General features: G+C 55.2%; 81 protein-coding genes and 1 tRNA gene. 29 read left to right on the top strand and 53 right to left on the bottom strand.

Going from position 1 to position 95,561, the window contains the following annotated elements; translation table 11 throughout:
- From KHW85_RS05200 to mtrA, 4 genes are all read right to left on the bottom strand, one after another.
- A partial coding sequence (locus KHW85_RS05200; protein ID WP_291459071.1) for a competence protein ComF occupies window positions 1-676 on the bottom strand: 676 nt, incomplete at its 3' end.
- Window positions 677-741: 65 nt separating this feature from the next.
- Window positions 742-2,433, bottom strand: a complete 1,692-nt coding sequence (locus KHW85_RS05195) for an LpqB family beta-propeller domain-containing protein (protein ID WP_291459070.1) — start codon at window positions 2,431-2,433, stop codon at window positions 742-744.
- Between the two features lie 2 nt (window positions 2,434-2,435).
- Window positions 2,436-4,130 (bottom strand): MtrAB system histidine kinase MtrB, encoded by a 1,695-nt coding sequence (gene mtrB, locus KHW85_RS05190; RefSeq protein ID WP_034251815.1) that lies wholly within the window; start codon window positions 4,128-4,130, stop codon window positions 2,436-2,438.
- On the bottom strand, window positions 4,127-4,810 hold the full coding sequence (mtrA, locus tag KHW85_RS05185; RefSeq protein ID WP_009409196.1) for an MtrAB system response regulator MtrA: 684 nt from the start codon (window positions 4,808-4,810) through the stop codon (window positions 4,127-4,129). Before mtrA ends, mtrB begins: the two co-directional genes overlap by 4 nt.
- 166 nt (window positions 4,811-4,976) lie before the next feature.
- Here mtrA and KHW85_RS05180 point away from each other — a divergent pair, with 166 nt between their 5' ends.
- From KHW85_RS05180 to KHW85_RS05160, 5 genes are read left to right on the top strand one after another with little or no spacing between them, the layout of a single operon-like run.
- Complete coding sequence (locus KHW85_RS05180; protein WP_291457926.1) at window positions 4,977-6,263, top strand: glycerophosphoryl diester phosphodiesterase membrane domain-containing protein; 1,287 nt, start codon at window positions 4,977-4,979, stop codon at window positions 6,261-6,263.
- Entirely contained in the window at window positions 6,263-6,895 is a 633-nt protein-coding gene (locus KHW85_RS05175) for a DUF4129 domain-containing protein (RefSeq protein WP_009409194.1), read from the top strand. The genes KHW85_RS05180 and KHW85_RS05175 overlap by 1 nt, the downstream gene beginning before the upstream one ends.
- A complete protein-coding gene (locus KHW85_RS05170; RefSeq protein ID WP_034251812.1) occupies window positions 6,892-8,046 on the top strand; it encodes a DUF4350 domain-containing protein in 1,155 nt (384 codons plus the stop codon). The genes KHW85_RS05175 and KHW85_RS05170 overlap by 4 nt, the downstream gene beginning before the upstream one ends.
- Window positions 8,043-9,020, top strand: coding sequence for a MoxR family ATPase (locus tag KHW85_RS05165; RefSeq protein WP_009409192.1), 978 nt, complete (start codon window positions 8,043-8,045; stop codon window positions 9,018-9,020). The genes KHW85_RS05170 and KHW85_RS05165 overlap by 4 nt, the downstream gene beginning before the upstream one ends.
- Complete coding sequence (locus KHW85_RS05160) at window positions 9,020-10,354, top strand: DUF58 domain-containing protein (RefSeq protein ID WP_291457924.1); 1,335 nt, start codon at window positions 9,020-9,022, stop codon at window positions 10,352-10,354. Before KHW85_RS05165 ends, KHW85_RS05160 begins: the two co-directional genes overlap by 1 nt.
- A 7-nt stretch (window positions 10,355-10,361) precedes the next feature.
- On the opposite strand, the gene KHW85_RS05155 is transcribed toward KHW85_RS05160, so the two are convergent.
- Complete coding sequence (locus KHW85_RS05155; protein ID WP_291459069.1) at window positions 10,362-11,351, bottom strand: stage II sporulation protein M; 990 nt, start codon at window positions 11,349-11,351, stop codon at window positions 10,362-10,364.
- Between the two features lie 19 nt (window positions 11,352-11,370).
- Between KHW85_RS05155 and KHW85_RS05150 the strand changes: the two genes are divergently transcribed.
- Complete coding sequence (locus KHW85_RS05150) at window positions 11,371-12,210, top strand: RDD family protein (RefSeq protein ID WP_009409189.1); 840 nt, start codon at window positions 11,371-11,373, stop codon at window positions 12,208-12,210.
- 34 nt (window positions 12,211-12,244) lie between these two features.
- Here the strand turns inward: KHW85_RS05150 and KHW85_RS05145 are convergent, their stop codons facing one another.
- Window positions 12,245-12,754 carry a DUF3499 domain-containing protein gene (locus tag KHW85_RS05145; RefSeq protein ID WP_291459073.1) on the bottom strand — a complete coding sequence of 170 codons (510 nt, stop codon included), beginning with the start codon at window positions 12,752-12,754 and terminating at the stop codon, window positions 12,245-12,247.
- 93 nt (window positions 12,755-12,847) lie between these two features.
- Between KHW85_RS05145 and KHW85_RS05140 the strand changes: the two genes are divergently transcribed.
- A complete protein-coding gene (locus KHW85_RS05140; protein WP_034251805.1) occupies window positions 12,848-13,267 on the top strand; it encodes a metallopeptidase family protein in 420 nt (139 codons plus the stop codon).
- Between the two features lie 118 nt (window positions 13,268-13,385).
- Here KHW85_RS05140 and KHW85_RS05135 read toward each other — a convergent pair whose 3' ends face one another.
- From KHW85_RS05135 to KHW85_RS05125, 3 genes are all read right to left on the bottom strand, one after another.
- On the bottom strand, window positions 13,386-14,693 hold the full coding sequence (locus KHW85_RS05135) for a DUF5719 family protein (RefSeq protein ID WP_291459068.1): 1,308 nt from the start codon (window positions 14,691-14,693) through the stop codon (window positions 13,386-13,388).
- A 79-nt stretch (window positions 14,694-14,772) separates the two neighbouring features.
- Window positions 14,773-17,814 (bottom strand): glycosyltransferase, encoded by a 3,042-nt coding sequence (locus KHW85_RS05130; protein ID WP_291459067.1) that lies wholly within the window; start codon window positions 17,812-17,814, stop codon window positions 14,773-14,775.
- Window positions 17,814-18,107 carry a WhiB family transcriptional regulator gene (locus KHW85_RS05125; RefSeq protein ID WP_009409184.1) on the bottom strand — a complete coding sequence of 98 codons (294 nt, stop codon included), beginning with the start codon at window positions 18,105-18,107 and terminating at the stop codon, window positions 17,814-17,816. Before KHW85_RS05125 ends, KHW85_RS05130 begins: the two co-directional genes overlap by 1 nt.
- Before the next feature lie 721 nt (window positions 18,108-18,828).
- On the opposite strand from KHW85_RS05125, the gene KHW85_RS05120 reads away from it, so the two are divergent.
- On the top strand, window positions 18,829-19,116 hold the full coding sequence (locus KHW85_RS05120; protein ID WP_291459066.1) for a hypothetical protein: 288 nt from the start codon (window positions 18,829-18,831) through the stop codon (window positions 19,114-19,116).
- Window positions 19,117-19,181: 65 nt separating this feature from the next.
- On the opposite strand, the gene KHW85_RS05115 is transcribed toward KHW85_RS05120, so the two are convergent.
- The 10 genes from KHW85_RS05115 to KHW85_RS05070 all read right to left on the bottom strand — a co-directional run bounded on the left by KHW85_RS05115 (window position 19,182) and on the right by KHW85_RS05070 (window position 30,333).
- Complete coding sequence (locus KHW85_RS05115; protein WP_291459065.1) at window positions 19,182-19,862, bottom strand: hypothetical protein; 681 nt, start codon at window positions 19,860-19,862, stop codon at window positions 19,182-19,184.
- Between the two features lie 48 nt (window positions 19,863-19,910).
- Entirely contained in the window at window positions 19,911-20,351 is a 441-nt protein-coding gene (locus KHW85_RS05110) for a GtrA family protein (RefSeq protein WP_291459064.1), read from the bottom strand.
- 20 nt (window positions 20,352-20,371) lie between these two features.
- Complete coding sequence (locus tag KHW85_RS05105) at window positions 20,372-21,295, bottom strand: glycosyltransferase (RefSeq protein ID WP_291459063.1); 924 nt, start codon at window positions 21,293-21,295, stop codon at window positions 20,372-20,374.
- 248 nt (window positions 21,296-21,543) lie between these two features.
- Complete coding sequence (locus KHW85_RS05100) at window positions 21,544-23,505, bottom strand: glycosyltransferase (protein ID WP_291459062.1); 1,962 nt, start codon at window positions 23,503-23,505, stop codon at window positions 21,544-21,546.
- A 92-nt stretch (window positions 23,506-23,597) separates the two neighbouring features.
- Window positions 23,598-25,604: a DUF6541 family protein gene (locus KHW85_RS05095; protein ID WP_291459061.1), complete on the bottom strand. Its 2,007-nt coding sequence runs from the start codon at window positions 25,602-25,604 to the stop codon at window positions 23,598-23,600.
- A 30-nt stretch (window positions 25,605-25,634) separates the two neighbouring features.
- A complete protein-coding gene (locus KHW85_RS05090) occupies window positions 25,635-26,363 on the bottom strand; it encodes an ABC transporter ATP-binding protein (RefSeq protein ID WP_178706649.1) in 729 nt (242 codons plus the stop codon).
- Complete coding sequence (locus KHW85_RS05085) at window positions 26,363-27,241, bottom strand: ABC transporter permease (protein ID WP_178706646.1); 879 nt, start codon at window positions 27,239-27,241, stop codon at window positions 26,363-26,365. Before KHW85_RS05085 ends, KHW85_RS05090 begins: the two co-directional genes overlap by 1 nt.
- Window positions 27,238-28,404, bottom strand: coding sequence for a UDP-galactopyranose mutase (glf, locus tag KHW85_RS05080; RefSeq protein WP_178706643.1), 1,167 nt, complete (start codon window positions 28,402-28,404; stop codon window positions 27,238-27,240). The genes KHW85_RS05085 and glf overlap by 4 nt, the downstream gene beginning before the upstream one ends.
- Window positions 28,405-28,459: 55 nt before the next feature.
- The gene (locus KHW85_RS05075; protein WP_291459060.1) at window positions 28,460-29,323 is read right to left on the bottom strand and encodes a glycosyltransferase; all 864 of its coding nucleotides are present in this window, start codon (window positions 29,321-29,323) and stop codon (window positions 28,460-28,462) included.
- The gene (locus KHW85_RS05070) at window positions 29,320-30,333 is read right to left on the bottom strand and encodes a glycosyltransferase (protein ID WP_178706638.1); all 1,014 of its coding nucleotides are present in this window, start codon (window positions 30,331-30,333) and stop codon (window positions 29,320-29,322) included. Before KHW85_RS05070 ends, KHW85_RS05075 begins: the two co-directional genes overlap by 4 nt.
- 438 nt (window positions 30,334-30,771) lie before the next feature.
- On the opposite strand from KHW85_RS05070, the gene KHW85_RS05065 reads away from it, so the two are divergent.
- From KHW85_RS05065 to KHW85_RS05050, 4 genes are all read left to right on the top strand, one after another.
- Window positions 30,772-32,358: a C39 family peptidase gene (locus KHW85_RS05065; RefSeq protein WP_291459059.1), complete on the top strand. Its 1,587-nt coding sequence runs from the start codon at window positions 30,772-30,774 to the stop codon at window positions 32,356-32,358.
- 190 nt (window positions 32,359-32,548) lie between these two features.
- On the top strand, window positions 32,549-33,754 hold the full coding sequence (locus tag KHW85_RS05060; RefSeq protein ID WP_291459058.1) for a hypothetical protein: 1,206 nt from the start codon (window positions 32,549-32,551) through the stop codon (window positions 33,752-33,754).
- Between the two features lie 36 nt (window positions 33,755-33,790).
- Window positions 33,791-35,056 carry an LCP family protein gene (locus tag KHW85_RS05055; RefSeq protein ID WP_291459057.1) on the top strand — a complete coding sequence of 422 codons (1,266 nt, stop codon included), beginning with the start codon at window positions 33,791-33,793 and terminating at the stop codon, window positions 35,054-35,056.
- Window positions 35,056-36,372, top strand: coding sequence for an LCP family protein (locus KHW85_RS05050; RefSeq protein ID WP_291459056.1), 1,317 nt, complete (start codon window positions 35,056-35,058; stop codon window positions 36,370-36,372). The genes KHW85_RS05055 and KHW85_RS05050 overlap by 1 nt, the downstream gene beginning before the upstream one ends.
- 66 nt (window positions 36,373-36,438) lie before the next feature.
- Here KHW85_RS05050 and KHW85_RS05045 read toward each other — a convergent pair whose 3' ends face one another.
- The 6 genes from KHW85_RS05045 to KHW85_RS05020 form a co-directional block, all read right to left on the bottom strand.
- A complete protein-coding gene (locus KHW85_RS05045) occupies window positions 36,439-36,951 on the bottom strand; it encodes an NUDIX hydrolase (protein WP_291459055.1) in 513 nt (170 codons plus the stop codon).
- Between the two features lie 55 nt (window positions 36,952-37,006).
- A complete protein-coding gene (locus KHW85_RS05040) occupies window positions 37,007-38,677 on the bottom strand; it encodes a hypothetical protein (protein WP_291459054.1) in 1,671 nt (556 codons plus the stop codon).
- A gap of 3 nt (window positions 38,678-38,680) precedes the next feature.
- Window positions 38,681-39,676 carry a UDP-glucose 4-epimerase GalE gene (gene galE / locus KHW85_RS05035; protein WP_291459053.1) on the bottom strand — a complete coding sequence of 332 codons (996 nt, stop codon included), beginning with the start codon at window positions 39,674-39,676 and terminating at the stop codon, window positions 38,681-38,683.
- A 19-nt stretch (window positions 39,677-39,695) separates the two neighbouring features.
- The gene (locus tag KHW85_RS05030) at window positions 39,696-41,021 is read right to left on the bottom strand and encodes a HAMP domain-containing sensor histidine kinase (protein WP_291459052.1); all 1,326 of its coding nucleotides are present in this window, start codon (window positions 41,019-41,021) and stop codon (window positions 39,696-39,698) included.
- Window positions 41,022-41,038: 17 nt separating this feature from the next.
- Entirely contained in the window at window positions 41,039-41,719 is a 681-nt protein-coding gene (locus KHW85_RS05025; RefSeq protein WP_291457571.1) for a response regulator transcription factor, read from the bottom strand.
- A gap of 93 nt (window positions 41,720-41,812) precedes the next feature.
- Complete coding sequence (locus tag KHW85_RS05020; RefSeq protein ID WP_291459072.1) at window positions 41,813-42,835, bottom strand: adenylate/guanylate cyclase domain-containing protein; 1,023 nt, start codon at window positions 42,833-42,835, stop codon at window positions 41,813-41,815.
- Between the two features lie 77 nt (window positions 42,836-42,912).
- On the opposite strand from KHW85_RS05020, the gene KHW85_RS05015 reads away from it, so the two are divergent.
- Entirely contained in the window at window positions 42,913-43,593 is a 681-nt protein-coding gene (locus KHW85_RS05015; protein WP_291459051.1) for a nucleoside triphosphate pyrophosphatase, read from the top strand.
- A gap of 12 nt (window positions 43,594-43,605) precedes the next feature.
- On the opposite strand, the gene dapC is transcribed toward KHW85_RS05015, so the two are convergent.
- Together dapC and fdxA are read right to left on the bottom strand one after the other, a co-directional pair.
- Window positions 43,606-44,748 carry a succinyldiaminopimelate transaminase gene (gene dapC, locus KHW85_RS05010; RefSeq protein WP_291459050.1) on the bottom strand — a complete coding sequence of 381 codons (1,143 nt, stop codon included), beginning with the start codon at window positions 44,746-44,748 and terminating at the stop codon, window positions 43,606-43,608.
- Between the two features lie 8 nt (window positions 44,749-44,756).
- The gene (gene fdxA, locus KHW85_RS05005) at window positions 44,757-45,089 is read right to left on the bottom strand and encodes a ferredoxin (RefSeq protein WP_009409155.1); all 333 of its coding nucleotides are present in this window, start codon (window positions 45,087-45,089) and stop codon (window positions 44,757-44,759) included.
- A gap of 52 nt (window positions 45,090-45,141) precedes the next feature.
- On the opposite strand from fdxA, the gene KHW85_RS05000 reads away from it, so the two are divergent.
- A complete protein-coding gene (locus KHW85_RS05000) occupies window positions 45,142-45,456 on the top strand; it encodes a 2-hydroxymuconic semialdehyde dehydrogenase (RefSeq protein ID WP_291459049.1) in 315 nt (104 codons plus the stop codon).
- Window positions 45,457-45,501: 45 nt separating this feature from the next.
- Here KHW85_RS05000 and typA read toward each other — a convergent pair whose 3' ends face one another.
- Complete coding sequence (typA, locus tag KHW85_RS04995) at window positions 45,502-47,424, bottom strand: translational GTPase TypA (protein ID WP_291459048.1); 1,923 nt, start codon at window positions 47,422-47,424, stop codon at window positions 45,502-45,504.
- Window positions 47,425-47,536: 112 nt separating this feature from the next.
- Here typA and KHW85_RS04990 point away from each other — a divergent pair, with 112 nt between their 5' ends.
- On the top strand, window positions 47,537-48,376 hold the full coding sequence (locus KHW85_RS04990; RefSeq protein WP_291459047.1) for a D-hexose-6-phosphate mutarotase: 840 nt from the start codon (window positions 47,537-47,539) through the stop codon (window positions 48,374-48,376).
- A gap of 73 nt (window positions 48,377-48,449) precedes the next feature.
- On the opposite strand, the gene KHW85_RS04985 is transcribed toward KHW85_RS04990, so the two are convergent.
- A complete protein-coding gene (locus KHW85_RS04985) occupies window positions 48,450-49,712 on the bottom strand; it encodes an alpha/beta hydrolase-fold protein (protein ID WP_291459046.1) in 1,263 nt (420 codons plus the stop codon).
- A complete protein-coding gene (locus KHW85_RS04980; RefSeq protein WP_291459045.1) occupies window positions 49,705-52,269 on the bottom strand; it encodes a DUF2156 domain-containing protein in 2,565 nt (854 codons plus the stop codon). The genes KHW85_RS04985 and KHW85_RS04980 overlap by 8 nt, the downstream gene beginning before the upstream one ends.
- A gap of 191 nt (window positions 52,270-52,460) precedes the next feature.
- Between KHW85_RS04980 and KHW85_RS04975 the strand changes: the two genes are divergently transcribed.
- Entirely contained in the window at window positions 52,461-53,042 is a 582-nt protein-coding gene (locus KHW85_RS04975; RefSeq protein ID WP_291459044.1) for a 1-acyl-sn-glycerol-3-phosphate acyltransferase, read from the top strand.
- 33 nt (window positions 53,043-53,075) lie between these two features.
- Here KHW85_RS04975 and holA read toward each other — a convergent pair whose 3' ends face one another.
- The 3 genes from holA to KHW85_RS04960 form a co-directional block, all read right to left on the bottom strand.
- On the bottom strand, window positions 53,076-54,047 hold the full coding sequence (gene holA, locus KHW85_RS04970; protein ID WP_291459043.1) for a DNA polymerase III subunit delta: 972 nt from the start codon (window positions 54,045-54,047) through the stop codon (window positions 53,076-53,078).
- A 72-nt stretch (window positions 54,048-54,119) separates the two neighbouring features.
- Complete coding sequence (locus tag KHW85_RS04965; RefSeq protein WP_291459042.1) at window positions 54,120-55,166, bottom strand: ComEC/Rec2 family competence protein; 1,047 nt, start codon at window positions 55,164-55,166, stop codon at window positions 54,120-54,122.
- Window positions 55,167-55,612: 446 nt separating this feature from the next.
- Window positions 55,613-56,404, bottom strand: coding sequence for a ComEA family DNA-binding protein (locus KHW85_RS04960; RefSeq protein ID WP_291459041.1), 792 nt, complete (start codon window positions 56,402-56,404; stop codon window positions 55,613-55,615).
- 183 nt (window positions 56,405-56,587) lie between these two features.
- On the opposite strand from KHW85_RS04960, the gene proC reads away from it, so the two are divergent.
- From proC to KHW85_RS04945, 3 genes are all read left to right on the top strand, one after another.
- Window positions 56,588-57,394, top strand: a complete 807-nt coding sequence (gene proC, locus KHW85_RS04955; RefSeq protein ID WP_291459040.1) for a pyrroline-5-carboxylate reductase — start codon at window positions 56,588-56,590, stop codon at window positions 57,392-57,394.
- Between the two features lie 167 nt (window positions 57,395-57,561).
- The gene (locus KHW85_RS04950) at window positions 57,562-58,923 is read left to right on the top strand and encodes a Na+/H+ antiporter NhaC family protein (protein WP_291459039.1); all 1,362 of its coding nucleotides are present in this window, start codon (window positions 57,562-57,564) and stop codon (window positions 58,921-58,923) included.
- A gap of 216 nt (window positions 58,924-59,139) precedes the next feature.
- Window positions 59,140-60,741, top strand: coding sequence for an MFS transporter (locus KHW85_RS04945; protein WP_291459038.1), 1,602 nt, complete (start codon window positions 59,140-59,142; stop codon window positions 60,739-60,741).
- Here KHW85_RS04945 and KHW85_RS04940 read toward each other — a convergent pair.
- From KHW85_RS04940 to KHW85_RS04915, 6 genes are all read right to left on the bottom strand, one after another.
- Window positions 60,719-61,825: a peptidase C39 family protein gene (locus KHW85_RS04940; RefSeq protein ID WP_291459037.1), complete on the bottom strand. Its 1,107-nt coding sequence runs from the start codon at window positions 61,823-61,825 to the stop codon at window positions 60,719-60,721. The genes KHW85_RS04945 and KHW85_RS04940 overlap by 23 nt on opposite strands.
- Entirely contained in the window at window positions 61,818-63,428 is a 1,611-nt protein-coding gene (locus tag KHW85_RS04935) for an ABC transporter ATP-binding protein (RefSeq protein ID WP_291459036.1), read from the bottom strand. Before KHW85_RS04935 ends, KHW85_RS04940 begins: the two co-directional genes overlap by 8 nt.
- A complete protein-coding gene (locus tag KHW85_RS04930) occupies window positions 63,425-64,324 on the bottom strand; it encodes an ABC transporter permease (protein ID WP_291459035.1) in 900 nt (299 codons plus the stop codon). The genes KHW85_RS04935 and KHW85_RS04930 overlap by 4 nt, the downstream gene beginning before the upstream one ends.
- Window positions 64,321-65,271 carry an ABC transporter permease gene (locus KHW85_RS04925; RefSeq protein WP_291459034.1) on the bottom strand — a complete coding sequence of 317 codons (951 nt, stop codon included), beginning with the start codon at window positions 65,269-65,271 and terminating at the stop codon, window positions 64,321-64,323. Before KHW85_RS04925 ends, KHW85_RS04930 begins: the two co-directional genes overlap by 4 nt.
- Entirely contained in the window at window positions 65,271-66,860 is a 1,590-nt protein-coding gene (locus tag KHW85_RS04920; RefSeq protein ID WP_291459033.1) for an ABC transporter substrate-binding protein, read from the bottom strand. The genes KHW85_RS04925 and KHW85_RS04920 overlap by 1 nt, the downstream gene beginning before the upstream one ends.
- Before the next feature lie 184 nt (window positions 66,861-67,044).
- The gene (locus tag KHW85_RS04915; protein WP_291459032.1) at window positions 67,045-68,412 is read right to left on the bottom strand and encodes a M20/M25/M40 family metallo-hydrolase; all 1,368 of its coding nucleotides are present in this window, start codon (window positions 68,410-68,412) and stop codon (window positions 67,045-67,047) included.
- Window positions 68,413-68,608: 196 nt separating this feature from the next.
- Here KHW85_RS04915 and valS point away from each other — a divergent pair, with 196 nt between their 5' ends.
- Entirely contained in the window at window positions 68,609-71,368 is a 2,760-nt protein-coding gene (gene valS, locus KHW85_RS04910; RefSeq protein WP_156335305.1) for a valine--tRNA ligase, read from the top strand.
- Between the two features lie 155 nt (window positions 71,369-71,523).
- Here valS and KHW85_RS04905 read toward each other — a convergent pair whose 3' ends face one another.
- A complete protein-coding gene (locus tag KHW85_RS04905; protein ID WP_291459031.1) occupies window positions 71,524-72,228 on the bottom strand; it encodes a hypothetical protein in 705 nt (234 codons plus the stop codon).
- Window positions 72,229-72,611: 383 nt separating this feature from the next.
- Between KHW85_RS04905 and KHW85_RS04900 the strand changes: the two genes are divergently transcribed.
- Window positions 72,612-73,649, top strand: coding sequence for a hypothetical protein (locus tag KHW85_RS04900; protein ID WP_291459030.1), 1,038 nt, complete (start codon window positions 72,612-72,614; stop codon window positions 73,647-73,649).
- Between the two features lie 219 nt (window positions 73,650-73,868).
- Here the strand turns inward: KHW85_RS04900 and KHW85_RS04895 are convergent.
- Window positions 73,869-73,942 (bottom strand) — tRNA-Met (locus KHW85_RS04895).
- A 207-nt stretch (window positions 73,943-74,149) separates the two neighbouring features.
- Here KHW85_RS04895 and KHW85_RS04890 point away from each other — a divergent pair.
- Complete coding sequence (locus KHW85_RS04890) at window positions 74,150-75,346, top strand: DNA recombination protein RmuC (protein WP_291459029.1); 1,197 nt, start codon at window positions 74,150-74,152, stop codon at window positions 75,344-75,346.
- On the opposite strand, the gene KHW85_RS04885 is transcribed toward KHW85_RS04890, so the two are convergent.
- From KHW85_RS04885 to KHW85_RS04870, 4 genes are all read right to left on the bottom strand, one after another.
- A complete protein-coding gene (locus KHW85_RS04885) occupies window positions 75,299-75,862 on the bottom strand; it encodes a dihydrofolate reductase (RefSeq protein ID WP_291459028.1) in 564 nt (187 codons plus the stop codon). The two genes, KHW85_RS04890 and KHW85_RS04885, sit on opposite strands and share 48 nt — an antisense overlap.
- Before the next feature lie 38 nt (window positions 75,863-75,900).
- The gene (locus KHW85_RS04880) at window positions 75,901-76,704 is read right to left on the bottom strand and encodes a thymidylate synthase (RefSeq protein WP_034251763.1); all 804 of its coding nucleotides are present in this window, start codon (window positions 76,702-76,704) and stop codon (window positions 75,901-75,903) included.
- Window positions 76,705-76,800: 96 nt separating this feature from the next.
- On the bottom strand, window positions 76,801-77,265 hold the full coding sequence (locus KHW85_RS04875) for an OsmC family protein (RefSeq protein ID WP_291458047.1): 465 nt from the start codon (window positions 77,263-77,265) through the stop codon (window positions 76,801-76,803).
- 60 nt (window positions 77,266-77,325) lie between these two features.
- The gene (locus tag KHW85_RS04870) at window positions 77,326-77,838 is read right to left on the bottom strand and encodes a DUF2505 domain-containing protein (protein ID WP_291459027.1); all 513 of its coding nucleotides are present in this window, start codon (window positions 77,836-77,838) and stop codon (window positions 77,326-77,328) included.
- A 121-nt stretch (window positions 77,839-77,959) separates the two neighbouring features.
- Between KHW85_RS04870 and KHW85_RS04865 the strand changes: the two genes are divergently transcribed.
- On the top strand, window positions 77,960-79,417 hold the full coding sequence (locus tag KHW85_RS04865; RefSeq protein WP_291459026.1) for a PAS domain-containing sensor histidine kinase: 1,458 nt from the start codon (window positions 77,960-77,962) through the stop codon (window positions 79,415-79,417).
- A gap of 123 nt (window positions 79,418-79,540) precedes the next feature.
- Here KHW85_RS04865 and KHW85_RS04860 read toward each other — a convergent pair whose 3' ends face one another.
- A complete protein-coding gene (locus tag KHW85_RS04860) occupies window positions 79,541-82,558 on the bottom strand; it encodes a UPF0182 family protein (protein ID WP_291459025.1) in 3,018 nt (1,005 codons plus the stop codon).
- A gap of 93 nt (window positions 82,559-82,651) precedes the next feature.
- Between KHW85_RS04860 and KHW85_RS04855 the strand changes: the two genes are divergently transcribed.
- The gene (locus KHW85_RS04855) at window positions 82,652-83,200 is read left to right on the top strand and encodes a PPA1309 family protein (protein ID WP_291459024.1); all 549 of its coding nucleotides are present in this window, start codon (window positions 82,652-82,654) and stop codon (window positions 83,198-83,200) included.
- Window positions 83,201-83,208: 8 nt separating this feature from the next.
- Here the strand turns inward: KHW85_RS04855 and KHW85_RS04850 are convergent, their stop codons facing one another.
- On the bottom strand, window positions 83,209-84,393 hold the full coding sequence (locus KHW85_RS04850; protein ID WP_291459023.1) for a S16 family serine protease: 1,185 nt from the start codon (window positions 84,391-84,393) through the stop codon (window positions 83,209-83,211).
- Window positions 84,394-84,559: 166 nt separating this feature from the next.
- Between KHW85_RS04850 and KHW85_RS04845 the strand changes: the two genes are divergently transcribed.
- Window positions 84,560-86,077: a zinc-dependent metalloprotease gene (locus KHW85_RS04845; RefSeq protein ID WP_291459022.1), complete on the top strand. Its 1,518-nt coding sequence runs from the start codon at window positions 84,560-84,562 to the stop codon at window positions 86,075-86,077.
- Between the two features lie 127 nt (window positions 86,078-86,204).
- Window positions 86,205-86,963: a hypothetical protein gene (locus KHW85_RS04840; protein ID WP_178703769.1), complete on the top strand. Its 759-nt coding sequence runs from the start codon at window positions 86,205-86,207 to the stop codon at window positions 86,961-86,963.
- On the opposite strand, the gene KHW85_RS04835 is transcribed toward KHW85_RS04840, so the two are convergent.
- Both KHW85_RS04835 and nudC read right to left on the bottom strand, forming a co-directional pair.
- Window positions 86,964-89,033, bottom strand: coding sequence for an ATP-dependent DNA helicase UvrD2 (locus tag KHW85_RS04835; RefSeq protein ID WP_291459021.1), 2,070 nt, complete (start codon window positions 89,031-89,033; stop codon window positions 86,964-86,966).
- The gene (gene nudC / locus KHW85_RS04830; protein WP_291459020.1) at window positions 89,030-90,064 is read right to left on the bottom strand and encodes an NAD(+) diphosphatase; all 1,035 of its coding nucleotides are present in this window, start codon (window positions 90,062-90,064) and stop codon (window positions 89,030-89,032) included. Before nudC ends, KHW85_RS04835 begins: the two co-directional genes overlap by 4 nt.
- Before the next feature lie 27 nt (window positions 90,065-90,091).
- Here nudC and rph point away from each other — a divergent pair, with 27 nt between their 5' ends.
- Both rph and rdgB read left to right on the top strand, forming a co-directional pair.
- Window positions 90,092-90,871: a ribonuclease PH gene (gene rph, locus KHW85_RS04825; RefSeq protein ID WP_034251756.1), complete on the top strand. Its 780-nt coding sequence runs from the start codon at window positions 90,092-90,094 to the stop codon at window positions 90,869-90,871.
- Entirely contained in the window at window positions 90,868-91,503 is a 636-nt protein-coding gene (gene rdgB / locus KHW85_RS04820) for an RdgB/HAM1 family non-canonical purine NTP pyrophosphatase (RefSeq protein ID WP_291459019.1), read from the top strand. Before rph ends, rdgB begins: the two co-directional genes overlap by 4 nt.
- Before the next feature lie 83 nt (window positions 91,504-91,586).
- Here rdgB and KHW85_RS04815 read toward each other — a convergent pair whose 3' ends face one another.
- Genes KHW85_RS04815 through KHW85_RS04800 form a run of 4 tightly spaced genes read right to left on the bottom strand, consistent with a single transcriptional unit; the run spans window position 91,587 to window position 94,107 of the window.
- On the bottom strand, window positions 91,587-92,396 hold the full coding sequence (locus KHW85_RS04815; RefSeq protein WP_291459018.1) for an MBL fold metallo-hydrolase: 810 nt from the start codon (window positions 92,394-92,396) through the stop codon (window positions 91,587-91,589).
- Window positions 92,393-93,235 (bottom strand): glutamate racemase, encoded by an 843-nt coding sequence (murI, locus tag KHW85_RS04810; RefSeq protein ID WP_291459017.1) that lies wholly within the window; start codon window positions 93,233-93,235, stop codon window positions 92,393-92,395. Before murI ends, KHW85_RS04815 begins: the two co-directional genes overlap by 4 nt.
- A gap of 9 nt (window positions 93,236-93,244) precedes the next feature.
- Window positions 93,245-93,820, bottom strand: a complete 576-nt coding sequence (locus KHW85_RS04805) for a DUF2017 family protein (RefSeq protein WP_009409112.1) — start codon at window positions 93,818-93,820, stop codon at window positions 93,245-93,247.
- Window positions 93,817-94,107 carry an ATP-dependent Clp protease adaptor ClpS gene (locus tag KHW85_RS04800; RefSeq protein WP_291459016.1) on the bottom strand — a complete coding sequence of 97 codons (291 nt, stop codon included), beginning with the start codon at window positions 94,105-94,107 and terminating at the stop codon, window positions 93,817-93,819. Before KHW85_RS04800 ends, KHW85_RS04805 begins: the two co-directional genes overlap by 4 nt.
- Window positions 94,108-94,195: 88 nt before the next feature.
- Here KHW85_RS04800 and KHW85_RS04795 point away from each other — a divergent pair, with 88 nt between their 5' ends.
- Window positions 94,196-95,527, top strand: coding sequence for a nicotinate phosphoribosyltransferase (locus KHW85_RS04795; RefSeq protein ID WP_291459015.1), 1,332 nt, complete (start codon window positions 94,196-94,198; stop codon window positions 95,525-95,527).
- Window positions 95,528-95,561 lie beyond the last annotated feature (34 nt).

The raw sequence follows: 95,561 nt of genomic DNA, 5'->3' as shown, positions 1-95,561 counted from the left end.
ACCGCGCAATACACGCCCCAGCCACCCAGTTCTTCCCGCAAACACGGAATAATTCACTCATCGTTCCCCCAGTTGCGACAACGTCGTCGACCGCTACAAGTCCCACATCCTGAGGAATGGGCATTGATACGTACATGTGGCCACGCCGAGCTTCTCTGCGCTTATCTGAGTTCTTTCCCGCCTGCGAAGAGACCCAGGGGTCCAACCTGCAGATATCACGAACCTCTACCTCCACCGGCGCCGATAAACGAATTCCTTGAGCCACGCCATGGGCAATATGTGAGGTTACGGGATGGCCAAAGAAACGTCGTTTCCAACTGGATGGTGCAGGGACAATCCACAAACTTGCATGGGGCTGACCCACCGCAAGCATCCCGCTCTTTCCCAGGGCATCGCCAATAGTTTTTCCACATTCGAAAAGAAAAGGCGATAAATCTACGCGCCCGGAGTGTTTCGCGGCCAAAATAATGGACCGCATTGATCCGGAGTATTCACTCAGCGACCACAGCGGATATTCTGCCCAACCCGAATCGATAACTTCCCATGTCGGAACGAAGGACTGTGATAACCCAAAACATTGGTCACACAGGGTCTGATCCCACGCGCCACAGCCAGCGCAACTGCTGGGGATACACAAATTGGCCAACTCCCGAGCGGCCTCGTGAAAAACTCCCATAAAGGAAGATCAACACGAAAAGAAAGCAGACGCAGACCGCATAGGCAATCTGTGGAGAAAACGATTCAGCCGGGGAAGTTTACGTCGCGAAGATTTCCTTCAAGAGACTGCCATAGCGCCCCGGAACGAACCTGATAATTGCCGTCCTTCCCGCGGATCACCATCGTCGCTGAAGAGGAGCCTGCACTCAGTCGCTGAGTCCCAGTGGGAAGAGCAAGAACCGAGGGGAAACCACCGACGGGTACGGTCACCAAAGAAACTTCATCCACCTGATCATTACCCGCGCGAAGACCTCCTTGACGCACGGCAACAACCGTAGAACGCCCAGCCCACGACACATCATCGACGCCGGTCGACAAGCCAGCCAGGGGTTCGGGGTCAGTGAGCGCGATCGGCTCGCCACTGCCTCGGCGCTCAATTCCGGCAATCCAGGCACTTGTGGAGCCACCAACCTGACGGAGCAAAAGTGCGCGCGCGCCATCGGGAGAGATTCTCACCGCGCTCACCCCGTTCAGGGATTGATTTTCCGAGGCGATCGCCAAGTTCTGCCCGTCAATTCGCGAGGCCCTCAGGTTCCCTCCCCGAGGAATGTCCCACACCCAGCCGAAACGATCGATAGAAGGCGAATACTGGCCTTCAGAGCCATCCACTACCCGGGTCGCATTGGTTGAGGAATCCACCAGAACAAGACGATCATCCTCGCGCCAGGCCAGTAAGGAGGAAGAAACCGGAGAGACCGCCGGAAGCGAGGCAGACGACGAAGGAGTAATGGGAAGAATCCGAGTTGAAACGCTACGCCCGTCAATTCGAACCAAACCATTCGAGTTCAAAGCAACCGCGGAATCAAGATCAAAGGATGGCTGGGAAGGAAGCCCTGAGGAAGGAAGAGCCTCTCCCCCGACATTAATTTCGACGGAATTCACGCGGCCCGAGCGCTGAAGGGTTTGGGAAATCTCCCATGCCATCAACTGTTTCCCGCGATCATCGCTGGGAAGCGTGCCGTTCAAAGACACCTTCGCAACGTGGTCGGAGAGTTCAATACCTCCGGCTGAAATCGAGGTGCCCGAAGGGATTGCATTCACTAGGGCATCGGAGAGATGTGACTGCGGTCCAGCGATCAGCCCCTCGAGCATATGGGTTTCGACTCGGCGCGTGGGATACCAGCGCGGATCAGCAATCAGAGAATCACCGGTCGCTGATAGAAACATTAGCGAAACAAGTTCGTGCGATGCCGTAAATGATGCCTGAGAAACCACGACCCCATCCGCAGGCGCGTCAATACGCCACTGGCCATTCTCACGAACTAGGTGGAATCGCGCTTCAAGTGAGGAGGTTTCTGCCGGTGAAAGGACGCCATTTTGATCAACAGAGCCCACGCCGGTGGCTGTGATCGACGCATTCAGAGTATCCGTCTTCGAGGGGTCAAAGGAGTACGACACCTTCGGGGTTGAATCCGTCGAATAAATCGTCACTAACTTATGTGGGTCCCAGGTCTGCGCGGAGGAGCTGGTTAAGAAAAGACGCGCAGTTGCGTAGTCGTCAGAAGCTCCCGCAGCACAGGCCAAGAGAAAACTACTGAGCAGACTTTCCGGATCCGCATCAGCCACAGGACCGCCCGCTGCCAAATCAACCGGCTGAGCATTGGGGGCATCGACATCAAAGGGCGAAGGAGAGGAGGAAGTTGGCAAAGAGGTGCAGGCAGCCAGAGAAAGGCTGCTGAGAATAGCCACAACAGCAAGACACAGTCGCTGATTCATCTTCACTCCTTTTCCCATAGTTCTAAGGGATCGCTTGAAATCGCTGTCCCAACTTTCTTGGGAAGGGTCATCATGAAAGAGGATCCAACTCCAATCTCGCCCCACGCAGTTAATGTTCCCCCGTGAAGAACAACGTCTTCCAAGGAAATGGCCAAGCCCAGACCCGTTCCTCCGGTGGTACGTGTTCTCGCAGGATCCGCACGGTAAAAGCGGTCAAAAACTCGCTCAACCGTTGCCGGTTCCATCCCGACGCCATGGTCACGCACGCGTACCGCGACAGCGGTTTCATTCGAAGCAATGGTCACAACAACTGGTCGAGATTCTGCGTGTTCATAAGCGTTGACCAAGAGATTGCGAATGACACGTTCGATACGTCGATCATCAATTTCTGCCGTGCAATGATGCGTCGGCGCATTGACAATAACCTCCACTCCCAAGCGCTGCGCAAGCTCACTGTTTGCGTTAACAACGCGCGTGACCAATCCGCGAAGATCAATGCTTTCCGCAGTGAGGTCGACAGATTGGGCATCGTGACGCGAGATCTCTAGGAGATCAGCCAGCATGGAATCGAATCGCTCAACCTGTTCATGAAGTAGTTCTGCACTCCGAGTGGTCACAGGATCAAAATTCTTACGTTGATCCCAGATCATTTCTTCCGCCATACGAATTGTCGTCAGTGGCGTGCGGAGTTCGTGAGAGACATCAGAGACGAAGCGCTGCTGAAGCCGAGAGAGCTCGTCATATTCATCAATTTTCTTCTCGAGCGATTCAGCCATGTTATTGAAGGCACGCCCAAGATTTGCCATCTCATCACTACCGCGGGCATCGCTGCTGTCAATTCGCACATCAAGATTTCCTTCAGCAAGCTTTCCTGCCGCTGTTGCAGTACGACGTACCGGTCCCAAAATGTGATAGATCAGAATGAAGGTGATGATCGGGATTAACAGCAAGAACGGAATCCCAGCAAAGATCAAGATCCCCATAACGGTGTCAATGCGTTCTTGGTCTGCTTGAAGCGAATAAACGATATACAGCTGGTGGGTTCCTGCTCGCGGTACCTGAACGTTAGTCCCCACAAGAATTGCAGGCACTCGCTGGTTCGCATCACGCGCGGAAGGAATTGAGACTGATTGCCATTGAGGATCCGTTGATCCCGCTACAGCATTTTTCATCTCTTCACTAATGACGCCTAAGACCGTGGGGTCAACAATCTCATTAATCCGAAGCGATTGAGATTGAGATTCAGAGCGTAGAAGTAGAACAGAAACCGCCCCAGTACCCGAGGCAGAAACACGTAAGGAGGTTGCAAGCTGCCGGGTTGATTCTTGAATCTGATCGGGAGTGCTGGCTGTTGACTGGTCGAAAACCGATTGCGCAGTCGAAAAACGCAAAGCCGCATCCGAAAGCACTGCGGTTCGCCGAGATTCAAAAACGCTACTGCGCAGCTGGGTAGCAACAATTGTTCCCGCGACAAGAATGAGCACCATCGACACCGCGGCAAGGTACGAAGCCGCTCGCAAAGAAGCGGAATTACGAATTGCTTTCAGTGCTTCCCACTGAGAAATACGTTCCCAGCCACGCCACTGTCGAAGGGGTCGGAAGAGGCGTTGAAGAAAAAGAAGGACGCGCTCCAGAGGCGCAACATGAGACTCAGGAACAGGGGGCGTCGAGAGTACTCCCCCATCTCCGCCTATCATGACGAGGCGTTGCCAGCGCGGTAGCCCACTCCGCGGACAGTCACAACGACCTCGGGATTATCCGGGTCACGCTCGACTTTTGAACGCAGACGCTGGACATGGACGTTCACCAAGCGAGTGTCTGCAGCGTGGCGGTAGCCCCACACAGATTCAAGCAACTCTTCGCGGGAGAATACCTTCCACGGGGAACGTGCAAGAGTCACAAGCAGGTCAAATTCAAGCGGTGTTAAAGGCAATTCTTGGCCGCCACGATGCACACTATGGCCCTGAACATCGATCACAAGATCCCCAAGACGAACTAGCTCTTCACCACTGTCATCTCGCCCTCGCAGTCGTGCGCGAACACGCGCGACTAGTTCTTTGGGCTTAAAAGGTTTAGGAACGTAGTCGTCTGCCCCGGCTTCAAGACCTGCGACAACATCTGTTGTATCGGATCGAGCAGTCAGCATCACAATGGGAACATCAGATTCCCTGCGAATCTGGCGGCAGATTTCAATCCCATCAACGTTTGGAAGCATGAGGTCCAGAAGGACAAGATCCGGTGAAACTTCATGGAAAACATCAAGGGCTTGCGCTCCATCTGCGCAATCAGCGACCTCGAAACCTTCAGCATGAAGCATGATTCCGATCATTTCGGAAAGCGCGACATCGTCGTCAACGACCAGGATCCGTGAACTCATGTAACGATTGTGTCACGAAACTGACAGGTGTGTCGAAAAGACTCGGCGAATCTTCACAACATAACAAATACTGAAGACGCGCTGACTACTTCCTCAGTTCTTTCTGATTAGTTGAATGCATGGCACAATATTCGGGAAGACACGTGTCACCTATATAGGAGTAATAATGTCTGATCCTCAGGGAGCTCCCACGAATGATCCGTGGGCACCCCAGTCATCTTCTTCTCAGAATTCTCCCCAGGGTTCTGTTCCCTCAACACCTCAGGTTCCTCAGACTCCTCAGGCTCAGCAGCCTTGGGGTGCACCTGAGCAGCCCGCACAGCCCCAGCAGGCTCAGCAGCCTTGGGGTGCACCTGAGCAGCCCGCACAACCTCAGCAGGCTCAGCAGCCTTGGGGCGCGCCCGAGCAGCCCGCACAGCCCCAGCAGCAGTGGGGCGCGGCGCCTCAGCCCGATGCCGCATGGCAGGGCACCCAGGCTCAGGGTGGCACCGCATGGACCGTTGCGCAGCCCGGAATTATCCCGCTCCGTCCGCTGACCGTTGGGGAGCTCTTCAATGGCGCCTTCCAGGCGGTTCGCGTTAACCCGCAAACCATGTTTGGTTTTGCCTTTGCGATTATGGCGGTCGTCGGTCTTGTTCAGGCCTTCTTCGCTTCCTCTTCGACGTCGTCACTGACTCGCGCAATGTCCTCCGGAGATCCCCAAGAGTTGTTCGACTCGCTGGGCAGCAGCATGGGTTCCTTGGTCACAAGCGGACTTACCATGCTCGCAACCGCGTTCCTTTCAGGCATGCTGGCACTGACGGTGTGGGATGCAGTCCTCGGACGCAAGTCTTCTCCTGCGGACGCATGGCACCGTTTCTCGCCGCGCTTCGTCCCGGTTCTTCTGGCAACCTTCCTCATCGGCATCATTGAGTTCGTGTTGATCGTAGTAGTCCTGCTGGTCTTCATGATCCCCTTCTTCCTTGTGCTTGTTAACGCAGCTTCGGCTCGTAGCTACGATTCTGCGGGTGCAGGCATTGGTGGAGCCCTTTCAATCCTCTTCCTCATGATCGTGGCTCTGATCGTGGTCGCCTGCTTCTTGGCTGTGAAGTTCGCATTCACCTCAAGCGCAGTCGTCCTTGAAGGACTCGGCCCGGTCGATGCCCTCAAGCGTTCCTGGTCACTGTCGAAGGGTTCCTTCTGGCGAATCCTGGGCCGCATCTGGCTCATCGGTATCGTTACCGGTTTGATCTCCGGAGTTCTGGGCGCCGTTGTCGGTGCAATTCTGGGCGTTGGCGCTAATGCTGCTGACTCGGTTGGCTTGCTCGTCGCCTTCTCGGCTTTCTTGAGCGCACTGCTGTCGGCGGTTGTGATCCCGGTTCAATCATCCTTCTACACTCTGATGTACTTGGATGAGCGTATGCGCAAGGAGAACCTTGCTCCCATGATTGCTCAGGAAGCTTCCCGCGCCTGATGTTTTTCTGTGAAGCTCCGCTGACACCCGACGACGAGGAAGCTCGCGCATGGGTGTCGGCGGAGCTTTCGCGTCCCGACTACCTACCCACCCCACCTTCCGCGTTATCGCGCTTCTTCGACTGGCTTATTCAACACCTGGTGAGCGGTGCCAGTAAGGCTGCACCTGTCGGTTTCCCCATTGAAGGTTTCTTTATCTTCCTCTTATTCGTGATACTCGCGATCATCGCAATCATCGTCATCACCCACCCGATCCGCCTGCGCCGCCGCATGCGACGAACTGCTGTGTTTGACTCCGATTCCACGCTTTCGCTACGCGATGTCATGAAGCGGATTGACGAGGCTCGTGCAAGCGGAGATCTCGATGCTACGTTGATCTGGTCCTACCGACTATTTGTGCTCTACTTAGCTCGCGACAGCATTCTTCGAGATACTCCCGGTCTTACAGCGGACGAGGCTGGCCGAGCAGCTCAAAATGCTTTTCCCTTCCTCACCGCCCCCATTACCTCCGCAACTTCCGTCTTCGCCTCGGTACGTTACGGTGAAGGCCACGCAAGCGCAGAGGACTGCGCGGGGATGGACCAGCTTATTGCTGCCTATTCACAGAACAAGAAGCAGGCAGTGCACGCATGAAAGCAACTCAAAGCACTGTCGTTTCGCCAACTGCCCGCCAGCGTTGGACGCGAATGCGCCCACTGGTCATCATCATCTTTTTGGGACTGTTGTTTGTCATCGCAACTGCGTTGATACCCCGCTACGAAAAAGATAGCGAAACCCTCTCGCCAAATAACCCTGGGAATTCTGGCGCCCAAGCTCTTGTCCAAACGCTGCGTCACCACGGTATTAAGGTCGTCAAAGTCACCTCCGCACGCGAGCTTATTGCACGCTCAACACCGGACTCGACTGCTGTGATTACCTATCCTGGCTACATGCCCGACGCCACCGCAAAAGCCATCGATGAGAAAGTCCATCGGGTCGTCTATCTTCTGTCCCACTACGGTTCAGATCTTGATACCCCCTCCGTTGAAGTGACGACTTCAAAGACGACAAGTGCGACAGAGACGCTTTCTGCAGAATGCACTTCTGAACCTGCACAGAAAGCTCAAACTCTGCTCAATAACAGTGGGCAGCTTGTTACCACCACCGAAGTCGGATGGACCAAGTGTTTCCCCGCAGATGACGCCTACGCCTACCTTGAAAAGAACGAGGGCGATCATTTCCGTGCGATCATCGCCGATGGAGCTATCGCGTCAAATCAATGGGTTGATAGTGATGGCAATGCCGCACTTCTTATCAATGCGATGGCGCAGAAACCAACCATCTACTGGTATGACGGCAGCAAAGACAACGTCCTAGCCAGCGACACGGTAGACACTCTTGAGCCCCAGTGGCTAATCCCAATCCTTTCGCTGATCGGCATCGGAATTACCGTCATCGGTTTTTCTCGAGGCCAACGATTGGGACGTCTGGTCCCCGAAGATCTGCCCTCTTATGTCCCTTCATCAGAGACAACGAAGGGCCGCGGACGTCTCATGGCAACGCAGAAGCAACATGCTCATGCGGCGCGCCTCTTGCGCATCGAGGCCGTAACGACAATCGCCAAGCGCCTGGGAATCGACCCGAAAGCACCGCGAGCCACCCTAGAACACGCACTTGCAGCGCGAGGATTGCTGACCGCGCAGGTGAGTGATTTACTGTGGGGTCCGCCCCCAACAAACAACTCTGAACTGGTCGAATTGGCCGAAGCACTATCCGCGCTCACACAGGAGATTGAGTATCAATGACAAGCCCCGAACTACCGCCCCAGGGGCGTGATGCCCGTGACGCTCTGGTTTCCCTGCATTCGGAAATCGGCAAGGCAGTCGTCGGCCAAGAAGGCGCACTCACCGGCCTGATCATCGCCCTGGTAGCCGATGGACACGTCTTACTTGAAGGCGTTCCCGGCGTTGCAAAGACGCTCTTGGTTCGAACCCTTGCTCGATGCATCGATTTGACCATGACACGTGTCCAATTCACCCCAGACCTCATGCCCGCCGATATCACGGGTTCTTTGGTGTGGGACAACGGCAAGAGCGAGTTCGAGTTCCGCCCGGGACCGATCTTCACCAATCTTCTTCTGGCCGATGAAATTAACCGAACTCCCCCCAAGACCCAATCTGCGCTCTTGGAAGCTATGGAAGAGCATCAGGTCAGCGTCGATGGTCATACCCGCCCACTGGCCTCGCCCTTCATGGTGATCGCCACCCAGAACCCTGTCGAATACGAGGGCACCTATCCCCTTCCCGAGGCCCAGCTCGACCGTTTCTTACTCAAGCTTGATCTGCCTCTGCCCTCTCGCGAGGACGAATTCAATATTCTTCTTCGCCACCAAAATGGTTTCAATCCTCTGGATTTGGGCAGTGCTGATCTGCACCCGGTCGCAAATGCCTCAGATATCTTGACGGCTCGCGAGCAGGCAGAACACATCGAGGTCTCCCCCGCGGTTTTGACCTACATGGTCGATCTGATCCGCGCGACCCGAACCTCTCCCGCTGTCCGCATCGGTGTCTCTCCTCGTGGTGCAACCGCATTACTTCGCGTGTGCCGCGTCTGGGCGTTCCTTCAGGGACGTTCTTTTGTCACTCCTGATGATGTCAAGGCAATGGCTGACTCTGTTCTTGCACACCGCCTGAGCATGAAGGCGGAAGCAGAATTGGAAGGCTTGAACGCTCACTCTGTCATCGCCTCGATCCTCGAGCAGGTCCCGGTTCCTCGCTGATGGCACTGTCTTGGCGCGCGAGTATCCCCATTTTCTTGGGGGTCATTCCACTGTTTTTCTTCCCGACATGGGGTTTCATTGTCGGGTGGGTTGTTCTGTGCGCATGCCTGTGGGCCTTTGACGCTTACCTTGCGCCTTCCCCCAGGCAGTTGGTCATTGAGCGCTCCATTGACACTCCTATCGCAATGGATTCTCCCGGTCATTCGCGCCTTTCTCTGCGCTCGGCGCTCCCCATGCGCGTCGATGTGAGGGATGCGTGGCCACCCTCGGCACACCCCATGCCCTATTCACATTCGTGTGAGCTCGAAGCAGACGTTCCGATGCCGCTGACGACGATCTTGCAACTGGAGCGTCGTGGAAGCGTTCGCGCCGACTACGTGACGATTCGCTCCTGGGGTCCTCTGCGAATGGCCGCCCGTCAGACCTCGATTGCGGCGCCACTGACCCTGACCGCGCTTCCTCCGTTCCGCGCGAAGCGTCTTCTTCCTTCTCGCCTTGCGCGTCTCCATGAGCTTGAGGGAACAACCGCCACAATTCTTCGAGGCCCAGGAACGGAATTTGATTCTTTGCGCGAGTACGTCCGCGGAGACGATCCGCGCGATATCGACTGGCGAGCCTCGGCGCGCTCAAAAGATTTGGTTGTGCGCACGTGGCGACCCGAACGCGACCGTCACGTCATGATCGTTGTCGACACCGGTCGTTCGGGTGCAATGCTCTTGGGCGAGCCTCAGGAAAAAGACTTGGGAGACAAGGACCTGGTCGAGTTGGGTGTCGCACCTCGTTTGGATGCTGAGATCGAGGCGGCACTCTTGCTGGGGGTTCTGGCTGACCGCGCCGGAGATCAAGTTCATCTGCTTGCTCTGGACCGCAGTATCCACGAAGATCTTGCCCAGGCACGTGGGGGGAATTTGATTAGCGAGGCCGCGCAGGCTTTCTCTCGCGTCCAGCCTTCCCTTCTTCCACTGGATTGGCAGATGGTCGTCTCCTCGGTTGAGAAGCGCATGCATCACCCGGGGCTTGTCGTCCTTCTGACCGAGATCCCTCCCGCAGCTACAGACGCCGATTTTTCCGAGGCAATTGCCGCGCTCAGCAAGCGCCACCGAGTAGTTGTCGCGGGCGCACGCGACCCCGAGCTTGGCCGAATGGAACGCGATTGGAGCGATGCAGCTTCTGCCTTCACTGCTGCCGCGGCAAGCGCGACGATCCGCGATCTTGATGCTGGTGCGAATGATGCTCGCGCGCTTGGCGCTTATGTCGTTGATTGTGATGCGGGCTTCTTGCCTGCACGTCTGGCAGATACGTACATTGCACTGAAGAAGGCCGGAAAGCTCTAAGCCTTCCTTAGATCACAGGTGTTGCGTAACCGGCGTCTTCGTCAAGGTCGCCGCTCACTCCCGCGCGATAGGCACGTCCACCGGCCACGAAGGTGTAGATCCACACGCCCGCGGTCAAAGTCACACCGCAGGTAATCTTCAGCCACAGTGGAAGATTAGACGGGGTGACAAAACCTTCGATGGCTCCGCACAAGAAGAGCAAGATCACCATTCCCAAGCCAACAGTGATCATCGAACGCCCCGCTTCGCCGAGCGCCTGGCCTCGAGTCTTTCGCCCAGGAACAAGCCACGCCCAGAAGAGGCGTAAGCCCGCTGCGGTTGAGATCCAAATTGCTGTCAGTTCCGGGATGCCGTGGGGAAGGATAAAACTGAAAAAGTGCGCGGGGCCGGCATAGTGAATGACAACCGCAGCGGAAATTCCTAGGTTTTGAGCATTCCCCCACAAAGCCATAATTGGATAAAATCCAGTGATTCCACCTGCAACGACACGCAAGGCAATGAAGGCGTTATTCGTCCACACATAGGACATGAAAGATGCGTTGGTGTCTTGGCTGTAGTAACTGGAAAATTGTGTTGTCGCGTAGTTCTTCAGGTGTTCCGGGCTTCCCAGCATTGAGAAGGCTGCGGGGTCACGCAAGATCCACCACGTCTGCAACGCTGTCATCGCGATGAAAATGAGCATGATCGCAATCGTGACATAGCGGATTCGATACAGGGCTGCCGGAAGATCATGACGGAACCAACGCGAAATCGCCCACAGGCTCGCTCCGGAAGTTCCCGTCAATCGAGCTCGTGCGTGCAAGAGCTCACCAGAGAGATAGGAAATCACATCCTGGTCCGGGTTTTGCGAACGTACTTTCGCAAGATCAGCGGTGACCTGCCGATAAAGCACTGAAAGCTCATCAATTTCTGGTCCCGTCAATCGACGCGAATGCGCCAATTGATGAAAACGATTCCAATGGCGCATATGTGAAGCTTTTAGTGCGTCGATATCCATACAAGATATAGTGTCATACATGAGCGAGCTTCCTGTAAACGTCCAACGAATTTCTGATGAATCTTTCATCAGCGGTGAGGGCGTCAAACTCGATCTCAAACCAGCTTCTCCTTTTGTCAGGGCCGCTGCTTTCCTCATAGACCTGACCCTGTATGTTGGAGCTCTTTTCGTTCTTACGTGCATTTTTACCGCTGTCACCGCTGGGTACGCCGTCCCGTCAACCTTGGCGAAGGCATTGAACGTTATCGATATTTTCTTGTCTTTAGTAGTCCTCCCCTTTGTCATTGAGGCCTTCACCCACGGTTATTCCCTTGGCAAGTGGGCTTTTAACCTAAAAGTTGTGCGTCGGGATGGCGGGATTATCACCGCCCGTCACGCCTTCGTCCGCGCAATGACTGCAGTGGTGGAAACCTACATGCTCTTCGGCCTGTTGTCTTTCATGGCAACGGTCTTCTCTCCGCGAGCGACACGCCTAGGAGACATCGCAGCAGGGACCATGGTTATTCAGGTTCCCGAAGCTGTCTTCTATCCGCCGCTGGTGATGCCCCCCGACTGTGCTGAGTGGGCGTCTCACGCGCAAGTTCTTCCGATCCCGGATGAGCTGCACTTTGAGTGTATGAATTTCCTGCACAATAATCGTCAGATTCTTGATCAACTACGTCTGTCGATCGCAACGTCCTTGGCGGGACGAGTTTCGGCTTTTGTTTCACCCAAGCCGCCAACAAATATTCACCCCGAGCGTTTCCTTGCAGCGGTTCTTGTCGTTCTGCGCGACCGGGAGTACGCGAAGGAACTCAAGCGACAAGACATCCTTGAAGCTCGTCGGCAACAGGTGGAAGCAGTCCCCTTCGAGGTCTAGCACAACGCAGGCAGCCCTCTTATTCCTGATCGAATTATTCCTGATCGGAAGAAGGCTCCTCAGTGATCAATTTAAACTGAGCTCGGCGACGGGCCCAGGGCGAATTTGGATCCAGGGGGCTGGAGGATTCGGCCTCGTGAGAGCTGGTCGCTTGGGCGAAGGGGCCAAGCTCAGCGTGCGCCGCGGCCCTAGCAGCCGTTTTCGGGGCAGATGCAGGCTGAGCAGGAGTCTGGGTTTCCGCGGCGTCAGCGCGCTCTGAGCGGTTTCGGGTGTGTGCTGCAGCTTGGCGAACGGCATCGACAAGAGCCATAAGGTCATCCCCCGATGGAGGTGCCGGTTCGAAGGTCGTCTGAAGACGCACGATCTGCCAACCACGCGGGACGGTCAAACTGTTTGCATGGTGCTCACACAGGTCATAGGCATTGGGGTCTGCAGCCGCAGAAAGCGAACCGACAACAGCAGTCGAATCCGAATAATCGTAGGTGAGTGTAGCTACAGCAGGCCTCGAGCAGCCGGGCTTAGAACAGTGTCGAACCGAGATCACCGCTCTACAATACGGCATTTTCTATTCCTATTGCGTGCCCTTCGTCGGCAGGTCCTCAGCTCGAGCGCCCAGCTGAGCGATACCCTTATGTGTATGGCTCTCCCATCAGCTTTTCCCCGCACCCATGACCGCCATGGCCGCACCCCGCGCTATGTGCGTCTTTTCCCTGGGCTTCCCGTGTGGAAAACACGTCGAGAGACTTTTGATTCGACCGTTGCCCTTGTGATTAGCGAGCTCACCGAGCGCTGGCCTGAGGTTGCAACAATCGAGTTCGCAACCGAGGACGTTCCTCCCTCAGATCCAGCTCCTTGGGAAGACCACGGGGTAGTTTTAGCCCGCGTCTTTCCCGCGGACCGACGTAAGGGGCTGGGAGACCGCATTGTTCTTTACCGGCTTCCCATCACCATGAGGATTCCTCCGGCAGACCTCTATTCGGCATTGCGCGCACTCATTGCCGAGCGCGTCTCGCATATCCTCTACATCTCACCAGAGGAACTTGATTCCCTTTCCTAAGCGTCCTGGCGACCTCGCATTGCCGCTGCAAAAGGTGACAAAAGGGGCCACGGAGGCTTTGCGCAGGCACACTTTGAGCATGAGAGCATGCTTTGAGCGTGTGGATGCTCTTTGCAGGCTAGTGAACGGTGATCGAGGTCGATGCCTGCTCGACATCGTCTGCACTCAGCGGCCATACCGCACGAAGCACTCCACTGGGAGTTTTCGCTTCCACCTCAATCGCAATCGCAACATCACTGGGAGACTCTAGGCTTGTGTCCTGCGAGGGAAGATCCAGCACCGCCATCTTCCCGGCTTCGAGGGTTACCTGTTCATTTCCCAGTTGAAGCTGGACGCCGCTTTGAGAGTGCACCGAGGTGAGCAACAGATGGGAAGAAATCTCATTGACTCCACTGCCGCTCTCTTGCGCAGTCCCGCGTAGAATCGTCGAGCTCAAGCGCGAACGAACCAGCCCTTCCACCGTTGATGCAGAAGGTAGTTGAGCGTGAACGAGCCCCTGAGCGGAGCTCATGCCCGCGCGCATTCCCCAGCGCTGTCCTCCTGGGTATTCTTCCTGCTCGACATTCGTCACAACCTGAGCCACAAGCGGACGTTCGGCATGAACACGCAGGGTATAGCGTTCATCGGTGATTCCGTTGAGAGGAACATCAACGACCGTTCCCGCACTCACGTCCAATTCTCCGCCCGGCACATTAAAGGTGCCCGCATCACTGGTGTAGCTCAAGGCAACGTGAGTATCGGCCTCGTCATCTGCTGCCGAAGGGGGAACAAGAAGACGCAGGCTACTGCTCCCCTGCTTTGAAAGCCCAAGGAAAAGCTGGTCCTCCCTTGGCTTTGTGCCGCTCACGCTTGTCACGCCTTTGGGTACTTCTCCCTGCATTGCAGAGCTTTGCACCCAGGTTGCCACTCCTTGACCATCGGCGTGGATATGTACGGCCAGCGCGCTCTCTTCTGGGAAGAGTCCCCCTACCAGGACAGATTGAGTGGAGCGGGCCGGAATCGTCATCTGGTGTGGTTTGGCATCAATGGGGCCGTTCGCTCCATATCCCTCAAGGGTGACCACAGAAGGAGAGGAATTGGGATTTGCAAAGGTCACGACCAAGTCTTCACCACTGGTACTTGATCCCAAAACGCTCCACTGGTCATTCGCCGGCAATTGGCATGACGTCATACTCAGACCGCGAAGCTCTCCCCCGCCTTGGCCCATCACACCAAGCGTTGTAGGAAGGGTGTGCGCAGAGGCATCCGCACGTAGGATTGTCCATTCTCCACTGGTCTCACGTTCCCCGGCGGAATTCCACACTGAGGCCGCTGATACGCCTCCATCAAGGTGGAATGGGTCGACAATCCCCGCCGGACAGGCATAGTTAAGGGTTTCCGGGCGCGCGTGAACGACCTGGGGCGCAGGAAGTGAGGGTTCAGGCACGACTCTACCTATTCCCCACGAGGCGCCGCCTAGGAGTAACAGCGAGGCAGGGATGGCACCAATAGTGAGCAAGCGTTTTCTATTCGCCATCGTCTACTACGTCCTTCCTCCCTCGAAGAAGCCCACAAAGCATCACTGCGGCGGCAAGTGCGCACACGACTTTCCACGCCAGAACCCAGTTCGAGCGGTAGTTCAGTACGAGCTCACCTTCGGATGGAAGCGAAAATGCCGTTCCCCACTGATTCGTCGCTTCAGTTTGGTTCAAGCGCTGTCCATTGAGAGTTGCAACCCAATGCGAGTTCTGCCGTTCAGCAAGGCGAAGGACCCCGGGGCCCGAGACGCGTGTGCGAGCACCGATAGCACCGCTTGCGAGCTCTTCACACTGGGAGTCGGCCGACTCTGAGGCAAAGCACAGGCGCGCGGGCTTACGTCCATCTGGACGTACTCTCCATGCGCTCCCGGCCTCGGTTTCACCGATCTTCTCAATACCGGGCGTACGGTCCAGCGTTTGTGTAATGGAAGGCGCTGCGGGTCCCCCGGAGTGCACAATGATCGTATCGACGCCGTGAAGCGCTAAACGCTGGGAAGCAGAATCGTCGGGGAAAGACACCAAGGTCGCGATTGTCTCCCCCAATTCACTCCGCACGGGATCGCTGATGTTGTTCATCCTGTCACGGAGAGCCGCCCACGAGGCCACGCTGGAATGTTCACTCCATTGCGGGCCTGCGCCGCGCCAGATTCTGGCATCGAGGTCGCCATCGGCGCCGACGTTGAGCACAAGAACCCGAGCCTGCCGCGAAGAATTCTGTGCATAGCGGGAAACGAGAGGCACCTGTTCGCTGGTCGAGCGCGCGCTCCACTGCGCTGAGGGCAGTACCTCAATCCATGGGGATACCGCCAGTAAAAGGAGCGGGATCAGCCCAACACAGGCAACAAGTTTCCATCCTATGCGGGTCAGTTTTCTTTCCTTTTCGATGCCTTTGACGCAAAGCAATAAAGCGCAGATCAGGGCTAAAGCCTGAACGCTAAGCAGCGCTCCACCCCAAGCAAACAGCGGGCTATTTGCGGAATCGACAGGAATGTAAGACAGGGTTAACGCTGCAATACCGCTCACAAGCGCGATGCCCACGAGCACCGGAAGAGAAGCCGGGAAGAAAGAAGAGCCTCGGGAATGAAGAAGAAAACGCCCGACGCTCAGCAGCGTAACCAACCAGAGGCTCAGGAGAAGGAGCGCACAGACGCCAAGCCACGCCGCGGAAGAAGCTGCGGGTATCCCCCAGGCACCCAAGCCAAAGGGGGCACGCTCATAGGAAGCTGCGGCCTCGGCGGGAGCAAGAAGTGCGGGCCAGGCACGCCAGGCAATTGCATCGACAAAGAAAGGCAGACACAGAAGCAGGCCAGGAAGAGTTGCTGTGGCACGGTTGAGACCGCGCGAGAAAAGCACAAGTGCGCATACCCCAAGCAGCGGGTAAGCGGCGGTGATAATCAGCCCAACGATTGCTGCGCACGTCCACCGGCGACGCAAGATGACATGTTGATCACGTGGAAGAGAAAGGAGCAGGGCCACCCACAGGGGTAAAAATACGTGCACGGCAAGTGAGGCCAGTCTTCCGCTGGTCATTGCGAAAAGTGCACTGGGAAGGCATGCCCACAGACACATCAACGCCACTCGCAGCGAGCGCGATGATGTCAGGCGCATGCTGAGGACGTCCATATTCCACGCTGCCCACGCTGGGCTTAGGACGAGGAAGATGTAGAGCAGCACCGTTGGCGCGATACCTAGAAGTGCAAAGGGAGCGCTCAACGCGCTCAGAAGCTGGACAAGAGGGTCCACCGCGTGTACAGAGCCATCACCAGAAGGTAGCCAGCCGGACCACGCATAGCCCCATAGATCTAAGAAGCGGTCGGGAAGGTTGAGCCAGGCTCCCCCATTAACCGATCCCAGATCAGAACGGTAGATCCACAAAGTGAGCAAGAAGAGCGCAAGCGTCGTGACAACGCGAGGCGTCAGGTCGCTGCTCCGACGTTCAAGAAGCGAATCTTTCCACGAGGTCTGTTCCTCAACAACGTGAGCGCTCCGGTGCGTTCGGCGAATACGAGAAGCATCAAAGCGTCCTGTGAGCAGCGGGCGTAGTGAGGAACGTGGCTGGCCGGCACAGCGGGCATGACGCGCCCGTGCAGCCACAATATGCGGGATATGAGCAAAGAGGCCGAGCCACGCAAAGAAACGAGCATAGGCTGCGCGTGGGCGAGCGCTGAGCAGCAAGGCAAGGCAGCTCAGGGGAATCCAGAGCAGCGAAGCCAGACCCTGAACAGTGAGCAGCAGCGGGTTTGAAATGAGAGTCGCGAAATAGAACTCACTAGAACGTCGAGCTCGTAGTGCTGAGGCGCGCCGAAGGTTTTGCGGCGAGGAGACCTGCAGGTGGGTCAGGTGGGCATTGGGGGCCGCAACAACGCGGTGGCCTGCTCGGTGAATCCTCCAGCAAAGCTCAAGTCCTTCGTTGTACGGACCGAGCGCTCGATCGAAACCACCGACCTGGTTAAAGACGGAGGAAGCCACCAGAAGACCTGCACTACCACCGGCAAGAACATCAGTGACGCCGTCGTACTGTCCCTGGTCGATTTCTCCATCCAGAACAAACGGAACGCGCCTTCCCGAGGCTGTTGTATGGATTCCAACTTCTGCAAGAGTCCCATCAGCGTGGAAAACCTTTGGAGTTACGGCAGCAATGGATGCCCCTGCCTCGGTAGCTGCAAGCTGCTCCTCCAGACAGGCAGGCGCCGGTAGACAATCATCATGGAGGATCCACAGCCAATCGCTTGCAGTGATTACCTGCGAGGCAGCGTGGTCTTTGGTGGCTTTCGCAAGGGCATCGCTGATGTTGCGCGCACGCCCAACTGAGATCAGCAGTGCATTGTCAGGGAGGTCTTCAGCGACGACGACCTGTCCCGAGGCCAAAGGAGAAGTTCGGGGGGCACGCACATCGCAGACGATCAAGTGATCGACTGGGCGACTCTGTGCAGCTAGTGCATCAAGAAGCGAACGCAGCTCGGGGGTCATTCCCCGAGCGACGATGATGGCTGCGACTGTCCCCCGCGAAAAGGGGATGCCCCGAGCCATTAGATGGCCGAGCGGCGCAGTCGACGACGTTCGCGCTCTGACAGGCCACCCCAAATTCCGAAGCGTTCATCATTCGCCAATGCGTATTCAAGGCATTGCTGGCGAACCTCGCAAGATTGGCACACGGCCTTTGCTTCACGAGTCGAACCTCCCTTTTCAGGGAAGAAGGCTTCAGGGTCAGTCTGAGCACACAGTGCGTGCTGCTGCCAGGCTAGGGGACCGTCAGAGAAGGGAAGAGCTTCAACATCGGCGTCAGACCACTCAATAGGGCCATCACCCAGAATGTTCCACACGGTAGTACCCCCTCTGTGTGATGAGATGTAACAAAAAGGTCAATACGAGAATTACACGCGTGTCGTTTCCACCTGTCAAGCGGATTAAGGATAAAGGGAATGCAGGCTGAAGGCGTTCAAAACAGAGCACGAATTGATAGTTTACGCAAGTCCAAAAGCGCAGAAATCCGCGCTTTCCGCGGAATTCCAAGGAAACCTGAACGTAAAGCTGAACACTTGCTGTAAATATTGGGCAAAAACAGCACATTTACAGCCTTTCCGCTACCCTTTTTCTATGCAAGCCATCTCACATTTTCTCTCGACAATCCAAAGGGCGAATCATCCAATTTTGACCCACTATCACAGTTTTCGAGATGAGATTTCGGGCCCTGTCGCTTCTCGTTGGGTCTCAAAAATGGCAAATTTACTTGCTTCCGACCTCAGTAACGACCTGTTCGGAAATACTGACACCCCCTCTAGCATTCTGATTGAGCTACCAGCGGGCTGGCAGGCAACGTTTTGGCAGGTCAGCGGGGATTTAATGGGCTGGGAAACCCAAAACACCCCTTTCTCCCAGCATTTATCCAGTAATGCTTTCAGCTTCGATGTGCACGTCAGTAATGAACTCGTGGCCCTCGAAGCAAGCACTGCAGCATGGCGCCTAGCTCATTCCACCGCTCCCCTGGCTATGCGCTGGAGAGGCCCTTTACCCTCCGGGATCCTTGATACACTATCCGAGCTCATGGCTCAAAGCGATCAATTCGAGTACGAGACACTGGACAGCGCTCCTTCCATGAAGGATTACCAAGCGCAGATCAACTCTGACGAAGAGACTCTTCTCAAGGAGGTTTCGGCGCAGGGACAACCCACGCGCCTGGGTCTCTACTGTGAAAGCTTCCCAAGCGCTCCCCTACTCACGCGTCTATGGATGGATGGACACAGCATCGTGATCGTCAACAAGTCTCACTACAGCGTCGAAAAGGCGCAGGAAATTTTCGCCAGCGAAAAGGTGTGCCTTGCTGTGGATTAGGAGCTTAAAGCCCCGCGCTCAAGGGACTGCTCACCTGCCCGTTAGGGGCGCGGGTTTAAACCCTATTACTTCTTCAGGTGGAAGATCTCTGTTCCTGCCCGATTAATCTTTGCACCATCGCCGGTTTCGATATCCCAGCACACCATCGCCTCGCTTGTGCTGGCACACACGTCCTTGCCTGCATAAACGGTTTCTCCATAGGAAAGGGTGCGCAAACGCTCGCCCTGGTTCGTGGGGAGCGGTCCATCTCGGCGCGCGGAAATATAGGGGATTTCTTTGTCTTTAGAGAGCCCTGCGAAAAGAATATTGTCTTTGGCAAGGGGCTGCGTTCCCGGGAAGAACTCCTGCTCACCGTAGGGCTTATCCTCACGGTAGGAATCGACCATGCATAGCTGCAAAAGATCGTTAGCAAACCAGCAGTGGATGTTTCCAGAGGGCGAATTGACCCAGATTCCTTTGGAATCTCCGGTGTCCTCCAAACGGCTTGCGCCCTGAGGAATGGAGCCAAGTGTTGGGCTCACTCCCACATCATGGGCATTCGCCGTGGGACTTTGCATCGCGTTCGTGACGGAGGAGTTAGGGGAAGCCTCGCTTTGCGCACTCCCCTGTGTTCCGTTCCCGCTTGCCGAGGCCGCTGGAGAGCTCTGTGCGTCTGCGTTCCCCGAGCGCGTCCTGCAGGAAGTCAGAGAAAGGCCGAGCAGACCGATAAGCGCGACGGCAGAGACCTTGATAATGGGATTGCGCATTGTAGGACCTCCAACAGCGCTGTGTGGATGTGTTGCAAGGGAATATATTTACTTCTTGCGGGTAAAAATGAACCTATACCCCAAATAGTTACATACCGCTCCGGTGCCCATAGCAACGATTTTTGCGGCAGGTTTGAGCAAGGATAGCGAGATTCCCAACCCAAGCGCGGGAAGACCGTGAACAATCGCCCAGATGATAGCGGATTGAAGGACCATTCCCGTAAAAAGAGTCAATCCCGCAAAAGAAAAGAACGAGGCCCAGGAAAAACCTTTTGCTTGGAAGACAAAGTGCTGGTTAATCCAGTAGCTCACGCACACAGTGATGACCGTTGAGGTGATATTCGACGGGACCACCGGTAGATCAAAGCCCACCGAGAGCAGCGAGAAGAGCGAAAAGTCCAGAAGCGAGGTTCCAACACCCACCAAGAGGTAACGGTAGAAGGAACCCGCTTCAAGAAGACGCTTCCACGCCTTTTGAAAGACGTTCATAAAGACCGTAGATTCGCTGATCAGTTCGGAAGCACCGAGGAGTAACGCAGGTATGCCAAACGCATGGCTTCGCGGCGAGTCTTCAAGTTACCGGATTGAAGCAGTCCGACAACGAAGGACAAGACGCCAACGATCACCAGAGAAGAAGCCAGTACAGCGCTGGGCAGCTTGGGAACATTGCCCGCCTGGATGAAATGCCAGATGACGGGGGCTCCGAAGCACAGGGCAAGGAGCATGAAGATCGCAGAGAAGATCCCATAGAACGCCATGGGGCGTTCGTGTGCAACGAGTCGCCCAATCAGTCCGAGGATACGGAAGCCATCGTGGAAGGTACGCAGCTTGGATTCTGAGCCCGCGGGGCGATCCTTGAAGCCGACGCCGTACTCGGCCTGAGGAACGCGCAGTGCCATGGAGTGGACCGTGAGTTCGGTTTCGATCTCAAACTCACGAGAGAGGGCCGGGAAGGACTTGACGAAACGACGAGAGAAAACACGGTAGCCGGAGAGCATGTCCGTAACGGTGTCGCCGAAGAGGAATCCGACCAGGGAGTTGAACATCTTATTTCCCTGAGCATGGCCGGGGCGGTATGCAGAGTTATCCTTATCGTCAACACGGCAGCCCAGTACGTGATCAAGGTTTTCACGTACCAAAAGGTCGATCATTTCGGGTGCGGCCGAAGCATCGTAGGTGTCATCACCGTCGATCATCACGTAAACATCGGCATCGATGTCTGCGAATGCGCGACGCACAACATTGCCCTTACCCTTACGAGTTTCCTTGCGGACAATTGCACCGGCAGCCTGTGCAACCTCCGCGGTACGGTCGGTTGAATTGTTGTCGTACACGTAGACTTCAATTCCGGGAACTGCATTCTTCAGATCCGTGACAACTGTGCCAACTGCGGCTTCTTCGTTGTAGCACGGGACGATTGCTGCGATACGCACCTTGAATTCCTTTACTCCGACATCGGGGGTCGCAGGCAGAGCCTGCACTCATGCGTATAGCCTAGCGAAGATCACTGCAATTTAGCGAGATCGCAACCCCGGCAAGTCGATTTTCGTGTTGAATCGCAATATTTTCAGTTGCCGCCGATGACGCCTCACAAAAAATGCGCGTGACATAAGCGTGGTGGGTGAGAAGAAACTCCTCACCCACCCACGTTATTTCTCGGGACTACAGCCTATGCTAGGGGTTACTTCAATCCGAAGGTCTTTTCCCATGCCTGAACAGAGACAAGTTCAGGAAGAGCTTCCCGGTACTCACGGCTCAGCGAAGCCCAACGGCGAATGAGTTCCGCATGGAGCGCAATACTCTCAGCCAAGGCACGACGGTAGTGCTTGGCATCGCGCTGGTAGCGCCATGCACCGGAGCCTTCCGCGTTCGACACCAGAGCAGAGTTCAGGTTTGCAAGCCTCCACCAACGAGCATCCGTGCTGGAGAGAACATCCTCAACACGGTCCTCACGGTGTTCGCCTTCAGGCAGGAACTGCTTGGTGATACCAGCGATTGCCTTTGACATGAACTGGGCGCGTGAATCAGGCTTGGTGCCGACCGGAGCAGGCTTCTTACGGTGTACTGCAGGGAAGTCTGCGGCCTCGGTCATCAGGCGGGCGTCAGTGTATTCCTTTGCCTTTGCGCGTGCCTCTGCAGCTCGTGTGTGCATCGAAGGGTGCAGGTGGCCTGGGCCAAGCAATACGTCCTTAAGCCCCTGGCGGCGCAGATCGGCGCTGTAGTACTGCAGAGAGAGCAGTGCGCGAACGTCCGAGGCCAGTGAGGTCTTCGGGAATGATGCACCGCGCGGGTAGGGAGAGTGCAGCAGCGCCGCAACCCAACGGTTGCGCTGGTGGAAGTAAGCCTGCCAGTCCAGACCGTCGTCCTTCTCAGTCCACGGCACGTGCCACACGGCAGCGCCGGGAAGAGAGACCGTCGGGAATCCATGTTCTGCTGCGCGCAGGCCGTATTCGGAGTCATCCCATTTGATGAAGAAGGGCAGGGACAGACCGATCTCAGCAACAACAGGCTTGGGGATCAAGCACATCCACCAACCGTTGTAGGCGACATCGATGCGGCGGTTCAAGCGAGGATCATTGCGGATCGTGCGCTGAGCCAAGTCAACTGTTGCAAGTTCAGGGTTGACAGCCCCCCACCAGAATTTGTGAGCATCGATCGTTTCACCCATCGAGTGCAAGATCGTACGCTCATTTGCATTGAACATGTGGCCGCCGACGATCGTCGGCGTCAGCGTATGCTCTGCGAAAGCAAGTGCGCGAAGTAGGCCTTCAGGTTCGATGACGGCATCATCGTCAAGTAGCAGGACGTAGTCCGAATCGGGGTTCTTGAGCATCTCGTACATGCCGCGAGAGAAGCCACCGGAACCGCCTAGGTTTGCCTGTTCGATCACCCGGAGCTTGCTTCCCAGATCTTCTTGAAGACGCGGGTAACGCTCGCAGTCCTTCACGTTCTTATTACCCTGATCGACAATGAGAATCTCGGCAATGTGATCAAGGACCTCAGGTTCTGCTTGGAAACGCTCGGCCTGAGTCAAGCAGTCTTCGGGAAGGTTGTAGGTGGTGATACCCACGGTCACATTGGCATGGCGGTCACCTTCGCGCGTAGGTACCGACCAAGTTCCCCATTCGAGCTCAACGTCTTCCTTGAGAGCAGAGATTTCGGGCCAAATCCAGCCACCGTCACCAAAACGGTTCAGCGGGATATCGAAGCTCAGCTCACCAGATCCTGCGCGAGTCGCAACAGGGGTGAAGGTACCACGTGCTGAGGAACGCATAACCTCAACAACCGCCCTCTTCGAGAGCTTCAGAGTCAGACGGATGTTACGAACATCTGTCCAACGCTGCCAATAGGAGGCAGGGAAAGCGTTGAAGTAAGTCGCAAGTGAAAGACGCTCACGTGCCGGGATCAGAAGCGAGGTACGAGTCGCATCCACTCCACGGGGCATTTCAAATTGTCGAAGTGTAAGCACACTCTGGTCTCCCTGAGAAGCGCTTAGTGCAGCACTTGATGGAGCAACACCCCAGTCGACGTAGAGCGGCCATAACGAAGTGTCACTCTCTCCGGGGAACACAACGCGCTGGACGGGAGTCCATTGCTGTTCGGTTGCAGTTCCTTCAGCAACCGCTTCGGTTTTCGCTTTCACGCGACACTCCTTCATTGTGTGCATTTATGGGCAAAGTCTATGACAGAAAAGCCAATAAAATCTATGTCAAACCGCGGGCGTCTTGTTGACGTTTAGTCAAGTCCGCAAGCGGTGATCTTGTAGAGACTATAGGGGCCTTGTTGGAGCACAGTCTCAAATCCCGGGGTCTGTGGAGTAATATTTCGAACTCCTAGCCACGGGTGCGGTTCATCAAAAATCTGCTTATGACGTTCAAGGACCATCACATAGTGCACATCAAGGTCACGAAGCATCGGACAAACCTTAGCTGAATCCGTTGCAACCGCATCAAGATGGTCTTTTAGATATTCAGATTCAGGATTTGGTGATCCAATCCAGTTCCCAGGCATTGCAGGGAAAACGACGGGCAATCCTTCAACACCGTAGGCGAACATTGACCCGTCGAATGGATCATTCATGACCTTTGTGTCAGTACCGACAATCGAGCGGGCCTTCTCCATGAATGCGAGTTCTTCGGTGTCGGTGTACTTCGTTGCGACGTCAGCGCTCATCTGTGCGAGCATCTTTTCACGATACGCGATATTCGAAGATGCGAGGGTGAGTACAACTACCGCTGCGATCAAAACAATTGATGTTCCAGCAACGATTCCTCGTTTTACAGATGTCGAAGCGGTGTTCTCGACAAGTTTCGATACTGCGGAAACACCGTATGAGAGAGCATAGGCTGCCAAAGCAACCGCAAGGATACACATCGCGCCAGCAGGCCGGAATGAATCGTGATACCAGAATCCAGTTGCGACATTACGGAAGCGTCCTTCGAAGGCTGCGCACAGTACGTATAGGCTCGCGACTGCAAGGTAAGAGAAGACGATCCAAGCCTTCCTGCGAAGCAAAGCGACAAGAAGCCCAAGAAGAACAAAGACCGCAAGGACGATTTCTCCGCTGTATTCACCACCGGTTGCATTCATTGACAACGTTGCCACTGCGCGAAGTGATTCTGCGGGCGTTTGGAAAGAATGCCATACCCATGTGACGGTTCGACGCATGAAAGGCGCTTTATAGAGTGCAATCCAGATACCGGCAGCTGCGACAAGCAGGGAAGTGCAGGCGGCAAGTGCCAGCAACACCGATCGCTTCGCACAAACCTTCCAGGCACTAAAGAAGAGGAAGGGAAAAATCATCACTGCGATGGTGAAAACAGAGTTCGGTTGCGCCAGGGCGATCGCTGCAAAACCTCCAATCAGCAGAAGAAGGTAGGCAATGAGTTCACCTGGTGCCAGCGTCTTCAAGCGAAGACCGCGAACAAGAAGAACAATCGCGGCGAGATAAGCGGGTGTTAACGAGTATGCAAAGAAATTCGAATACAGGACACCAAATGTTAAAAAGCCCCATGGGTACGACCCGAAAAGACCGGCAATCGCAATTGCGAGCTGCGGGGCAAGGTCAAATTTCTTCGAGAAGACCGCGAAAGTAAGGAGGCTGACAGAAAGAGGCCAAACGAAGAGCAGAACAACAAGTGTCGATGCATTGATTGCCTGCATCATCGATGTGTTGAGCACAGAAAGAGCTAAGGAGACCCATCCGTGCCAGAGCGCAGGATAGAAATGAGAGCCGATCGTGCCATCAACCGTCGCACTGTGAAGAGAAGATGCATCGCCAGAGTCGAGAATCCAGCGAATGACAGCCATATGGAAAGGCGTGTCATACGAATAAAGAATTGCATCTGCTGAGCGGAATGAGCGAAGGAAGATGAAGAGGACGACTCCCGCGTTAATTCCCAGACACAGAAGTGTGACCAGAAGGCCACGCAGATTCGACAGCGAGAAGAGATGAGCGAAACTAGCTACCCAGTCGTAAGGGCGGCGTCCTCCAAGGAAGGAAAGTCCTGCAACAAGGAGCATGGTCGCTAGCGACACCGCAACAACAAGCCCTAAGCCCCAGACTCCGGGTTTAAAACCAGAAACTAAGGAAGCAGCACCCAATACCGCTGCACCAGTCAGTGGTGCAAAAGCAATAGTGAGCACCCGGGAACGGAACAGCAAGGCGTTCACAAGGATTCCCGGAACATAAAGAATCAACGCTAAGACAAGAGCCGGAACGAGGAGCGAACTCCAACCCATACTTCTATCTCCTGATCTAGGTGCGAGGTATCAAAGGGAACGCAGTCGATCGACTGCTTCTTGCGCGCTTCCATCAACAAGAAGTTCACCATGGTGCAGCAGCACTCCCCTATTGCACAGGCGCGCAATCAGGTCGAGGTCGTGGCTGACAATCACCAATGAGGTCCCTTGTTCTTGCATCTCGTGAATACGATCAAGGCACTTGCGTTGGAAAGGCTCATCACCCACAGCCAAAATCTCATCAACCAAGAAGATGTCCGGGCTGGTGTGGACCGCAACTGCGAAAGCCAAACGCAAGAACATACCCGAGGAGTAGAACTTAACCTCAGTGTCAATGAACTTCTCAATCTCCGAAAAGGCGACAATATCGTCAAAAGCAGCTTCAATCTGCTCTTTACTCATGCCTAGGATCGCGCCGTTAAGAAAAACATTCTCGCGGCCTGTTAGGTCTGGGTGGAAACCCGCACCAACTTCAATGAGGCCAGCCATGCGACCACGGTAGCCCACCGAGCCCTCATCCGGCGTGATGACTCCTGAAATAAGCTTAAGCATTGTCGACTTACCGGAACCATTGAAGCCGATCAGACCGATCGAATCCCCCTGTTCAACCGAGAAACTCACATGGTTGAGTGCGCGGAAATGATTCACCAGCTGGTTGCGGCGTCCCGTGAGGCTCCAGACCAAACGGTCCTTCAAGGTGTGCGTATTGCGCAGTGCGAATTCTTTGACAACATCATCAACGCGAATAACTTCAGTCATCACAGCTCCTGAGCAAACTTGGGATCCATGCGCCTGAAAGAGACTTCGCCAAAGATGACGGCGCCTAGAGAAATCAGCAGAGCAATTCCCGTCCAGAGTCCCAGATTGGGAAGGTAGGGATTCGCGGCAGCATCAACTAGGGTCGGCTGCCAGAAACCGTAGTGGAAAAGCTCAACCGCAATGGTCAGCGGATTGGCCTCGTACACCCACCACAGCCAGTGCAGGCCGTGGGCATCCAGAACGTCGCGCACACTAAACCACGTGTACAAAACGGGAGACACCCACGTAGCCATCATCAAGATCAGGTCAACGAAGTTCTCTGAATCGCGGTAGAACACGTTGAGTGCACCAGAGAAAAGGCCAATTCCCAGTGCAAACATTGACACGATGAGGAAGGCTGCAAGGATCGCCAAAACTCCCCACACCGTCGGATGCCAACCAAAAAGAAGTGCACCGACGAAAAGAACAGCAACCTGCGGGAGGAAGTGCACAAGGGCGACCCACATGGCCGACATCGGGAAGAGTTCACGGGGAAGATAGATCTTCTTCACCAGCGGAGCGTTGCCGACAACAGATCGGGTTGCATTGCCAAAAACTTCCGAGAAATAGTTCATGAGAACCACGCCGGAGAACATGTAGATCACATAGTTCTCCACGGCGCGGTTCATCTTCATGAAAACACCAAGCGCAAAGTAGAAGACCAAAAATTGGGTCAACGGCTTCGCGTAGCTCCACAGCATTCCAAAGATCGAGCCGCGATAGCGAGCTCGCAGTTCCTTATGAACGATCAGGCTGGTCAGGTAGGGCTGACGGAAAACCTCGATCAGCCCCGATGACTTGCCCGGGGTTTGGAATTGCTGCGATGCGATGTTACTCAACGAGTGGTCCCATCCTCGAACAAGGGGGCAAGCTCGTTATCGAGCATCGTCAGTGCCGAAGCGATGGCCATGTGCATATCCAGGTACTTGTAGGTACCCAGGCGGCCGCCGAAGAAGACACGGTCTTCATTCTTCATAAGCTTACGGTATTGCTCGAGGCGCTCGCGATCCTGTGCGGTGTTCACCGGGTAGTAGGGCTCATCGCCGTGATCAGCAAAGCGAGAGAACTCGCGGAAAATCACGGTCTTCTTGTCCTGGTAGTCACGCTCGGGGTGGAAGTGGCGGAATTCGATGATTCGCGTGAAAGGAACGTCGATATCGCCGTAGTTCATGACGGAGCAGCCCTGGTAGTCACCGGTATCGACGACTTCCTTTTCGAAGTCGACGGTGCGCCAGGACAGGTCACCTGCCGAGTAGTCGAAGTAGCGATCGACCGGGCCGGTGTAAACAACCGGAACCTTGCCGACAACCGCAGCCTTGTTCAGCGGGTTTTCGGGATCGAAGAAGTCGGTATCCAAGTAAACGTCAATCAGGTCCGAGGCCACCATGCGTTCCATCCACGCGGTGTAGCCATCTACCGGCAGACCTTCGTACTTATCGTTGAAGTAGCGCGAATCGTAGTTGTAACGCACGGGAAGACGCGAAATGATCGAGGCGGGAAGATCCTTGGGATCGGTCTGCCATTGCTTAGCCGTGTAGTTCTTGAAGAAAGCCTCGAAGAGGGGACGACCAACCAGGGAAACGCCCTTGGACTCGAAGTCAGTGATCTCTTGGCCGTCAACTTCTGCCGCCTGCTGGGCAATCAGCGCGCGGGCCTCGTCCGGGCCGTAGGCGGCGGAGAAGAACTGGTTAATGGTTCCCAGGTTCACGGGCATCGGGTAGACAACACCGTCAACGGTGGTCCATACGCGGTGAACGTAAGAAGTGAAGGAGGTGAAACGATTGACATACTCCCACACGCGCTCATTGGAGGTGTGGAAGAGGTGTGCGCCGTACTTATGGACTTCGATACCGGTTTCCGGATCAATCTCAGAGTAGGCATTGCCACCAAGGTGTGAGCGACGCTCAACGATTGCGACGCGGAGGCCCCAGCGGGATGCGGCCTGCTCAGCAATTGTCAGGCCGAAAAGGCCAGATCCGACGACAACGAGGTCATAGTTCACGGTCGAACTCCTTTCAATCCCAGTCAGTATAAGCGAAAGAACTGGACAGATCGCGTCATTGGTCCTTCGACACGAACCAGCGAAGTTTTCCAACCCCTCGATAGAGAGTTTGTCGAAGTTGTGTAGGAATCAACCGATAGGCCCCACGGATGGCAAGGTTTCGCGAGTATTGAGCCTTGGACACGATTCCTTCACTGAGCAAAAGGTTTTGAAGGCGCATCTCTGAGCGCAGCATCTGCGCCCCGCCGCGCCTCTTATATGCGCCGGATCCCACGCGATAGCGAACAAGAACCTCTGGCACATTCGCGCATGGAATTCCCGCTGCAACCATCCGTGCAAAAAGCAAGTAGTCCTCCATCAGCTGAAGGTGCTCATATCCTCCGACTGATTCAACTGCACTCTTGCGGTAAACAACTGAAGGATGTGCGAAGGGAGAGCGGTAGGAAATGACCCGACGGATCTCTTCTTCGCTGGTCGGCATAGTCCGGACCATCCCGCCCTCGGCCTCGTCATCGCTGAATTCTTGAATTGCTGAGCCCAGCAAGCCCAAGCCGGCCTCGACGAGGGGAACCTGGACTGCGAAACGACGGGGAAGCGAAATATCGTCAGCATCAACGCGCGCAACAATTTCATACGAACAATGTGCCAGGCCAATATTCAAGGCATTCGCCAGTCCCATATTGCGCTTGAGCCGGACGACCCTGACATCTGTGTTTCCCAAAATTTCGGTTTCTTCCCCTCGCGCAGCGCGGTGAAGAAATTCCGAAATCTCTTCAGGGATGGGACCATCGCACACAACAACCAACTGGCGTGGGCGCAACTCCTGTTCGCGCGTCGCGCTGGAAACTGCACGGAAGAAGAACTCCGGCTGATCCCCTGCATAGACAGGGAGCAGAACCGAAAAGTTTGTGACTGTCATCGAGGCTCCCCCTCTGAGCAGCCACGCGTCTCAGGGCTAGATGATGAGCACCCGCAGCCGCACCCACAAGCGCGCCGTCCCTGTTCAAGAGCAGCCACTTCATCAGCAACCTCGGTGAGATGAAGGATTTCACTGGAGCGCAACGGCGGCCGCCAGGCATCACGAAGCCCCTCACGCAGGTATCCGAGCGCAGCTTCGCGGTCAGCCGAGGCGGCAATCATCTTTGCCCAGCGAAGCGCAGTGGCAGCTCCAAAAGCGCAGCGATCAAAAAGGCCAAAGCCGGAAGAAGTTCCAAGCGCCCAGACTTTGTTACGAACTTCGTTGTAGAAACGCGGGCCGGGATCGGCAGTGGAGTTTCCGAAGGTCTTCGTCCGATGCTCGACACGTGCCCCATCCACGTAAAGTCCCACTCTTCCCTTGAGAAGGCGCGCGGTGTATTCAAAGTCGTCATTCCACAAGAAGTAGGCGGCTTCAGGAAGCCCTTCTTCCTCAATCGCACGAGCATCGATCATGATCGCCACGAAGGAGGCCGTGCGAATCTGACGCGCTCCAACAGCAGCGGCGTGTTCACGCAGCTGCCGGGAAATCAAGAAGCGTTCGCGAGGCGCATTCATTGGGTGTTCGCGTCCGTCAATCCAATCGGCCCGGCACGCCAAAACGGCGGGTACACCTGGGTATTCCTCACGAGTTCGTAGCAACACCTCAAGGGCAGTAGGAGTCGGGATCGTGTCATCATCCATGATCCACACGAGGTCGGCACCCAAAGTCATTGCCCTGGCAATTCCTGCGGCAAAGCCGCCAGCACCTCCGTAATTTTGCGGAAGCGTCACAACATTGGTGACGGCAGGATGCGAAGCTATGAGCTGGGGAGTTTCATCGCTGGAAGCATTATCAACAACGACGACTCCATCCAATGGCCGGGTCTGCGAGGCAAGGCCGTCCAAGGTTTCACGCAAGAGCTGTGCTCGGTTCCATGCAACGACGACGGCGATGACGGTTGGATTGCTCATGGGATAAGCCTACGGGCAAATGTGAGGTATATGCCAAGTAATGAACATAAATTCTGAATATTATTCGGCTAGAGTGTTTGAAGAGTAAGTTTCTCTTTGCCCCCCAGGAGACTTCTTCATGAAGCATTCATCTATCGCATCGACCTGTGCGGTGTCAGTGCTGTTTGCACTTGCACTTGCCCCTACAACACACGCAGATCCCTCTTCCGCTTCACCATCCCCCTCCCCGTCAGTCAGCACCGCGGCCAGCGAGGCAACGCCTTCGGCCTCCCCCACGGCCTCGGCACACGCAACCCCAAGCGAGGCCACGCCCACCACTGCCGCGATTACCGCACCCCCCCCCCCCCCGCACCGTTCTCCCCCGCTGATGTCATTCGCCAGCACTGGCAGGAATTAGGCGGAGAAAACGGAGTACTTGGCGCTGTCACCTCTTCACTGGTGCCCCTTCGTGACGGTGCTTTCATCCAGTTTTACCGCGGCGGCCAAATCTACTGGACCCCTCAGTACGGTGCACACGCCTCGCGCGACGGAATCCACGAAGCCTACAGCGCACACAAATGGGAAAACGGCCCCCTCGGTTTCCCAACTTCTGATGAAGAGAACCAGACGATCGCGGGGATTCGCGGCGCAGTTCAAACCTATGAGAACGGCGAAATTCGTTGGAGCAGCCAGGGCGGGTCCCACCCCATATGGGGCAAAATCCTTGAGCGCTACAAGGCCGCAGAAACAGAAGGTCGCTCGCTCGGGTGGCCTCTCAACGATGAGATGAAGGACGCTGCGAACGGCGGCACCTACCAGCACTTCACTGGTGGCTCGATCTATTTCCACCCGTCGACCGGCGCGCATAGGGTGACTGGCGGTATCCGTAACCTATGGGAAGCTCAGGGCTGGGAACGCGGCCAGATGGGTTACCCGACGGGCGAAGAGACCGCTACGGCGGGTGGTGGCGTGTATCAGACCTTCCAAGGTGGCACTGCCTATTGGCACCCCCGCACTGGCAGCTATTACGTGCATGGTGCCGTGTTGGGCGCATACGGGCGCGCCGGATATGAATGGGGGCGTTTTGGTTACCCGACCAGTAACGAAACGCCTTCCGCAAACGGCGGCGTTTTCCAGACGTTCCAGTCAGCCACCGCTTACTGGCACCCCGGTTCGGATTCTTATTTCGTCCACGATGCGATCATGGGAACCTACGCTTATTACAACTGGGAACGTGGGGAACTCGGTTATCCGCTCTCTGACGAAACCGCTACAGCTAATGGCGGTGTCTATCAGATTTTCCAAGGAGGAACCGCATATTGGTCGCCGCGTTCCGGCTCGCACGCTGTCGCATCTGATTTGCTTGCCGAATACGGTAACCACGGGTACGAATGGGGACACTTGGGGTACCCAACTTCTGAGGCTTACTGGGACGGCAACCGCCATAAGCAGAACTTTGAGCACGGTGTCCTAGAAAAAGCCCACGACTTCAACGTCACATGGGCCGGGCAGCCCAATAACTATTTCTGCGGTCCGACCAGCGGTTGGATGATCCTCAACGCGATCGGCGCGCACCACTCTGCGCAGGGAACACCGCTCAGCATTGATGCAGTTGCAAGCCGCGACTACATGAACACTGTGGGCTACGGCTACACAAGCTTCCACGATCGTCGTTTCGAGTACGGGATGAATCGCTGGTTGGGCCGTGATGCTTACACCACGATTCACACTCCCTCGGTTGATCAGGTGCGCGATTCGGTAAAGAGTTCCTTCCGCAAGGGACTCCCCACCGCTCTTGATGCCCAGGAACGTCGAGGAGGCCCCCACTATAACGGTCACCCAAACTCGACCTTCTCCCACATCATGGTGGTGACTTCCTACGATCCCAACACCGATTCCATGCGGATTGCCGACCCGGGAGTTCACTACCTCTGGAACGGGGAGGAACAGTTCTGGTACCACCTACCCTCATTCACTCAGAACTTCCTCCAAACCGAGGTCGAACGCGATGGACGCGAGCACATTGGTATCTACACCGCACGCTGAGAGTTTGGGCGTTCCGGGAGCGCCGCCTCTCCCGGAACATCCCGGCTTCCACTCTCATTCCCGAAGCCGCGCGCCCCTGCGTCACTTTGCGTTCCTCAGCGCTTGCGCTCTTGTGGCCCTTGGCGGCTGCGCAAGCGGAGGGAGCGGGGATTCTTCAGCTTCGGCGAGCGCGAGTGTATCGCCTCGTCAGATGAACGGCGTCTTCGAGCCTCTCGTTGCTCCCTCTGCACTGGAGGATCCGCACGAAGGTGCGTGCACAGATCTCTCTCTTCCTTTCGAGATCATCGCGATGCACGCGAGTGCTCAGCCATGCGAATTGGCTCCATCGGGGCAGACCCAGGCGGCTTCCGTAGATGAGAAATGGTCGCTGGGCGGGGATTTTCGCCAGATCCCTTCTCTTCCCATCGACAACTCTCAGGTTTTCGGCTCATCCACACACGACCCGAACGACCTGTACTCCTACAAGCCCGCAATTCTCACCCCGCAAGGGGCACGCGATCTATCTGCCGATCTTCTTCGAGAAGACGGAAACTACGTTGAGCCGCTCGATGGAACACAAAACGGTCCTTGGATTACTTTCCTTGGCCGGCAGGTTTCTTCTTCCTCAACGGGCGACCGCCAAGAAGACAATGTCTTTGCCCCGTGGACGGTTTTCTCCTGGAATAAGGACGAGCAACGTTTGCACACCGTAATGACTTGGAGTGATCTTCCCGCTCACAGTCCACGAAGCGCAGGCGAACTTCCTCCTGTTAGCGATGGGACACACGCGTTTTACGGCGCAAAAGCCTCAACTGATCACGGAGATTTCTCGCTTGTCGTCACCCAAGGCCTCGACGATTCAAAGCGCTCTGACAAGCCCAAGATTCTTCTCTTTGGCGCCTACCCCGCGGTCTGCGAGCAGGGGCTCAGTGTGGTTGCCACTCCAAAGGACTCACCTCTCCCCTCTCGCGTTGTCACCCTCAGCGGAGATGATTTCTCAGCGGCCACCACGCACTTCGACCTCAAATCACAGGACTACAGGATCAGTGGGCTCTACGCGGCCGGCGATCACCACGCGGTCCTCATTACCCCATCACGAACTTCTTCCACGGCCTCGTCATACCTTGGAATCTGGAACGACAGCACCACTGACTATCCCACGCAGTGGATCATGCTTGATTCCCGAACTCCTTGGGTTTCTATCGGTGAAGAGGCAATCGTATGGGGTGCGGGATCGCAGGCGAACAATGCGCAGATGTACCTGCGTCCATGGGAAACCGGCAAGATCGCGCGCCTGGGAGAAACCCCCGGATACTCACGCCCCGTTGTCGCTGCACGCGGACACACAGTGATGATCCCGCGTGTGAACAGCCAGGGGGGCATTCAATGGAGTATCGGGGAATTTACTGCGGAATAACACGCGGAGAACTCAAGTAACGATATGATAAACGCGATGAGTACTCCACAACCGCGCGATGCGCGACCGATCCTGCACTCTGCGACGCTCCCTTTCAAGAGCGGTGCGGCACGAGTGGTTTCACTGGTTGCTTTTACCTGTGTTCTATTGCTGGTGTGGACAGTGTTTTTTGTCTATCACAGCTTTGGTAGCCAGCTTTCGGCAAACAGCATCAACACAAATGGTCTTGGAAATGCGAACTCAACCGAATCCGCAGCACCCGCGGACTCTTTTGAAGGTCGCGCGGTCAATATCTTGATTTCGGGTATTGATTCACGACAGAACCAGGGCGATGACGCCAATGGTGATCCTGATGAGCTGTCGTCAATTCACTCTGACACGACCATGTTCATGCATATTTCTGCGGACCGTTCGCGAATCCAAGTCGTCTCTATCCCCCGAGATCTCATTACCGATATTCCCTCGTGTCGCCGCTCCGATGGCACGACTTCTTCCGCCTACACAGGAATGTTCAACTCCGCATTCTCAACGGGCTCGAATAACACCGATATCGCGGGTGGTATTGCCTGTACCGAGGCCACAGTTGAGCAACTGACCGGAACGAAGGTTGATGGCTTTGTTGTCGTCGACTTCCACGGTTTCCGCGGCTTGATTGATGCTCTTGGAGGCGTCTGGTTCGATATCCCCGAAGATATCGATGATTCCAAGTCAGACCTTCACGTGCAGGCAGGATGCCAGAAGCTTGATGGAAAGACCGCACTTGCCTACGCGCGCACACGCTACGCCATTGGCGATGGTTCCGATCTCAGCCGTATCTCCAACCAGCAGAAGCTTGTCGCGGCAATTATGCGCGAGTTGATGGCGAAGAACTTCGTTTCCGATCTTCCCTCACTTCTCTCCTTCACGAAGCAAGGGCTTTCAGCTCTGCAGCCTTCGCAGAACCTGTCAAACATCAACACCGACGTGGGCCTGATGCTCTCACTCACTTCGGTCAATCGTTCGAATATCCAGTTCATCACCTCACCGAACCAGTATTCGCCGGTTGATCCAAACCGAGTCATCAACCTGGAGCCTCAGTTCAGCCAGGTGTGGGAAGCAATCCGCAAGGACCAGCCCTTCCCCGCAACAGTTGAGTTCACGAATGGCAGCGGTGAAGACGGACAGACGAATGCTCCCGCTCAGGATCCTTCGGCCTCGCCTTCCTCATCACAAAGTGCATCTGCTTCCGCAACGCCCAGTGCAAGCGCGTCGCAATCTCCAAGCGCCACGCCGACTCAGAAGCCCTGTCCCCCGGAGAAGTGATGACTCAACCGCCTTCATTCCAACCTGATCCTTCACGTCGGCGGCCTCGTCTTTCAGAGGTCGCCAATGCTGGTGCCCAGAATGAAGAAGCGGCTGATCAACCCCGCAGTGTCCCCACTAAGTCCCCGCAGCACTCTCCCACGCAGCAGAGCGCACCGGCCGAACCTTCCCGCGTTCAAGAAGAGGCGATGCCTCCTTCCTTTGCGCCCCGTGCACGACGAAGCCAGCCTCCGGCCTACGCCCCCTCAACTCCAGCACGAGAATCCGTAGGTGCAACTTCCAGACCTCCTGTGCAGGCATCAACGCAACGCCCGTACTTCCAACCTGTTCAAGCCCAGCCCAGCGCACGCCAAGCCGGGGGCGTAAGCCCAGCGAAGCCTCGTCAGAGGAAAAAGAGGCGCTGGCCTCTTGTCGTCGTCGCGTGCGTTCTGCTGATGTTGGCATGGCCGGTTTTCCTGATGATGGATGCCAACTCTCATTTGAAGAAGATCGATGCGCTGTCAGGAAGTGCTAACACTTCTGGAACTACGTATCTATTAGCAGGGTCAGATTCACGCGCAGACGGATCGGTACCCGACGACACCGAGGGGCAACGCGCAGACTCGATCATGCTTGTTCACGTTGCCCCCAATGGACAGACCAGCAATATCTCCCTCCCCCGCGATACCTACGTCGAGATCCCCGGCTATGGCTGGGACAAGCTCAATGCCTCATATGCGTATGGAGGCCCCGCGCTCTTAGTCAAGACGGTCGAAAAGCTCACCGGACTTACCGTAGATCACTACGCAGAGATCGGAATGGGCGGAGTGTCAAATATTGTCGATGCGGTCGATGGGGTGAATCTGTGCTTCGACCTCAGCGTTGAGGATAAACGCTCGGAGCTCAATTGGGAAGCCGGATGCCATGACGCCGACGGTAAGACTGCTCTAGCATTTGCGCGCATGCGCTATTCGGATCCACGGGGTGACATCGGACGTGCTGAACGCCAGCGTCAGGTTGTGTCGAAGACCGTTTCGAAGGCGATGAAGCCGGCAACGTTGCTCAACCCGATGAGCGCCCTGCGCGTTGAACGAGCTGGCGCTTCCGCATTCACGGTGGATCAGGACTCATCTGTTATTGACGTTGCACGCTTGGTACTGGCATTCCGTGAGGCGCAAAACTCCGGAATGACCGGTGTTCCCCCGATTGAATCGTTGGGCTATGCGACATCGGCTGGAAGTGCGGTGTTGCTTGAAGACACGACCACACCGGATTTCTTCGCCAAGCTTCGTGCTGGGACGCTGACAAAAGACGACCTGGCATCACTGTCCTCATAATCGGGATGCCCCTGAGGCGCGCCCCAGATCCCCTACTCGAAAGTCGCGCTCATCGTTAAAGAGCAGTCAGGAATTATTGCGAAGGCTCCAGACGGAAAAAGCCGCAAGAGAAATAGCGTCTTGAAGCTGGCCCCCCACAATCATCTCTTTGAGTGCATCAAGACTGACCCACTGAAGCGCATCAACTTCTCCATCAATAGCTTGACGCTCTTGAGGTGGGACCGTGCAGGAGACAACTTCGACGTGCCCGGCAAGGATGCCAGAATCAGGGTAAATCTGCCCCAAAGAATGTCCCTTTTCCCCATAAAATCCGGTCTCTTCAAGGAGCTCACGCAAGCCGGTCGCTACTCCATCCGCATCTATTTCCTCGCTCATTCCTCGTGGGAATTCCCAGAGTTCATGCTCAATGGCAAGACGTTGCTGACGGACCAGGGCAAAATCACCGTTCTGGTTTCGCGCAATCACAACCGCCCCGGCGCGATTTCCCCCAATAAAAACGCGGTGCATACGCGGAGTCGCATCGTTACCTTCGACCCACAGGGGGAAGTTTTCCGCGTGCCAAACCTGGGTCCATTTCATGGTGCCTCCTTGTGTCTGATGGGGTGAGTTTTTGGTGGTTGTCGAGTCGTCGATTTTAGGCCTGAGCCAGTCGGATTTCAGACATCATCCTTGAGGGACGGAGCTTAAAGAGCTCCCGGACATCCGAATACGGGAAGGATGCAAGGAACGCAATCGCCGTCCACAAGACATTCATCCAAAGAGTATCTTCACCGAACCATCCTGAATCATGTGCGGTCAGGAAGAAAGCCAAAATGGTAACAGCGATACAGCGAAGCAGTCCGCTGAAGACACGTTTACGCCACTCCACCGGATCGATTTCGAACTCTCGAATGAAGAGCGCTAGAGAGCGCCATGCGTTACGCGAGGCTCGTTTCACTCTGATTTCCTCAGCCGGGTGTGCATCTGTGAGGGCACTGAGTTCAAGCTGAGCAGCACGAGCGCGTGCGGTCATCGGGTGTGTCAACACTCGCTGGTACTGTTCGGGAGAAAGGGTTCCCATTGCCTCGGTAATTTCCCCGTTGACGTTGAGCCCGCGCGCGTTTCCCCCAATTCCCTCACGGCCAGAGCCAGTTTTTGACGAAACTCGCAGCCCTATGCGGGCAAGTGTCAGTCGAGTGTTTTCTTGCACGCGGGCACGCCAATATTGCTTTCTACTCTGCGGTGGGATACACATCCCCCACTGACGCTGTGCCCGGACTTCCGGATCTTCAGTGCCATCATCGTCAGCAATCATCGTAAAACTCATGCGCGAAGTTGCCGTATCGAGGAGCGCAAGACGCTGATGCATAGCCGCATCCTCGTAAAGAAGTGAAAACCAGCGCAATGTACAACGCGCCTGAGGTGCTGTGAGCACATCACGATAAAGTTCCCTCTCTGAGGCGTCTAGATCCGCTGGTGGTGCTTCTTGCATCCAGTGGGACAGAAGAGAGACAACATCACCGCGACGAGCTGGGCGCGTCACTTCCCCACCGTCATTGGCAATCCACTTCGGTAGCCAGGTCCGCAGGGTGCGAGCGATTGCGATTGCTTGAGTATCCTCAAGATCTTCGAGGCGACCATGGCTCTCCCAGAAATCAGCATCTTCAACGCTCGGAGTACGCGGCCACGTCATGAGGTGAACTCGCATGTCTTCCATCGCGCGCACCCATTGATCGCGTCCCGTTTCAATAAGCCGTGCCGGATCTTGTCGAGAACGCGGTACCCAGCAGTACGCTGGGTATGACTGCCTCTCTTCGGTTTGCGTTTCGCTCAGCCCTTTGAGCAACAGGGCAAGCCGGGTATGTCCCTCAGTCATCGAATGAACTGAAGGCATCTCACTTTCAAAGACAGCGCGTGCAGCAGAAACGAAGCCTTCGCGCTCAACCTGACGGCGTTGAAGATCCGCCCACTCGGTACGTTCTTCGAGGCTCCCAGGGCGCGCAAACCCGGCGGGAGTACCCTCGGGAGGCTGACAGCCCACAAGCAAAGGGAGATCTTGGTACGAGGGCAAGCCCAAGGCCTCGGCAAGCCCATCGGGACCAAGAGCGAGGAAACAGACCCCATCGAGAAGCTGATTACGGTCGATATAGACATAATCCGCACTCAGCAAGGCCATTCGCAGCATCATGACGAAACTGTGCAGCGCGGCCTGCGGGCCAAGACGACGCCACGCCATAGCCTGCTCAAGAGAATCTAAATCACTGATGGATACAGTCGACGAATTCCACGGTTGAGCAGGCAAGGCGTTCGGTTCAGCGTCTGTCATAGATCAGGAGTGAGAAGGAACCTCAATTGCGCGAGGCCCGGATTGCCAAGCATCCCATGCAGACTGCAGAATCTCGGTGACACCGTAATTAGCCTTCCACCCCAGATCCACAGCAATCGACTGGGGATCACCAATGAGCATGGGCGGGTCCCCTGCACGGCGATCAAGTTCGTCGACCGGGAAATCCCAGCCGGAAACCGCGCGAAGACCATCGATGATCTCACGCACCGAAGTGCCCAGACCGGTACCCACATTGAATTGACGATGCGCAGGAACCCCGCGAGTCAGGGCATCCAGAGCAAAGATGTGAGCGTCGGCCAAGTCTTTGACGTGAATGTAGTCGCGGATGCAAGTTCCATCGTCGGTTGGGTAGTCCGTTCCGAAGATCTTCGGGTGCTCACCGCGAGCCAAACGGTCAAGGACCATGGGAACCAAGTTCAGGCATGCGGGATCGGCGAGATCATTCCATCCGGCACCGGCAACGTTGAAGTAGCGCAGTCCAATCCAGTTCAGACCCCATGCGCGTTCAGCATCGGCCATCATCCATTCGCCGATCAGCTTGGTCTCACCGTAAGGGTTGATGGGTTTCTTCTCAATATCCTCGGGGATTACGGGAACCGGCGGCATCCCGTAAACGGCAGCCGAGGAGGAGAAGATCATGTTCTTCACGCCGGCTTCTTCCATTGCCAGCAGAACATTCGCCAAACCACCGATATTTTGACGGTAGTACCAAGCAGGACGTTCAACAGATTCGCCGACCTGCTTCTGAGCAGCAAAATGAATAACGCCAGTAACGTCTTCGTCGATCATTGCCTGGGTCAAGATGGGCAGGGCCTCGTCGCGTGCAACATCCACTTCAATGAGTGTCGCATCGCCGATTCGATTGGCTGCGCCGGTGGTCAGGTTATCAACAACAACAACCTTTTCGCCGCGTTCCAGCAGAAGACGGACAACATGTGCGCCGATGTAGCCGGCGCCTCCCGTAACAAGAATGCTCATGGAATTCAGTGTACGGCAATTAAAAGCGTCGTGAGCGCCGCCCCATCGAAACCAACGCCCCCTCTGGCATCACGCGCCCTGGGTCATAGCTAGCGGGAATCGCTGCCAAAGAGAGAGTGAAAACTGGCGGCACCGCCTGAGTAAGCTCAATACGGCCACCCATCGTTTCAATAAGGTCCTTCGCCAATGCCAAACCAATTCCGCTGGAACCGTGACCCGACACCCCATTTTCAAAAATATTGGGAGCCAATTCAGCATCGACACCTTCGCCTTCATCGGAGACCTCGATAATGACGCCTCGACTGTTAGCGCTATTGCGCGCGTGTACCCAGGTCGTACCAGCTCCATAGCGCAAGGAATTCTCGATCAAAGTCGCAAGCACCTGTGCAATCTTGGCCTCATCCGCAAGAATCGGCATATCTGCCTCATCCGTAAAGCGTAAGACGCGACCAGCTTTTTCAAAGGCTTCTTCCCATTCTTCACGCTGGGTGTTGAAGACTTCCAGAACGTCGATAGCTTCAGTTGCAGATGCCTGTCGCTTATTTGTATCCAGCAGCTCGGTGACGACCGTCATCAACCGTTCAATCTGTTCGAGGCACGAACGTGCTTCTTCCTGTACTTCTTCTTCGGTTGAAATCATTTCGATTTCTTCCAGGCGCATGGAAAGCGCGGTTAGAGGAGTGCGAAGCTGATGTGAGGCATCGGCGGCCAGCTGTCGTTCGGCAGCCAAACGACGTGCCATCTTCTCGCCCGTTCGCTGAAGTTCTTCTTGAACAAGGTCGATTTCTTCGATCCCTGAAGGCTTGACACGCGCTCGGACTTGTCCGGAACCAATTTGTTCCGCTTGAGCCGAAAGATAGATTAGAGGTGCCGATAGACGCCGCGAAAAACGCGCTGCAAGGGCCCAGCCAACAGCCAGAGAAACAAGGATTCCTAAAAGGAAAATCACTGAAACACGAACGATGCTTCGAATCGCATTACGTGCTGAAATCATTACCGTCACTTTGACGCCATCCGGTGATGAGGCGCTTCGAGTGATAGTGATTCCACGAAGCGGCTCCCCCAAAGTGATGGGCTGCGGGTTCTGGGGAATCATAATTTCGACGTAGGCAGGCTCCCCGTTGGCCACAAGGGTCTGCGCCCACATGCGCACATAGCCTTCGGAAAGGGTGGACGTGCGTAGGCGGCGATCAAGATTGGTTTGAACTGTCTGCGCGCGGGTGTCCAACGAAGCCGTTTGCGTATTCCAAACAATCAAGGAAGATGCCACAGCCGCAGGGATACCGAAAATCAGTGCAACAACCGCAACCGCGGTCAAAATCATTCGCGCAGCACGTCTACGCATGACAGACCTTCAAAGATTTAGGCAGTTGGCTTTTCGAAACGGAAACCCATTCCGCGAACAGTGGTGATATAGCGCGGAGACGCTGCATCATCACCAAGCTTGCGGCGAAGCCAGGACACATGCATATCCAGTGTCTTTGTCGAACCGCTCAGGCCATTTCCCCAAACTTCACGCATCAGGGTGTCGCGCGGAACCACATTTCCAGCCTCGCGAACCAGAACGCGCAGGAGTTCAAACTCCTTTGCTGTCAGTGAGAGCTCTTTTCCTGCAACGTAAGCACGGTGTGCGGCTACATCGATGCGGACGTCCTGAACGACAAGATCGCCGTCTGCAACCTCGCCGCCACCACGGCGCAGCAGTGCACGAACGCGGGCGAGGAGCTCTGCCAAGCGGAAAGGCTTGGTAACGTAATCATCTGCACCAGCGTCAAGGCCAACAACCATGTCGACTTCATCGGCACGTGCAGTAAGGATAAGAATCGGTACGGACGAGCCAGAGGAACGAATTTCCCTTGCGACATCCAGACCGTCCATATCGGGAAGACCAAGGTCAAGAACAACCAGGTCAACACCATCAAGATCTTCGAGTGCACTCCGGCCGTGGTCATGTGCGCGCACATCGTAGGTTTCGCGTGCGAGGGCGCGGGTGAGTGGGCCAGCGATAGCCGGATCATCTTCAACGAGAAGCACTGTAGTCACGGAAACAGCATACCGGATTTCAGGGATTTCTTGTACATTTCTTGACCTAAATGGGATGAAATCACAAGATCAGGTAAAAAAGCAGGCATCCTTTTAGCGACGATAGGTCAGAAGATAGGGTGAAATCGTTCCAAAACCGCGCAAAGTCGCGCTCGGGAATTCTTCTACGTCATACTCCATCCCCGCTTTACCCGCGGCAATCGCGGCAGCTGTGGTGGGGTCCATCAAAATTTTGCCCACTGGAGCGATATCTACCAGGCGCGAGGCCAAATTAACCGTCGGACCAAACACATCACCTGAACGAGAAAAGACATCACCACGCACAAAGGACGCACGAACAGGAAGCATTTGATCATCAGCGCCCAGTTGCTCAATAAGTGAAACCGCTACTCGAAGGCCAGTTTCAAGATCGTCGGCAATATACATGACCGCATCACCGATCATCTTCACTACGCGGCCACCGGCATCAGTCACAGCATCACGAGAAAGTTGCTCAAAACGACCAATGAGATCAACCAAGCGCCCGCCCAAAATCGTTGATGATGAGGTGTATGAAACCATGTCAACGAAGCCCAAGGATCGATTAAGAGGGAATCGTGGTTGTAATCCCTCATGCCCACGCGTAGCGATCTCATGATCCATCCGTTTGAGCAGTGCATCCAATTGACGTCGCCACGAATGTCGAAGGAGCTCATCGAACATGTCAACACGCTCACGAATATGGTCGAGGACATACATTCGCGCTGCGGTGTCATCTAAGCCGTAGCGTCGCATCGTGTCTTCAACCAGCGCTTCAACCTGCCACAAGCCCAAACGGTCAGCTAGGTGAGAATTCGCGCGGAGAAGCGAACGCGCGGTTGCTTGATCGATAGCCCCCGAAGCAATAAATTTCGACCATTCAACGAAAAGCCGAGCATCGTTTTCCGTAAATACCTTTTCTTCGGCACGCGGGGACGGGAAACCCATTGCGACCCAGAATTCGCGAACATCCTCACTGCTGGTCTGCGCCATCTGAGCAAGATCATCCACAGTGAGGGTAGCCGGACCACCAAGGAGGGAAGAGCTATTGGTGTGTGCAGTCGAAAAATCGTGAGTCAATCCTGCTTCTTCCTTCACAACTTCACCCACACATGTGGCCTAACACACATTAGTGTAGTGAAGAAAAGCTGAGCCTGCACGGGAAAATTCATAGTATGCACCTTGTATTAGCCTCACAATCTCCTGCCCGCCGCCGTATCCTCCAGGAAGCCGGAATAACTCCCATCATCAAAGTTTCCCAAGTGGACGAAGATTCAATCTTGGATCGAATCCCCGGTGCCTCCCCCGCTGAGAAAGTATGTGCCCTTGCGGAGGCTAAAGGCAGGGCCGTAGCTTCGGCGATGTGCGCGGGAGAGTTTTCGTCGCACGAGGCCGCCCTCCCCGAAGATGAGTGCGTACTAGTTGCCTGTGATTCCATGCTCGAGGCCGATGGGGAGTTACTGGGTAAGCCTCACGATCCCCAAGTTGCCCTTGCCCGAGTAAAGGCACTTTCCAAGGCACACACAACCTTGTGGAGCGGCCACTACCTCGCACATATGCGCTGCGATAAGGACGGATGGCAGGTTCTGCGCGAAGACGCGCGTCCGTCCTCAACCGAAATTTACTTTGGCTCGATCAACGATGAAGAAGCCCAAGCATACGTCGCAAGCGGCGAACCCTTAGAAGTTGCCGGTTCTTTCACCATCGATGGATTGGGTGGGGCTTTTATCGAAGCGATTGAAGGCGACCACCACAATGTCATTGGGATCTCGCTTCCCTTAATCCGCACCATGATGGCCGATATGGGATTGCAGTGGGTCAATCTTTGGGATCGAAAAGGACCTGATGCCCACTAAGCCCCTCAAGCCTCACGCTCGGATTGGCTGGGCGATCAAACGGCTCGCGGCCTCGACGACGCGTTCGTCGGTTGCAGTCAAGGCTACGCGCACAAAGCCCGCCCCGGCCTCGCCATAAAAATCTCCCGGAGCAACGACAATCCCTCGGCGCGCGAAGGCATCAACTAGCTGCCAGGAACCAAAGTCACCACGAGGATCCCTCACCCACAGGTAAAGGCCCGCAGCCGAATCCTTGTCACGCTCAAGACCAGTGCGTTCAATAGCATCGATCAAGATTTCACGTCGGCGCGCATACACTTGACGCTGCACCTCAACGTGTTCGGCATCCCCCAACGCAACGCGCATTGCAGCTTGAACTGGAGCAGGAACCATCATCCCCGAGTGTTTGCGCACTTCAATAACAGGAGCTAGAAGCTTTGGATCCCCATACATCAAAGCCGCACGGTAACCAGCTAAATTCGACTGCTTAGACAGCGAATACAGCACGATCAGCGAACGAGGATCTCCATCGCAGACTCGTTCATCGAGCAGTGAGGGCACGCCCTCGCGAAGGAAAGGCTCCTCCCATGCCAAAGCCGAGTAGCACTCATCAGAAATCACGACTGCGTCATGAGCACGAGCCCACTGGACGACCGCACGGAGTTCCTCAACCGTGAGGACATGGCCATCGGGGTTGCCCGGCGAGTTCAGCCATACAAGTTGAGCATCGGGCCACGACGAAGGATCTGTCGGGTCGACTGGAAGCGGAGTAGCTCCCGCTAAACGCGCACTGATGTCGTAGGTCGGATACGAGGCCTGCGGAAACAGAACCGTATCTCCGGAACGCACACCCAGAAGGAAGGGAAGCCATGCAACAGCTTCCTTGGAGCCGATAGACGGCACAACACCCTGCAATCCAACGTCCACCATGTTCCGCCGCTTTCCCCAGGCAAGAATTGCGTGACGAAGCTCAGGAGTACCAATCACGGTCGGATATCCCGGCGCATCCGTATGCTTTCGAAGCGCATCCTGAATGAGCTCGGGAGTGGGATCAACCGGAGTTCCAATCGACAGATCGCACACTCCGCGGGGATGCTCAGCTGCCCGTTTACGGTAAGGGGTGAGCTGATCCCAAGGGAATGAGGGCAGATCGAGTGGGCGCGGAAAGACGCTCATGTGTTTCCTTACTTATCCCAATCTTCATTCTGCGGAGGAAGCTCGCTGATCCACGGAACATCGAAGGGCTGAGGACCGGTCTTCTGAGCACCACCCGGGCTGCCCAGATCAACAAAGAAATCGGCGTTGGCCTGCAGGTAATCGGACCATTCGCTGGGGAGGTCATCCTCGTAAAAGATTGCTTCGGTCGGGCACACCGGTTCGCACGCACCGCAGTCCACGCACTCATCGGGGTGGATGTACAGGGTACGCTCGCCCTCGTAAATGCAGTCGACGGGGCACTCATCAACGCAGGCCCGGTCCTTCACATCAACACAGGGCTGGGCAATGACATAGGTCATTAATTCCTCCTTGGACTGGGTTGGACAACCACTTCATTCTATTATCGCCAACATGAAGAACCACGCGAACGAGCAACCTTCTTCCCCCGAAAATAGCGAGAAGATAGATCCTGCGGAGCATGTCCAAGCAGAAGCTTTTACGCGACAAGAAACGCGCGCAATTCCCAATCTTCCGTGGATGCAATTGGGAGTGGGCTCTCGCGTGGTCGTCCGCTATCGCCTAGACGATGGTCTACACGATGCACTGGGAACTCTCATCGAAGCTGCCCCAACCCACGTGATCATCGAGACCCGGCGCGGCCAAGTTCGCGTCGATGCGCGAACCATGGTCACCGGGAAGCGCGTCCCTCCCCCACCGCAGATCTAATCTGAACTTCAGTTGGCTTTGAAGGCCCATTAGGGCCAAGGGGACTTAGTCCTTGTTCTGACGACGCTCGCGAGCGGCAATCTTGAAGCGCTCCTGGGCGTCCAAGACAACCTTACGCACGCGAACGGCCTCGGGAGTCACTTCAACGCACTCATCGTTAGCCGCAAACTCCAGGGACTCTTCCAAGGTAAGTTTGCGAGAAGGCGTCAAGGACTCGTAGACATCAGCGGTCGCACTACGGGTATTGGTTTGCTTCTTTTCACGGCAGATATTGACATCCATATCCTCGCCGCGAGGATTCTCACCAACAACCTGGCCTTCATAGACCTCCGAACCCGGCTCGACAATGAAAGAGCCGCGCTCTTGAAGGTTCGTCATCGCGTAGGGAGTCGCCTGGCCTGCGCGGTCCGCAACAAGAGAGCCGGTCAAGCGCTGCTCAATTGCACCCTGCCACGGAGCATAGCCTTCGGCGATGGACGAAGCGATACCGGTACCACGGGTCTCGGTGAGGAAGCGCGTGCGGAAGCCAATCAGGCCTCGAGCGGGAACGACAAATTCCAAGCGAATCCAACCCGAACCATGGTTGGCCATGGTCTCCATGCGCCCCTTACGCTGAGCCATCAGCTGGGTGACCGAGCCGAGGTATTCCTCGGGGATATCAATGGTCATACGTTCCATGGGCTCACTGCGTACACCGTCAATGGTCTTGGTGACAACCTGCGGCTTACCAACGGTAAGTTCGAAGCCTTCACGACGCATCTGCTCAACAAGAATTGCCAGAGCGAGTTCACCACGTCCCTGAACTTCCCACGCGTCGGGACGTTCGGTGGGCAGGACTCGAATGGAAACGTTACCGATGAGCTCGCGATCCAAGCGATCCTTCACCTGACGTGCGGTCACCTTTGCACCCTTGACTCGTCCAGCCATGGGAGAAGTGTTAATACCGATCGTCATCGAGATCGCGGGATCATCAACGGTGATCAACGGCAGGGGCCGAGGATCGTCGAGGTCAACCAGAGACTCGCCGATAGTGATGTCTTCGATACCCGCTACCGCAACGATATCGCCGGGTTCAGCGGTTTCGGCAGGAAGGCGCTCCAGGCCTTCGGTGCGAAGAAGCTCGGTGATTCGAACAGGCTTGATCGTTCCGTCGTGGCGAGCCAGACCAACGGTTTCACCCTTACGCAAAGTACCGTTGTGGATACGCAGCAGAGCGAGGCGGCCAAGGAAGGGCGAAGCATCAAGGTTCGTCACGTGTGCCTGTAGGGGTGCGCCTTCCTCATATTCAGGGCCGGGAATACGCTGAAGGATCGTCTCAAAGAGAGGCTCGAGATCCTCGGTGGGGATATTGCCGTCGCCGGGGTTGGTCAGCGAGGATTTCCCTGCCTTTGCCGAGGCGTAGACAACGGGGACATCCAGCAGCGAGTCGACATCGGCATCAACGCCTTCACCCATAAGGTCCTCAGCCAATGCAAGAAGCAGGTCCTGGGTTTCTGAGACAACCTCGTCGATACGCGCATCGGGACGGTCAACCTTATTGACAACGATCACGACGGGAAGCTGGGCTTGAAGGGCCTTGCGAAGAACGAAACGGGTCTGCGGGAGAGGTCCTTCAGAGGAATCCACAAGCAGAACGACGCCGTCAACCATAGATAGGCCTCGTTCAACTTCACCACCAAAGTCTGCGTGTCCGGGGGTGTCGATGACGTTAATGACCACGCCACCTTCGAGCCCGAGCTTTTGAGCGGCGGGACCGCGATAGTGGACCGCAGTGTTCTTGGCGAGAATCGTAATGCCCTTTTCGCGTTCAAGATCGCCCGAATCCATCACGCGTTCACCGGTCTTCTCAACCGTATCGCGCTCATTGAAAGCACCCGACTGCCACAACATCGCATCAACCAAGGTGGTCTTGCCGTGGTCAACGTGTGCAACAATCGCGACATTTCGTAGATCTTCGCGGATGGTCATAAAGCTCCCTATACATTCTCGACGCGTATCACAGCTAGCTTATCGCCGTTTTTGAGGAAGTCCCTTGTTCGGAGGGCTATGTGTGAGGCGTTACTCGCGCTATCCTTGTCCAATGACAAACCGACGCGTCTATCGCGCCAGCAATGACTGCTGTGATGCGAGCTTTTCAGATTCAGGTGCCCAGGTCCTTACATGGCAACCTTCTGGCACCGAGCCTGTCCTCTGGCTCTCCGAACGTTCCCTGCCCTGGGCATCGACGCCCGCACGGGGAGGAATTCCGATTTGTGCACCGTGGTTTGGTGTTGCAACAGCTTCCTTGGCTGCCCCCGGATCCGAAGCACAAAACCACGGATTCTTAAGAAATGCAACGTGGGAACTGATTGAGCGTAGCGATTCCCATGCAGTTCTTGAATTCGTTTACAAACCATCCACAAACACTGAGATGGCAAAATTCCCCCATCGTTTCACTTCGAAACTTGAGGTCACTTTCGGGGCGGAACTTCACCTGGTGCTTTCGATGAAGAACACCGATGACGAACCCTTCTACGTCGATGAGGCCTTGCACTCCTATTTCAATGTTTCCGATGTACGTGAGATTTGCATTCACGGCCTCGAAGGAGCAAAGGAACTGGATACTGTCCGCGACGCACAAGGTATTCACGAAGGTCCGCTGACCTTCACTGACGGTCGTGTCGATTCGATCTTCGACACACGCACTGCAGCAATCATTGAAGATCCTGGTTTCAAACGACGGATCATCATTGAAAAAGAACACTCTGCATCGACAATCGTCTGGAATCCTGCCGAATCCGAAGCGGCGGACATGCACCACGAGGACTGGAAACACTTCGTCTGTGTCGAAGTAGGCAATGTCCGTCGCAATGCGCTGCTCCTTCGACCGAGACAATCTCACTGGATGTCTTTGACCATCAAGGTGGAAGAACTCGCGTAGGCGAGATCCTCACAAATGGGCCCCGTTGCTCCCCTGAGCTAGGCGAAGAATCTCTTTTTGATTGCCGTGGTTCCTACAGCCCGAAACGCTGTGCGAGCCACGGCAATCCGTCTTCGAAAGCCGCGCTCCACACCTTCCAGGAGTGCCCACCCGGATAGGTTCGCGTCTCAATACTCATCCCCGATTTCTCCGCGGCGTGATCAACCTCGATGAGACCTTCTTTAAAGGCGGTATCAGACTCTCCCCACGAGATGATGCCCGCGCTTTCCTCATAGCGATTATGACTCATCAGATGCACGGGATCATTCGCTTCATAGAGCTCTCGAGAGCCGTCAAACCCGTCCGAAATTGTTCGCTCTTCATTACCGAGTTGCGGATGCGCTTCACCTGACATGTCAAGGAAGCTGCGGTACAAATCGGGAGCACGGGTCACCACTTGAAGCGCGCAGGTTCCTCCCGATGAAAGACCAGCAATGGCCCATTGTCCCGGATCAGAAGAGACGGGGAGATTAGCGCGCAGCCAGCTCGGGACGTCCTTTTGTACGTAGGTCGCAACTTTCCCATGCGAGGTGTCGGAGCACAGAGGATTTGCTGTTTGGCTGCCGTACACATCAACGACAGCAATGATTGGGGCCCGCCCATCATGTTGCGCTGTGAATTGATCCATCGTCTGGGGAAGTTTCCCCAAAACAAGCCAATCTTGTGGTGTACCGGGCTGGCCAGACATCAGCACAATAACCGGGAGCTGTGCACTGGGATCTTTGAAATATGACGGTGGAAGATAAACAATGGCTTGCCGAGGGGTAAAAGAGGTATCCGAGGCGGGAATGTCGACACGGACAAACGCCCCCTCTGCGCTGCGCGCCAGAGTGACAGCATCATCAGGTTTTTTTAGTTCATCCCAAGAAATTGTCTGGACTCCCCCACCAACGACTTCCGCCATCGTGGGATAGGCCTCGAAATGATAGTTAATCCCCAGAGCAGCTCCAATCGCCATGAGTATCCACGCGCACGCCCCGGCCAGAAAACGACGAATCCAGTGACGGCGACGAAAGAGAGCGACGAGAATCATCACCGTAGCAATAAGGGCTGGAGCCGCCCACAGCCAAGTCACACGCCCCAATCCCTCGGCAACCGGATGCCAGACCCTTTCGACAAGGTGATGGACAATGAAAAGGACGATGACACCACCACAAGCACTCACAAACCGCACCTTGAGGGAAAGCGGCTTCATGACGAAAAACCACACCCAAGCAACGGCTGCAAGGATCAAGGCTGCAGCGATCGGCAGAATCCATACGCGCAGAAGTGGAAATAGCTTGAGGAGACTAATCACGTGACACCAACTTTGCTGCGACTCCCACAGCACTGATTGCACTCATATTTGGCAAATAAGCATGCGCAATTGCCAGACCAACTGCAGGCGCATTCGCAATGTCGGGAATTGCAAGATAAAGGGGGACGAAACGAACCTGGAATTTCTTCTTGTAGGCCAGCAAGGAGCGGAAACCATAGACGGGTTCCATCACGCTTCCCATCACATCAAGAACGGGGGCAAAAGCGAAGCGCGAATCTGCCAATTCTGAGCTTTCTTCACACTGGCCCGATTCGGCTAGAGGAGCCCCCGACAAGGAAATGAACTGTAGCCCCTCATCTTGCGCCAGAAGAGCAGCTTGGCCAATGAGAAAATCAATGGCCAAACGGAAACCAGAGTCATCTCGACGCATCACATCGAGGGTCAGGCCGACCACTTCGCCACCTGAGTGAACGGGCATCCATGAGGTCACCGCGTGGATGCGATCTTCTTCATCAAGAGCCAACAGAAGGCGCGTATCCGAGTCATTAATTTCGCGCAGGCCGCCCAGTGTAAAGCCCATCTCAGGAAGAGTCTTCTCATCGGCCCATGCCTGGCAGATCGTATCAACCTGTTGCTTCAGCCCAGCGGGCAGACTCGGATAGGACGCCCATTCGGCTCGGATCCCCTCACGCTTAGCATGATTGAAAGCGGTGCGCACATCCTGGAACTTCTTACCCTTGAAGGCAAGATCACCCAGATCAATAATGGCTTCCTCAGCAACCTTGACGGTGGACCAGCCTAAACGATTCGCTTCTCGTGCCCACTCTTCATGGACCGAATAGAGCGCCGGGGTCAGTGCTGCATCGCTTGCAAAGCGAGCAAACTGCGAAATCACTGCTGGAATATCGTCATCAGTTGCGGCACATTGTGTCAGTGTCAGCGCCACGCCAGATTCTTGACGGTAGGACACTGCCGCGCGTTGATCAGGACTAATCCACGTCGAATTTCCCGGCCATGCGAGCATCCACCCCAAAGAGCCTGCGCCGTGCTGGCGCAGAAGAGCGATTAAGTCATCATGAGCATCATGTTGAAGCTCAACCGGCGCAAGGAAAACTTTAAGAAGGCAAACAGCGACGACAATCCACACCAGCGCGGGAATCCAGACTATCGAAATCGAGGAAAGCAAGGTTGTTGCATAGACCGGAGTATCAATCAGCCACTGTGCACCAGCAGGAGCGTATGAGACAACGTAGGCCTCAAAAAGGCTGAGTAAATCCGCTTCGGGAACAAACTGGTCGGGAATGAAAACCCCAATAACGAGCGCAATGAGCGTGCCAAACACAGCGCAGACAGCAATGACACATGCGCTGCGCACCCAGTAGCGTCGGGCAATGCGTACCCGGAACGCAGAGGAATTCCACGCGGTCAGCAGAAGCGTTACTAGGGGGAAAGCAACGCTGATCAGAAGCTTACTCATGGGAATGGGAGCGATAAAAAAGTCATCGTCGTCGAGGCCCTGCGCCTCATCCACCGAAAGCGCGAAAACCATGATCTGTGCGAGGCCAATAATCGCAAGCACGCTCTGAAGAACCAGCGTGCCCACCCAAGCGCCATGACGGCCTCGGAAAAGACCAAAAGCCAAAACCAACTGAACCACAAAAGGAATCGAAGCCAAGATCAAGGGAGCATAAAGCATCAAAGAATTGCCGTACATCTCTTCGACGCAGCTCATGGGAGCACCGCTTTGCTGGCACAGCGCCCACATATATTGCTGGATAGCAAGCTCAGGAGAAAAAGCAGCGCGATCAAAAGCCAGGAAACCATGAGCGCTGAAATTCCAGATTGAGCTTACGGCGCCCAAGGTAGTAGCAGTAATGACCAAGGGAATTACTCGACGTACGGGATCTCCAATTCCCAGCATTGAACGCCCTCGGTTCGACCAACCAATCGTGAAACCGCCAATGATCCACCCGCATAGGAAAGCGATGAAACGTGCCAGCGCCCCCGCAGTAGAAGAAAAAGCCAAGAGAGCGCTCAAGACGACAAGGGCGCCGATTCGAGTGCGCCACGCCCATAGGCGATCCATCTTCGCGCTCGCAGTTCCAAGCAGCGCAGTAAGGATCAGGCTTGCTCCTGTTAGTGGACCACTAAAGAGGGGGTATAGACCACTGCGAGAGATTCCCTTTACCAGAGCAACAAAGGCCCACATCCCAGCTAAGGACATGGGAAGGGAGATGACCGCAGAAAGAAGCCAAATTCGCGATCCGAGGAAACGTTCAAGAAGACCACCGATGATCACCATCATGAGGGCAGCATTGATCATCATGCCGATCGAAGGACTCCACACAACCGTCGTCACAATGGTGAGCGGACGAATTGCACCGCCCTGCGCGGCAAGAGATTGATTCCAGTGGCCGTGGCTCAAGTGGGCGGCAATCCCGACAAGCATGATGATCAGCGTCAGGATGATCGAACATGGAGCAGTCCGAAACCAGTTGAGGAGAACCGGGAAGCTTCGACTCCAAACACGCGAAAAGGCAGATGCCGGACGCGTCTGAAGAGTCTCGTCAGCCTTGGGTTCGCTTTCAGCGCTCATGAAACTCCTTCTGGCAGACAAACTTCGATTCTCTATTTTTGATCTTAGATCTTGCTGCCCTCAGCTCAACTCGAAGAAGGCGATTATCAGGGTTCAATCAGGGAGAATTTCAGGGGGATCACTCACATAGAGAGGTCCAACTCCGTCAATCCAACGTACACTAACTGCGGCAGAACAAGGAAAGGACGCACATGGGATTGCGTAAAGCACTGGCTCACACTGTCATGCATCTATCACGATGGACTTTCGCGCCTGAGTTCCCTCTTCCCGATCGCTGTTTGGTTATCGGTGCGCCTCACACGTCAAATTGGGACGGCTTCTACATGGTGATGGCAATGTGGGCCGTCGAGCGTCCAGTGTCTTTCCTGGTCAAGAAGAATCTCACCGACGTCCCTGTTATTGGAAGTTTCGTGAAAGCGATCGGCGGGATTCCCGTTGACCGCGAACATCCGGGGCACCTTGTTGAGCACATCATTTCCCTTGCTGAATCCAAAGATCATTTCGTTCTGGTTATTACCCCGAAGGGAACCCGTTCCGTTCGCCCCTATTGGAAGTCTGGTTTCTACCGAATTGCGATGGAAGCTGATCTTCCGATTGTTCCCGGTTTCATCGATGGCGCGAAGCGTCGCTACGGGTGGGGTGAGCCGATGCGGCTCACCGGCAACCGCCGTCATGACATGGACAAGATCCGCGATTTCTATAGTGGGCTAGTAGGGATTCGCCCAGAAAACACCTGCGTTCCTCGGCTACGCAACGAAGACCCTGAAGACTAAAATCCCCCGAATTTTTGCACTTCAATCAGTGCGTTAGCCGCGGTGAAGCCGACACAGGGTCATGACCAGTTTTTCAACTGCTCCCTGTGGGTCCTTCGATGCGCCTTTTGTGTCTTCATCGGCTTGCGCAATTGCAGTGATTGCCGAGGCCAAGGCGGGGTCGGGCCATGCGCGAAGTTCGCGTCGAGCTCGTTCTGCTTGCCAGGGCGACATCCCCAGGTTCTTTCTTCCCGAAGAAGCGGAAACTTTAGCCATTGCACGAAACTTCATTGCAATTGCGGCAACGAGCTGCGCCGGTGCGCTTCCGGTCGCATAGGCATGGCGAACCAAAGTCAGAGCCCGTGCGGCGCGGCCATCGACAATCGCATCCGCGACTTCAAAACTTGTTGCTTCAACACGTCCGGAGTAGTACTTCCGCACGGCATCAAGCGTAATTTTCCCTTCAACATCGCTGAGGAGCTGTGCCACCGCAGCCGCGAGCGCACTCAGATCATTACCCAGAGCATCCACTAAAGCTTGAGCTGCCTCAGTTTCTATGCTGCGATGGGCTTGTCGTACGTCGGAGCGAACAAAGTCGAGTTTGTCTCGATCATTCTTTAAAGGCTCTGCCGGAATCACGGGAAAGCCCGCTTTGGCAATCGCATCAAGCATTTTTTTTCCGCGGGCGTTGCCACCCGGATGGCGCATGAAAATCCAGACATCAGCTGCGGGTGCGGATACATATGCCTGAAGGTCAGCAGCTAAAGCATCCGTCATATTCTCCAAGTCAGGAATGATGATCATTCGGCTTTCACCAAAAAGCGAAGGTGAAGTCAAAACATCGAGTTGTCCTGCTTGATAGGTGCCTGCTGATAGATCTGTTCGTTCAAGAGCGGGATCAGCCTCATGTGCCTGACGACGTAACTCGCTTAATGCCCGATCTGCCAGTAAGCTTTCGCTTCCTTTGATGAGGACGAGGGGGGCGAGCGTTGGAGATACCGGTGCCGATTGTGTTTTGGCTGCCATAGCTCTCCTTTACTGATCGTCACCGTCATTTCTTAAGCAATGCCCTCTAAGTGTGGCATGTTCTGTTTGCCTCTACGAGGAGAAGCGCCGAATTTTCACCCTCACTACCCAGATCAGTAGGAGAAGGACGACCACAGTAATAAGACCAGACCACTCTCCCACCGCGATTCGCGCACCTGGGAGTGCAGACAATCTGGAGGCAACCATTGATATCCACGCAGTTCCCCAAGATGTCACCCATGCGCATACATAGCCAAGAGCGGGCCATATTTGAGCTGCAAGTGCTGAGATAAAACACCCTACAGTCACAGGAGTCACCAATGGTGCGATAAGTAGCTGAGCGGGTATTGCCCATGGACTGACCCACGAGTTCATCGACAGCATGATCGGAAGCGTAGCTAGTTGGGCTCCCAATGGGACACTGATGAGTTTGGCGCTCCATTCAATTCCCGACTGCACAGATTGTGGAATCGGAGCCACTTGAGTCACACCGGCCTCAATCCAACGTGCAGCAACACTTACTCCCCAGGTTGCGAGCACTGAGAGTGTAAAACCCAACGCACACGCATCGTAGGGCGATATCAGACAGGCAAGGATGATGACAGTGCTCAACGATGAGTAAATTCCCCCTTCCCTATTACTCCACATTCCAATAAAACCAATAAGGCTGACCGCAAAGGAACGCAGCACCGACGAAGCGGGGCCAACAAGTCCAACGAAAAGCAACAGAACTAAAACTTGGATAATGATCGCTATGCGACGTTTCTTTGTTGCAAGAAGACCAACCGTCATCATCAGAATCGACATATGAGTACCTGATACTGCTGTGAGGTGCGCAAATGACACAGTCTTCATATCATCACGCATTTGAGCACTGGCTTGATGGTCATCTCCCAGTGCCATTCCTGGTATCAGCGCACGTGCGTGCTCTGGCAATGTCACAACAATCTTTTCGAGGCTCCTCCTGACAACTTGAGAAATACGCGTCCAGCGATCGTTTGGAGGAAGGCGTTCCAACGATTTGATTCGAAGCGCACCCACATTCGGAATGCTGTGAGCCCAATTGAGATCGCAGGTCCCACTAGCAAGAACTCGATCTCCGCGTCGAAGTGTTGTCATAGATTCGCGCGTGGATACAAGGAGAAAGCTCAGCTGTTCTTTGCTTCCAAGAAAACGGGCACGAACGTAGTAGCTCGGTTTATTTCTCGTGTTTGTTGCTTTCTTTCCTTCACGTACTTCACTCAGCAAAACAAAGGAAGCATTGCGCAGTTCCTTTCCTTGCACACATAACTGTGCCGCCTCGTTTTCCCAGCTCGTTGCGCGACTTGAAGAGATCGCAATGCACGTACAGCACAGGCATATCGTGACAATGAGAAGAGGAGCGCATTCACTGACGCGTTCTTTTCCTAACCCCTGAAATCCTTGTGGGGATAGGAGCACAGGGAAGAGAAAAGCTGTGCATATTCCGGCGCCTAGAAGAAGTGGAGCTCTGTTCAGTGCACCCCAGGTACATAACCAGGATGAAATCGCTAAGGGAACTAAGCGAATGTCAATCGATGAGGCCCTCACGAGCAGGCACCAATTCGAATTTTCTCCAGTATCAAAGCTCCAATTCCTGGAACTGCTACTAGGTCGTCCACACGTGTGATCGGATGAGACTTCCTATAGGTGACGATACGTGCGGCCAGTGCCGGTCCAACTCCATCGAGTCTTTGTAGTGTTTGAGCATCTGCTTGAGTGACGTCAACGCAGGCGGAAGCTTGACCGGATGGAGCTTCACCCTGCGCTTTCGAGGAATTCAGAGAAGGAACCCTGATCTGTTCGCCATCAACAACCAACCGAGCGAGGTTAACGCTGTCACGGTCCGCGCCTTCAGTAAAGCCTCCAGCTTGATCGACAGCCTCCGAAACGCGAGAACCATGTTTCACACGGACAACGCCAGGAACGCGCACTTCTCCTGTCATATGAACCATAACCTGACCACTGATTCCTCTTCCTTCATCTCCGGACTGCTGAATTCCTGGACTTGAGGAAGAGAAAGATCCGGTGCTATCGGCATGCGCACTTGGGGATTCGACATCAGAAGCCGACAGATTGTCTTCTTCTGAGCGACTATTCCAGCTATGGACAACTCCTGCTATTAGGGCGAGAAACAGGCAGATCGCAATAAATACTCGAGCGGTACGCCATGGCCAGCTCCAGCGTAGGCCTCGACCCTGATTTTCTTCATCGCCCTGAGGGTCTTCTCGCGCGATGCTCCTATCTGCATCCTGATCGGCCTCAGCAGACTGAGAGGTAAAGACCAATCGTTCCAACTGCCTTCTACGGCTCAGATGAGACTGAAAGTGTGAATCCATGCTTTCAGTGTGTCCGTCTCCCAGCTCCGCTTCTGGGTTCATGAGCGCCTCTGTGGATGAATCCTTGATTCACATCTTTTGTGGATAGCTTTGCGATACAACGAGTGAAACCTTGTTGCCATCAATACGTAAAGTGTGTTTAAAATAACGACAAGATCTCCACCTTCTCACTCAAGGACTGTCATGCGTATCGGCTTCATCGGAACAGGTGCAATGGCCTCGGCTATTGCACGCGGTGCCGTGGCCGCTGGCTTCAGCGGCTCGGATCTGATGTTCGCCGATCGACACCGCCAAGCTGCAGAAGACTTGGCTGATGAGCTGGGAGGCATTGCACTCGCATCAAACCGTCAGGTCGCCGAGCAGAGCAATCTCTTGGTCCTCGCAGTGAAACCAAATATCCAGTCCGAAGTCATTCGCGAGATTCGCGAGAGTGTTCTTTTTGCCAAGCAACTCTGCGTCGTCTCTATTGCTGCGGGCCGTACGACCGATCAGATTATTTCTGATTTTGGGGCAGCCATTCCTCTGGTCCGCGTCATGCCCAATGTCAATGCACAGGTCGGCCAGTCAATGAGTGCCCTTTGCCCCGTGGGGACAACGGACGAACAACTCACCGCTGCTCGCAAGCTTCTGGATTCGGTCGGCGAAACGATCGTGTTGGATGAGAAGTACTTCCCTGTTTTTACAGCGATCGCTTCCTCCTCCCCGGCGTGGATCTTCCGCATGATCGATGCGATGGCCGAGGCCGGCGTAAACCACGGCCTCACCAAGGCCGATTCAACGCGCATCGTCACCCAAGCGTTCTTGGGAAGCGCGCAGCTCATGCTCAACGGCCTCGAGAATGGGCAAGTGCCCGCGAACCTTATCGATCGGGTTTCTTCTCCGGGCGGCACCACTATCGCTGGTCTCCTCGCCGCCCAAGAGGCTGGTCTGTCTTCTGCGATCGTCGCGGCGGTCGACGCTGCTGTTGAGCGCGACCATCATCTTGGCTGACGTCGTCACGAGACGCCGTCAGGATAATCCCACGCGCCCGCGAAGATTAGAAGATTAGTCGTAGCCTTTCATTCACGTTTACGCATCCCATTTTTTACTTCGCACCCGACTGAAGCTTTTGCTCCTTATCCACATCAGTTTTTCACACGCAACCTCTTGGAATACTCATGCTTTTGTTGAATGCAGTCGTTCTCTCGGTCATCGTCATGCTGGCTCTCAGCCTCGCCCGAGTGCACGTCGTGATCTCTCTCTTTGTGGCCTCTATTGTCGCCGGCCTTGTCGCTGGAATGGGAATCTCTGGCACAATGGTCGCTTTCCAGACCGGCCTCGCCGGAGGCGCAAAGATCGCACTTTCCTACGCATTGCTTGGTGCCTTCGCTATGGCCGTCGCCCACTCAGGTCTCCCGGCTTTGCTTGCGCGCACAATTGTGAACCACATGCGCAACGCGGATGCGGCGAGCTCCGCGCGAGTTGCTCGCGGCGTCAAATGGGGAATCGTCGGCGGCGTACTCGTCATGGGCGTGATGAGCCAGAACCTGATCCCCATTCACATCGCCTTCATTCCACTCCTTATCCCGCCGCTCATTGGCGTGATGAATGAACTCAAGATAGACCGCCGCTTGATTGCCTGTGCGATTACTTTCGGTATCGTCACCGCCTACATGTTCTTCCCCATCGGCTTCGGTCGTATCTTCTTGTACGACATTCTCTACAAGAACATCAACGCCGCTGGCATGGATGTGTCTTCCGTCAACCCCATGGCAGCAATGGCAATTCCCGCGGCTTCAATGGCAATAGGTTGTGCGATCGCGCTTCTCTTCTCCTACCGCAAGCCCCGCACTTATGAACAGTGTGACTCCTCCTTCGCATCGTCTGAGGAAAAGCCGATTGATATGAAGAAGGTCTGGGCAGCAGTAGCCGCCCTCGTCGTATGCTTCGTCATTCAGACCGTGCTCACGCGAATGGATTCTGAGGCCGATCCACTGCTCGTTGGCTCTTTGGTAGGGCTGTGCATGATGCTCTTCATGCGAGTCGTCCCTTGGCAGCAGGCCGACGATGTCTTCAGTGGCGGTATGAAGATGATGAGCCTCATCGGCTTAATCATGATCACCGCACAGGGCTACGCGTCAGTCCTCAACGAATCTGGCCAGATTAAGCCTTTGGTTGATGGAACCGCAGCGCTCTTCAACGGTTCAAAGGTCCTCGCAGCAATCATCATGCTCCTCGTCGGCCTCGTGATCACCATGGGTATCGGCTCCTCCTTCTCGACCCTGCCGATCATCTCCGCGATCTACGTCCCGCTGTGTCTCACGCTGGGCTTCTCCCCCATGGCAACGGTGGCGATCATCGGCACTGCTGGTGCTTTGGGCGATGCCGGCTCACCGGCCTCGGATTCGACGCTCGGCCCGACAGCGGGTCTCAACGTCGATGGCCAGCACGACCACATGCGAGACACGGTGATCCCAACCTTTATCCACTACAACATCCCGCTGCTCATTGGCGGATGGGTTGCTGCGATGGTCCTCTAAATAAGGTCATGATCCCTATTCTCGAGGCCGGGGCTGGGTGCGCACCGCGTGCCGGTCCCGGCTTCGTGCCTTCTTTAGTGCGGTACGTTTCGTATCCATCGCGTCTATCGAGGATCGATCTTCCGTCGCATGCTCACCCGTTCATTTTCAATGAACGTTTGCACATTTTGCTGAAAACTTGCATGTACAGGCGATCCAAGTTGCACAATAGACCCCATGACTTCTACTTCGCCCGCCACACGGCCAAACCAAAAGGATTTGGAGAAACTCATCGATGAGACTCCAGCATCTGGCCCCAAGCGTTCGATCGCTTTTCTTGCGGGAGTCGCAACTTTTGGTTCTCTTCTTTTCGGCTATGACACGGGAGTCATCGCCGGCGCACTGCCCTATATGTACATGCCTCGCAGCGCCGGAGGCCTTGGAATTAATGAATTCCAAGAAGGACTGGTCGGGGCTTTTCTGGCCCTTGGTGCCGCGCTGGGAGCGATCGTCGGAGGCCGCCTATCAGATCGCTACGGGCGCCGACACAATATCCTCCTTTTGGCGGGCATCTTCATTCTCGGAACACTGGGGTGCACCTTTGCCCCAAATGTCGCAATTTTGTATATTTCCCGCTTCATCTTGGGTATCGCCGTTGGTGGCGCCTCCGCAACAGTCCCCGTGTACCTAGCCGAATCTGCACCCACGCGCGTGCGTGGTTCTCTGATCGCTCTTGACCAGTTCATGATCGTCGCCGGACAATTGCTGGCCTACTCGATGAACGCAATCCTCTCTAGCGCGCACGGAGGGCCCCAGATCTACGTCAGTGAAGATCCTTCGGGGACCCTCACTGGCGGCCACTGGTACCCCTGGGATCAAGTCCAGCACGTGACAACCGCGGTCATAACCAGCGGCGATGGCTTGGCATGGCGTTGGATGCTTGTTCTTGCAACGATCCCAGCGGTGTGCCTCTGGCTAGGTATGCGTCTCATGCCAGAGTCCGGGCGCTGGTATGCCTCGAAAGATCGCTATTACGAGGCCATTGGAGCGCTTAAGCGCATTCGCGATCCCAAGCTCGACAACCTCAGCGAGGAGATCGCGCAAATCGCGGAGCTTCAGCAAAGAGAAGACGCACAGGGACACTGGTCACTTCGACGCACAGCATCGGTCGCCTGGACCAGACGCCTGCTGTTGATCGGTGTTGGCCTAGCCTGCTTCGATCAGCTCACCGGTATTAACACCGCGATGTACTACCTCCCCAAGATCCTAGCTGCGGCGGGTTTCTCAGCCGCTGATTCGATTACCTTAAATGTCATAACGGGTGCGGTCGCGTGTGCGGGTGCAGGTTTCGGGCTCTACTTGGTTTCGAAGCTCGCGCGTCGTCACGTCGGTATTTACCAAGAAACAGGAGTGACTCTTTCGCTCTTCAGCCTGGCGATCATCTTCGGTGTGGGGATCTCCCCCTATGTACAGGCTGATGGCAGTATTTCCGCTTCGATTCCCGCGTACCTTCCGTGGCTGGTTGTTGTCCTCGTTTCGGTTTTCGTCTTCGCCAAGCAGTCAGGAACAGTCAACTGGGTTCTGGTATCAGAGATTTTCCCATCGAGGATTCGAGGCGTTGCTCAGGGTTTTGCGGTCGGCTGCGGATGGCTGATGAACGCAGTGGTGACCTGGGTCTTCCCCGTAATGATTACTCACTTGGGTGCAACATGGACCTACGTGATTTTCGGATTGATCAACGTGGTTTCCCTGTGTTTCTACCTCTTTATTGTCCCGGAGACCCGCGGAATCTCTTTGGAGACCTTCGAGAAAAACTTCAGCGAGAAGTTCGGACTGTAAGGAGCGCGCGCTCGTGCGTTCGATCAGCCCACTGTGCAGCTTCCCACAGGTCGCGTGTATGGAGGGGCTGGACATAGGTTTCCACCCATGTCTCCCCAAACTCCTCGTCGTACCAGGGGTCATGAATGAGGAAAAAGTCTCCAATACGACCCCAAATCAGCAACCAGTGCGGGGTGTCTTCACCGTTAAGCGGGGCAAGGTCAACGAGGGCAATAACATGCTTGCCCGCGTCCAAGGCTGAGGTGATGTCTTCTACCGACAGTTCCCTCACCTGGGAGGTGACTCCCAATTCGTGTGCGCGCGTCATATGTTCGTGGTGAAGAGCGACCCGCGCGCGCTTTCCCAGCATCGTGGTTTTAGAAATTCCTACGATGGGTTCGTTGGTCGAAACAAGGACCTCCACCTGTGCGCCGTGATCCGCTAGTGCCGAGGCCAAGCCGAAGTGCCCCACTCCCCCTGAGTAGGTTGCTTGACGCCAAAGATTCAGCTCATTGACAAAGTCAGTGTGCGGGTCACCTTCAATCTCACCGAGCGTCATCAGCGCGCTTGCGGGACCGCAAGTGAATTCCGTCTTCTGGTGTTCGTATGCGGGGATCGCAAAATTCGTGGCTTCTGGCTCGTAATCAGGATTCCATAAAAGCCAGCCGCTATGGGAGTAATCGCGGTCGTTTTCAATGGGATGGGGGTTCCCATTGATCGTGACCTGTTCAAAACCAATCGAGCGGAGGACATCAACAAAAATGCCCTCATCTGCCCATGAGTCAGCCTTCATCAGTGGGAAGCGACGCGAGCACATCTCATCACAGAGTTCCGATATGATTTCACGCACGCGACGTGCTTGCTCGGCTTCACATACCACCTGATCGGTATTGAGAAGAGTCCATCCGGCAATACGCAGGTGCGCAGAGAGTTCACGGTGGACTTCCCATACTCCCACAGGCCCATTGATCCACAAGGTCGCACGCATCTTTGGGCCAAGGCGCGCCCAATCTTTCGCGCGCTCTTCAGGGACCCCTAAAGCAAGCAGGTGCTCATAGCTGCTCTCACCAGATTCAATTGAGATGTGCGAAATCTTCTCAGTCATTGTCACTCTCTTGGCCAGGCACTGCGGCAAGCAAAACCCGCGTGTATTCCTGTGTCGGCGCATGAAGGATATCTTCGGTTGCTCCCTCTTCAACGATATGTCCATCCTTCATCACAACAAGGCGATCACACATCTGGCGTGCCACGGCAAGGTCGTGAGTAATAAAAAGCAATGCGAAACCCTGCTGACGCTGAAGCTGGAGCAAAAGCTCCAAAACAGAAGCCTGCACAGAAACATCCAAAGCAGAGACAGCCTCGTCGCAAATCAGAAGCTGTGGTCGCGTGGCCAGAGCCCTAGCGATAGCGACACGCTGGCGTTCCCCACCAGACAGGCGCGCGGGAAAACGGTTCGCATAGGAGGCTGGAAGGCCGACAGACTCCAAGAGACTCGGCACCTCACTAGCTGAACGACCGCCTACGCGCAAAGCCTCGGCAAGAGTTGCACCAATAGCGCGCGCTGGGTTGAGGGCAGAATACGGATTTTGGAAAACGATCCCCATTGGGGGGTGCCCACCTTCTAAGACACCTCGTATTTTCTCCCGCGGTGTGCCATTAACCTCGATACTTCCCGAATCTGGCTTTTCCAAACCGATAATCAGACGTGCAAGGGTGGTCTTCCCAGATCCAGATTCGCCAACAATTCCGACGGATTCTTGGTGCGCGATAGAAAGCGAAACTCCATCGACCGCCACGTGGTGATCCCTACGGCTGCGTCCGCGGAAAATTTTGACCAAGTCCCGTGCCTCAACCAAAGCAGGTGCAACGTGCTTCTTCTCCGAGGCCGCATCTAAAGAGTGGTCTGTTTGGGATTCTTCCGTGAAAGAACGGGGATTTGGACCATCCAGTCGAGGCTCGGCGGCCGCAAGCTGACGAGTGTAGTCGCTTTCGGGGTGAGTAAAAACTTTCTCGACACTTCCCGATTCGACAACCTTCCCGTGGCGCATAACAACCACTTCATCGCCGTATTCGCGCGCCAAAGCAAGATCGTGGGTGATCAAGATGAGCGCCATTGATCGGCTCTCGCTCAGCTCGCTCAGAAGATCAAGAATTTCCTTCTGAGTCGTCACATCCAAAGCCGTTGTCGGCTCGTCCGCAATGAAGACTCCGGGTGAAGAGTCCAGGGCTGCAGCGATAGCTACACGTTGGCGCATGCCTCCCGAAAGTTCTTGAGGGTAAGCCTGAGCAACGCGTTCAGGAAGCCCAACTTCGCGAAGACGCTCACGAACACGTTCATCCCGCGTACGCTTGGGCAACCGCGTGTCGGCAATAATCTGCGTGCTGCAACGCTGGGTAGGAGACAACGAGGTGAAAGGATCTTGAGGAAGCCAGACAATCCCTTTGCCTCGAAGTGCTTTAAAGGCACGTGCCTGGCGGACGATATCAAACTCGCGTCCGCCCAAGGTCACTTGCCCCTGGGCACTCAAAGTATGAGGAGTGAGCGCACAGATGGTGCGTGCAAGCATGGACTTTCCGGCACCTGACTCACCCACAATAACTAGGGTGCGTCCGGCTTCCGCGTGAATCGAAACATCATCAACAAGGACGTGCCCGTCATTTCGCGTGACGCTAATATGCGAGGCAATAAGACCCTGGTTCTCACTCACGATCGTACCTCCTGCCTTTCACTCCACCAATCACCTGCGATATTGATTGCAGTTGCCGTGATGATGATGGCAAGACCAGCGACAACACACGCCGCTGGATTCTGGTTGAGAATGAAGCGTCCATCAGCAAGCTGACGTCCCCAGTCCGCGTCTTGCGCGCCGACGCCAAATCCTAGGTAGGACAGTCCAGAGAGTGACACAAGCGCAAATGCAACGTTGACAAAGAGGTTTGCCCACACGATAGGAGTGATATTCGGAAGAATATGAACTCCAAGGATACGAGGCGAGGACAAGCCCAGAACCTGCGCAGATTCAATATAGGGCTGTGGTTTTTGTTGAAGAGTGGCGGCGCGAATCATCCGGATATCGGAAGGCGCGAACAAAATGATCAGCACGCCAACCGTCACCCAATAGGAACCACCAATCACACCCGCAACGACGATTGCCAGCAAAGTAACCGGCATTGAAAGCAGGATTTCACACGAACGAGAGACAAGGGCATCCCACCAGCCTCCCCACCAGCCGGCAGTCATTCCAAAAATCAGTCCCAGGATCATCGAACCACCAGCGATCACCAGCGGACCGATGACAGCAGAACGCGCACCCGCAATCGTCAATGCGAGAATGTCACGCCCAACTTTATCGGTTCCAAAAATATGACCGGGAGTACCCGCCGGGCTCACGCCTAAAGAAACGTCTTGTCCAAGAGCATTGGGAACGATCAACGGGGAGAAAAAGACGCACACTGCGACTGCGATCAAAATGATGAAGGAAAGAACAACGGAGCCCGGGACTGATCGCATTGCGCGGGCGAGGCCTCGTGCCGAGGAACGGAAACGGCCAACGGAAACTTCGGCGTTAGCCTCGGCGTCCTGAGACGGTACGCGATCGCTCATGCGACACCTCCCTCTTCGAGCTTTTGACGCGGGTCAACAATGAAAGCTGCAAGGTCGACAATAAATGTGACCGCGATGATGATCACTGCTACCAAGAGCGCAATCGCTTGGACAACAGGCACGTCCTTATACGTAATCGAATCGGCCAAAAGCTGACCCAATCCCGGAAGAGAGAAAGCCTCTTCAACCAAGACCGTTGAACCAAAAAGAGTCCCCAAGATCAGACCAGCTGAGGTGATGATCGGCAAGGAAGCCGCACGCAGATACATGCGAGTGATACGCCGCGAAGCAAGTCCCCTCGAACGCGCGAAAGTCACATAATCCTGGCTGAGTTCTGCCACAACTGCAGCGCGAGTAATTCGAATGATCATCGCAGCGATGCCGGTTGCAAGTGCTATTGCTGGAAGCGCAAGATGCCACAGGGAATCCACGAAATCCTCACCTGCGCCGAAAATTGGGAACCATCCCAGCATGAGTCCGAAAACATAAAGCAGCACAAGGCCCAAGGCGAAACCCGGTGCAGAAATACCAACCACACTCCAGCCGATAATGGAGCGATCCACCCAGCTCCCGGCACGTCGAGCAGCCCAAATTCCCAGTGGCACACCGACGCAGATGGCCAAAATAAATGCCATCAGAGTCAGCATCGTGGTTAATCCGACGCGTGCGGCGAGGACATCAGTAACGGGAGTTGCAGAGCGCACGGAGTTTCCAAAATCCCCCCTGAGCGCTCGAAGCAACCAATGCCAATAGCGCAAAAGTAGCGGCTCATCCAGCCCGTATTGGGCGGTAATAGCAGCACGCACCTCGGGGGTGAGGCGGCGAGTGCCAACCAGAATCTTCACCGGGTCTCCGGGAACCAAGTCCAACAGAGAGAAGATGATGAAGGATAAGGCCAGCAACACCGCCGCGAACCCCGCGAGGCGTCGTGCAAAGAAACGTGCCATCACTTCGTGACGTTCAGGGATGCGGCCCAGGGGGTCATGAAGAAGTAGGACGTGTAGTTATTCGGTGTAACGGTCTTCGAGAATGCGGTCGAGGTCTTGCCCCACCAGATCGGCGAGTAGATCGTGTTTTCCTGAGCGATTTTCTCTGCTGCAACGATTTGCTCAACACGCTTGTACGGATCCGTCTCAGCCATGGAAGCGGCGATGAGGCCCTGAACCTGTTCGTTCTCGTAGCGTGCGGGGTTATCAGGTCCAAGCAACCAGCCTGCAACCTCTCCGGGATCACCGGTCGTTGAGGTGTAGCTCATGTAGTAGAGGCCGTACTCGCCAGTTCCCACCTTAGAGATCCATTCTTCGATGGGCTTGGAAGTTACCGTGACGTTGATGCCGATCTGCTTGAGGTTATCAGCGATTGCCAGCGCCGCAGAGCCCATCTCGGGGATCGATGCGGGGTAGGTCAGTTCCGTATCAAAACCGTTGGGAACCTTAGACTGTGCAAGCTCTGCACGCGCCTGGTCCATGCTGAAGGAATCGATGGGAAGCTGTGCCTGAAGCTCACGCGCCTTATCGACGCCGATCTCGCTGCCCAGCTGGTCATTGGGTTCGATTGCAGTCGCAACTTCTCCGCGTCCCTTAAGAATGGAATCAACGATTGCCTTGCGGTCAACGGCATGGGCAACAGCCTTACGAACATGAATGTCGTCGAAAGGTGCCACGCCTTGATCAAAGGTCAGGCCCACGTAGGAACGGTCAGATTCGGTGAGAACCTTGACCCCATCGATCGATTCAAACTGAGAGACCTGATCGGTGGGAAGCTGCGTGGCGATATCGATCTGGCCGCTTCGCTGAGCCAGCAGTCGAGCATTCTCATCTGAGAAGAAATCAAACTCGATCTTCTGTGCGGGAGTATCGCCGCCCCACCAGGTGCCGCTCTTTTCAAAAACAGCCTTCGAATCGGGCTGGAAAGAGGTCGCCTTGTAAGGGCCGGTACCCATGATGAGGTCCTTGGAGGAACCATAGGACTGTGCGGCCTCGTAGAAGGACTTTTCGGTGATCCACAGTCCACCGTTTGCCGTCACAGTCCATCCAAAGTTTTCGGCGGGACTAGGAAGCGTAATGGTGATCTCCCAGTCGCCAGTCTGAGTCGCTTCAACGCCCTTAGCCCAGTAAACAGCCGATGAAGGGGATTTATCGGGATCCTTCGCAATATCAATTGAGAAGAGGACGTCCTGAATGGTCACGGGGTTACCATCTTGGAACTTTGCATCCTTACGGATCTGGAAAACCCAGGTCTTCGCATCATCGGTGTGGTAGTCCGTCGCGATTGCCGGAACCAGCTTGCCTTCCTTATCGACAGCAAGGAGGCCTTCGGAGGTCACCTGGGCAACGTAGTAGTTGATAATGCCAGTCTCGTGGGCAGTGTCCAAGGTAGACAGAGAACCAGGAAGACCAACCGTCACCGTATCGCTCTTTGCTCCCGATTGTGCCGATCCGGCATTTTTCGGCGCACAGGCTGCCAGCGAAGCGCACATGAGGACAGCTGCTGTAGCTAGTGCGGCTGCTTTTGTGGTGATGCGTGAAGCTGGCATCCTGATCTCCTTCAATTAGTTCATAGTGACGTCGAATGGTCTTTGAATAAAGCACGGAAACTCGCGCCATAAATAAAGATATGGCCCAAAGCCCTAGGTTCGCGACTCGTGCCACTTCGTGGGCGTTTGTAACGCTCGCTGCCCAGGAACGAACAACAGACGAACACTTAGTCAACGCTTGGATTCAGGCCTTTTCGGGGTAAATGAAGACCCGAGTAAGGTGATCAAGAGCGCACACAGTTGAAACAACATCTTCCACGGCGATGTGTTCATCATGAGCGTGAAGCTGGGAGTAGACCTGCCCCAAAGTCGCTCCAGAGGAACAGGAGCCAAAACCGTAACCCACTCCCCCTTTGTGGCGTCCAACTCGAAGGTCGGACCCACCCGGGAAGAGGATCGGAACTACCTTCGCCCCGGGGTTCGCCTGCGTCAAAGTCTCCTCGATTGCCCGGTACAGTTTTGTGTCGATTGACGAGGCCGTGGCCCGCTCGCTCAACAGGCGCTCGATGGTCACGTGCTCAGCGAGCTCTCCCAAGGCCTCGGTGATCGCGCGATCAACATCATCATCGCTTTGCCCGGGAAGGGTACGGATATCCAGTTCCAGTTCCCCGGATGAAGGAAGGACGTTAATAGGACCGCCGGCACGGACAACCGTTTGCGCAACGGTCATATGCGAGACTGCGTGGGCATATGCCGCAAGGTCACCGAATTCGCCATAGTCTCCGCGATAGGTACCGCTAATCAAAGATTCTTCAAGTTCTGAATCAAATTCAAAAGCACTGACAAATCCAGCCCAAATCTCGTCACTGGCCTGCGGCCACTGCGCCTGCGACAGAGCTCGCGAAACTTGAGCGAGCATTTCGACTGCGCTTACACGCCCCAAAGGAATCGAACCGTGTCCGGCATCTCCGCGCACGTGAAGGCGACGCTGAGCAGCCCCCTTCTCGCCGACAATGACAACAACACTGTCTCCGCCGCGAGCGCCGCGAATATGAGCGCCTCCCATCTCAGAGAGCTGAGCATCCCAGGGGAAAGCGTCCGAGCGGTGTTCACCAATCCACGGAACCCCAAGTCCGCCTCGTGCCTCTTCGTCCGCAGCGGCAACGAAGGTCAGGGTTCCCGCGGGGCGAACTCCGCCTCGGGAAACTTCTTCGGCAAGGCGTCGGGTGACGACTGCCATCGCAGCGGTCAAGTGAAGCATATCGACGCTTCCTCGCCCCCAAATACTTCCCTCACTGATCTCACCCGCAAAGGGCGGATGGGTCCAGTGCTTCTCATCAACGGGGACAACATCGGTGTGTCCGAGGAAAGTCAGGGGCTGTGCTGAGGGATCGGTGCCGCGCAAGGTAACAACCAAAGTTGTACGCCCGGGGTGAGGTTCGATGCGCTCAATATCGACGGGTAGCCCATCGAAGAAGGTTTCAAACAGATTTGCAGCAGCCTCTTCATTGCCAGAATCGGGGGTGAGGTCATTGACGGAACCAAGTGCGATGAGGCGCTGAAGGAGATCGATAGTTTCCTCACCGATGTTGTGGTGCGCGGGCGTGTTCATCGATTCTCCTTGTCATAAGGTCATTTCTCTTGCTTTAAGACTACTCAGCATGACTACTGGCGCATTTGCAGATCACGAAGAGAGCGGATGTTACGGCAGCGAGGAGTCGGCGCCCCCGGTGTGCGCACTGGACCGATATAGCCGAGAAAAGTAGGCTTGGACGGTAATAAGTCCACGACTCGGATGGAGAATACGTATGAGCGCTCAGCGCCAGGCCGAACCAACCTCGCTGCCCGCACCCCAGGTGCCGGACAAGGTCGCCACTGAAGGCCTCGAAGCCCAGTGGAACCAGCGTTGGGAAGATCAGGGAACTTACCGTTTCGATCGAAGCCGCCCCCGCCAAGAGGTCTACTCGATCGACACTCCCCCGCCCACGGTTTCGGGTTCACTTCACGTCGGCCACGTGTTCTCGTACACGCACACCGACGTCGTCGCGCGTTTCCAGCGAATGCTGGGTAAATCGGTCTTCTACCCCATGGGCTGGGACGATAACGGCCTGCCTACCGAGCGCCGCGTGCAGAACTACTTTGGGGTTCGCGTCGATGCGACCCTCCCCTATGATCCAAACTTTGAGCCCCCTCATGTTGGCGGCGAAGGCAAGTCCATCAAGGCTCGAGATCAGGTGCCGATCTCACGTCGTAATTTTGTGGAACTGTGCGAGCGCCTGACCGTTGAAGATGAGAAGCACTTCGAAGATCTGTGGCGTCACTTAGGCCTGTCGGTTGACTGGACTCAGAACTACCAGACCATCGGTACTCGTGCCCGCAAGGTCGCCCAGGCAGCATTCCTGCGTAATCTCGAGCGCGGCGAGGCCTACCAGGCTGAGGCTCCTGGTCTGTGGGATGTCACCTTCCAGACCGCGGTTGCTCAGGCCGAGCTTGAGAGCCGCGAATACCCGGGCTTCTACCATCGCCTCGCCTTCCACATCACCGACCCCGCGCGCGCTGCTGAGGCTGCTGCAGCCGGTGCGCCAGTTGAGAACGGTGTTGATGTCTGCATTGAAACGACTCGTCCCGAACTCCTTCCCGCGTGCGTGGCCTTGATCGCTCACCCCGACGACGAGCGCTACAAGCCACTGTTCGGCACCACGGTTGCCTCCCCTGTTTTCGGTGTTGAGGTCCCCGTTCTTCCCCACCCCGAGGCAGAGATGGACAAGGGCGCCGGTATCGCCATGTGCTGTACTTTCGGTGACACGACCGATATCGATTGGTGGCGTGACCTGAACCTTCCGCTGCGCACCGTTTTGCGCAAGGATGGCCGCCTGCAGACCGAAACCCCCGAGTGGATCACCACCGATGAGGGTCGCGAGGCCTTCGCTGAGCTCGCGGGGAAGACAACCTTCTCTGCTCGCGAGGCCTTGGTGGCGCGCCTCGAGGCAAGCGGCGAAATGCGCGGTGAACCTCAGAAGACGATGCGCCAGACGAACTTCTTCGAAAAGGGTGACAAGCCCCTAGAGATCGTGACTTCGCGTCAGTGGTACATCCGCAATGGTGGCAAGCCCTGGGTCAATCCTGCAACTGGCAAGGATCTGAACGAGGAACTCATTGAGCGCGGTAAGGAGCTGGAGTTCCACCCTGATTTCATGCGCGTGCGCTACGAGAACTGGGTACGCGGCCTCAACAACGACTGGCTGGTCTCCCGTCAGCGCTTCTTCGGCGTTCCGTTCCCCCTGTGGTACCGCGTTGATGACAATGGCGAAGTCGATTACACGCAGATCATCACCCCCAGTGAAGATCAGCTTCCTGTCGATCCTTCGTCGGATACTGCTCCGGGTTACACCGAGGATCAGCGCGGAGTCGCCGGCGGTTTCGTGGGCGAACTCGACATCATGGATACCTGGGCGACTTCGTCTCTCTCCCCGCAGATTGCCTGCGGTTGGCTTGAGGATGAGGACCTGTTCTCTCGTACCTACCCGATGGACTTGCGTCCGCAGGGTCAGGACATCATCCGCACCTGGCTGTTCTCAACGGTCGTCCGCGCCGATCTGGAATTTGGCGCACTCCCTTGGGCACATGCCGGTCTTTCCGGATGGATCTTGGACTCGGATCACAAGAAGATGTCGAAGTCTAAGGGCAATGTTGTGACCCCCATGGGTCTGCTCGAGAAGTTCGGCTCGGACGCGGTGCGCTACTGGGCGGCATCTGCTCGACTGGGCTTGGATGCTGCATTCGATGAATCCCAGATGAAGATTGGCCGTCGCCTGGCCATCAAGGTGCTCAACGCTTCGAAGTTCGCACTCACGATGGGCGGGGACGCAGATCTGGATCTGGATATCACGCATGTCGTCCAGCCCTTGGACCGTTCGATGCTTGCCGCTTTGCGCGAGGTTGTCTCTTCTGCAACAACTGCTCTGGAAAATTACGAGCATGCTCGTGCGCTGGAAGTCACCGAGTCTTTCTTCTGGACTTTCTGCGATGACTACTTGGAGCTGGTGAAGGAACGCGCCTACAACCGCGAGGGTAAGTGGAGCGATCAGGCTTCTGCGTCTGCACGTGCAGCGCTGGCGATTGCCATCGATACCTTCGTTCGTTTGCTTGCTCCCTATCTTCCCTTCGTCACCGAAGAAGTGTGGAGCTGGTATCGCGAAGGTAGCGTCCACCAGGCTGCGTGGCCGACTGCTTCCGACCTTGAGGTCACCCGGGATGGGACCGTTGAAGGCGCTATCGAAGCTGCTTCCAGCGTGTTGTTGGGTGTTGCCTCTGAGGCACTGGTGGTCCTGCGCCGCGTGAAGTCCGAAGCAAAGGTATCCCCGAGGACCCCCTTCCTTGAGGTGACGGTGTCAGCTCCTGAGCAGACCATCCCACTGCTTAAGGATGTTCTGGAAGACCTTGCGGCAGCCACGAAGATTCAGGGCCCTGCTCACTTCGAGGCTTCGGCAGACTCTAGCGAAGATGAAGGCACCATCCGTGTCGCTTCCTTCGAGTTGGGCGAAGCTCCAGCAAAGAAGAAGAACTAGGTTCAAGGCATAAGGGTGTGGGCCCGGCTTCTGCCGGGCCCACACCCTTATTTTCAGAGGGAGGGGAAGCGTTCAATTCCCCGCGTGTTTTGTAAATCGCAAAGGATATGAGCTGCTACGGTCCGAGTCCGCATTACACACGTAAATGGGTATCCCTAACGAAGGCCGTAACGGTCTTCTTGCCTCATCCGAAGTACCTGCTGTTTTCCAAGGCCATTAAGCGCAACATAGTCACCAGAGTCTGCGGTGAAACCTCGAGCAACGCCCCAGTCCCAGATACGTGAACACTGGATCACCGCCTGCCGTTCAAGATCATGAGTATTTGGGCCCGTGAAGCTAATCCCCAAAGGAATCTGCTTCCCTGCATCGCTGATCAGTTTGACGCTGAGCGTCTGCACCTGTCGCGAACTAGCGGAGAGACGACTAGCAGTTCGAGAATCATGTACGAAGAAACTGGTTCGAGAAGTTGGCCAAGGAAGGTGCTTCGCACTTAAAAAGCCAGCGATTTCAAAACCATCACGGCTAATGACGTTCTTCCGGGGTAGAAAATGAATACCTGCGAAGGCAAATACGACAGTTGCGACAGTTGCCACGGTAAGAAGAAGCGATGACTCGCCTCTAAAAGCAGAGGTGACAAAAGCTGAAAACATCAAGACCGAAAATGCAAAAAACAATCCGGCCCACGCCCTAGAACCTTTTTCAATGACGATGCGGTCGACTGTCGTTGGGATCGGGCAATCATCTTTACAGTCGATATAGTAATCAGCGCCTTTAATGCGATACTTCATAGATTCAGATTTCGTTGGCACAGCCTGACCAACAATTGATGGGAGGGTTTCTGTCGTGTACGAGACGCTCACACTATTTCCTATATTTTCCTTTTCTGGCTTCAGTTCAACATCTACATGCTATATGGCTGTTTTTCTGACTTGTTGCGACCACAACGGCAACCATCGCAACCTAAATTAGCCTTCAATTCACACATTTCAGCAGGTCAAAGCATCTTTGCTAGAAGACAATTTCCACGCCAGATGTGAGACATCAGACGATAATCTGACGTTTAAACAACAGCATCGCAAGCAGATACAGATTCCAATCACCACACTCTTAGCCCCCCAATAACAGCGAAAAGAACAGGATGAGCGATCGGCCACAGCCCTTCACAATTTTCTTGAACAATGTGCCAAAAAACCGGTACAGTAGACCGGTATATTGACAGCAGAACGCACTAAAGGAATCATCGATGGCATTCTTTTCCTTCACACGGCAGCGTCGCCGCCGCAGAGTCATTTTTGCTGCGCTATTAAGCGCAGCAATTGCATGTGGTTTCCTCGGTGTTTCGTCTACCCAACTTCGCGCACAAGCTGACAGCTACGGCGGCGATCTCGTCCTTTTGAAGGACGCCGCCCACGTTCAGATGAATGGCAACCAGCCTGCTTATGACGAGACTGGGCTTCCTATCGGACTGGATTCAACCGCTGATGCCCCCATTGGTAATTTCAAGGTCGGCGACTGGGTTCTTTACCGAGTCAATGTCCTCAATCGCGGTGATGGCATTGTCAACCACTTCACGGTCACTGACTTTATTCCTCAGGGCATAACCTATCAGGAGTCATGGGTTCGAAACTGCGACATGCTATTCACCGTCGTGCCAACCGATCACCTTTGGGTACGCGAGGGCCATAGCTTCGACCCGAACAACGGAGCTTCGGGACTTGAGGATGTGACTTTCCCCTGCAAGCGCGCAAACCCCACGATGCCTAAGTCCTTCACACACTGTAACGGACAGTGGAATGCAGACAGCGATACCTTCGGCCTGGCCTCTTACGCAACCCTTTACATCCTTGGACGAGTAAATAAGGATGGGGCAGGAAAGACCATCACAAACACTGCAATCATTACTAGCTCCTTTACGGGTGCCACTGTTTCAGTCTCAAGCTGGAGCGCAGATATCACGGTATCGCCTTTGGCAGTAGGAGAACAGGTCGAGCCTGTTACGGATCCTTCGCCCTGTACTCCCCCAACGACGGAGACTCCATCTCCTACCGTCTCGGAAAGCACCACCCCGGCAACGCCGTCGACAACTCCTGAGCCGAGCACATCGACGCCTACGCCTTCAACAAGCACGAGCACTACTCAAATCACCCCTTCGACGTCCACGACGCCCGCAAAGCCAGAACTTGCACACACTGGTATCGGACTCGCGGTTGTTGGCGGAGCAGCTCTGACTGTTGCGACAGCGGGTGCCGCTTTGGCAACGCGTCGCCGCCGAGCAGAATAAAGAGACTCGTCTTCCTAGCTGTGGTCTACACCTTGCGTGTAGACCACAGCTTTTTATTGGGTAAAAGATCTACGCCATGCCTATTTCAAAAGGGCACGGTATTGCGTAGTAACTAGGCAAGGAGTAAGCGCACCTAATCTGAATGAATATCTAAGCGGCATGCGCGCGTTGACGATAAAATAAAACAAAACCCGGTCTCTCTCGAGACCGGGTTATCAGTAGCGGGGACAGGATTTGAACCTGCGACCTCCGGGTTATGAGCCCGGCGAGCTACCGAACTGCTCCACCCCGCGTCGGTACCTATAAAAGGTACCCTCTATTAGCCAAATGACACAAATCGAGCAGGGGTGATATGAGTCATGCGCTCTTTCCTACAAGCACCTCAAAACTGGATGGAACTGAGGGGGCCACCACCTAATATGCGGACATGACTTCTTCGAGCTTCTTCACAATTGTTTTATGCCTCTTACTGTGCGGCGCATCGTGGGCACTCGGTAAACGTGGGACAGACACAGACGCGCCTCGACCTATCTGAAAAGCTCGCCAGCGCACAAACACAGGTAACAGAATTACGTACCCGGCTCGATGAACAACGGGATATACAATCCCAGCTCAATGACTCACAAAACCAAGCGCTCCAACACGAGTCCATCAATCATCAACGCCTGATGCAAAGCCTTATGCCTATCAACGAAGGGATGAGGCTCCTGCAAACTTCGGTGACCTCACTTGAACGCCAACATGCGGCACAACTAGCAGCACTGGGCCAACAGCTTCAATTGACCCGCATTTCAGAAGAGCGTCTCCGTCAATCCGCTGATGAGCTATCTCGAACCTTATCGCACTCACCCCTGCGTGGTACTTGGGGTGAAGCTCAACTACGTTCCTTAGTTGAGACTGCTGGGCTACTTGAGCACGTTCACTTCAACACCCAAGTCTCGCTTGCCCAGCGCTCAAAACGTCCCGATATGTTAATCCTTCTGCCAGAAGACAAATGCATCCCCATTGACTCAAAAGTCCCCCTCAGCGTTTTCCTCGATGCACAGGGCCGGGAAGAAGAACAGGACAAGAACGATTCGGATTCTTCAGCAAATCCCGCGACGTCCTACGAACAACTCATGGTCGCCCATGCCCAGGCCCTTCGCAGACACGTGACAGAACTGGCTAAAAAAGAATATTGGAAGGAACTCCCCTACTCTGCCGACTACGTCATTGCGTTCATACCCGCAGAGTCAATCCTGTCCGCTGCACTACGCTACGATCCATCTCTCATGCATGATGCACTTGAAATGAATGTCGTCCTTGCATCCCCCACTTCTATGTGGGCGATTCTTCGAACGGTATCTTTTACATGGCGTCAGGAAAACTTATCCTCACAGGCCAATGAGATCATCCAGCTTTCTCAAGAACTCTACGAACGCCTTCAAACGCTAGGTAAACATGCAACAAAAGTGAGCAGTGCGCTCAATAATGCCTCTCAGTCGTGGAATTCCTTCCTAGCTTCCTTCGAATCTCGCGCTCTGGTCAGCGCACGAAAGCTATCGGGATTGAGTGCTGAGACGCAGCCCATCGATACAGTCAAAGTAGAAGCACGCTCTTTGGACGATGATCTATTCAAGAGAAATCAACTGGGGAAAACGCCTACTGGCCTAGATCCGACGGAAAACTTGGATACGCCAACGGAGGGCATCTCCTGAAGGAGTGCGCCACTGGGCATCGCTGGCCTCGGTATCTAATTGCCAGGTGGAAGGATCGATCTCAGGGGCGTACACGCCACTGGTACAAGAGCCAATACGCGCCCGTGCCTCTTCCTTCAAGTCGAGCACAGAAACAACAAGCTCATCGACGACGTCCATAGCCAGGCTATAGATCTGTGCTCCGCCTGTCACCCATACTCGTTCGCTTCCACGCAAGGCAGCATCTTTCTGCCCGCACAGTAAAGCCTCGTCAATCGAATGGACGACTTCAGCGCCGTCAATAACCAAGCTAGGGTCGCGAGTCACAACAATCGACGTCCGTCCAGGAAGAGGGCGTCCCAAAGCATCCCACGATGAACGCCCCATAATGATCGGGCTATTCATAGTCGCTGATTTAAAGTGAGCAAAGTCGTCGGGCACACGCCAGAGCAAGTCTTTGCCGGAGCCTAAAAACCCATCTTCTGTCTGGGCCCAAATCGAAGCAACGGGAACCTTTCCCCCTGAAACCGTCTCCACAGAAGGATTCGATGCGAAGGATGTTGCCTCCACGACACTCACACGGCCACCGGCGCCTTGATCGTCGGATGATGCTCATAACCGACAATCTCAACATCATCAAAGCCGTAAGAGAACATCGAATCAGCCTTACGGAGCTTCAAAGTTGGGAAGGGATAAGGTTCACGCGAGAGTTGCTCAGTAACCTGCTCCACGTGGTTGGAATAGATGTGGCAGTCGCCGCCAGTCCAGATAAAGTCTCCCACCTCAAGGCCAGCTTGTTGGGCAAACATATGAGTGAGCAGCGAGTAGGAGGCGATATTGAAAGGAACGCCAAGGAACATATCTGCACTGCGCTGGTAGAGCTGAAGCGAGAGACGGCCATCAGCAACATACAGCTGGAAGAATGCGTGACACGGTTCCAGAGCCATCTTCGGCAAATCTCCGACATTCCAAGCTGACACAATCATTCGGCGAGAATCGGGGTTCGTCTTCAACGTTTCCAAAACTTGGGAAATCTGGTCGATTTCACGCCCATCACCGGCATTCCAGCGCCGCCACTGGACACCATAAACCGGCCCGAGATCACCATTTTCATCGGCCCATTCGTTCCAAATCCGCACACCGTTTTCTTGAAGCCAGCGAACATTGGAATCACCACTCAAGAACCACAAAAGCTCACCGATGATCGACTTCATGTGGACACGCTTAGTCGTGATGAGCGGGAAACCTTTTGAAAGGTCATAACGCAGCTGGGCGCCAAAAAGTGAGCGAGTACCCGTGCCGGTGCGATCGGACTTTTCGGCACCCTCACGCATGATCTTCGCCAGCAGATCCTCGTACTGTCGATCAATCTGGTTCACTGCTGTTCCTTTCCAGCTGTCCCAAAGGTCATTCTTTTCGTCGGTACCTACAAGCCTAGTGGTAGGCACCGACGAAAAGCCGACCGACTCTCAGAATTAGCGAACCTGCTCCGAAGCGATGTGCAGAGTGTGCGGAAGCGGGTGAGAAACTGTGTGAGCGATCGTGCAGCGACGCTCAATCGCGGCCTCGGCACGTCGAAGAAGTGAAGCGGTCTCTTCCTCACTGAGAGCTGAAAGATCTTGAAGGAGCTCGATCTCCATCGAGGTGAAACGGTCTTCGGCCTCGTCGTACTCGGCTGAAACTCCGGCAATCTGAGCAAAATCGTCGCCCAGAACCGCAGCAAAACGTGCATCGGAGGACATCGCATTACATCCTGCGAGCGCAAGTTTAAGAAGATCCCCAGGGCTAAAGCGTCCCGGGCCATCCCCTACCAAGACTTCAGCGCCTCGCGCATTACGCGCAACGTACTGACGGACCCCGGTGCGTTCGAGGTACAAGGGGTTTGAGGGGCCCGATGTTGCGGGCACAGATTGAGTAGTTTCTTCGATTTCTTCTGCCATGATCTGTCCTTCGTGTTGTTGTTCTAGTGCAACCAATGATCGCAAATTTTTATTCCACAGCTATTGCGCAATCGGGTATTCACCCGCATGACCGATAAGCCAGTTATTTACTATGCGTCGATCCCGCTCAAAAGCCTGCTCAAGATGCTCAAAAATCGTGTTTTCAGCGCTTCGTCCGATAAGCGGAATAAGCACATGGTAGTCACCATCCACATGCCACTGGCAGTGATTTAGATCCCCACTGACAGCAGTCACCGTCTGAGTGAACTCAGCAGAAACCGGTAGTCCTTTAACGGCAAGTGTGCACTTTGCCCGGAACTCACCCGGTGCCACCTGAGTCCATACTTCGTCGTACTCAACACGTGCCTTATTGGCGACGAGGCTACGCACCTTTGCAGGGACCACCTCGGGGTTGATGCACCCCCACGCGCTCACGGCCCGTTCCTGAGGATTCTCAATAACCGGGTCCTTCAAAAAAGGCCCGATTCGTTCAGCGACAAAGCCCGGAGTCGTACTGATTTCGACGAATGCCTCCGGCGAGCATTGATAGTGCGCATCCCCATTGAACTGCATGCCGATCCTATCTTCGAGTTTCTTATAGTTCGCCTGAGGTAAAGGCGAACACCAACGCTGCGATTGTATCCTCGCCGCCCGATGATTCTCACAACTTCCGCTATGACGCTATTGTGAATACATGCCCACACTGACTCAGATCGCTGAATCTGCATCTGCTACTCCGATTCCCACAGGTGCGATTGAGCTTTTACATCGTCTTCTTGAAGATTGGCAGGTCATCGCTGACCTTGCCGCTGCAGACTTGGTTCTGTGGCTTCCCACAGATGACGATCGCTTTATTGCAGTTGAAAGTTGCCGTCCATCGACGTCAGTTACCGTGCACGCTGAGGATCCACGAGGCCTTTATTTACCTCTTGCTCGCGAGGCCGAGCTTCGTCGCGCCATGGAAACCTGTGAGGTCGTTCGGCCAACTGCAGCGCACTGGGCTGGCACCTATTCGATGATGGAGACCTGCGTGCCGATCCCCTATCAGGGCGAGGTTGTTGCTGTCCTGACCCGCGAAGCAAATCTCTCATCCCCCCGCTCCGTTCAAGGTTTTGACACATGGACGGGCGAAGCCGCGGATGTCCTCTGCGAAATGATTTCTCGCGGCGAGTATCCCTACGACTCTGCCCCGACAATTACTGGACACGGCGTTCCTCGCGTCCAGGACGGTGCCATTCTGATTGACCCTGATGGCAAGGTTTTGCAGGCAACCCCGAATGCAACCTCGTGCTTACGTAGTTTGGGCATTCGAGAATCTGTTCTCGGAGAAGTCCTCGCGCAACGCATTACCGATGTCGTTTCTGACTCAACAATCGTTGAAGAGTCCTTGGCAGTGGTTGTCATGGGTCGTGCGCCTTGGCGCGTTGAAGTGAGTGTTCAGGGCTCAACGGTCACAATGCGTGCTCTTCCTTTGTTTAACGGGCGCAAGCGTTTGGGCGCTGTCATTTTGACTCGCGACCTGTCCGAACTGCGTAGACGCGAGCAGGAATTGATGACGAAGGACGCAACCATTCGCGAAATTCACCATCGCGTGAAGAACAACCTGCAAACTGTTTCCGCGCTATTGCGTCTCCAAGCACGTCGTTCAGACTCCGAAAGTGTTCAAACGGCCCTTCAGGAAGCCGAACGTCGTGTTCAAGCGATCGCTACCGTCCACGAGGCTCTTTCTCAGGATGTTAATGAACAGGTAGATTTCGACGAAGTCGCACGAACAATCGTCCGCATGGCAGGTACGGTTGCCTCAACCGATCATTCCGTTGACGTAGTAACAACTGGAGAGTTCGGTAGCCTTGAGGCCGCTCAGGCTCAAGCAATGGCAACGGTTTTGAATGAACTTGTGTCAAATTCGGTTGAGCACGGACTTGCCGACAAGGACGGGCTGGTTCAAGTCCATGCTGAACGCAATGGCAGCCAGCTCACGGTCACAGTTTCAGACAACGGGGCAGGAATCCAACCCGGACGGGCGATGACCGGTCTGGGAACTCAGATTGTCAGCCAAATGGTCCGTGCAGAACTTCAGGGAAATATTGAATGGCTGCCCGGAGCCGAATGCGGAACTACCGTTGTGATCAGGGCACACCTGAATAACTAAGAGCCCAGCATAGCGAGAAACACCGCTTCCTTTTCCGGGATGCGATCGGACTCAACGTGAAACGACTGTGGGCCCGGGTGAGTATTCCTCACCCGGGCCCACGCCTTTACTCATATTGAGCTATCAGGAACCGGAACCGCCTTGAGCATCCAGCTTCTTTTGGGCGTCGATAGCCTTCGTCAGAGCATCATTTAGACGCTTCTGCGATTCACCATAGGCCGCCCAGTCGTTGTTCTTCAGTGCATTCTGACCATCTTGGATAGCCTGGTTAGCATCTTGAAGCGCTGAGGCAAGCTGCTTGGAGGGCTCACTTTCAGCTTGGTTTTGTTGATCACCACCGCCCTTATTCTTATCGGCAGATTGATCACCGCCAGCTACCTTTGCAGCGGAATCACCTCCGAAGGTTTGGTCAAGGGATTCTGCCAGTGTGGGCGCGAAACCAACTCTGTTACCGAAGGCCGTCAGCACAAAGCGCAAGACCGGGTAGTTTGCTCCGCCCGAACCTTGGATATAGACCGGCTGGACGTAGAGCAGGCCACCGCCAACGGGCAGAGTCAACAAGTTACCCCTGATAACCGTGGAATCAGACAGGTTCAAAACATTGAGCTGCGAGGCAATCGTTTGATTGGTGTCGTAGGCGTTTTGGATCTGTCCCGGACCGGGGACCGTCGTCGAGGAAGGAAGAGCGATCAGTCGTAGCTTGCCATAGCCCTCACGAACCTTTCCGGCCTCGCTTCCGGTTTCAGAATCCACCGCGAGGAAGCCAGCCATGGCCTCGCGCTTGGATTCACCACCCGGAACGAAAACGGAGGTCAATGAGAATTCCGCGCTCTGCTGACCCGGCATCTGCATGGTCAGGTAATACGGCGGCTGTACACGGACTGCCTGCTGCTGCGAGCTGCTCATGGTAGCCGTCGATGCCCCATTTACAGTTGCGGCTGTAGAGGTTTCCTCAGCAAGGCGCCAGCGGTCACCACCGGTGTAGAAGTCAGAGGCATCGCGCACGTGGTACGAGGTCAGCAGGTCACGCTGGACCTTGAACATATCCTCGGGGTAGCGCAGGTGGCCCATGAGATCAGCAGAAATGTTCTGCTTCGACTCGACGCTTCCCGGATAAATCTTCATCCACGTCGACAGAATGGGGTCCTTTTCATCCCACTGGAAGAGACGCACCGATCCATCGTAGGCATCAACAATTGCCTTGACGGAATTACGCATGTAGTTGATGGAGTTTTCCTGGATGTACTGCCCCACCGACTGCGAACGTGAGTCAACCGTGCTGGACGACAGCGATTGATGCTGAGCGTAAGGATAGGAATCCGTTGTCGTGTATGCGTCGACAACCCAAACAAGCCGCTTAGGTGTTGAAGGGTCGCCATCCGTATCGACGACCGCGGGGTATGCCTTCTGTTCCAGTGTCAGATAGGGAGCAACCTTTGCAACGCGAAGAAGCGGATCACGATCATAGAGAATCTGCGACTCTTCATTCGTTTGCGAGGAGAAGAAGATATCGGTTGATCCGAACTTAATCGAGTACAGAAGCTTATTCCAGACGTTCCCAACCGAAGGACCGCCGTTGCCCTTGAAGGTCGTCGAGACCTGGCCACCGGGTGCATTGTCATCCGGGTAGTCGAGTTCTTGGGCAGGAGTGCCTTCAGGTCCACCGACAATCGAGTAGTCGGGGGCCGACTGCGAGAAGTACACACGAGGCTCGTACTCGCCAATCTCTCCCTTTGAGGGGATGGACTGCTCCCAATACGAGGGAAGACCGTCAGAGGTAATGCTGTTACCGTAGGCAGCTACAACGCCGAAACCGTGAGTGTAAACGGTATGGCGATTCACCCAGTTCTGCTGCTCTTGAGACAGGCCTGCCAAGTTCAGCTCACGCATTGAAATGACGGTATCGCGGCGTTCACCGTTAATGGTGTAACGGTCGACGAAGAAACCTGAATCAAAAGAATAGTAGGGACGCGACTGCTGCAACTGCTGGACAGTCTTGCGAATCACCTGAGGGTCAAGAAGACGAATCTGCGAAGTTGACTCGGAGTCTTCACGAAGCTGTCCGGGTTGAGCGGTGGTCGTTGCATCGTAGGTCTGATAGTCCAGATCATCGAGCCCGTAGGCTTCCAAGGTCGCATCAATGTTGTGCTGAATATACGGGGCGTTAAGCGAACGCGCATTCGGGCGTACGCGGAATTGTTCAATCAACGCCGGGTATGCGCCACCAATGACCAATGCCGCAACGACTGTAACCACAACGCCAATCGTTGGAAGGCGCCACGTTCCCCTGAATGCGGCCACGAGGAACAGCGCAGCAACAGCGACGGAAATAGCAGCCAAGATCGAGTGCGCGGGAAGCGTTGCATTGACATCTGCATACATTGCGCCATCGATATTGTCACCGCTCTGAGTGAGCAGCGAGTAACGGCCGATCCAGTACTGCACACCAATAATCACCGAGGCAATCGCAGCCAAGATCCCTAGGTGACGACGCACAGGAACAGTTGCGTGCGGACGCGGCACCACCTGCAAACCACCGTAGAGGTATGAGGCGACGATCGAGACGACGAGCGAAAGAATCACCAAGTGAAGCAAGAAGGAAACAACAAGCTCCAAGAAGGGAAGGGTAAAAACGAAGAAAGAGATATCCCAGCCAAAAATCGGATCTGTCTTACCGAAAGGCGTCGCATTGAGCCACGTGAGGACTGTCTGCCATCCTTCTGCAAGACGAAGGCCTGCGGGGATACCCAAAACCAATGCAACCAGCCAGAAGGCAAGCTTCTTAAAAGGCTCAATAGCATCTTGGTACTGCCTCAGATTTGCCGCGGCTTCACCGCGCTTTGACGATACGCGGTGACGATGCGCCAAGCCGATCATGATGCGCAGCACAGCGACAGACAAGACAACACCGATGACGGCTAAGCCTGCGATCACTCCCCAACGCGTCAGTAAGATCCGAGTCGCGTGCATCTGCTGGAACCACAAAATTTCAGTCCAGAATGAAGAAGCCGCGTAGACAAAAAGTCCAAGAAGCACCAGAACCGTAACGGTAATTGCCCCCGGCCCTACCTTTGGGCGTCGGATCTCGATTTTGGGCAATTTGATTGGCTGATGGTCAGGAAAGAACGGAGAATCGCTCACAAGACATCCTCTCGAAGAGTGATCACAGTGATCCTATTCTAACGAGAGGCTCATGCATCTGCGTCTGTCTTTCGCCTATGGGAAAATGACACCATGGTTGAACTGACTCCTACTGCACGTCAAATTGCTCTTGCACACGTTGTTATTGACATCGAAAAAGCAGCATCGGTCGTGGGCTGGGACCACGCGCCTTCCCTTTACGCTTTGGTTCACACCGCAATGTTGCTCGAGCAGCCCGATCTACCCGATGAGCTCAAGGACGCACTCCGCAAGGAATGGGATGGGACGGACGAGCACCTCAGCGCAATCATCCAAGAGGACTTCCAAGGAGACGACTTCGAAGAGATGTTGGCTCACCTTGCCTGGCCCCCTTCGGTCGTGGGTGCAGCATTGAGCGTTGAACGCGTCATCGTCCCGCCTGAGGTCGAGGCTCAGGCCCCGGCAGATCCCGAAGAAGCCATTGCGTTTATCTCAAACCATCCCCAAGCTACTGATGTCCGTATCGCCGCGGGAGCATTACGCAGTGGCGAAACATGGAGTGCCCTTCGTGCCCGCACTTTCGATAGCGACGACAAGGTCGGCCAAGGATCACGGTTAGTTCCCAGCCTGACCGACGCTCTTCTGGCCTCGCTCTCGGACTGAAAATTCTGTTACTTGGCCTCGCAGGTCGGTAGGGAATCCCCACGATTCTGGCCAATCGCAACCACGTCCTCGTGCGCTTCATGAAGGGTCGAAACGCGAACGACACGCAGCCCTTCAGGAACGTGCCCGATCACTTGGTCGCAATTGCTTTCCGGCGCAAGGAACCAGCTGGCCCCATCGCGCTTTGCCCCCTGCATTTTCTGTGCAATCCCACCGATTGGACCGACCGTACCGTCGTAGGAAATTGTTCCAGTACCAGCGATTGATTGGCCTCCCGTCATGTCTCCTTCACTCAGGCGGTCAATAATTGCCAGCGAGAACATCATTCCCGCCGAAGGACCGCCAATGTCTTTCATAGCGAAGTTAATTTCTACGGGAATATCGGCCTTAACACCCAGATAAATACCCATTTTTGAGCCCTGAGATCCATCTTCAGGCGCAGATGTGACGATTGTTTCCGAGCGCTCAACATCTCCACGCTTCACGGTGATCGTGACGGTGGATCCGGGAGCAACGGAGTGCATAATCACGAAGGGATCTGCCCCAGTTTCAATCGGGTGCACCACCCCATCGGGGGTCCGGATCGACTCCAAAATGTCAGAGTCTTGAACTTTTCCAACCGCATCTGAACCCTCGACCGCACCGGAGATATACACGGTTGCGGGGACCTTCCATCCCAATTCCGCGAGCGCAGCGATCTGAGCGGAATACTGTGAGTTCTCCATCTGATGAGCATTCCGGTTATCCACTTGCTCACGGGTCACATTCGCTGGGTAAACCTTTGAGTACGGGATCATTTCCGAGGCCGGCGTCAGTTTCGCTTGAATCCATCCAAAGACGTTGAGACGCCTGCCCGGCCCTCCCATTTCCGTGACGGTCACCATGCGGAGTTGCCCGCCTTCCTTGGGGGCAGTGGGGTCGGGGTTCGTGATTTCTTCGCCAGTTTGTGGATTGGTACCCGTGATCGACAGAATTTCTTTCAAGTCACCCTGTTGGTCCTGTGTCTTCCCCAGGACATCAACCGTTGGTCCGGGAAGCCTTGCAACGTAGGGAAGCGGGATCACAGTGCAGGCGATAATGACCAAAGTCAACGCCACAACACCAGCGGTTAGACGACGAAGCCATCGAAGAGTCCGTTCACTGCGTTGCGTAGTGTCGGTCTCTTCATATTCGAGGTCTTCGTTGTCATTCATACCTGCCATTGTCTCTCAGCTGCTCATGCTCTGTCCTGAAAAGCCGTGAAAACTGGAGAAAAAGGCGGCATCATCACGCACCGTCTAATTGCGCTATGAGCAAAGTTGGGTGGAAAGAGCGCGATATCTCTAGTACTTCTTGTTCCTTGACTATTAGGCTCGTGATATGAGTGACAACGAGTCGAACATGGAAGAGTTCCTACGTCAGTTGTTGGGCGAGCAGGCCGCTCGCGCTGCAATGGAATCCATGCGCGCCCGAGGCATTGACCCCGAAAGTCTCAACAGCCAATTCCCTGATCCCTACATGATGAAGCAGGCGCTCACTCAATTCACGATTATGATGAACGGCCCTGCCAGCGGTCCTGTTGATTGGAAGAGTGCCTTACAAGTCGCACACACCAAATCTTGGGATTCGAAAGAAACCGCAGTCACCGCAGCGCAAGCTCAACGAACTCGCGAAGCAATGTCTGTTGCTGACCTGTGGCTAGATGCTGTTGTCGAATTTGGCCCCGGCAACGTCAACCGTCAGGTATGGACTCGCTCTGAATGGATTGATGGCACCGCTGAGGTATGGAAGCGTATTTGCGAACCGGTTGCTGCAAATGTTGCTCAGGCCTTTGAAAGTATCCTCGATGAGCAGCAAAAGCACATCGCGGATATTGATCCCTCGCTATCAGATTCGGTTCCAGACATTTCAAGCCTTCTTAACTCGACTCGCGATATTTTGCCGAAGATGTCGTCGTTCCTTTTTGCAAGCCAAATTGGAATGGCTTTGGGCCAAATTGCTCAAAGCGCCCTGGGATCAACAGACGTCGGTATTCCCCTTGCCGATGGTTCTACCACAGCCCTCGTCGCTCGTAATATCGAAGATTTCGCTGATGAACTTGAAATTCCTTTCGAAGAAGTGCTTCAGTTCATCGCTTTGCGCGAGTGCGCACATCATCGTCTCTTCGCCGGTGTCCCGTGGCTTGCTGGCGACCTTACGCGCGCAGTTGAGCGATACGCGCAGCATATTGCGATCGATAGCGAGGCCGTCGCCGAGGCCGCGACTCGTCTTGACCCAGCGAACCCCGAGTTCAATGAAGATTCGCTGAACGAACAGATCTTCGCTGCCGCACCGACACCCGAACAGCGTGCAGCTTTGGAACGTGTGGAAAATCTTCTCGCCCTGATCGAAGGTTGGGTTGATGTTGTCACCTCGCTGGCGGCACGCCCGTATCTTCCCCACCTTGAGCAGCTGCGCGAGCTGATGCGCCGTCGGCGCGCATTGGGCGGTCCTGTTGAGAAGATTCTTGGAAGCTTAATTGGCTTGAAGATGCGTCCGCGTCGTGCTCGCGATGCGGCCAAGCTCTTCCAATTGGTCACTCAAGACGAGGGCAGCGATGCCCGCGAAAAGCTGTGGGCTCACCCCGATTTGATTCCCAATAGCAATGAGCTCGATTCACCAGAAACCTTTGTTGCGCTTCGACGCGCCGAGGCCGAGGCCAGCGCCGATATTGACCAGGCACTTGAGTCGCTATTGGATGGTTCAATGGGATGGGCTGAGGGACTTGATCCCACGATTGACCCCGAGGCAGATACCCTGCGTAAGGCAGGTTTTGATATTGGAGACGCATCTGAGGGCGAAGGTAGTGCTTCGGATGACGATCAATCTTCAGATAATGGGGCGGAGTCCCAATCCTGAATTTATTGGCCAAGTAATCCACAGGATGAAGGCCTCATCGGAGTTTTCCACAGATTCTTAGTTCTTGCCCATAAGTGCAATTTCCCACGCACAATAGGAATTCCCTATTCCACAGTGCGGAGGAAAAATGGCAAGCCCCCTGAGTATCGAAATTAACGGAATTGACCCTGTGACCATCGCGGCAGTAGAACTCATCATTCAAACCCTGCCTGAGCTTAGACTTCGTCTTGTTGATTCACGTCGACCGAGTGCTGAATTGGTAGCTCTTCTTCCGGAGGAGAGACTATTCGCACGGCGTTCTCAAGCCCTTCGCTCACACCTCGCTAAGCACTATCCGAATCTGCGATATTGCAGTTCGTACTCCCCTATCGATTTGGGAATTATCGCTTCTGTGGGTTCCCATGATCTCGAGAAGGCAGACGCAATGATGCACTGCGATATTCCGCATCTCCTCACCTGCAGGAATGAGAGCTACTGGGACATCGGCCCGCTAGTAGTGCCGGGGGTCACCTGCTGTGCGCGGTGTCTCGAGACCACACAATCCGACCGCCATTTGCTCCCTAGCCTCGGTCGTGACCTTGAACTATGGCGTTTTGAAACGCCACTACCCTGGCTCACTCACATGGCTGCGGCTTGGCTCTCTTTGATGATTTACGACTTTGCACGCTTCGGCATGGACCGACGATCAAGCATGAACCGTTTTCTTCGCATCACGACAGAAGGAGAGGTTTCATGGATCGAGGTCGATAATGACCCTCTCTGCGGGTGCACCAGCGCAGCTGTCTCACAGTCTCCGGCGCCTTCGCTGACAACAGCTACTTTGTCTACGAGTATCGGCGAATTCGACATGCTCAGTCATAATCACCGCTACCGCATTGCCTCATAGTTACGCCGGCTTTGTTTCCACTTGGACTTCTTCGCCGCGGATAATTGCCAAAATTTGAGGCCCAAAGTAGTCGATTTTAACTTCGCCAATTCCGCGAATAACCCGAAGCTGAGTCAGCGTCTTGGGCTGAGCGATAGCGACATCTCTCAAGGTCTTATCGGTAAGTACAGCGTAAGCCGGAACTAATCGAGCCTCTGCCTCAGCTTTTCGCCATGCACGTAAACGTTCGAAGAGTTCAACAACCTCCGGAGCATTACTTTCCTCAAATTCAGCATGGGCTGCCTTGGCCGCGCTGCGTTTAGATGTACCTGCGCGCGTTGAAGAAACTCCAACTTGGGGTCGTTCTTCTCGAGGCCACAGATCCTTCATGAAGCGGGAACGCTGGCGGTTTCCTCCCCCGTGGCGCGAACGCGAGTAGGAGATCGCAAGATGATCCCGAGCACGTGTCATTCCCACGTAGAGCAGACGTTTTTCTTCCTCAATTGCATCTTCGCCCTGCGCAAGAGAGATCGGAATAAGCCCTTCACTCACTCCAGCAAGGAAAACGTGTTCCCACTCCAGTCCTTTTGCCGCGTGAAGGGTCGAGAGCGTGACCCCCTCCGTGGTTGGGGCAGCTTGTGAGACCTCACGCTCAAGAAGATTATTGACGAATCCAATGAAAGAGTTATTGGTAGAAGAGCGTGCCATTTCAACAATGGCATTGAGGTTATCCCATCGTTCTCGAACCGCTCCCTGAGCCTGTGGTGCCTGCGGGGACCATCCAGCGATTCCAAGAAGATCTTCAACCAAGTGAACAACATCAGCCTCGTCAATTCCTTGATTGTGCAAGGTTGTCGCTTGCTTCTTTAATAGAAACATCGCGCGGCGGACCTCTTCGCGCTCAAAAAAGCGCATCCCAGAATGGACGAGGAAAGGAATACCGGCCTCGCTCAGCTGGGCTTCGAAATTTTCTGACTGGCCATTGGTTCGATAAAGAATTGCGATCGAGGAATATGAAACTCCATCGTCGTGGAGCCCCCGGATTTGCCTCGCAATCCCCACGGCCTCGTCATTGTCGTCCGCATAGCTCTGATAGTCGACAGGGACACCGTTATCCCGCTGAGATACCAATTTCACGGCGCCTTTAAGAACAGACAAGTGTTCGCCCTTCATCAGGGTATTCGCTGCACTCACAATCTGTGGCGTCGACCGATAGTCACGAACCAGTTGCACAACGCGAGCTCCCTTGTGCTCCTGTGCGAAGTCTTGAAGATAGCGCGGTGAGGCACCCGCAAAAGAATAAATAGTCTGAGCAACGTCACCAACAACGCAAATATCATGGCGCCCACCAAGCCAAAGGTTGAGAACATGGTGTTGGAGGGCAGAGACATCCTGATATTCATCGACGACGAAGCTGCGGTATTGACGATGAATCCGTTGAGCAATAGCTGGATAGTCCTGCAAGATTCCTGCCGTCAGCACCAAGACATCTTCAAAATCGAGAACCCCCCGGTCCTCTTTGGCCTCCTGATAGGCGTCCATCAGTGCCAGAACATCATCAACGCTAAGGTCACCCGGCGGCGTTCGCCTATTGGCGCGAACTGCCTCAGCATAGGCATCAGCATCGAGCATGGCGACCTTCGACCACTCAACCTCGGCGGCTAAATCGCGAACGAGCGCTTTGTCGGCGCGGATACCGATTCGCGCGGCAGCTGCGGAAATCAAGGATGCTTTGTGCTCAATGAGGGGTGGCATGCTCCCGCCGATGGCACTTGGCCAAAAATACTGGAGCTGGCGCAAGGCGGCCGAGTGAAAAGTCCGCGCTTGGACGCCTGGAACCCCAAGTGCCGTCAGACGCTCACGCATCTCAACTGCAGCTCTCTTCGTGAAGGTCACTGCCAAGACATTTGTCGGTTCGTAGACACCGCGTGTAACGCCATAGGCAATGCGATAGGTAATCGCTCGCGTCTTACCCGTCCCAGCCCCCGCAAGCACCGCCATTGGACCAGAGACGAATTGCGCGACACTCCGCTGATCGGGATCTAGTGCTTCAAGAAGACGTTCCGCGCGTTCTTCATCTTGGCGGCTCACAGTGCATCATCTTCCGCATGCAACCAAGTGTCGATCATCATGCGAGCGATCGCGGTATGGGTAGGGATCTCCAGTTCGCCACTGTTAACCGCATCAATAAGTTCCGCGCGCGTCATCCATTTCATGGCATCTACCTCTTCCATATCTGGAGAGGGATCCGGCGTACCAGAAACTTTCCCGGTAAAGCCAATCATGACCGAACGCGGGAAAGGCCAAGGCTGCGTCGCAACATAGCGGACCTCTTCCACATCCAACGAGGCCTCTTCTTTTGCTTCCCGAACTACCGCATGCTCAGGAGCTTCTCCTGCCTCAACAAAACCAGCAATGAGCGACATGAAACGCGGTTTCCATGAGCGGTTGTGCGCAAGCAGCAAACGATCTTCCTCATCGGTGATTGCAACGATCACTGCGGGATCCTGCCTGGGATATTCGAGGCGATCACATTGGACGCATCGCTGAGTCTCTCCCCCATTTTCGTGCTGGAGTTTCCCGCCACACCTTGGGCAATAACGCGTACGCTCATGCCAACGCAGAAGCGCTAAGGCACGCGCGCATGATGAGCAGTCAGCAGCTTCGAGGAGCGCTGCCTCATACCGAAGAGAGAGCCACTGAGGATCTGCCGGAACGACGCTAGTGGCTGCGGGTGCGTGAGTTCCTTCAACAAGCGCCCCCCAATCTTCTTCAGAGTCAAGGATTGCGATGAAACGCGCAACACCGGAAGAATCAACCCCACCGAAGAGCACGCTTTCCGCTTCTTCAACTGCAGGACCGATATCCGCGGCTCGCCGTGGAGTGCTCCCATCTGAAGTAAGCGCAACCATGCCCTGAGTAGTCATTGCCAGAACCCGCAAAGAACGCGCGTGGGGCGCTAAGGAAGCGCATGCGGCCTCGTACCCACCTTTGTGCGTCATACGCGGAGCCCATGCGCTCAATTCATGTGGGAAATAGAGCTGTTCATTGGCGAAAGGAAGACCAGTAACCGTGTCAAAATGGGGCATGATGTAACCGTAGCCGTCCTTCGCTTCAGTCACAACGCAAATGCGCGTTAGGCTGGAGCCATGACTACTTCTCAGCTTCGCGCCGATGGGCGCACCCCCTCACAGCTTCGCCCCATGTCCATTACCCGTTCCTGGGCAGGAACCGGCGAAGGATCCGCGCTGATTGAATGCGGGAACACGCGCGTTCTGTGCGTTGCTTCGCTCACCGAGGGCGTCCCCCGTTGGAAGCGCGACAGCGGAGAAGGCTGGGTGACCGCGGAGTATTCAATGCTTCCGCGTGCTACCTCCGAACGCTCCCAGCGTGAATCCGTCAAGGGAAAGATCGGCGGACGCACCCATGAAATTTCGCGTCTCATCGGCCGTTCGCTTCGCGCGATCGTTGATATCAAGGCCCTCGGAGAGAACACTCTGGTCCTTGACTGCGATGTTTTGCGAGCCGACGGCGGTACCCGCACCGCTTCCATTTCGGGTGCCTATGTTGCGCTTTACGAGGCGATTTCTTGGGGAATCTCAAAGGGGATCATCGCCGCTTCTTCTCCTGAGAAGGTCCTCTCTGATTCGGTAAGCGCAATTTCCGTTGGCATCATCGATGGCACCCCCATGCTCGATCTTCCCTACGTTGAAGATGTGCGCGCGCAGACGGATATGAACGTCGTGCAGACTGGTTCGGGTTCTTTCGTTGAGGTTCAGGGAACCGCTGAACACGCGCTCTTCTCCCGCACCGAACTCGGCGAGCTCCTTGACTTGGCAACCGCCGGTAACGCCCAGATTCGCGACCTCCAGGCACGCGCGCTTGCGGCAGATCCGGGAGTCACCGTTTCTTCCGAGGCCGCGCTGTGAGCTCCGTACGCAGCGCAGATGCGCCTCGCTTGGTTTTTGCGACCGGAAATGCGCACAAGGTTGCAGAGCTCGAGGCGATCATCGCTCCCCTCCTCCCCGAAGGAGCCGGCCGAATCGCACGGATGAGCGACTTCGATGTCGCCGAGCCCGTTGAAGACGGCGCTACTTTTGCCGAAAACTCTTTGATCAAGGCTCGCTCTTTGTGCGCAGCAACTGGAATCGCTGCGCTCGCCGATGATTCCGGTCTGTGCGTTGACATCATGGGCGGCGCGCCGGGTATCTTCTCTGCCCGTTGGAGCGGGGCTCACGGGAACGACCAAGCGAACCTTGAGTTGCTCCTTGCTCAGCTCAGTGACGTTCCGCTTCACTTACGAGGCGCTGCATTTGTTTCCGCAGCGGCATTAGTGTTGCCTGATGGCCGCGAGTTCGTTGAACTCGGACGCGTGGACGGGCACCTGACGACCGCGCCGCAAGGCGAACGAGGATTTGGTTACGATCCAATTTTTGTTCCCTCGGGTATGGATCGCACTGCAGCACAGCTCACTGCGGGGGAAAAGAATGCAATCAGCCACCGCGGGATAGCTTTCCGCGCGCTTGCACCGCGAATTATTGAGGTTCTAGCAGGCAACTAAGCAAGGTACAGGAAAACGCGTAGTCGGATGATGAGATTCCGGCTACGCGTTTCTTTTTCCCGGAATCGGTGTACCTACGCGTTCTAGAAATCGACAGACATACCGGTCGTCGCAAGCTCCACGTTCCCGCTGTAGACCTGCTTCGCTTGGAATCGCGCGCCCTCGGGATTATTCCACGGTTGGATATGCGTAAGAATGACACGGCCAACTTCGGCACGCGCGGCAAGGGTACCTGCACGGCTACCATCCATGTGGATCCCCTCGACGGTGTCTTCCTCAGTAAAACCTGCTTCACTGAGAAGAAGATCTACCCCGCGAGCGCCTTCAACGATGCTGTCACACAGATCAGTATCGCCGGTGTAGAAGAAAGTGCTGCGCGATCCAGAGGTATCGTCTTTTGAAAAACCAGAAGGGCCGCTGATGCGAACACCGAAGGCTGGTACAGAGTGCCATGCCTGCGCTGCACTCACGGTGAAGGGACCAAAAGACCAACTCTTTGCGTCTTCGAGTTCCTTGAAAATAAACTCTGTCGAATAGGTTTCATCTTCGTCAGCACCGTCGATCTGGCGAACACGGTCCGGTAAGCATGCCGGCCCTGCAAGAACCATGGGATCACGATAAGCACCAGGTCCCCAGCGCCGGTAGACATGTAGGGAAATTACATCTCCCATGTGGTCCGCGTGACAGTGCGAGAAAATCACCGCATCAAGATCTGCTGGCTCAATGTAACGCCACAACTCACCGAAAGATCCTGGCCCCATGTCCAAGACAAGGTTCCAGGTTCGCTGCCTCCCAGTTCTTTCATCGGGACCGTGAGCTTGAAGCAGGTAGCAGGATGCAGGTGAATCAGGTCCAGACATTGAACCCGTGCAGCCGATGATACGAAGCCTCACTGAGCACCTCCTTCTAGCGGGAGGGATGGGACTTCACTCACGCTTTGAACCTCAGGCCCAAGGAAACGGCGGGCAAGGATTGGGAATCGCGACGAAGCATCGGTGGTGAGGAACTGGTGCTGCGGTTCATCGCCTGCACCGCGGCACGGCGCATGGAGCAGATCGCGGTCAACCAACTCGTTGTAAGTGACATTCGCCGTCGTGGCCGAGGAGGTTACCAGACGAACGTTATCCCCCATCACTCGCCCGATAACCCCGGTAAGAAGCGGGTAGTGGGTGCAGCCAAGAATCAGGGTGTCGACGCCTTCTTCTTTCAGAGGAGCAAGGTATTCGCGGGCAATGCCCTCCAGCTCAGGACCTGCTGTTTGTCCAGCTTCGACATATTCGACGAAAAGCGGGCACGCCTGCTGGAAGACTCGAAGACCAGGAACTGCAGCAAGAGCATTGACATAGGCTTCCGACTGGATAGTTGCCTGAGTTCCAATCACGCCGATCTTGTGATTGTGCGTTGCAACGACAGCAGCACGCGCGGCAGGGGTCACGACCTCAATGACGGGAATGTGCTGGCCCACCCAGTACCGTTCCCGCGCGTCCGACAGCGCAGCAGCGGTTGCGGTATTGCATGCAATGACCAAGGCCTTTGCTCCGGCCTCGACAAGGCGGTCAAGCCCCCACAGCGTCAATTGGCGAACTTCGGCGATCGGACGCGGACCATAGGGAGCGTGAGCCGTGTCCCCCAGGTAGACGATGTCCTCGTCTGGCAGCTGATCAATGACGGCACGCGCAACCGTGAGTCCACCTAAACCAGAGTCGAAAATACCAATCGGCGCGTTATCCATACAACGAAACTAACTCGCTTCACCCTGGAGATGCACAGATTTGAGCAGTGACTCTTGCCACCATGTGATCAGTAGGTAGATCGCGGCAGCGCTTTGCTCGCGTGTCCCCTCAGGTTTTTCCTGAGCGATTGTCTCGATCCGAATCACATCAGAATCGTTATGAATGCCCAGTTCTCCAGCCAAAGCAAGGCGCATATCGGTGAGCGCGCCAAGCCAATTCCACGTCGATTCTTCATCCAGAACGAGGTAGTTCGTTCCGTCAACCAGCACATCGTTGAGTTGGTTACACACGGTACGAAGTCGCTGAGATTTTTGCGAACGCAGCGTGTCCTCGGTTAGTGCACGCAAGCGTGCTGCTTCCTGGGGATCCGTGCTCATAGGGGGAAGAAGGAAATCCAGAGCAGGATCAATCGCTGCCGCACGTTCGCTCTCAAGTCCGGTTGCAGCGGAAAGAAACATGGGGAAATCCCCCGGGTCGTCTAAGACCACAAGGATTTCGTGGATGAGCTGCTGGATCAGAAGGTTGTAGTCCCTTCCGATCGGTGCGCTAATCCCCCGTCGTGAGACGGTAAAGGGGCCGATCACGTGACACGCTCCAATGTTGATTGCACTCCGTAATCGTGGAGTGTTTGTAGGTCTGCTTCGACGCGTTCACGTAGCCCAGTGGCGATGATGGCCTGTCCATCACTGTGCACCTGCAAAGTCAGTGCTTCGCACGTAGGACGCGGGTAGCCGAAATGCCTCCGTAGCACTTCGGCGATGTAGTCCGATGAGTTAATCGGGTCATCCCAGACAATGAGGTTCCACCTCGGCACCGATGTATCAGCGGTCCCGACGTTGGGATTATTCGCGGTCATAGGCATGCCCGACATGTCTTAAGCCTACGCAGGAAATGCCTTCCTGTCTGCACTTTTGGAATTTCTTGCACATTTTTCCACCATTAGCGATTAAATTTGAGATATGCCTGCATCATTTGAAACGTCGCTTCTGACGGATATGTATGAATTGACCATGCTCGACGCTGCCATGAAGTCGGGTACCGCAAATCGACACTGCGTCTTCGAGCTCTTTGGGCGCCGTCTTCCCGCTACCCGCCGCTTCGGTGTCGTTGCCGGGACGGGACGGGTTCTCGAGGCCTTGGACCGCTTTGAGTTCTCCCCTGAGCAAATCCAGTGGTTGGCCGAAAAGAAGGTTGTCTCTGATACAGCTCTCGAGTACTTGTCAACCTTCCGTTTCCGCGGGAATATTTCAGGCTATGCCGAAGGCGAGTGCTATTTCCCGGGTTCTCCCCTGCTCACCGTTGAAGGCACCTTCGCCGAGTGCACCCTTCTGGAAACACTTCTTTTGTCGATCTACAACTACGATTGCGCAGTCGCCTCTGCTGCTTCCCGTATGACAATTGCCGCCCACGGACGCCCCTGCCTGGACATGGGTGCACGCCGAGGCCACGAGCGCGCAGCTGTCTCTGCAGCACGCGCCTCCGTTATCGGCGGCTTCGCGGGCACTTCCGATCTCGAGGCCGGCAAGCGCTACGGAATCCCTGTGATCGGTACTGCCGCCCACGCATTCACCCTGCTTCACGACAGTGAGCGCCAGGCATTCGATGCTCAGATCGCCTCCCTTGGCCCGAATACAACCCTTCTGGTTGATACATACAACGTCACCGAGGGCGTTAAGACCGCCGTCGAGGCCGCACGTGCTGCAGGCGGAGAATTGGGCGCTGTGCGTTTGGACAGCGGCGACCTCGTCGCTCAGGCCTTTACGGTTCGCGGACAACTGGATGCACTCGGTGCAACCTCCACGAAGATCACCGTGACTTCCGATCTTGACGAGTATGCCATTGCAGCTTTGGGAGCTGCTCCTGTCGATTCTTACGGTGTTGGTACACGTCTGATTACTGGTTCCGGCGTTCCCACCGCAGCCCTGGTATACAAGCTCGTATCCCGCGAGGATAGTGACGGAAATATGGTGGGTGTTGCGAAGAAGTCTGCTTCGAAGAACACCGTTGCCGGCAAGAAGTACGCGGGTCGCCTTTACGACGAGGACGGCTACGCAAGCGAAGAAATCCTTTTCACTGGAAGCGCTGAAGAGGCTGCTGTTTTCTTCGAAGAAAATGGCGCCCGCCCCCTTCAAGTTCCACTGATTGTCGATGGAGAAATCCAAAGCGAAGCGTGGAGCTCTCAGGCGCTGTCCGAGGCCCAGGCTCATCACCTGCGCTCACGTAATGAGCTTCCTTACCAAGCATGGCGTTTGTCGGAAGGCGAACCTGCAATTCCAACGCGTTACATCTGAGGACTCAACATTATTGATGGTTGTGGGGCTGCGG

It is taken from the genome of Actinomyces sp. oral taxon 181 (assembly GCF_018370895.1).
GTDB lineage: Bacteria > Actinomycetota > Actinomycetes > Actinomycetales > Actinomycetaceae > Pauljensenia.
The sequence above is the reverse complement of the archived record's forward strand: the minus strand, read 5'-3'. Positions and strand labels throughout refer to the sequence as shown.

Coding starts and splice junctions, on each gene's coding strand:
- KHW85_RS05060 (WP_291459058.1), top strand. CDS start 32,549: ATGAACGGCGTCTTCGAGCCTCTCGTTGCTCCCTCTGCACTGGAGGAT.
- typA (WP_291459048.1), bottom strand. CDS start 47,424: ATGACCATCCGCGAAGATCTACGAAATGTCGCGATTGTTGCACACGTT.
- KHW85_RS04965 (WP_291459042.1), bottom strand. CDS start 55,166: ATGACAACACTTCGACGCGGAGATCGAGTTCTTGCTAGTGGGACCTGC.
- fdxA (WP_009409155.1), bottom strand. CDS start 45,089: ATGACCTATGTCATTGCCCAGCCCTGTGTTGATGTGAAGGACCGGGCC.
- KHW85_RS04925 (WP_291459034.1), bottom strand. CDS start 65,271: ATGGCACGTTTCTTTGCACGACGCCTCGCGGGGTTCGCGGCGGTGTTG.
- dapC (WP_291459050.1), bottom strand. CDS start 44,748: ATGAGCGTCTTTCCGCGCCCACTCGATCTGCCCTCATTCCCTTGGGAT.
- KHW85_RS04800 (WP_291459016.1), bottom strand. CDS start 94,107: ATGTCGGGCATGCCTATGACCGCGAATAATCCCAACGTCGGGACCGCT.
- KHW85_RS04870 (WP_291459027.1), bottom strand. CDS start 77,838: ATGCAGTTCAATGGGGATGCGCACTATCAATGCTCGCCGGAGGCATTC.
- KHW85_RS05170 (WP_034251812.1), top strand. CDS start 6,892: ATGAAAGCAACTCAAAGCACTGTCGTTTCGCCAACTGCCCGCCAGCGT.
- KHW85_RS05175 (WP_009409194.1), top strand. CDS start 6,263: ATGTTTTTCTGTGAAGCTCCGCTGACACCCGACGACGAGGAAGCTCGC.
- KHW85_RS05120 (WP_291459066.1), top strand. CDS start 18,829: ATGGCTCAAAGCGATCAATTCGAGTACGAGACACTGGACAGCGCTCCT.
- KHW85_RS04920 (WP_291459033.1), bottom strand. CDS start 66,860: ATGCCAGCTTCACGCATCACCACAAAAGCAGCCGCACTAGCTACAGCA.
- KHW85_RS04855 (WP_291459024.1), top strand. CDS start 82,652: ATGGTTGAACTGACTCCTACTGCACGTCAAATTGCTCTTGCACACGTT.
- KHW85_RS04915 (WP_291459032.1), bottom strand. CDS start 68,412: ATGAACACGCCCGCGCACCACAACATCGGTGAGGAAACTATCGATCTC.
- KHW85_RS05095 (WP_291459061.1), bottom strand. CDS start 25,604: ATGGGTTGGAGTTCGCTCCTCGTTCCGGCTCTTGTCTTAGCGTTGATT.
- KHW85_RS04900 (WP_291459030.1), top strand. CDS start 72,612: ATGGCATTCTTTTCCTTCACACGGCAGCGTCGCCGCCGCAGAGTCATT.
- KHW85_RS04795 (WP_291459015.1), top strand. CDS start 94,196: ATGCCTGCATCATTTGAAACGTCGCTTCTGACGGATATGTATGAATTG.
- KHW85_RS05110 (WP_291459064.1), bottom strand. CDS start 20,351: ATGAACGTCTTTCAAAAGGCGTGGAAGCGTCTTCTTGAAGCGGGTTCC.
- KHW85_RS04850 (WP_291459023.1), bottom strand. CDS start 84,393: ATGAATGACAACGAAGACCTCGAATATGAAGAGACCGACACTACGCAA.
- KHW85_RS04980 (WP_291459045.1), bottom strand. CDS start 52,269: ATGAGCGCTGAAAGCGAACCCAAGGCTGACGAGACTCTTCAGACGCGT.
- rph (WP_034251756.1), top strand. CDS start 90,092: ATGACTACTTCTCAGCTTCGCGCCGATGGGCGCACCCCCTCACAGCTT.
- KHW85_RS04990 (WP_291459047.1), top strand. CDS start 47,537: ATGACAAACCGACGCGTCTATCGCGCCAGCAATGACTGCTGTGATGCG.
- KHW85_RS05000 (WP_291459049.1), top strand. CDS start 45,142: ATGAAGAACCACGCGAACGAGCAACCTTCTTCCCCCGAAAATAGCGAG.
- KHW85_RS05015 (WP_291459051.1), top strand. CDS start 42,913: ATGCACCTTGTATTAGCCTCACAATCTCCTGCCCGCCGCCGTATCCTC.
- KHW85_RS05195 (WP_291459070.1), bottom strand. CDS start 2,433: ATGAATCAGCGACTGTGTCTTGCTGTTGTGGCTATTCTCAGCAGCCTT.
- KHW85_RS04840 (WP_178703769.1), top strand. CDS start 86,205: ATGGCAAGCCCCCTGAGTATCGAAATTAACGGAATTGACCCTGTGACC.
- galE (WP_291459053.1), bottom strand. CDS start 39,676: ATGAGCATTCTTGTTACGGGAGGCGCCGGCTACATCGGCGCACATGTT.
- murI (WP_291459017.1), bottom strand. CDS start 93,235: ATGGATAACGCGCCGATTGGTATTTTCGACTCTGGTTTAGGTGGACTC.
- KHW85_RS04875 (WP_291458047.1), bottom strand. CDS start 77,265: ATGGCAGAAGAAATCGAAGAAACTACTCAATCTGTGCCCGCAACATCG.
- KHW85_RS05055 (WP_291459057.1), top strand. CDS start 33,791: ATGAGTACTCCACAACCGCGCGATGCGCGACCGATCCTGCACTCTGCG.
- KHW85_RS04960 (WP_291459041.1), bottom strand. CDS start 56,404: ATGGATTCACACTTTCAGTCTCATCTGAGCCGTAGAAGGCAGTTGGAA.
- KHW85_RS05040 (WP_291459054.1), bottom strand. CDS start 38,677: ATGACAGACGCTGAACCGAACGCCTTGCCTGCTCAACCGTGGAATTCG.
- KHW85_RS05075 (WP_291459060.1), bottom strand. CDS start 29,323: ATGACAGTCACAAACTTTTCGGTTCTGCTCCCTGTCTATGCAGGGGAT.
- KHW85_RS05050 (WP_291459056.1), top strand. CDS start 35,056: ATGACTCAACCGCCTTCATTCCAACCTGATCCTTCACGTCGGCGGCCT.
- KHW85_RS05180 (WP_291457926.1), top strand. CDS start 4,977: ATGTCTGATCCTCAGGGAGCTCCCACGAATGATCCGTGGGCACCCCAG.
- KHW85_RS04940 (WP_291459037.1), bottom strand. CDS start 61,825: ATGACTGAGAAGATTTCGCACATCTCAATTGAATCTGGTGAGAGCAGC.
- KHW85_RS05165 (WP_009409192.1), top strand. CDS start 8,043: ATGACAAGCCCCGAACTACCGCCCCAGGGGCGTGATGCCCGTGACGCT.
- KHW85_RS05070 (WP_178706638.1), bottom strand. CDS start 30,333: ATGAGCAATCCAACCGTCATCGCCGTCGTCGTTGCATGGAACCGAGCA.
- KHW85_RS04945 (WP_291459038.1), top strand. CDS start 59,140: ATGACTTCTACTTCGCCCGCCACACGGCCAAACCAAAAGGATTTGGAG.
- KHW85_RS05130 (WP_291459067.1), bottom strand. CDS start 17,814: ATGGCTCGGGGCATCCCCTTTTCGCGGGGGACAGTCGCAGCCATCATC.
- proC (WP_291459040.1), top strand. CDS start 56,588: ATGCGTATCGGCTTCATCGGAACAGGTGCAATGGCCTCGGCTATTGCA.
- KHW85_RS05150 (WP_009409189.1), top strand. CDS start 11,371: ATGAGCGAGCTTCCTGTAAACGTCCAACGAATTTCTGATGAATCTTTC.
- KHW85_RS04930 (WP_291459035.1), bottom strand. CDS start 64,324: ATGAGCGATCGCGTACCGTCTCAGGACGCCGAGGCTAACGCCGAAGTT.
- mtrA (WP_009409196.1), bottom strand. CDS start 4,810: ATGAGTTCACGGATCCTGGTCGTTGACGACGATGTCGCGCTTTCCGAA.
- KHW85_RS04865 (WP_291459026.1), top strand. CDS start 77,960: ATGCCCACACTGACTCAGATCGCTGAATCTGCATCTGCTACTCCGATT.
- valS (WP_156335305.1), top strand. CDS start 68,609: ATGAGCGCTCAGCGCCAGGCCGAACCAACCTCGCTGCCCGCACCCCAG.
- KHW85_RS05155 (WP_291459069.1), bottom strand. CDS start 11,351: ATGGATATCGACGCACTAAAAGCTTCACATATGCGCCATTGGAATCGT.
- mtrB (WP_034251815.1), bottom strand. CDS start 4,130: ATGATAGGCGGAGATGGGGGAGTACTCTCGACGCCCCCTGTTCCTGAG.
- KHW85_RS05030 (WP_291459052.1), bottom strand. CDS start 41,021: ATGCGTAGACGTGCTGCGCGAATGATTTTGACCGCGGTTGCGGTTGTT.
- KHW85_RS05140 (WP_034251805.1), top strand. CDS start 12,848: ATGGCTCTCCCATCAGCTTTTCCCCGCACCCATGACCGCCATGGCCGC.
- KHW85_RS05115 (WP_291459065.1), bottom strand. CDS start 19,862: ATGCGCAATCCCATTATCAAGGTCTCTGCCGTCGCGCTTATCGGTCTG.
- holA (WP_291459043.1), bottom strand. CDS start 54,047: ATGGCAGCCAAAACACAATCGGCACCGGTATCTCCAACGCTCGCCCCC.
- KHW85_RS05160 (WP_291457924.1), top strand. CDS start 9,020: ATGGCACTGTCTTGGCGCGCGAGTATCCCCATTTTCTTGGGGGTCATT.
- KHW85_RS04950 (WP_291459039.1), top strand. CDS start 57,562: ATGCTTTTGTTGAATGCAGTCGTTCTCTCGGTCATCGTCATGCTGGCT.
- KHW85_RS04845 (WP_291459022.1), top strand. CDS start 84,560: ATGAGTGACAACGAGTCGAACATGGAAGAGTTCCTACGTCAGTTGTTG.
- KHW85_RS04975 (WP_291459044.1), top strand. CDS start 52,461: ATGGGATTGCGTAAAGCACTGGCTCACACTGTCATGCATCTATCACGA.
- KHW85_RS05090 (WP_178706649.1), bottom strand. CDS start 26,363: ATGACTGAAGTTATTCGCGTTGATGATGTTGTCAAAGAATTCGCACTG.
- KHW85_RS05045 (WP_291459055.1), bottom strand. CDS start 36,951: ATGAAATGGACCCAGGTTTGGCACGCGGAAAACTTCCCCCTGTGGGTC.